The following is a 108,859-nucleotide window of genomic DNA, read 5'->3' as shown; positions in this document are numbered from 1 at the left end:
GATGCGGATCTGGTCGGAGCCGTCGGAAATCTGCTGGAACACCGACTTGCTGCCGTCGAGGTCTTCGCGGCTCTGGTCAACACAGGCCAGTTGCACGGTTTCGCCGATCTCGATGGTGCCCGAGTCCGGTTGCTCCTTGCCCATCAGCATGCGGAACAGGGTCGACTTACCGGCACCGTTACCGCCGATCACGCCAACGATGGCGCCTTTGGGCATGGCGAACGAGAGGTTCTCGATCAGCACGCGATCGCCGTAGCTCTTGCTGACGTTCTTGAACTCGATGACCTTGTCGCCCAGGCGCGGACCGGCCGGGATATAGATCTCGTTGGTCTCGCTGCGCTTCTGGAATTCCTGCGACTGCATTTCTTCGAAGCGGGCCAGACGCGCCTTGGACTTGGACTGACGGGCCTTGGCGCCTTTGCGCACCCACTCCAGCTCTTCCTTCATGGCTTTTTCGTGAGCGCTTTGCTGCTTGGACTCTTGCGCCAGACGGTCCGACTTGGCTTCCAGCCAGCCCGAATAATTGCCTTCGTACGGGATACCGGCGCCGCGGTCGAGCTCGAGGATCCAGCCAGCAACGTTGTCGAGGAAGTACCGGTCGTGGGTAATCGCGACCACGGTGCCCGGGAAGTCGTGCAGGAAGCGCTCCAGCCAGGCCACCGAATCAGCATCCAGGTGGTTGGTTGGTTCGTCGAGCAGGAGCATGTCGGGGGCCGACAGCAGCAGGCGGCACAGGGCGACGCGGCGCTTTTCACCACCGGACAGGTGCTCGACCTTGGCATCCCAGGCCGGCAGACGCAGGGCGTCGGCGGCGACTTCGAGCTGACGCTCGAGGTTGTGGCCGTCAGCGGCCTGCAGGATCGACTCGAGCTTGGCCTGTTCGGCCGCCAGCTTGTCGAAGTCGGCATCCGGCTCGGCGTAGGCGGCATAGACCTCGTCCAGGCGCGCCTGGGCGTCCTTGATCACGCTGACCGCTTCCTCGACCACTTCACGCACGGTCTTGGTTGGGTCCAGCTGCGGCTCCTGAGGCAGGTAGCCGACGTTCAGTTCAGGCATCGGACGGGCTTCGCCGTCGAACTCTTTGTCGACGCCAGCCATGATCTTCAACAAAGTCGATTTGCCCGAGCCGTTGAGGCCGAGCACGCCAATCTTGGCGCCGGGGAAGAACGACAGCGAAATGTTCTTCAGGATTTCGCGCTTCGGCGGCACGACCTTGCTCAGCCGATGCATGGTGTAGACGTATTGAGCCAAAACCAAGCCCTCTATAGATAGGTGAAGACATCCGCACTACCCGGCTGATGCCAGGGGGATGTGCTTGCAGGGTGTCAGTGAACAAAGGCGACCATTCTACGCCAACTGCGGGCATTGGCCAGATGTCAGGGGTTGATGTAAGGGGGGCTGCTTTGCAGCCCTTCGCGGGTGAACCCGCTCCCACAGGAATAGCGGGGCAGTTCACCCTGTGGGAGCGGGTTAACCCGCGAAGGCCGCGCAGCGGCCCCAAATCACACAGTTTCAAGCCAGCTGCATCAACCGCGGCGCTGCTTGGCCTGCTTGCCCCGCGGCGGGCGATTGCCGGCCTGCTTGACCAACTGCGCTGCCCAGGCGGCCTTGGCGTTGAAGCTCGCCGCAGGCGCTGGCTGGCTCGACACCGGCTGTTTGAGCACAGCCGCCAGCGCAGGATTGACCTGCGGTGTGGCTACCGAAGCAGCCGCTACCGGCAGCGCCACCGAGGCAACCGCGAAACCAGGCTCACTGGCCGCCTTGGCAGCCTTGGCCGACTTGCGCAACTCGGCCAGCGACGGGCTCTTGCGCACCACCGCCGCGCCAGCATCAGGTTTGACCAGCGAGCGCTGGCAGGATTTACACGAAACGGCATCGGCCACACCGGTGCTGACCAGGGTCTGGCTGCTGCGCCCGCAGGCGGAATCGAGGCCGTTGAGGGAATAGTGGGTAACCAAAACCAAACATCTCCAGAAGCGTAAACAGTCAAGCGGCGGGCATTCTCGCACAGCCAGCACGGGGTTGCCGAACCGCAGCCGATCAACGTGTCGGCAATACGCTGGAAGCAGAGCTGGCACTTCGCCATAATTGCAGGCATGCTAGCCGCCTTCATGTGTCCACAACTATAAGTGCGCGCCACCCCAGGCTCAGGCACGACCCATGCATGTTGCGCCCCTGCCGTCGCCGCCCAATTGCAGGACCACCGCTTGACCAATCTCAATCAACCGCCCGTTTTGCGCCCTGCTCCCACTCCGAGCGCGGTATCCCTGCGCGGCTCGCTCAAGGGTGCGCTGGCCATGCTTGCGCTGGTTTTGCTGGGTTTGCTGCTGTGGCAGCTGTTCGCGCAGTTCCGCCATACCCAGGCTGACATGCGTGAACACACGGTTGTCGCCAGCGCCAAATTGGCCGACAACCTCAACCTGAATCTGGCGCTCAAAGCTCAGCAAGCGCTGAATCTGGTCCAGCCCTACGTCAAAGCGCCGACGCCTGAAGCATTGCCGTCGCTGCTGCAAACCCTGCAGACGCGCCTGCCTAGCCTGCGCCATGTGGCCTGGTTGAACCAGAATGGCCAGGTCGTGGCCGACAGTCTGATCGGCAGCCCTGACCGCCAGTTGATTGACGAGTTGCTGCAATTGAATCGCGGCCGCAGCCATTTCTTTGCCAATGCTGCGGACAACGGCATGATCTATCTGCTGCTGCGCCAAACGCCGGAACAAGGCGTCGGCTATTGGCTGCTGCGCCTGAGCACTGACTATTACTCGGCGCTGACCGAGCACCTGGACGGCCCTGACCATCCGCTTTGGCTGCTGGAAAGCAGCCGCGACGGTGCGGTGCTGGAGCGCCATGAATCTGCCGCTTCCAGCGGTGAACCGCTACAAAGCGTGATGCTCGCCTTCCTCGATAACAGTACCTGGCAACTGCGCGGCCTGTATGACGAAGGCCTGACTCGCCAGCAACTGCTGCTGCCATTGCTGGGCAAATGCCTGTTGGTGGTGATCTGCGCATTGCTGCCATTGCTGGCGCTGATCAACATGCGCCGGCGCCAGCGCGCGCTGCAGGAAGACCGCCGCCGCTATCACGAGATTTTCGAAGGCACCGGCGTTGCCCTATGCGTGCTCGACCTGTCTAGCCTACCCGGTCAGCTCGATCGCTATCACCTGCGTAACCTGGCGGCACTGAGGCAGAGCCTGGCGCTGGAGCCTAACCTGCGCCGCACGTTGCTGCAGGAACTGAAAATCACCGAGATCAACCAGGTGGCGCGCCAGTTGCTCAGTGTCGAATGCCACGATGGCGCCTGGCAGCGCCTGATCGAGGCGTCCGGGCATGGCCGCGAAAGCGTCGGCATGCAGTTGATCGACGCCCTGATCGAACAGCGCAGTGTGCTTGAGCTGGAAGTCTGCCTGCCGGCGCCGCTGGGAGGCGACCTGCACCTGTGGCTGATGGTGCGCCTGCCGCAGCAGCGCCGCGATTATCAGGCGGTGATCCTCAGCATCAGCGATATCACCAGCCGCAAGCAGGTCGAGTTGTCGCTGCTGGAGCGCGAAAGCTTTTGGTCGGACGTGGTCCGTACGGTGCCCGATCAGCTCTACGTGCAGGACGTTGCCAGCCAGCGGATGATCTTCAGCAACCGGCATCTGGGCCAGACTCTGGGCTACGACCGCGCCGAGCTGGCGCAGATGGGCGAGCGCTTCTGGGAGCTGTTGCTGCACCCCGAAGACGCCGCGCACTATCGCAGCCAGCTGCAGTTGCAACGCGACAGCGGCCACCGCGAGGCGCTGCACTGCCAGTTGCGCTTCCGCCACCATGACGGCGGCTGGCGCTGCTATGACATCCGCGAGCAGGTGCTGACCCGTGACAACGATGGCCAGGTCACGCGCATCGTCGGCGTCGGCAAGGACGTCACCGTACAGATCGAGGCGAGTGCGTCGCTGCGTGACAGCGAGCAGCGCTATCGCATGCTCGCAGAGAGCATCAGCGACGTGATCTTCTCCACCGACAGCCGCTTGCTGCTCAATTACGTCAGCCCGTCGGTGCGTGCCGTGCTCGGCTATGAGGCGGAGTGGATATTCGCCAATGGCTGGCAGTCGGTGGTCGCCAATCCGACCCAACTGAGCGGCGTCTACGCGTTGATGGATCGGGTCAGCAACGCGATCGATGACCGCGCGCAACTGGCCCTGCTGCGCACCGAACTGCCAACCCAGCTGTTCCTGTTCGACTGCTTGCGCGCCGATGGCCGCAAGATCCCGATCGAGCTGCGCCTGGTGCTGGTCTGGGATGAGCACGAGCGCTTCGAGGGCATCCTTGGGGTCGGCCGCGACATCAGCCAGCAACGCCGTGCAGAAAAAGACCTGCGCATGGCGGCAACGGTATTCGAGCACTCGACCTCGGCGATTCTGATCACCGACCCGGCCGGCTATATCGTCCAGGCCAACGACGCCTTCAGCCGGGTCAGCGGTTATGCGGTCAGCGAAGTGCTCGACCAGCTGCCACGCCTGCTCACCGTCGAGGACCAGCAGGAATCACACCTGCGTTACGTGCTCAAGCAACTCAACCAGCGCGGCAGCTGGGAGGGCGAAGTCTGGCTCAAACGCCGTGACGGCGAGCATTACCCGGCCTGGGTCGGCATCACCGCGGTGCTCGACGATGAGGGTGACCTGGCCAGCTACGTGTGCTTCTTCACCGACATCAGTGAGCGCAAGGCCAGCGAACAGCGCATTCACCGCCTGGCCTACTACGACGCCCTGACCCACCTGCCCAACCGCACGCTGTTCCAGGACCGCCTGTACACGGCCCTGCAACAGGCCGAGCGGCAGAAGTCGTGGGTGGTGCTGATGTTCCTCGACCTGGACCGCTTCAAGCCGATCAACGACTCGCTCGGCCACGCCGCGGGCGACCGCATGCTCAAAGACATGGCCCAGCGCCTGCTCGAGTGCGTCGATGACGACGACACCGTAGCGCGCATGGGCGGCGACGAATTCACCCTGCTGCTGCAGCCACGCGCCAGCCGCGAACAAGCCCTGAACCGCGCGATTCATGTTGCCGAGAGCATTCTTGGCAGCCTGGTGCGGCCGTTCGTGCTGGAAAACCGCGAGTTCTTCGTCACCGCCAGTATCGGCATCGCCCTGAGTCCGCAGGATGGCAGCGAACTCAGTCAGCTGATGAAAAACGCCGACACCGCCATGTACCACGCCAAGGAGCGCGGCAAGAATAACTTCCAGTTCTACCAGACCGAGATGAACGCCAGTGCCCTCGAACGCCTGGAGCTGGAAAGCGACTTGCGCCATGCCCTCGAACAGAACGAATTCATCCTCTATTACCAGCCGCAATTCAGCGGCGACGGCAAACGCCTGACCGGCGCCGAGGCACTGCTGCGCTGGCGCCATCCGCGCCGCGGGCTGGTGCCGCCGGGCGACTTCATCCCGGTGCTGGAAGAGGTCGGGCTGGTGGTGGATGTTGGCGACTGGGTGTTGCGCGAGTCGTGCCGCCAGCTCAAGGCCTGGCATCAGGCCAAGGTGCGCGTACCGAAAGTGTCGGTGAACATCTCGGCGCGGCAGTTCTCCGACGGCCAGCTGGGCACGCGCATCGCGACCATTCTGGAAGAAACCGGGCTGCCGCCGGCGTGTCTGGAGCTGGAGCTGACCGAAAGCATCCTGATGCGCGAAGTGCATGAGGCAATGCAGATCCTCGACAGCCTGAAAAACCTCGGCCTGAGCATCGCTGTGGATGATTTCGGCACCGGCTACTCATCGCTTAACTACCTCAAGCAGTTCCCCATCGATGTGCTCAAGATCGACCGCACCTTCGTCGACGGCCTGCCCTCCGGCGAGCAGGATGCGCAGATCGCCCGGGCGATCATTGCCATGGCCCACAGCCTCAACCTGGCAGTAATCGCCGAAGGTGTCGAAACCCACGAACAGCTGGAGTTTCTGCGCGAGCACGACTGCGACGAAGTGCAGGGCTACCTGTTCGGCCGGCCAATGCCGCCGCAGCAGTTCGAAGCGCAGTTCAGCAACGAGACGCTGTTCATGTTCCAGTGAGCCGAGCGGCGTGTCCGCCCGGTCATTTTACGACGTGAATGGCATTGGTCTGCGACATGACGCCAGTTCATATGCCACGCCTCGGCCAATCGGTTAGAATGCACACCCAATTCAGCCCCGATCCTTGAGGACCGCCATGTTCAGCCGTGATTTGACCATTGCCAAGTACGACGCCGATCTCTTTGCCGCCATGGAGCAAGAAGCTCAGCGTCAGGAAGAGCATATCGAGCTGATCGCTTCGGAAAACTACACCAGCCCCGCGGTGATGGAAGCCCAAGGTTCGGTACTGACCAACAAGTACGCCGAAGGCTACCCAGGCAAGCGCTACTACGGCGGCTGCGAATACGTCGACGTGGTCGAGCAACTGGCTATCGATCGCGCCAAAGAGCTGTTCGGCGCCGATTACGCCAACGTCCAGCCGCACGCCGGCTCCCAGGCCAACGCTGCGGTCTACCTGGCTCTGCTGTCGGCCGGTGACACCATCCTGGGCATGAGCCTGGCTCACGGCGGTCACCTGACCCACGGCGCCAGCGTCAGCTCGTCGGGCAAGCTGTACAACGCCGTGCAGTACGGCATCGACGGCAATGGCCTGATCGACTACGACGAAGTCGAGCGCCTGGCTGTTGAACACAAGCCGAAAATGATCGTAGCCGGCTTCTCGGCCTACTCGCAGGTTCTCGACTTCCCACGCTTCCGCGCCATCGCCGACAAGGTCGGTGCCTACCTGTTCGTCGACATGGCCCACGTTGCCGGCCTGGTTGCCGCTGGCGTGTACCCGAACCCGGTGCCGTTCGCCGACGTGGTCACCACCACCACCCACAAGACCCTGCGCGGTCCGCGTGGCGGCCTGATCCTGGCCCGTGCCAACGCCGACATCGAGAAGAAACTCAACTCGGCAGTGTTCCCAGGCGCCCAGGGCGGCCCGCTCGAGCACGTCATCGCCGCCAAGGCGATCTGCTTCAAGGAAGCGCTGCAGCCTGAGTTCAAGGCTTACCAGCAACAAGTGGTGAAAAATGCCCAGGCCATGGCCGAAGTGTTCATCGAGCGCGGCTTCGACGTGGTGTCCGGCGGTACTCAAAACCACCTGTTCCTGCTCTCGCTGATCAAGCAGGACATCTCCGGTAAAGATGCTGACGCTGCCCTGGGCAACGCGTTCATCACCGTCAACAAGAACTCGGTCCCGAACGATCCACGTTCGCCGTTCGTCACCTCGGGCCTGCGCTTCGGCACCCCGGCTGTGACCACCCGCGGCTTCAAGGAAACCGAATGCCGTGAGCTGGCTGGCTGGATCTGCGACATCCTCGCCGACCTGAACAACCAGGCGGTGATCGACGCGGTACGTGAGAAGGTCAAGGCCATCTGCAAGAAGCTGCCGGTCTACGGCAACTGATCCACGCGTGATCCAGCCTGGATCGCTTTAAACCAGGCTGCATGAAAAAACCGATGTCAGTTCGCTGACATCGGTTTTTTTGTTTTTCAGCCTGGCTACCCCATCAACACCAGGCCACTTTCTGCGGCACAAAGCTCAACGGCTGCTCGCGAAAACTCAGGTAATGGCGCAATACCTGCACCGGCGCTTCGATGTGCGGGTAGTGACCAATGCCCTGCAACTGCACCGTATCGGCATCCACCACCAGTTGGCGGAAGGCGTCGACCATGTGGGCACCGCACAGTGGATCAACCGAACCATTGATCAGGCGCAAACGCACGCCATCACCCTGCAGGGCACCCACCCAACGCTCACGTTGCTGGCGCCGTTCATGCACATAGTTGATCAGCCGGTGCAGGATATGCGTGCCGCGGTTGGCGGTGATCAGGCTCCAGCTGTCGTCCAGGGCGCTCTCGCTGGGGTGGGTGCAGGGCCCGTAGATCTGGCTGACGGTACGCACCAGGTCATCCCGGCCGAACGAGCGGCCGATCAGCCAGCCAAGCGGGCTGAGCAACAGCTTCTGCACCAACAGCAGCGGGCAACGCTCGGGGAACAGCGCGCTGTTGAGGAAGGCGCAGCTGGCGATGTTGCTGCGCTGCTCATAGTGCCGTGCGAGCAGCTCCTGAGCGACGCTGCCGCCATAGTCGTGGGCGAGCAGGTGCACTGGCTCGTCGATGCCCAAGTGAGCAAGCAAGGCCTGCTGCAGATCGGCCTGCTCGATCAGACTGTAGCGATGGCCGAGCGGTTTGGCCGAGTCGCCAAAGCCGAGCATGTCGCAGGCCACAACGCGAAAGCGCTGGGTCAATGGACCCCACAAATAGTGCCAGTCCCAACTGGCCGTGGGGAAACCGTGGAGAAGCAGCAGCGGCTCGCCTTGCCCTGCCGTCCAGTAGCGGATGCTCTGGCCCTGGAATAGGAAATCCTGACCCCGGGTACGCCAGACGCACAATGGAATTTCGGCCAAAGGCATCAGAGTTGTCCTGGGGTAGTTGCGTGAGTCAAAGCTGCGTGGGTCGAAAACGGCAAGGCTGCGGTCATTGCATGTCACCTTGGCACTTACATGTGCTCTTTATGTTGCGTCCTGCACAGCATAGTCAGCGCCTTGATTGGCGGAACTCGCCTTGGCAGCCAGCTTGATGACCGTACAGGTCAGTGGCACGAACGGTCACAGCAACGCCGCCAGCAGCGGCGCGGCAAACAGGTTGAGCAGGCCGGTCAGGACCATGACCAGGCCGGCCACCGAACCTTCTTCGCGGCCCACTTCCTGCGCCCGGCTGACGCCAGCGCCATGTGCGCCAACGCCAAACAGCGCGCCACGGGCCAGCGGCGTGCGCAACGGCAGCCAGCGCAGCAAGGTGCCGCCGAACAGCGCGCCGAGCACCCCGGTGAACATCACGAACACCGCCGTGAGCTCGGGTACGCCGCCCAGATCCTGAGCCAACGGCATTGCAAATGGGGTAGTGATCGAGCGGGGCAGCAGCGACAGGCTGACCGCATCGTCCAACGCCAACAGGTGCGCCAGGCCCCAGGAGCTAGCAATTGACACACAGCTACCGGCCAGCATGCCCACTAGCAAGGCTGGCCAATGCCGCGCAAGCAACGCCCGTTGCTGCCAGATCGGCACGGCAAAGGCCACCGTCACCGGACCAAGCACGGCCATCAGCCAATGGGTATTGCGCGCGTACTCGGCATAGGCGGTGTGCAATGGCACGGCTACCGCCAGCAGCAACGCCGGCACCAGAATCAACGGCGACAGCAGATAGCGCCCGCTGCGCCGGTACAGCCAGCGGCTGCCTAGATAAGCGGCCAGTGTCAGCGCCAGCCAGAACAGCGGCATAGGTTCAAGGCTCATGGCGCAGGCTCCAGCGGCACACCAGCTCGACCGTCACGGCAGTGACCACCATTACCAGCAGTGTGCTCACCGCGATCACCAGGAGGATGCGCCAGCCTTCATCACGCAGCAGGCTGCCGTAATCGAGCAGGCTCATCAGCGCCGGAATGAAGAACAACAGCATTTCGGCCATCAGCCAGCCCGCACCGGCCTGGAGCATGGCCGGTTTCAGCAGGCCGCTGGCGAACAGCATCAAGAGCAGGGCCAGGCCGAACACACCACCCGGAATAGGCCAGCCAGACCAGGCCGCAAGCTGGCTGCCGAACAGGAACAAGGCAAACAGCACCGCCAGCTCGCAGATCAGCCGAGTGAGTTTTTTAAGCAATACAGCGTTCATCAATGGGTTCCTCGACAGGTAGCCATTGTAAATTTGCGGTGCCTAGGCCAGAAGCGAATTGTTAGACTGCCAGCCATTCCAAAAAGGAATTTAGACGATGGAATTCAAGCAGCTACGCAGCTTTGTCGAAGTGGTCCATCGCGGTGGTTTTACCCAGGCCGCGCTCACGCTAAACATCAGCCAGTCAGCGGTGAGCAAGCAGGTCGCTCAGTTGGAGGAGGATATCGGCCAGCAACTGCTCGAACGGCAGGGCTCGCAGATGCACCTGACCGCCGCCGGGCACATCGTCCTCGAGCGCGGCGAAGCGCTGCTGCGCCAGCGCCAGGAGCTGCTGAGCGAGCTGGATGACCTGAGCCAGATGCACCGTGGCGAATTGCGCCTGGGCCTGCCACTGCTGGGCAGTGATGCCCTGTTTGCCGGGCTGTTCGCCGAGTACCGGCGGCGCCATCCGAACATCGTCATTCATTTGCTCGAAGGCGGCAGCCGCACCATCGAGCAAGCGGTGCGCAGCGGCGAGCTGGAGCTGGGCGGCAGCCTGACGCCAAATGACGACGCCTTCGCCTTTCAGCCCTTCTGCAATGAGCCGCTGGATGCCCTGCTGCCCGCCGGGCACGCCCTGGCAGGTCTGCCCGAGGTTGACCTGGGCCAACTGGCTGACACGCCGTTCTTGCTGTATCAGCGCAGCTTTGTCCTCAACGACCGTTTGCTCAGCGCTTGCCAGCAACTGGGCTTCAGCCCCAAGGAAGGTGGGCGCAGCGGCCAGGCGGACTTTCTTGCAGCGTTGGTGGCAGCGGGCCAGGGCGTGGTGCTGCTGCCGCGGGTGGTCGCCCGCGCACTGGAGCGGCCCGGGGTGGTCCGCCTGCCATTACTGGCACCCGAAGCGCTGCGCTGGGACATCGCCTTTATCTGGCGCCGCGGCGCGTATCTGTCGCGGGCTGCGCAGGCCTGGCTGGCGCTGCTGCGCGAGCAGGCTTAGGCCTTCAGTGCGGCGGCCAGCTCGGCCAACCACGGCTCGGCGTCAGCCTCCGGGGTGACCGTTTCGCTGGCGTCCAGGCGCAGCATCGGCAGTACTTCGTGCACACCCAGTTCAGCAAACAGCTCGCGCATCTGCTCGCCGCCGCCGCAGTAGGTGTCGCCGTAGCTGGAGTCGCCCAGGCCGATCACTGCGCCGGGCAGGCCGCGCCATGCCGCAGGCAGGCTGTCGCGAATAGCGCAGAACAGCGGCATCAGGTTATCCGGCAGTTCACCCATGCCGGTCGTCGAGGTCACGGCCAGGAGGGCTTGCGGGGCAAAGCCTTCGATGTCGGCGAGGCTGGCCCGCGCCGCGTACCAGGCTTCAAGGCCAGCAGCTTTGAGCTGCGCTTCGGCATGGCGGGCAACTTCTTCGGCGGTGCCATACACTGAACCGGAAATAATGACGACTTTCATCTGCAGTAGGATTCCGAAACTGAGTAAAAACGTAGGATACTAGCATCCTGCAATGGCAAAAGGCCGCTTGAGGCGTAAGTCGCCTCTATTCAACCTCTGGTCCGCACATGATCAACGCTCAACTGCTGCAATCGATGGTCGATGCCTCCAATGACGGCATCGTGGTCTGCGAACAGGAAGGTGACGACACCATCCTGATCTACGTGAACGCCGCCTTCGAGCGCCTGACCGGCTTCAGCCGCGACGAAATCCTCTATCAGGACTGCCGCTTTCTGCAGGGCAATGACCGCGAACAACTGGCCCGCGCACGCATCCGCAAGGCCATGCTCGAAGGCAAGCCGTGCCGCGAAGTGCTGCTCAATTATCGCAAGGACGGCAGCCGGTTCTGGAATGAGCTGTCGATCACGCCGGTGTACAACGAAGCCGATCAGCGCCGCTATTTCATTGGTATCCAAAAGGACGTCAGCCGCCAGGTCGAGCTGCAGCGCAGCCTGGAACAATGCCAGGCGCAGCTCGCCGATCTGAAATCCGAGCAGCTCAAATGAACCAACCGCCGCCGCCGCTGTCCATCCTGTCACTGTTGAAAAAATCGCCACATTCGGATGCGACCATGCAAGCAGATACCCTGCTCACTCAGGCCGAGATGAGCTTCATCCAAGACCTGCAGCATTCGCCGCAGCTGAACTTGGCTGACCCTATGTCCGGCCTGCTGGTCAACGGCGACCGCCAGTTGCAGACCTTGCTGACGCGGCTTGCGGCCAGTGATCAGGTCACCTTGCAGGCGCATTTCAACAACCAGCAGATCAGCTTCCCGCTGCAACTGGTCGAAGACGAATTCCACGCCCTGCACCTGCAACTTGGCTCCCCGGAAATCTACGAGGAAGACGGCCCGCAGCTGCGACCATGGCGCTTGTCACTCGAGGAGCCATCGGCGCTGCTCGAAAGCAAAGGCAAACGAAGCAACCTGTGGATCCGGGACATCTCGTTCAAGGGAGTATTGCTTGAAGTGCGCGGCCTGAAACAGGCGCCCAAGCGCTTCGACCTGAGTTTTGCCCCTGGCGGCATCGCCCCGATCGGCCTGCACGGCGTGCTGCGCCGGCGTATCGGTGCAAACCTGGCCGCTTACGACCTCAGCCGCAGCCCGGCAGAAGAGATCGAGCGCTTGCGCGAATACATTCTCCAGGCCCACCGCAGCGCCCATCCCGAACTGCACGCTTAAGCGTCAGGTATCGAGCTGACCGGCCAGATACTGGCGCAAGCGTCGGCGCATCAGGCTGACCTCGGCTCCCAGGCAGACCACCGCGCTGCCGGCCAGCGTGTCCTGAGCAAACTCCGCCGCCTCCCCAGCCAGCAATAACGGACACCCCAGCCCCAGCCGGGCCAGCCGCTTGCCCAGCTCGGCCGTCGGCCGCTGATTGGAGAACAGCACCACCGCATCCGGCTCCAGCTGCCGACAGATCAGCGCCAGCTCCTGCAGCGGCTGAGTGGCCGGCAGCAGTACCACGCCGACTTCTTCGCTACCGAGCAGCAGCCCGGCCACCAGCAACTCCAGCTCCTGCAGCGCGGTTGACAGCGGCGCCAGCACGACGCGTTGGCGCCGCGGTGCCCGCGACAGTTGCAGGCGCATCAGCACCCGCCCGCGCAAGAACTGGTCGAGAAAACCCCACTCGCTGGCCTGGCCAAAACCGCGCGGCGCCGCGCGCAGGGTGTGCCAAACCGGCATGAATACGTCGTTGAACACCTGCTCCTGGGTAGTACTGGCGAATACCTGATCGAACAAACGGTCGAGCCCAGCGCCGTCAAAGCACTGCACTGCCTCGCGCACCTGGGTACGCCACCTGGCCAGGTCATCGGCACTGCTTGCAGCACTGCTATCCTGCGCCAGCGCCTGGCCACGGGCGAGGATGCTGCCGACCTTGCTCACCGCCACGCCGCGCTCAAGCCAGCCGAGGATGCTGCGTACCGCGTCGACATCGGCCTGCGAGTACAAGCGATGGCCGCTGTCGGTGCGGGTTGGCTGGATCAGACCGTACCGACGCTCCCAGGCACGCAGCGTCACCGGGTTGACCCCGGTCAGGCGCGAGACCTCGCGGATTGGAAACAGCTGCTGGTGGTCCAGATCGGCTATAGGGAGTGCCTGCTCGTTCATGCGTGGTGAAAACCCGGATCGATTAAACAAAGCACATTCTACGCCGGGACGGGCAAACAAATAACCAACCGTTCGCCCGCTGACACTGACGAGTCACAGTTTATCCGCGATAATCCGCGCCTGATTCTTGCATGCATGCCTGCGTCGCCCACCACCCCGGGCGCGCAAGCCTAAGGGCCGGCTACCCGCCAGCCCTGTCGCCAGGAGATACACAATGTCTACCCCACCCGTCACCCTGATGGTGTCGCGCCGCGCCGCCCATGGCCGCTACCAGGACCTGCTGACCTGGCTGCATGAAGGCGAGCAGCTGGCCACTGACTTCACCGGCTACCTCGGCTCGGGCATCCTCGCCCCACCCGGTGATGGCGATGAATTCCAGATCATCTTCCGCTTTGCCAGCGAGCAGACCATGCACGCCTGGGAGCATTCGGCCTCGCGCCGCGCCTGGCTGCAACGCGGTAACGGCCTGTTCGAACGCCCCAGAGAACAGCGCGTCAGCGGCATCGACGACTGGTTCGGCACCAGCACGGTGCAAAAGCCGCCGCGCTGGAAGCAGGCCGTGGCGATCTGGCTGGCGTTCTTCCCGGTCTCGCTGTTGTTCAATCTGGTCTTCGGTCACTGGCTCAGCGCACTCGACCTGCTGCCGCGGGTGCTGCTCAGCACGCTGGGGCTGACGCCCGTCATGGTCTATGTGTTCATCCCGCTGTCGACGCGGCTGCTGGCCAACTGGCTGCACCCAGCGCCAGCCGCCAGCGCAGAGCCCACGCGCGGGCTGCGCAGCCGCTGAGGCGCACCCCAGAGGGAAGCAGTTCGGGTATGCTGGGGCATCACTGCCTGCACAGACAAGTAGACCGCCCTGAACATGAACAGCCCCATTCTGATCACCGGAGCCAGCCAACGCGTAGGGCTGGCTCTGGCACTTGAACTGGCACAGGCCGGCCATACGGTGGTCGCCGCCAGTCGCCATGTCCATGCGCAATCGGCGCACCCCAACATCGTCCAGTTTCGCGCCGACCTTTGCCAGCAGGCCGACCGCGACGCCCTGATCGATCACTTGAGCAGCCACTACGACGGCCTGCGCGCGATCATCCACAACGCCTCGGTGTGGCTGGATGACGACCTGGTCAATCTTGAGCTGATGTTCCGCCTGCACGTCGAGGCGCCCTATCACCTCAACCTGGCCCTGGGCGAGATGCTGCGCAAGGTCGACAAGGCCGACATCATCCATATCTGTGACGAAACCTCCTCGCGCGGCAGCAAGAGCCATATCGGCTACGCCGCAACCAAGGCTGCGCTGCAGAACATGGTGCTGTCGTTTGCCGAAAAGTACGCGCCGACGGTGCGCGTCAACGGTATCCTGCCGGGGTTGTTGATCCTCAAGGAAGGCGGCGACGAAGCTTACCGCCAGCAGACCCTGAAAAAGGCTCTGCTGGAGTTCGAACCCGGCGCCGGGCCGCTGATCGAGGCGGTCAAGTACCTGCTCGACAGCCACTACAGCACCGGCAGCCAGGTGGTCATCAACGGTGGCCGCCACCTGAAGAACCGCATGATCTGAGAGAAGCCCATGACCCCACAACAACAGCTCGAACTCGAGGCCGCCGCGTTTCGCCGGCTGGTCGATCACCTGCAAAAACGTACCGACGTGCAGAACATCGACCTGATGAACCTGTCCGGTTTCTGCCGCAACTGCCTGTCCAAGTGGTACAAGGCGGCGGCCGATGAGCAGCAGGTCGACATCAGCCTGGATGACGCCCGCGAAGCGGTGTACGGCATGCCCTACGCCGAGTGGAAAGCCCAATACCAGAAAGAAGCCAGCGCCGATCAGCAAGCGGCGTTCGAACAAGGAAAACCCCGTGACTGACTTGAAGACCCTGCGCACCAGCCTCGAAAGCGGCGAGCACGCCTTTGCCGACACCCTGGCGTTCATCGCCGAGCACTACAGCTATCAGCCGCAGGCATTCACCAACGGTAACGTGGAAAACGCCGCCGGGCAGAACGAAGGCTCGTGCAAGACCCTCGGCATGGCCGTGCTGGAAGGCTTGAGCGACCGCGAGGCGTTGCTAGCCTTCGGTGAGCATTACCGCAGCGTAGTCGCTACGCCGGATGGCAGCGATCACGGCAATATCCGTGCGTTGATCGCGTATGGCCTGGCTGGGGTGAAGTTTGCCCAGCAGCCGCTCAAGCGCCTGGCCTGATTGTGCTGGGGCTGCCCGCGTAGCCCCTTTGCTTGCGCCGTCAGCGCAGCCGCTGGCCGGGCGTGCCCGGTGACAACTGGCCGTGTTGCAACCATTCCAGCGCAATCGGCCACAGCGTCTGCCTGAAGCGGTCATTGAAGAACGCAAAGTGGCCGATCTCGGCGACAGCGATGTCTGCCGGGGCAATGCGCAGATGCGCGGGTTGCGCCTCGCTTAGATAAGCCAGCAAACGCTCGGTAGCAGCTACCGTGCCGAACGGGTCATCGCTCAAGCTGATCGCCAAGGTTGCCGCATGCACCTGAGCAAATGGCTTTGTCGCCAGCAAGCGCCCGCTAGGACGCTGTTCGTACGCAGGCATGGGCGTACTCCAGTCCGCTACAACCCCAGCCGGAGTGTCCTCCAGCCAACCCAGGCGCTTACCCGGGAAATAGCCCATCACCTTGGTCAACAGCGGCATTGCCACATGCCATTTGGCCAACAAGCGCCAGCGCTGCGCTGCGGCATAGTCGCGCCAATAGGCAAACTGTGCACCGACCATCACCACCCGCCGCACCTGCTGCGCCGAGGGCGCCAGGCCTACCGCCCAACCGCCGAAGCTGTGCCCGACCACATCCACTGGCTGGCCAGGGAAGTGCTCGGCCGCATACTGCAGCATGGCCTCGAAATCCAGTTGCCCCCAATCGCTCCATGACGCCTTGAAGCCACGCAACGACCGCGGCCGTGATTCGCCGATGCCGCGATAATCGAAGCACAGCACATTGCAGCCCTGGGCAAACAGGTAGTCGGCAAAACGCGAGTAGTAAGCGCAGCGCACCGACGTGGCCGGGTTGATGATCACCAGCGGGCGCTGGGGATCAGGTCGAGCATGACGCCAGACAAAACCGCCGAGGCTGTAGCCATCGGCGGCTTTGTGGCGCAGGGCGCTGGCGGGTTGGGTCAGGCTGCTCATGGCGGACTCTATGGTGGAGTCCGCTCACGCTAGCAAATATCCACCAGCAAACGCTATGCACCCATGTACGACAGCGTCAGCCTGGATAGACGCGGTCAGCGTAGGAGCGGCCTTGTGTCGCGAAAGGCCAGCGTAGCTGGCCAGGCAATCATGCGGCGCGGCGAAGATCTTGGGGCCGCTGCGCGACCCTTTCCGACCGGTCCGGCGCTCCGGCGAGGCCGCTCCTACAGCACCGCGTACCCCCTGTAGGAGCGGCCTTGTGTCGCGAAAGGGTCGCGCAGCGGCCCCAGATTTCAGCTTCGTCGCCGATATCGACGGGGACCGCGTATTCCAGGGGTTTACAGCTGAACGCAGTCGAACTGGACGTCGGTCGCTACGTCTTCGTCGTAGTTGACGTCAGCGCGCTCGAAGCCGAACAGGTTGAGGAACTGCTTCTTGTAACCGGCGTAGTCGGTCATTTCGAACAGGTTCTCGGTGGTCACTTGTGGCCACAGGGCCTTGCACGCGTCCTGCACGTCGTCGCGCAGTTCCCAGTCGTCCAGGCGCAGGCGGCCTTTCTCGTCGACTTCAGCCGGCGCGCCGTCTTCCCGGAACAGGCGGTCGCGGAACATGCGATCGAGCTGATCCTGGGTGCCTTCGTGGACACCCTTTTCCTGCATGATCTTGAACACCATCGACAGGTACAGCGGCATCACCGGGATCGCCGAGCTGGCCTGAGTGACCACCGACTTGAGCACGGCAACGTTGGCACCGCCCTTGATCTCGCTGGCGAGCTTCTGGTCCAGGCGCAGGGCGGTGTCGTCCAGGTCCTGCTTGGCCTTGCCCAGTGCACCGTGCCAGTAGATCGGCCAGGTGATTTCGGTGCCGATGTAGCTGAACGCGACGGTGCGCGCCTGTTCGGCCAGCACGCCGGCATCAGCAAGGGCGTCGATCCACAGCTGCCAGTCCTGACCACCCATGACGGTGACGGTGTCGGCAATTTCCTGCTCGGTGGCCGGCTCGATCGAAGCTTCGGTGATCACGTCCTTGTTGGTGTCGATGGCAGTCGACTTGTACGGCTGGCCGATCGGCTTGAGCGACGAGCGAATCACTTCGCCGGTCTGTGGCAGCTTGCGCACAGGCGAGGCCAGCGAGTAGATGACCAGGTCAACCTTGCCGCCCATTTCGTTCTTGATCAGCTCGATGACCTTGGCGCGGGCTTCATCGGAGAAGGCGTCACCGTTGATCGACTTGCTGTACAGGCCTTCAGCCTTGGCGAACTTGTCGAATGCAGCAGCGTTGTACCAGCCGGCGGTGCCTGGCTTGGTTTCGGTGCCTGGCTTTTCGAAGAACACGCCGAGGGTGTCGGCCTTGAAGCCGAAGGCTGCAGTGATGCGCGCTGCCAGGCCGTAGCCGCTGGAAGCACCGATCACCAGGACCTTTTTCGGACCATCATCGCGCACGCCCAGCTTGCGGGTGGCTTCGATCTGGTCACGGACGTTGAGCTCGCAGCCCTTCGGATGGGTCGTGGTGCAGATGAAACCGCGAACCTTGGGATGAATGATGGCCAATGTCTGTACCTCGTCAGGTTTAGGCTAGGGAGCCGCGCCGCGCGGGCCGGTTCCGTTTGATCTGAGGGTGAGACTACCCCCGCAAGTTATCCGACACATATTACGGGCTGACGGGGGTGGTTCCAACCGCAGATCGCCCCAGCTGCTCACGCAACCACTGCATGAACGCCCGCGCCAGCGGGTCATCCTGGCTGTCGCGGTGCACCAGGCACGCCCACGCCGGGCCCCTGACCCGCTGCGCCGACAACGCCTGCAGCAACCCCTGCGCCGCGGCGCGCTGGGCCAGCAGCTGGCTGACCAAGGCCACGCCCAGGCCCTCGCAGGCCGCATCCAGCAGCAAGCCCGGATCGGAGAAGTTCAGCCCCTTGCCCTGCTGGCCGACATCCTCGCCGCCCTCGATCTGCCAGTGGCTCCAGTCCATCTCGCGTTCGCCGTGCAGGGTGGTGCGGCCCTCTGCTGGCAGATCAGGCCGGCACGCCGGGTACAGCTGATCCTGATGCAGCACGGTAAAGCTGCATTCCGCTTGGGCGCTGAGGTCATCGCGGATGGCCAGGTCAATGGTCTGGGTAGCCATGTCCGGCACCTCGAAGCTGGTGAACAGCCACAGGTCGACCTGCGGGCAGCGCTGCTGAAAATCCGCCAGCCGTGGCGTCAGCCAGTGCCGGGCAAACGCCGGCGTGGTGTTGACCACCAGTTGGTTTGGCTTGCGGTACTGGTCCAGCCGGCGGATGCCCACCGCCAGTTGCTGCAGCATCGACTGAGTGGTGCTGAGCAGGTCGTGGCCGGCGTCGGTCAGGCTGACACTGCGCCCACTGCGGTAGAACAGCGGTTGCTCCAGATAGCTTTCCAGGCTGCGAATCTGCTGGCTGATCGCCGACTGGGTGAGGTTGAGGGCCTCGGCTGCCTTGTGAAAACTGCCCAGCCGGGCCGCCGCCTCAAAGCCGCGCAATGCATTCAAGGGTGGCCAGTGTTTGAGCATGATTGATAAGCCTGCCTGATCAGTTATGCGCTAAATCTATCGTTTGTCGCCTCATCTTCCTAGGCCTAGCATGGACATCAACACCTGCGACGGCAGGCTTCGTTGATAAAAATCCCTTACTGATGGAGTTGTCTATGCACCTGTCCAACGACAGCGGCTGGCGCATGCCTGCCGAATGGGCCCGGCACGCCGCGACCTGGATGATCTGGCCGCACAACCGAGGCCAATGGGAAGCCGGCTGGCGCGTGACCCTGGCCGACGTGCAGCGTGACTATGCCCGCGTGGCCACGGCAATTGCCCGCTTCGAGCCGGTGAAGATGGTGGTGGATCCGTCGGCCGTGGCCAGCGCCAAGGCCCTGTGTGGCGAAGGCATCGAGCTGGTGGTGCTGGCCGTCGACGACAGCTGGGCGCGTGACAGCGGGCCGAGCTTCATCTGCCATCCACAGCACGGCGCGGCCGGGCTCAGCTGGCGTTTCAACGCCTGGGGCAACAAGTCCGAGCATGGCCTTGATCGCAGCCTGGGCCGGCGCATCCTCGACCACCTCGGCCTCGAAGGCTTCAGCACGCCGCTGTGCAACGAGGGCGGGGCGATTCACGTCGACGGTCAAGGCACGCTGATCACCACCGAGTCGGTGCTGCTCAACCCCAACCGCAACCCGGGCCTGAGCAAGGCCGACTTCGAGGACTGCTTCGCCCGCCTGCTCGGCATCAGCAAGACCATCTGGCTGCCCGGCGACCCGCAGTACGTCACCGGCGACATGACCGACGGCCACGTCGACGGCGTCTGCGCCTTCGCCCGCCCCGGCGTATTGCTGGTCGATGCCACTCACGAGCACGGCTCGGTCTATGCCGAAGTCGCCCGGGAAAACCGCCGCGCGCTGGAGCTGGCCAGCGATGCCCAGGGCCGCCGTTTCGAGCTGCTCGATCTGTACGAAGCCAGCGCCGCCGTCGACCCGGAGGCCGAGGTGTTCTGCGCCTCGTACACCAACTTCTACCTGGCCAACGACGCCGTGATCATGCCCGCCTACGGCATCGACGCCGACCAGGCCGCCGCTCGCCAGCTGGCGTTTGCCTTCCCCGGCCGCGAAGTGGTGCCGGTGCGCATCGACAACATCGCCTACGGCGGCGGCGGTATCCACTGCATCACCCAACAGCAGCCGGCCTGGCCGCTGCGCGAGGAGCGCCCATGAACCTGCGTATCGCCACCACCCAAATGCCCTGCAGCTGGGACCTGGCTGCCAACCTCGATCGCGCCGAACAGCTGGTGCGCGAGGCGGCTGCCCAAGGCGCTCAGGTGATCCTCTTGCAAGAGCTGTTTGCCACGCCGTACTTCTGCATCGAGCAGTGCCACAGCCACCTGGCGCTGGCCCAGAGCTACGAGCAAAGCCCGCTGCTCAAGCGCTTCGCCGCGCTGGCCAAGGAGCTTGGCGTGGTGCTGCCGCTGAGCTGGTACGAGCGCGCCGGCAATGCCTTCTTCAATTCGCTGAGCGTGGCCGACGCCGATGGCCGTCTGCTTGGGGTGTACCGCAAAACCCACATCCCCAACGCCATCGGTTATCAGGAGAAGGAGTACTTCAGCCCCGGCGACACCGGTTTCAGGGTCTGGGACACCGCCTTCGGCCGCCTCGGCATCGGTATCTGCTGGGACCAATGGTTCCCGGAGACCGCCCGCTGCCTGGCACTGATGGGCGCTGAGGTGCTGTTGTTCCCAACCGCAATCGGCTCGGAACCGAGCAGCGCCAAGCTCGATTCGCGTGACCACTGGCAAACCGCAATGCGCGGCCACGCTGCAGCCAACCTGCTGCCGGTAGTGGCGGCCAACCGCGTCGGTCGCGAAGTCGCCCGCAGCGACGACGCGCTGGCCATGCGTTTTTACGGCTCATCGTTCATCTGCGACCACAAAGGCGCCCTGCTCGCCGAAGCCGACCGCGACAGCAGCGGCGTCTGGGTGCACGACCTGGATCTGGCGCGCATGCGTGAAGACCGCCTGACCTGGGGCATCTACCGTGACCGCCGGCCAGAAATGTACGCGCCGCTGATGACACTCGACGGCCAACCCACCCGGAGGATCTGAGCATGCCCCTGCGCCCCTCCCTGCTGTTTGCCGCACTGGCCACCGCCGCGTGCCTCGGCCAGGCCCACGCCGAGCAACCGACCCTGCGTCTGTACAACTGGTCCGACTATTTTGCCGAGGACACCCTCAAGCGCTTTACCGCCGAAACCGGCATTGAGGTGATCTACGACGTCATGGATGGCAGCGAAGTGCTCGAAGCCAAGTTGATGTCCGGGCGCAGTGGCTATGACTTGATCTTCCCCGGCGACACCGTGGCCGAAAGGCTGATGCGCGCCGGCAGCCTGCAGGTGCTCGACCGCAGCCAACTGCCGGCCTATGCCGATATCGAACCCGGCCTGCGCAAGCTGCACGACCAATACCCCAAAGCCAGCCTGGCAACCGTGCCCTACACCTGGGGCACCATCGGCCTGACAGTGAATGCCGACAAGGTCCGCGAGCGCATGCCCGACGCGCCGTTGAACAGCCTCGACCTGCTGTTCAAGCCGGACCTTGCAGCCAAGTTCGCCGACTGCGGTATCTCCATCATCGACTCGCCGGACGAAGCCCTGGCCGTGGTCCTCAACTACCTCGGCCGTGAACCGCGCAGCGCGAAAAAGGAAGACCTCGCAGCAGCCACCGAGCTGCTGGCCAAAATCCGCCCCTACGTGCGCAAGTTCCAGTCACAGCCAGTCACCGAGCTGGTCAACGAAAACCTCTGCGTCTCGCTCGGCTACAGCGGCGACGTGATCCAGGCTCAACGCACGGCCGAGGCGGCGGGCAAGGCCATCGACTTCCAGTACCGCGTACCCCGCGAAGGCACCACGGTGTGGATGGACGCCATGGCCATCCCCGCCGACGCACGTCATCCGGACTACGCCTATCGTTTCATCAACTTCGTCATGCGCCCGGAAAACATGGCCGCGATCAGCAACTTCACCGGCTACCCGACAGCCAGCGCCAAGGCCCGCCCAGCGGTGGACGCGCGCATGCGCGACAACCCCGACATCTATCTCGACGAAGCCACCTATGCCCGGCTGATCCCCGGCAAGGACATCCCCCAGGCCGACATGCGTGCGCGCATGCGCGTCTGGACCCGCTTCAAGACTGCCCAGGACTGAGCCCATGCCGACCCGCCGTACTTTTCTGCAACTGTCGCTGGCCGCCGGCCTCGGTGCCGGCCTCGGCCTGCCGCTGAGCAAAGCCAATGCGGCTGACGAAGGCCGCTGGTTCATGCCCGACGAGGGCGAGCCGCAGCAACGCGCCTACCTTGCGTTCGGCGCACAGGATGCCATCTGGGAAGACTTCACCGCCGACGTGCAAGCAGCGCTCGGCCGCATCGCCCGAGCCATCGCCGTGTATCAGCCGCTGACGGTGTTCTGCCGCGCCAGCGAACGTGCGCTCGCCGAGCGCCACTGCGGTACGGCCAACATCACCTATGTCGACTGCCCGCTGGACGACATCTGGATGCGCGACATCGGCGCCAACTTCGTCGTCGATGACAACGGTGCCCTGGCCGCGGTCGACTTCAACTTCAACGGCTGGGGCGGCAAACAGCAGCACAGCCAGGATGCGCGCCTGGCCCAACGCGTGGCCAAGCTGGCCGGCGCGCAGTATCAGCGCAGCGAACTGGTCGGTGAAGGCGGCGGCATCGAGGTCGATGGCCACGGCACGGCGATCATGACCGAGAGTTGCTGGATCAACAGCAACCGCAACCCAGGCTGGAGCAAGGCCGATGTCGAGCAGGAGCTGATGGCCCGGCTGGGCCTGCGCAAGATCATCTGGCTGCCAGGGATCAAGGGTAAGGACATCACCGATGCCCATGTTGATTTCTATGCGCGCTTCGTCAAACCCGGGGTGATCGTGGCCAACCTGGACAACGACCCGCAGTCCTACGACCACGCCGTGACCAAGCGTCATCTGCAGATCCTGCAGAGCGCTACCGACGCTGACGGCAGGCCGCTGCAGATCCATACCGTGTCACCGCCGCTGGCGCCACGGCGGAGCAAGTTCAGCCAGGGCAACGTGGATTTCGCTGCGGGCTATATCAATTACTTCGTGATCAACGGTGCCGTATTGGCGCCGCAGTTCGGCGACAAGGACGCCGATGAAAAAGCCCGTCAGTTGCTGGTCAAGCTGTACCCCGGACGCAAGATCGTGCAGCTGAACATCGACGCGATTGCCGCTGGCGGCGGTGGCATTCACTGCGTCACTCATCAGTGTCCGGCCGTTTAGAGGCGTGATTGATTTGCTTTCCGGATCAATGCCACAGAAAAACAAACTTAACAAATGAGCCGTTTGCACCGATGCTGGGTGGTACTGCGTCGCCTCGTCGCGCCACCTTCATTGGAGAACAACAACATGCATGAAGTCGTCATCGTCGCCGCCACCCGCACCGCCATCGGCAGTTTCCAGGGCGCTCTGGCCAGCGTGCCGGCCGTCGATCTGGGCGCAGCGGTGATCAAGCGCCTGCTCGAGCAGACCGGGCTGGACCCAGCACAGGTCGACGAGGTGATCCTTGGCCAGGTACTGACCGCCGGTGCCGGGCAAAACCCGGCGCGTCAGGCTGCAGTCAAGGCCGGCCTACCGTTCAGCGTGCCGGCGCTGACCCTGAACAAAGTCTGCGGCTCGGGCCTCAAGGCGCTGCACCTGGCCACCCAGGCGATTCGCTGCGGCGATGCCGAGGTGGTGATTGCCGGCGGCCAGGAGAACATGAGCCTGGCGCCCTACGTCATGCCCTCGGCCCGCACCGGCCAGCGCATGGGCCACGGCCAGTTGATCGACAGCATGATCAGCGACGGCCTGTGGGACGCCTTCAACGACTACCATATGGGCATTACCGCCGAAAACCTGGTCGACAAGTTCGATATCAGCCGCGAACAGCAGGACGCCTTCGCCGCCGAATCCCAGCGCAAGGCGGTGGCTGCAATCGAAGCCGGGCGCTTCAAGGACGAGATCACACCCATCGTGCTGCCGCAGAAAAAGGGCGAACCGAAAGTGGTCGACCGCGATGAGCAACCCCGCCTGGAATCCACCGCCGAAGCGCTGGCCAAGCTGCGCCCGGCGTTCAAAAAGGACGGCAGCGTCACCGCTGGCAACGCCTCCAGCCTCAACGATGGCGCGGCGGCGGTACTGCTGATGAGCGCGGCCAAAGCCACCGAACTGGGCCTGCCAGTGCTGGCCAGGATTGCCAGCTACGCCAGCGCTGGGGTTGACCCGGCGATCATGGGTATTGGCCCGGTGTCGGCAACTCAGCGCTGCCTGGCCAAAGCCGGCTGGCAGTTGGCTGACCTGGACTTGATCGAAGCCAACGAAGCCTTCGCCGCGCAGGCGCTGGCCGTCGGTAAATCGCTGGAATGGAATGCCGCGAAGGTCAACGTCAACGGCGGCGCTATCGCTCTCGGCCACCCGATTGGTGCATCCGGTTGCCGGGTGCTGGTGACCCTGCTGCACGAGATGATCAAGCGTGATGCCAAAAGAGGCCTGGCGACCTTGTGCATCGGTGGTGGTCAGGGCGTGGCGCTGGCGATCGAGCGCTAGTTTAGCGTTTGCTTGAACCGGGCTGACGGCATGTGCCGGCAGCCCTGTTAGCTGCCTACGCCGCGCGAGCTTGGGCGACGCTCGACTGGTTGAGCGCCTTGGTCAGCAGAGCTACCTGCTGGCACTTGTCGGCGGCGAGGGTGAGCTCATCGTTGGGCTCGACATCATCTTGCCCGTCAGCGCTGAGCAGCAGAGGGCAAGATGGCGCGACCCACAACCGATCGCCCAGGCGCTCGGCAGCGAGGCGAAGTACGTGCAGCGCGTCGTCCAGATTCCAGTGCTCGCTATTACGGCCACTGACTACGCCCAGCGAAAGTACCTTGTACGCCGGCAGGCGATCGAGAATGGTCGGAAATTGTTCAGGGGCCTGCACTAGGTCGATGTGCAGGCCATCGACCGGCAGATTGGCGGCCAGGCCGAGGTTGGCGTTCAGGCCGCCAAAGTAGGTCGCGACCAGCTTTTTCAGCGGCGCACGTTGGAGAATGTTGTAAACCCGCTCGTAGGCATTCTTCCACGCCTGCGGCAGTTCCAGCGCCAGGATCGGTTCATCGATCTGTACCCACTCCACACCTTGCGCAGCCAGCTGGTTGAGGATCTGGTCGTACAGCGGCAGCAGGCGATCGAGCAATTCCAGTTTGTCGAAGTCGCCACCTTGGCATTCACCCAGCCACAGGTACGTCAGCGGGCCGAGCACGACTGGCTTGACGGCATGGCCGAGCGCCTTGGCCTCATTTACTTCTTCAAGCAGTTGCTCCCAGCTCAGCACGAATTGCTGATCGGCGCTGAGCTGCGGGGCCAGGTGATGGCTGTTGCTGTCGAACCACTGGGTCAGCTCCAGCGCGTGGTCGCTGACCGGCAGCAGCTCGATGCCGGCGTCTTTCTGCAGCTGCCAGTGCTTGGCACGCAACTCACGGCCCACGGCACGCAGGCCGGCTTGATCCATCGCACCCATGAGGAACGCCTGTTGGGCCTTCTTCAGTTTGGGATCACAGCCGATGCGTGGAAAGCCGAGGTTGTGTGCCAGTGCCATGTGAGGTGTTCCTTGCCGTTGAATTTCAGTGGGGCAAGTCTGTGCGCAATGCGATGCTGAGACAAACTCATAAAATTTGTGATCATCTCAAGAAATACTCATACAGCGCTTTGACGTACAGCGACTTAAGATTGGCCCAGCCGCGCCATGGCATGTCTTTTCCACACCTGTCACCAGCGCAATCAGACAAGCCAACCTCACCCATCTGCCGCACAATGCCGGCCAGATCCACTGCCGGTGCCGAGCCCCGCATGAGCCTGCTGAAAACCGCGCTGCATGAGCACGCCTTTGTCTGCATCATGGAATTCGTGCCCAAGCCCTCTGCCGAGCGCTTCGCCGCGCTCGAAGCGATCATGGCCCGCGAACAGCTGTGCGGCTGGCCGCTGACCGTGTCCATCGGCGACCGTGTCGGCAGCCCGCTGGATATGTCGCCGCTGGATGCCTTCAATTCGCTGACGTCGCCGGTGCCTGCCCTGCTGCACTTTTCCGGCAAAGCCCGTGAGCGCAATGACCTGTTCAACCATCTCCAGCACATGGATACCGCAGGCGTCGATCAGCTGTTGATGCTTACCGGCGACCGTTTGCCTGGGCACACCCCCGGCCAGCAGCCAGTGCGTTATCTCGAATCCGTCGCCGCGCTGCAGATCGCCCGCCAGGCCCGCCCTGACTGGCTGCTTGGCGCTGCGCTCAATCCGTTCAAATACTGCGAAGAAGAAGGCGCCGCGCAGTACCTCAAAGCCGAGAAAAAGCTCAGCGCGGGTGCTGATTTTCTGACTCTGCAATTGGGCTATGACGATCAGAAGCATCAGGAAGCGCTGCAGTGGATGGCTCGTCAGCGCACACCGAAACCATTGATCGCGTGCCTGATGGCCCTCACCCACGGTCGCGCGCAGATGCTCGAGCACGTCGCCGGCGCCGTCGTCACACCGTCGATGCGCGATGTACTGGCGGCCGAGCTGGCGGTGTCGAAAGCGTACGCCCAGGCGCGCAGTATTCAGCGGCTGGCGTTGCAGGTGGTGGGTTTGAAGTTGATGGGGTATGCCGGCGTGCACCTGTCCGGGGTGCATGAGCTTGCCCAGTTGCAGGCGCTGGAGTTTGAACTGGAGCAGGTGCTGGCGAGCGTTCATACACTTGAGCGATGGGCACCCGCCTGGGCTGCGAGCTGGCAGATGCCCGACCTGCCCGCAGTGACCTTCACCCCGCCCGGTGCGAACTGGCGACTTGGTCAGTCACGGGTCAGCGCCAGCCCGCGGGAGCGGCTTCGCTATCACTTGTTGTCGGGCATGCATGGGTTGTTGTTCGACCGCGAGAACCGGGCCAGTCGTGCGTTTGGCTGGGCAGTGACCAGACCTTTGTGGTCGACACCTGGCGCCGCACGCCTGCTGCATGGCCTTGAGCGCGGTATCAAAAGGCCCTTGGTGGGTTGCGACACCTGCGGCAGTTGTCGCCTGCAAGACACGCTTTATATCTGCCCTGAATCCTGCCCCAAAGGCCTCGCCAACGGCCCCTGCGGCGGCACCTCGCTGAACCGCTGCGAGTTCGGTGATCGCGAGTGCGTGCACAGCGTGAAGTACCGCGTGGCCAAGACTGTGGGCGAGACGGATGTGCTGCGCGAGCGGTTGATTCCCTGCGTCGAGGTCGAGAACCGGCACCGCAGTTCGTGGCCGGTGTGGTTTCAACCGGCGCCGGTGGTGAAGGTTGAGCCGGTTTCCAAGGTGGTTGCGGTGCAACGATCTTCGAGTTCGGAGTCTGCCCAGCGTAAGCCAGCGGTTGCCGAGCTGGATAACTGAAGCTGCCGATTGCGCCACACCAGCGCCATGCGCGGACCGTCTGTAGGAGCGGCCTTGTGTCGCGAAAGGGTCGCGCAGCGGCCCCAGGATCTGTGCCGCGCCGCAAGATTGCCGGGGCCGCTGTGCGGCCCTTTCGCGACACAAGGCCGCTCCTACAGTGGGCCAATGCGGGGCCAAACATGCGCCAGGACCGCAGTTGACCTTCGCGTCGCGCCGCGCGCTGGAGGCAGGGTTTGGTGGCCCACTAACCGGGAGCGTCCTCCACGGGCAACCTAACCGTAAACGTAGTCCCCAATGCAGCATCCGAAACCATGCTCACCGTCCCGCCATGGGCCTCGGCAATCTGTTTGACGATAAACAACCCCAACCCAACCGAGCGGATCGAGCCGTCATATTCGTTGGCACGCGTCATCGGCTCGAACAGCGTCGGGATCACCGGCTCGGCGATGTGCTCGCCATGGTTGTGAACACTCAGGGTAGCGCCTGCTGCGGACAGGTCTGTGGTCAAGGTGATCGGAAAACTCAGATCACCATAAGCAACGCTGTTGGCAGCCAGATTGCCGATCATCTGCTGCAGACGATCCTGATCCACCTCAAGCGTGCCGCGCCCGCGCGACAGATGCCGAATGTGCGCATCAGCAAAGGCAACCCTCAGCTCACCTACGCACTGGTCCACAAACTCAGGCAAGTCGACCTGATGCCGGCTGATCTTGATGCCCTGCCCAATCCGCACCGAGGCAAAATCCAGCAGATCAACAATCATCCGCTGCGCCCGCTCGGCTGAACTGCTGATGCCTTCGAGCAAACGCCGCTCCCGCTCGGAGCGCGGTTCATGCTCGAGCATATGCGTGGCCATCTTGATGGCCATCATCGGGTTCTTCAGGTCATGGCTGGCAATCGCGACCATCTGCTCGGCAAAGGCGGCACGCCGCTGCGCCTTGTCGAATGCTTCAGCCAATTCTGCCTTGGCCTCTTGCAACGCCGCTTCTGCAGCGATTTTCTGCGCCAGCAGTTCCTCGGCCCGCTGCCGGGCAGCCAGCACCGCGCGCTCGTAGCGATCCCGCTCGGCAGTGCCGAACAGCGCCAGCTCGTAACGTACCCCTTCGCGGGTTTCACGGCGCACGCCGTTGAGCAACATCGCCAGCGCGTGGCCATCGTGATGGCGCAGCTCCAGCTTGACCTCGGCCACCGAGCCCTGGCTGCTGAGCAACGGCCCCCAGTGGGTGCGCTGGAACAAGCGCCCGCCCACCGTCAGCAAGTCATGAAAATTCTGCGCGTTCAAGGTTGCCATGTCATAGCCAAGCCACCTGCTGAACGTCTGGTTACACCGCAAGATCGTGCCCTCCACGGTCATGACGACAAGCCCGCAAGGCGCGCGCTCGAACAACGATTCGTCACAGACCAGGAGGGTGTCATCCATGGTCGAAATCGAGCTGGGCGAGGAAGCTATCGATGGCCGCCGTGCACGCACTGGGCGCGCTCAATTGCGGGTAATGGCCCATGCCCTCGATCAGGCTAAGCTGGCTGTTGGGCAGCACGCGGTTCAGGTACTCACCCACCGCAACCGGCACAACCGGATCGCCTGTGCACTGTAGAATCAGCGTAGGCGTTTCCAGCCCGACAACGTCGGCGCGGTGGTCAGCCAAGAAGATCACCCGCGCAAAATGCCGAGCAATCTGCCCATCGGTGCGCTTGAAGCTGCTGAGCAACTCCTCACCCAGCGCAGGCTCCCCAGGTTCGCCCATCAACACCGGCGCCATGGTGGTCGACCAGCCCTGATAGTTGTCGTCGATGGCCTCGAGCAGTGCATCGACCTCTTCAGCCAGGAAGCCACCGGCGTAGTCACCCGAGTCGATATAGCTGGGCGACCCGCCAATCATGACCATCGCCGCGACGCGCCCTGGCTGCTGGCGCTGAGCCAAGGTACCAATCATTGCGCTTGCAGAATGGCAAACGAGGATCACCGGGCCCTCGGCGTACTCGTCGATCAGCTCGTTGAGATCCGAGGCGTAGCCCCACAGCGAGGAATACTTTTCGCGGTCGTAAGCGGCGAGGTCCGATTGCCCCGCGCCGACCAGGTCGTAGCTGATCACCCGAAAACGCGACTCAAGGTGCGGCAGCAGCAATTTCCACATCGTCTGGTCGCAACCGAAGCCATGCGAAAGGATCAACGTCGCGCTGCCGCTGCCGGAGATATTTAGGTTGTTGCGCTTTTGCAGAGTCATTCTTGTCTCGATCTCGTACAGCGAAGGCTAGGCCGTGGTGATCCGCACCAGCTGCCACTGAGAATAGATCAGGCATGGAGGGCATGGTTCGGATCAATGATGAAGATTCGTTACCCGATCACGGTTGGAGGGGCAAGGAAGGACATGGCTGTGGCGTCACTGCTGCGAGCCGGATCTGGGGGACACGATACGCGATAGTGGGGGGCGGCGTATTGATATCGCGGAAGTATGGCCGGATTTATAGACTGTTATAGCTAATGTGAACCAAGAAGCTGCCAAACCAATATATGGCAGATTTGAGTTGAGCGTCGGCAGAGGACTGGCCATCAAGCGATGAGTCTCACGCAAGCAGCCCGCTCACCAGCCAACTCACATCAGTCAATCTTGATCGACCGATCCGCCCTTAGCGGACGGTCACGCATGGTCACTTTCGGCCCAATACCTACATTCGAAATCATTCCGCCAGATACTTCACGATTGATACAATCCCCCGCTTTTACACTGATGAGATGGATTTCATGGATCTGTATGTCGTACGGCATGGTGAAACCTGGGCGAATGCCGAACACCGTTACTTGGGATCGCTCGACCCATCGCTCACAGAACGGGGGCGTGAACAGGCTCAAGCGCTAAGGGCGAGTTTGCCCCATGAACTGGACACGCTTGTCGTATCTCCTCGTCTGCGGGCAATGGAAACCGCCAGTATTCTTAACGAGAAGCTAAAGCTCCCGATCCAGACAATGGACTGCTTTCGAGAGCGTGATGTGGGGGTTTTTGAGGGCCTGACCCAGGCAGATGCGAGGGAACGATATCCGCATCTTTGGTCGCAAAACATTACCCGTCAATGGGGGCTCGGGCCCACCGGAGGAGAATCGATTGCCGATGTTGTGAAGCGGGTTAAAGAAGGATTGGTAGACTTGGAGTCGAGATATCCGTCAAAGCGCGTTCTTCTTGTAGCGCACGGCTTTGTTGCGAAGACTATCAGGGCGCTGGCCAAGAATGACTTTGCAGACTTCTATAACTGGCAACTTTCCAACGGCAACATGCTGGGGTTGGAAAGCTTTGTACTCCCGCCATCTGACCTGAAAACGCTACAGGCCTCGCTACCATCGGGCGATTAAGGTATTCCTGGGATCCTTGGCCTTAAGGGAATACCCGAAGGTCTGCTATGGGTGATTAGCTGCCGTTCAACGTAACAAGCCCGTGATCAGGCACGCCTACCAATACCCGTCCACTCCGAGGAAATCAGTGCAGCTGACGAATAAACTCCTGCAGACGCGTCATAGCGAAAATTCTGCAGAGAAATGGATCAATGACGGCACGCTTGAGATTCTGTTTAGTGTTGTTGCCGATGTTCGCAGGTTGCAAGTATTTCCCCCACACCGATTACTTTGTCGCACCCGCGAATGAGCCGAATCCGGCCTGGATTCGTGTCGTCAATTTCACCCAGCATGCGGCAATCTACCAGGCCAACAACGGTGTGAAGATCGGCGGTGTGGTGCGTACCGGGCCTTTCCCCTTTATCCATACCCAGGACATTGGCATGCCCAAAGCGGGGCAAGACCTGACCTGGGACTACTACGAATCAACGATTCGGCCGGGCCTGGAAACAACTGTGTATATGACATGGGAGGGTTCGCGTACCAGGACCTGCTCTGTCACGAGCCAATTCACACCTGAAGCTGGACGCTACTATCAGTTACTCCTCAGCTCAGGTTCCAGTGGGAAATGCACGCTGTACCCAACGCTGATCGAACGTGACAAGGAAGGTACGGGCTGGCATCTGGTCCGTAACGAAAATGTAACCTACAAGAATGCTGGGCCCACCGCCGAGGCCTTCTACCGCAACAGTCAATTCGAAGATCCTGACTACCAGCCACCGCCCGAGCTGTACCCCGGCATAGACGTCAGATAGCGACTACCCCTCAGGCCCGGCGACACAGGTATCCAGATGAAGCCACAACCGCTGCACATGGTTGCTGATGTGAAAGTGCCTTGCGCCTACCGCCCCAGCGTCTCGACGATCGTGTTGTTTGGTCTTGAGGTCGCGGGTGAGCACGAGCCGCCGGTATACATGGAGATTCGATTCGTGGACTACGCCAGCCAGCAGGTTGAAGGCGATCATTTGATGATTACGCTGGAGCAGGCGCTGGAATCCGCCGAGCAGGATTACGGGATCAGCAAGGACGACTGGCGCCAGATGAGCGACGCAGAAATTGCCCGCATCCGCTGGTCGTGATCTGATGGTCAAGCCAGCGCAGCACCGCGTGAGCCTAATGAGTATCACGCGATCGGAGACCGCCGTTTACCGTGGATATTTCACCCGCATGGAGCATTGCATTGAAGTCAGTTCCGCTTTCCCTCATCACACTGTTCTGCGCAAGCCTGCTGGTATCGCTCAGCGGCTGCGGCTCCATCAGCAACGTCAGATCCTTTTCAACCCCCTATAGCCTGCCAGCGAGCGATCAGACAGCGCGCTTGCGGGTATTCAGCGACGGCATGGTCAGGGCCATTCCCAAATCCGCTTGCGTCGACTTCCGCCTCCCCGGCGCTGGGGTATTGGTGGCGCCGCGAAAAGGCTACGCTGATCGCAATAATGAAAGCCTGGGCATGCCGGCCATTGTCAGCCAACCCGCTGGCACAGTCCGCAGTGAATTCAAGATACCCGCCGGCGAGCCCGTGTCGTTTGTCTACAACCGCGAACGTTGCTACAACAGGTTCACATTCGTACCGCAACCGGGTGCAGACTACGAACTTGACGCGTCGGGATATTCCAACTGTACGGTGTCTGTCAGGCAACTCCCAACTGGATCGAAGCCAGGCAAACCCTTGGCGTTGGACGACAGCAAAATGTGTCGGTTGGCAGACAATTACTGAGCGTTCCTAACACTAAGGCAACCGCCTCTCCATCGGCTGATAGACGAGCCCGGCGAATTCCCCTACGTCACCTGCGAGGACGAACCCGTAGCGTCGGTATGCTGGCACCGAGGACAACGAGGCTCTCACGGTCACTGTCTCTTCCCTGGCATGCTCCAGCGCAGCATTGATAAGGCGCCTGCCGATGCCTCGACGCTGCCAGCTTGGCGCGACGAACAGCATCGCCACATGGCGCCCTTGTTTGAGCTCGACCAGCCCCGTTATCACGCCATCCGCTTCAAAGATCAGCATCAGATTGTCGCCCTGCTTACGCTCGGCAAACGCGTCTACAGATGCCACCTTGGCGAAGGTTTCCACGCCTTGCGCTGACAACGAGGGCGCAACTGCCAGCATGAACGCTTCAATACAAAGGGCGCTGACGAGGGGCAGGTCATCTTCGTTCAGTTTGCGTATGTGCATGGGCGACGTCCCTGTCTGCAGGATATAGAGTGGATTATGTCTGTACTACGAACGCGCGTATCAGACACGCCTGTCCCTACTGTTCACTCAGCCGTGTCACGGCCGGTACAGCGGGAATGCTTCCATCAGCGGCGGGATTTCCTGCCCCGTCGCTATTGCGCTCTGGGTGGGATCGTTCGGTTTTGGAATAGTCCGGGCGAAGTGAAAAATGATGGTCTGGCCAGTGGTGCCATCGGTGTAGTACTTGAAGTAACTGATCTCCGAAAACTGCCCGTCCTTACGGACTGAATCGGGGTAGTACATCATCGCGTAGTCGATCCCGGTTCTGTTTTTTGTCAGCAGAACTGCCGGCATGTTCGGGTTTTCCTGCTGATGCAACTGGATGGCACGTTTGGCCAGATCGAGGGGCTTGAAGCGGTTCATCTCGCGAGGCACGACCGTAAAATCGACCATCTCGGTCCAGGCATCCATGCTTTCGTCTTCAGGGAAATATTCCCAAAGGCCCTGCTTCTGGAACTTGAGGACAAACGTCTTGCCACCGAACTGCACCGATTTGGTTTCGGCGATCGAAGGGCTGGCCTTGGTGGCGGTAAGCGGCGTGGAGCAGCCGGAAAGCAGGAGCAGGGTTGATAACACGAGCAATAAGGCTTTCATTTCAATCCTTGAGAAAGTGCATCAGGCAATTTTTTTTTGCGCCGCTAACAATAGCTCAAGGCAACTCTGAATACTTGCTTTACAGCCTGATGCGAGCAGCTCGACCACCGATTAACCAACATTCGTCATGCCTGGGCGACCGCCCCGCCGCGGGTATCAGCAATCCCATTGAACACCGGGATCCGCAACAGTAGATGTCGAGCGACTGCTAGCGGCAAGAAATCGCCATCCAGCAGAGCTTTTTTACAGCCGACGCTCGTATATCAGGTAGCCATTGGCACCTGTACTGATGCATGAAAATTTCGTGGACTCGTACAGCAGTTTCGCAGGATTGTCAGGCCGGACACTTAACCGTAATCGAGTGAACCCCTGAGATTGGGCATCGAACATGCTCCGTTCCAATAGCTTCGTGCCAACGCCATTGCGACGAAAGGCTGGAGCTACTTGGAGCGTGCAGAGTTCTGCATGTGCGGCCTCCGGAGTCCACAATGAATAACCTGCGAACGCATCGTCGATGACCGCGACGGTCAGATGGTCGAAATTCTCTACCCACCGCGTTAGATGCCGCTCCAGATCCCTTCGCCAAGAAGCTTCATGCGCAGGCTCAAATGTAAGGATATAGCTCTCCTCGCCTCGGTAAATGGCCGGTAGATCGGTCAAACTAGCGGATCTCAGTCGCAAAGCCATTTCATCGGTCCCTGATTGTTTTCCTCATCTCATCCCCGCCGGCTACCGCTGCCAGGATTCTGTCGAAAGCGGTGGGTTTCTCTCGATACATACACTACCTGCTTTTGGCGCTGCGCAGCACCACGAGCGGCCCGCCCCCCCTCAGGCACGCTATGACCGTCCATGCCGTGCTTCTTTATTGACACCCCGCAAGCCTCTAATTATCGTCCTTCATCCCTCCTTTCCGGCCACTTCTGCCGTGAACCGCCCAGGCGTTAACTCGCGAAGCGGTCATACAGGTTGCCGACACTTACGCGGTCGCTATCCAATTGCCCGCGTCCTTTCCGATATCAAGTGTTAAGGGTGATTCCATGATCATTCGTCAGGCTAGCAACGCCGACCATCCACACCTGCTCGACATCTGGCTGCGCTCGGTGCGCGCCACACATCACTTCCTGCAAGCGTCCGACATCGAGGCACTGCTGCCTCAGCTGCGCGATGTCTATCTGCCCGCTGTTGAATTATGGGTTGCGGTAGATGCCGAGGACTGCCCGCTGGGGTTTATCGGGCTCAATGAAAACCACGTAGAGATGCTCTTCATCGAACCCAATCTACGCGGGAAAGGGATTGGCCGCGGGCTGCTGGATCATGCCCGCAAATCGCACAGCCAGCTGAGCGTCGATGTAAATGAACAGAATCCCGAAGCGGTAGGGTTCTATCTACATTACGGGTTTGTGCAAACAGGCCGTTCTCCGCTGGATGGCGAGGGCCGCCCCTTCCCGTTGCTTCACCTGAGCCTGCCCGGCTAGGGCTGTAGTCGTGAATCGCTCTTGAGCCGTTGCTCAGGGGCGCTTCAATAACCGCTTGGACCTATGCAGCCCCCAACGCTCTCAAGTTCTCTTCCTCGCCAAACTCCCCTGCGCTGCCTCCCTCAACATCTCCCCCGCCAACACCCGAAACCTCTGCGTCAGCACGTTCTCTGGCCGGTCGGACGACAGCAGCAAATACGTGTAAAAGCGCAGCTCCGGCGCAAACGGTCGGATGTCGATATCGGTATGCAAGTACTCGTTGGCCACCAGCGGGCTGACCACGCTGACGCCTAGCCCCAGCCCGACCAGTGAGCAGACAGTGGCGGCATGGGTCGCATCCATGTTCAGCACGCGCGGATCTTCTTCGGCAAACAGCCGGTCGAGCCGGGTGCGGGAGCCGTCGGTGTGCGACAGCGAGATGAATTCCTCACCTTTCAAATCTGCCGGTGTCACCACTTCCAAAGCACCAAGCCGATGCCCTTTGGGGAAAATGCACACGCCAGGCACATCACAGATGATTTCTGACTGCACACCGGCCATGTCCTCAGCCACATAGGACACCAGGCATACATCGCAGAAGCGAGTCGCCGCCCAGTGCGCGACGTTGGGCGAGTCATTGGTATGGATCGATATGTGCACGTGTGGGTTCTGCTGGCGAAAGCGCTGGATGATCGCCGGCAGCAGGCCGTGGGTCAGCGACGGCACCGCGCCGATGCGCAAGCGCCCGGTGCCGCCGCGCTTGAGGTGCTGGGCTGAATTTTCCAGGCTGTGCAGGCCGATGAAGGCGCGCTCGACATCGGCAAAAAACTGCGCGCCTTCATCGGTTGGCACCAACCGCGCTCCTACTCGCTCAAACAATTTGAAGCCATTGGCCCGCTCGAGCTGTGCGATCAGCCGGCTGACGTTCGGCTGCGAGGTGTGCAATGCCTGCGCCGCCGCCGTCATGGAGCCGCTGACCATCACCGCGCGGAAGGTTTCGATCTGCTTGAAGTTAATGGCCATATCATTTCTGCATGACTGGTTGATGGATTGTCATTTGATTGCATGACCCGAAGATTTTATAACTAGATCTACATCGACGTCTGCCCCGAAGCAGCGCGATGCCAACCGAGCGCATACCCGCAACAACAAAAACAAAATCGGTGCTCAAGCTTCATTTCAGCTCTGCCCTTGTACTCATCGTTTCGCCGCACGCCAGTGGGGCGATGCAGCCCGGTAATCAGGAGGCATCATGTCGTTCTCGTATAAAAAACTAAGTGCTGCACTGGCCTTGTCGTGGGTGTCGTTGGCAGCGGTTTCCACCGCTCAGGCCGTCGACTTGCCGGCCGTTCCTGCAGCTATCAAAGAGGCAGGCCAGCTGCGAGCTGGCGTGCGTTGCGACCAGCCGCCGTATGGCTATCAAGACAACAAGGGCGAGTTTGCCGGCGTCGAAGTGGAGATGGCCAAGCAAGTGTCACTGTGGGCCCTGGGCTCCAAGGACAAGGTCAGCTTCACCTGCGTGACCGCCGAAAACCGCGTGCCGCAGCTGCTGGGGCGCAAGGTCGACTTCCTCATCGCCACCCTCGGCGTCACCCCGGAGCGGCAACGGGTGATCGACTTCACCACGCCCTACCGCTGGGGCGCGAGTGACGTGGTGGTGAAGAAGGACAGCCCGGCGCAGAAAATCTCCGACCTCAAGGGCAAGACCCTCGCCACGCTCAAGGGCTCGGTGCAGGCCAAGTGGTTCGAGGACCACATGCCCGACGTGAAAACCCTGCGCATGAACAGCGCCGCCGATGCCCTGCAAGCCTTCCGCCAGGGCCGCGCCGATGCCTACACCCACGACGCTGCAACGCTGGTGGTGGTCGCCGACAACGACAAGGACGCACGCCTGATCGGCGAACCGTTCCAGATCTCCGACGCGGCCATCGGCGTGCGCAAGAACGAAGAGCAGTGGCGCGACTTCCTCAGCGCGGCGGTGCTGCGCATGCGTGAAGAGCACCTGTACCGCGGCTGGGTAGAGCAGTTCGTACCGAAGAATATCCAGGGCTACTACATCAGTGTGTTCGAGCAGGCCAAACCTGCCGAATCGCTCTGATCGGCCGCGATCATGGATTTCGACATCCATTACTTGATAGCGCAGTGGCCTGCGCTGCTCGACGGCGTGTTGATGACGCTGAAGATCACCGCGCTGGCCATCTTCTTTTCGATGCTGATCGGTGTGCTGGGCGGCGCGGTGCGGGTGATGAAAGTGCCGGTGCTGTCGCAGGCCGTGGTGCTGTACGTGGAGTTGATCCGCAACACGCCGATCCTGGTGCAGTTGTTCTTCATCTTCTACGGCCTGCCGGCGATTGGCCTGGGGCTGTCGCTGTTCTGGTCGGGGGTGGTGTGCCTGTCGCTGTGGGCCGGGGCTTACCAGATCGAGAACATCCGCGGCGGCCTGGCCACGGTGGAGCGCGGCATGCGCGAGGCGAGCCTGGCGCTCAGCCTCAAGCCGGCTCAGTACTTTGCGCTGATCGCCCTGCCGATCGCGTTTCGCACCAGCCTGCCGGCGATGCTCAACACTGCGATTTCACTGCTGAAGAACTCCTCGTACCTGCAGGCCATCGGCCTGGCGGAGTTGACCTTCGTTGCGGTGGACCGCATCGCCACGGACTTTCGCGCCATCGAGATGTTCACGGCCATCTGCGTCATGTACCTGGTGCTGGTCGGCGTGCTCGCGCTGCTGACTGCGCGCCTTTCCGCCCACTTACAACGCCCTTTCCGGCAGTGAGGCGAGCATGAACTTCATCTTCGAAAACTGGAGCTTCGTTCTAAAAGGGTTGTTGATGACCCTGCAACTGGCGCTGGTGGTGCTGTTGTTCACCACGCTGATTTCGGCGGTGCTCGGTGTGCTGGCCACAGTCAAGAGCCGGGTGCTGTGGTGGACGATTCATGCCTATGTGGAGCTGTTCCGCTCGATTCCGCTGATCGTCAACGTGTTCTTCATCTTCTTCGGCGCGCCGATGTTCGGCGTCGATCTAAGCCCATTCGCCGCGGTAACTGTCGGCCTGACCTTGTGGGGCAGCGCCAACGGTATCGAGATCGTGCGGGGCGGGCTGGAGTCGGTGTCCCGCCACCAGTGGAAAAGCGCCTGGGCCCTGGGCCTGCGCCCCTGGCAGATCTACCTGCACGTGATCGTGCCGCAGTCGATGAAAGCCATTCTACCGGCCTACACCGGGCTGCTGACGATCCTCGTGCAAGCGACTTCGCTGGGTGCCCTGGTCGGTGTAGGCGAATTCCTCAAGGTCGGCCAGATCATCATCGAACGCGAAACCGTCATGACCGGCGTCAGCCCGGCCTTCTCGGTCTACGCCGTGGTGCTGCTGGTGTACTTCGTCATCTGCTCGGCACTGACCTGGCTTAGCCGTTATCTCGAACGTCGTCTGGGTCGCCCGGCGGTACGTACTTCCATTGGAGAGGTTCCAACATGCAAGAATCCAAAGTCAGTCGGCGTCTGAAAGAAAGCACCGCGCCGGAAGTCAACGAGTACATCTATCGCCCGCGCCTGGAAGGCTTCGCCAGCGGTTTCGCCAATCTTGGCAACGTCAACAAGGCGCACATCCTGATGCTCGCCGAACAGGGGCTGATTCGCGGCGAACATGCCAGTGCGCTGGCCAAGGGTGTGCTGGACATGGAGCAGGCCGGGCCGGATGCGGTCGAGCTGGACCCGTCCCGCGAAGACGCCTACTTCAACTACGAAGCGCACCTGATCGAGCAGATCGGCGCCGACATCGGCGGGCGCCTGCACACCGGTCGCAGCCGCAACGACATCCTCGCCACGCTTGACCGCCTGCGCTGCCGCGAGCTGTTGATGGACCTCATCGACGAACTGGTAACGGTACGCGCCACGGCCCTGCGCTGCGCCGCGATGTACGCAGAAGTGGTGATGCCCGGCTACACCCACCTGCAGCCGGCGCAACCGATCACCTACGGCTACTACCTGAGCGCGGTGGAACAGGCGCTGGAGCGCGACAGCAAGCGCCTGAGCCAGACCCTGGAGTCGATGAACCAGTGCCCACTCGGTGCAGCCGCTTTCGCCGGCACGCCGTTCGACATCGACCGCGCGCGCACCGCCGAGCTACTTGGCTTCGACGGCTATCTGGACAACGCGCTGGACGCCATCGGCTCGCGCGACTTTCTCCTCGAAAGCCTGTCGCACCTGAGCCACCTGGCGGTGTTCTGGAGCCGCGTCGCGCAGGACTACTTTGTCTGGAGCACCCATGAGTTCAACCTCATCGACTTCCCCGACAGCGTCGCCGCCACCTCCAGCATCATGCCGCAAAAGAAAAATCCCACCGTGCTCGAGTACCTCAAGGGCCGCAGCGGGCACATCGTCGGCCTGCTGATGGGCGCCAGCGTGAGCATCAAAGGCACCAACTTCTCCCACACTGGCGACGGCAACCGCGAAGGCACCCGTGGCTTCTGGGAAGCCGCCGAAGAAACCCTGCGCTGCCTGAAACTGCTCGACCTGGTGCTGCGCACCGCAACGCCCAACATCGACCTGGCGGTACGCCGCGCCGGTGAAGACTTCTCCACCGCCACCGGCCTTGCCGACCTGATGGTGCGAGAAGTCGATCTGTCGTTCCGCGAAGCCCACCATGTGGTCGGCGGCGTAGTGCGCATGGCCATGGATCAGGGCCTGCCGGCCAACCAGATCACCACGCAGATGGTCGATGCCTGCGCCCTCGAGCAACTCGGCCACGCCCTCAACCTGCCCGAGCAAAAAGTCCGTGATTGCCTCGACCCGGTCAGCAACGTGCAAGGCCGCAGCTCCGCAGGCGGCCCTTCGCTCGGCTCGTTGAAGCCCAGCCTGGCCCGCGCCAGCGAGCGCCTGAACGCCGAGCGCATTGCCAATCAGCAGCGCCGCGAGCGACTCAGCGCGGCCGACCTCAATCTGCAAACCCTGACCCGGGCACGGGCGGGCGTATGAGCACGATCCTGACGGTTCGCGACCTGCACAAAAGCTTCGGCGCGCACGAGGTGGTCAAGGGCGTGGACATGGACGTTCAACAAGGCGAAGTGGTGGTCATCATCGGCCCCAGCGGCTCGGGCAAGTCGACCTTCATCCGCTGCCTGAACAGCCTGGAAGAGCCGTCCCTCGGCACCGTGGTAATCGCCAATGGCGACTCGGCCAATGCCGGTGACCGCAAGGCTTTGGCCAGGCTGCGCGAAGAGGTGGGCATGGTGTTTCAGGACTACACCCTGTTCCCGCACATGAGCGTGCTGGCGAACATGATGCTCGCCCCGGTCAAGCTCAAGCGCTCGAGCAAACAGGAAGCCCAGACCCACGCCCTCGCCCTGCTCGATCGCGTCGGCCTGCGGCACAAGGCCGAGCACTACCCGGCGGAGTTGTCCGGCGGCCAGCAACAGCGGGTAGCGATCGTGCGGGCGCTGGCGATGAAGCCCAAGCTGATGCTGTTCGACGAGCCCACCTCCGCGCTCGACCCGGAGACCGTCGGCGACGTGCTGAACGTGATGAAGGGCCTCGCGGCTGAGGGCATGACCATGATCGTCGTCACCCACGAGATGGGCTTTGCCCGGGAAGTGGCCGACCGCGTGGTGTTCTTCGACGGCGGCAAGATCATCGAAATGGGCCCGCCGGCGGAAATCTTCAGCGCACCGAAGGAGCCTCGCACGCGGCAGTTTCTGGAAAGCGTCCTGCACTGAGCGAACGGCGTCTTTTACATCCTCTTCCCACATCAGGCGTGCCCGCTGCCACCGGGACGGCGCGCCTGTGCTCCGGCAAGGAGTTTGAAATGAGTGAAGTTATCCGCAAACCTCTGGATGCACTGGGCGCCCAGACCATGATCCAGATGGAGAACGTCAACAAGTGGTATGGCGAGTTCCAGGTCCTGAAGAACATCAACCTCACCGTGCGCCAGGGTGAACGCATCGTACTGTGCGGCCCATCGGGGTCGGGCAAATCGACGACCATTCGCTGCCTCAACCGCCTCGAAGAACACCAGCAAGGCCGCATCGTCGTCGAAGGCACCGAGCTGACCAGCGACGCCAAACAGATCGAAACCATCCGCCGCGAAGTCGGCATGGTGTTCCAGCACTTCAACCTGTTCCCGCACCTGACCATCCTGCAGAACTGCACCCTCGCCCCGATGTGGGCGCGCAAGATGCCGCGCAAGGAGGCTGAGGCGGTGGCAATGCATTACCTGGAACGGGTGCGCATTCCCGAACAGGCACACAAATACCCCGGCCAGCTTTCAGGTGGCCAGCAACAGCGCGTTGCGATTGCCCGGGCGTTGTGCATGAAGCCGAAGATCATGCTGTTTGACGAACCTACATCGGCGCTGGATCCGGAGATGGTCAAGGAAGTGCTGCAGACCATGGTGGATCTGGCCGAAGACGGCATGACCATGGTGTGTGTGACGCATGAGATGGGCTTTGCCCGGACGGTGGCGCACCGAGTGGTGTTCATGGATCAAGGGGAAATTGTCGAGGAAGCTACGCCCAGAGAGTTCTTCGAGAACCCGCAGAGTGAGCGCAGTCGGTTGTTTTTGAGTCAGGTGCTGCATTGATTGGGGGTGGCGCGCATTGTCTGGGCCGGGGCGGACAGACATTGATGTTCCTGTGTTTCCGTCATATGTTGCGGGCTTTCATGGAGGATTCTGTCTGATGGCACGTGTGGCTTTGATACTGACACCTGGTTTTGCGGACTGGGAATACGCTTACATCGGGGGTACGGCGTCCCCGTTTTATGGGATCGACGTCAGGTTTTTCGCTCCCATTACGGGGCATTTTCGTTCGCAGGGTGGATTAGCGGTAACGGTCGATAGCAGCTTGCAGGAATGTCTGGAGTGGAAGCCGGACGTTGTTGTCGTCATTGGAGGGATGGTCTGGGAACGTGAAGAAGCCCCCGATATTCGAGACTTTCTGCATGCAAGCCGTTCAGGTGGAGCAGTCATTGCCGGTATCTGTGGCGGAACGCTGGCGCTTGCGCGGGCTGGGCTTCTCGACACGGTTGCTCATACCTCGAACAGTGCTGATTACTTGCAGAATGCGGTCGGTTACGAAGGCTTTGCGCTTTATCAAAACAGCTCAAGAGCGGTGATGGCAGACCGCATCATTACGGCTCCAGGCACCGCACCCGTCAGTTTCACCTGCGCGGTGTTTGAAGGTGCCGGGCTAGCGGCAGAGAGCGTTTCTCAGTTCAGATCAATGTTGGCAGCGGAGCATCGGTGATCGCGTTGTCCCGCCGTGTCGGCTACACCGTCTGCGATGATGGATAAGCGCTAGGTGCGGCGGACAGCTTGGTCTCACGCAAGCAGCCTTCCACCACCATGATCATTCGATCTGGGCGTTACTCGGCCTGTACCGGGCCTTTGTCCTCAAGCAACTTCCCACATTGCTCGGCCGCCAGGCGGCTGATGATGCGCATCGCTTGATGGATGCCGGCTGTGTTGCGAAAGGTCAGTTGTGGGTTGTGTTCGCACTCAAGCACATCGTCGTGCTGGACGAGGGCTTCACCGAGAAGCTCGAGTGTCCAGGCGTAGCTCTGGATTGTCGACAGACGTTCCTGGCTAGTCATGCGAACACCTGCTTCGGCCTGGAACCGGACAGGTCCAGAGTGGAAACGCAGCACAACTGCTGATGGCGCGGCATCTGGATATTGTCGTGGTGGGGAACGGATGCGGGGATCCGCAACGGAGTTGTTGTGGTCATGCATGGAGTCCTTTTCTGTTGAAGCACCACACCAGCCGTCGCCAAACGGTTGGGTGGCAGCTGTACGCAGGTTGGCGAACCGAGGAAAAGGAACCCGGCAGACCCGAAGGTCTCCCACGCACAGCCGCCATTACACGAAACTGCAGACACAAAAAAAGCGCCAGCAATCGTGGTTGGGGCGCCATTGCGCCTTTTCGGTCGAGTCGCCAAACCCGGTCGCGGAATTGGCCGCGACTTGGCTAATCTAGCTGCCCAGATCAATGGGTGCAAGTTTCAGGGCTGTGGGAAATTTCTCAAACGTGTATGGCGAGGACTCAGTCCCTACTCCGGGATTGAGTCGCGTCTGTGCAGGAGTTTCTCAGTTAAGATCAGTGTTGGCAGCGGAGCATGGGTGATTGCGTCGTCCCGGCCTGCCGGGTACATGCCCAATCGGTCTTGATCAGACGCTAGCGAATGCATGTCTTCTGAGGGAAAATTCGATGCTCTAGGTACTCGCCGCCAAGGAATGGAAATGGCACTGACCAGCAAGATCACCCCTTACAACCCCACTTGGCCCACCCGTTTTATCGCGGACAAGCCGCTCATCGCTTCGGCCTTTGGCGATGAACTGATAGCCATACACCATGTTGGAAGTACATCTGTTGCAGGCCTCGCGGCCAAGCCTGAGATCGATGTGCTGATCGAGGTTCATGATCATCGCAATGCGTCGGCGCGGGATGAGGTGTTGATCGGGTTAGGATACGTACGAGGAAGTGATCTAACGCCAGGGCATCACTTCTATCGGCGTAATGTGGACGGGATTCGTACGCACAAGCTCCATGCCTGTACCTGCGGCCACCTCGCGATCATCCAGATGTTGGGGTTCAGAGATTTGCTGAGGCGCGATGCGACGCTCCGCCAGCAGTATGAAGCGCTGAAGTTAGTGTTGGAGTCGAGCAATACCGATGGGATGGCTGAGTATCTGGAGAAAAAGTCTCCGTTCATTATCGCGGCGTTACGTCGTGCGGGGATAGCCACTGCATGCAATCAATAATTGCACGCTCGCCGAGCAGGCCCTGCGTTGCTCATTTTTCCTGACTGCGTTCCCGTGCCCTTGGCGAGGATGAGTTAGATGCTGCCTTTTTCGCTTTGGCTGCGGCAGGGCTTTTTCCTCGTTTAGGTCCGACCACCACACAGGAGCTGGCCAGCGGCGAGAGATTCGCCAACGTCCGCGCAGCCGCAGCGATTGGTCCACCTGCATGCAACGGGCCGACATCCTTGTCCACGACCGGTGCAGCGGGCTTAACTTTGGCAGTCATCACCATCCCCATCCGCACGCCAAAGAGACGCAGAATGGCCTCCAAGGTGCTGAGCTTCGGATTCGACTTGCCGCTCTCCAATTCGTACAGGCTTTTCGTGGACATCTTGCACATGGCCGCGAAGGTCTCCTGATCAAGCCCGGTGACTTCGAGCCGCAGACGGCGGATGGATACACCAATAGGATCGAGCCCCGCAGCGTTGCGACGGACGATATCCTCTACGAGCTGAGCGCGCTCTTCAGGCTGCAGTTTTTTCATCGCAATCCCCACTCCACGAGTCGCTTGTCCAGGTTATTCACAGGTATCGGGGCTGCATTGCGCATCGATTCAGGCGCATCGATCAGCAGATCGGGTAACGCCCCACGCACCGTCGGCAAAGGCTCGGATCGTGAGTCTGAACGGCATGTCCGCACCTCTAATCAGTATTTTAATGCCGATTACCATAGTGGACGGTGCGTAAACCGGCAATGTACTGCTGATTACTAGCCTCGGCGGGAAAAGCCGGCTCTGGACTATCCACTGAGTATTCACCTCAGCCTCTTAACACAAGCGGCTGAATGATGATCGTGTCGCCTGGGGGCAAGTCGTACACTACGGGATAGCCTATACCACCACCTGATAACGACTCTGCACAAACCCGTTGTCCGACGTTGATGAATCAATCAGCCGCAGCTCAAGCTCATCCCCCAACTGGCTGAACAATGGAATCCCTCTGCCTAGCAGCACCGGAATACGCGTAATCGTGATCTCGTTGATCAATCCCGCAGCGAGGAAGTTCTGGATGGTCTGACCTCCATCTATGTAGAGGTGCTTGAGACCGCGACCCGCGAGCTGCGCCACGATCAGCGCCGGATCGCCGGCCATGACCTCGACTTTGCTTTGTAGTTTTGCAGGTATCGATACCTGCGCCTGTGAGAGCACCACGACGGGTGTTTTTTCATAGGGCCAATCCGGGAAGGACAACACTTTCTCCAGCGTCTTGCGCCCCATGACCAGCGCATCGACCGTCGTCATGAATTCATCATAAGTCAGGCCGTTCAATGCAGAGCACTCATATTCAGGGCGGTTAAGCCACTCAATATCTCCGTCCTTCTTGGCGATGAAGCCGTCAACACTTGCCGCGATAAAGACTGAACATTTGCTATCCATGACCAGAAGAGCTCCTTTTTCCAACGTTTAGACGATGACCTCAGGCCATGTTTGATCATATCCGTACTAGCGACTGACAGGCTGAACGCGCCGTAAATTCATATCAGTGCTGTGCCGCGTTTGAACTCCGGGCTTTCACCCACGCAACGCATCATTTCCAGCAACGTCCTCACCCGCAGCGGCAGATTGCCAGCCGGGTAAACCGCATGCATCTGTGGGCTCACACCACTGCTGGAGGTAAGCTTGTACTCAGGCAAAACCCGCAACAGGCGCCCAGCATCCACTTCGGGCTCTGCCATCCAATCCGCCAAGCGGGCGATCCCGACGCCCGCCAGGGCTGCCTGGAATACCGCCAGACCGGAGCTGAAACGAAATTTCGGATGAACCCGAAAGCTGCTGGCCTGCCCCTCGCTGCGAAAATTCCACTCTTTGAGAATCCGCGGCGCCGTATGCAGAATCAGCGAATGCGACGCCAGCGCCTCGATAGAGTCGGGCACGCCTTTGCGCTCCAGGTAACCGGGGGCGGCATACAGATGGCGGGCGTAACTCCAGAGTGCGAAACCGATCAAGTCGCTGGACTGTGGAAATGCCCCGCGGATTGAGAAGTCCAGCTTGCTCTTGGCCGGGTCGAGAAGCTCATCGGTGAAAATCACATCGATGTTGACGTCTGGATAACGCTCGCAGTATTGCGCGATCAAGCGCGGTAATACCCCATGTCCAAGTACCTCGGGGGCGGAAAAACGGATCCAGCCAGAGGCCAGGCCGCTAAGGCCGGCCAGGTCTTCATCAACTTCACGTTGCAGTTCGAGCATTTTGTAGGCGTGAGCCAGCAAGCACTCACCCGCCTCGGTCAGGCTCACGGTATTGGACGAGCGATTGAACAATTTGAGCCCGACACTTTCCTCCAGGGCTTGAATGGCGCGGGTCAGCGCACTGGGGGAGCGTCCCAAGGCCCGCGCCGCGGCGACGAAGCTGCGCTTGCGAGCTACGGCCGCAAAGGCTTCGAGTTCCGCCAACATATTCAATGCCACGCCCCACCTCATTGCACTTTTCACAATGCGGCATTGCAACACAGAAAGAGCCCTTCCGTTAACCTTCCTATCAACCCGGATCAGCATGTCCTCTGGTTGCAGTGATATGCACCACCCACCTAGATAGTCAGAGCTTTAGTTCATGGTCGATATTGCCATCCTTTGCGTATTCGCTTTCGCTGCCGGCCTGATCGATGCGGCAGTGGGCGGCGGTGGACTGATCCAGATACCCGCACTGTTCAACGTACTACCCAGCGCTCAACCGGCTGCGCTGCTGGGTACCAACAAGGTCGCGGCCGCCTGCGGTACGGCATTCGCGGCTCGGTCGTTCGTACGCAAGGTGGTGATCGACTGGGGGCTTGTGATCCCCGCGGCCTGTGCGGCCTTTGTCATGGCCTTCTTCGGCGCCGCAACGGTATCGTTCGTACCGCAGTCAGTGATGCGGCCGGCAGTGCTGGTGCTGATTGTGCTGATGGCGATCTACACCTTCTGGAAAAAAGACTTCGGCGCCCTGCACAAACCCATGCGTATCGGTACCAAGGAAAAACTGCTGGCGATCGTCATCGGCGGCGCCATCGGCTTCTACGATGGCCTGTTCGGGCCCGGTACTGGCAGCTTCCTGATCTTTTTGTTTATCCGCTGCTTCGCCTTCGACTTTCTGCATGCCTCGGCATCGGCCAAACTCGTGAACATTGCTACCAATATCGCGGCACTGATGTTCTTCATTCCGACGGGTAACGTGCTCTACCTGATCGCAATCCCCATGGCGGCATTCAACATCCTCGGAGCACTGACTGGCACCTGGCTGGCGGTTCATAAAGGCGTGCCCTTTGTCCGCACGCTGTTCCTGGTGTTGTTGGTGATTTTGATCAGCAAACTGTCTTACGACCTGTTCCTGTAGAACTCAGGCCTGCAAGCAGCGACTCGCAGTTATTACCCTGCCGACCGACTTTTAAAAAGACAGCGACCGGATGCTCGCTCCGGTCGTGGTCTTGGAGGGTCACGCTAGGCAGGCATCAAGTGCTTTTTGCACTATTAGTATTGGTCGGAGCGAACCCACTTTCCGATGCCTACGCTCCTCCAGCCAGGTGCGGCTGCGGCGGACTGTGCCCCTGAGCCTGTCCGTGATGTATTGATTCCTCCTATGTCGGAAAACGAAACAGTGGATCGTTGATCCCTGTAAACAGTGCTTTTAAGCACGAAGGTCTCGTTCTTCTCGTCGATCCTTTCCAGGATGCCTTGTTCGGCCAGTGGATTCCCGCCCCCCGTGGTTGTCTTACGCCAAACAAGTAAATAACGATTGAGTGACTGCTTGAGTTCGGCTACCACTCGAGCACGGATAACATGCTCATTGACATACGCCTGACATGCTTCTTCTACAGGACTGGTGATATTCCTGATCTGTCGCTGCTTGTCATAGTAATCCCGAAACGGATCTGCGCTGGGCTGTTCAGAGGGATAGATGACATCTTGCTGAACGAGGTGGCGGTTGATGGCGGCCGAACACATGTCGGCAGCGGCAGCATCGGCAATAGCGTCAATGCCGTCCACACCGGGCGCAGCCTTGGCTGCGTCATCGGTTACGGCTTTGATGGCATCATCTACAAGCTTGCTGGCCTCTTCGTGAGCCTTGTTCAAAGCAATAAACGAGGCCTCATAGATGATTGAGGCACCCTCAATGGCGCTGTCATCTTGCTTATCCATGGCGATGTAGAGTTCATCGCGCGCCCTGTCGTGGGCGACTATCGGCGCCCCCTGCTCGAGCGCGGCGGTAAATACCCCCCAGACCAATGCATAGACCTCGGCATCGCGCAGCGCCCGCACTACATCAACGGCAGTCGCAGCGTCCTTGTTTTCTTTGATGATGGCTCGGCGACTCGTTAGCGCTTCGTAGGTTTTGCAGTCACGAATACTTGAAAGCAACGCGTCCAGATCTGTAGGCATAAAAACGGACTCCTGTCCGATGGAGTTAGAAAAGCGCTAGCACTTCAACTTGCTGGCCTGCGCTTTTATAAGCCTCCTTGCGAGACGCTGGTACTGTCATTCTTACCTAACAAAACTAACAGGTGACTGGCTGACGGATCCGTGAATGGACTTTGAAACGAGGCATTACAGAAACAACAAAGCCCGCACGAGGCGGGCTTTGTTGGGTATTGCTTGGACAGTGGTGTACTTCGGGATACTGATGTCTGGTGCGGAGACAGACGGACGGTTATTGGCCGCGAGGGACCGGTTTTCGTGGGGCTGGAATTTGGTGGAATTTTTGATGTACCTCATAGGGTGTCCATAAACAAATCAGCTAGTTATGGCTTTCCGTGGAATCGAATCGGTTTTTTTGGACTCCAGTGAGAGCTACGGCCCCCGCTTCAAACGCTGGGTGAGGAACGACAGAATCCGTCCGAAGATGGCAGCTAGCAAACCTGTAGCTGCCCTTCGTGAAGCACAGCAATCGGCCAGAACACGCCCGGGGCTCACAGCTAAGCGTTCCGCCATTGCGTGGGCGTTGTGTTCTGCCCAAAATTTAATGCGTGATAGAACGAGTTGGCATCCTCGAAGCCGACGCTATAGGCCGCTTCATTGATATCGATAGTCGAATCCAACAGCAATCGCTGCACCATGTCCTGCCGCGCTTCCAAGGTGAGTTGACGGAAGTTGTTGCCTTCCCCGGTGATACGCCGTTGTAGCGTTCACTCACAGGCACTTAATTCACGCGCCACATCTGACGGGTCGCCATTGCGTCCTTGAGGACGACCTTGACCTGATAACTGACCGAAATAAGGGATTTGTGTTCTTGCAGTGCCGAGGCCACCGGCCGCCCTTGATGTACTTATCCGAGGGCGGCTATGGGGCGGTAGCTGACAGATCCGAGTGGTGAACGCTATAACATTTGGACGTCGCTCAGAGCAACTTAAGCGCTGCTACAGGCCGAAATCTCAGCAGATGTGCCAATCGTCGGTAAAGGGGGTGCCCTATGATTTGATGACACCTCTTGAGCTTATTTGGAGCGATGATGGAAAACGATAAACTTTCATTGCCCTAAAGTTTCTGAATGGCTAGTTTTTATTGTTACCAACTCGCCAGCCGAGTATTTTACAGCCACATGATATGGCAGCACGCTCGAAATAAAATAACTGAACGATGACCAAGTTATAATCGTAAATACTATGGCGCTTACTAGCATGACGCCCACATTTATAACTGTGAAAGGCATGAGCAGTGCGGTTGACAGACCCACAACTAGAAACACCTCGGCTAACGATCCGCTTCGACGTATTTTTTTAATATTACGATCAAGTTCTATCTTGGCCCCAAGGCCTAAGGCTTTTTTCTGAAGCTCATTATTTTTGGTTTCGATGTATTTTAAAGTTATATCGACAACAAGATTCCTAACTTCATCTTTAAGCGTGAAAAAGTAGAACAACCCTTCAGCTAGGCTCCGAGCTAGCCATGCAACGCCTATGACGAATGCTATTGAGTAAGTGAGTTGAAGCATACTGAGCGATGGGATAACACCATCAGTCATATCCATCATGGCCTTTACTTTAACTCCGGACAGCCCACATATGACGCTGTCGGATATTTTGTTGGTTGCAATGTAAGTCGCGACAACAAAGAAAAGCCAAGCAAATATATTGGAGAGACTAAATTTGAAGCCTAACTCTTCGTCATATCTCTGCTTGCAATATTCTATTAGCTTTTCCATCAGACCAATCCGATAAAGAAAACGTCCCCGCCTTTCGCATCGTATGCACCACCTTCGAAAATGGGGCTACCGATGAAGACCATTGGAAGCGGAGAGCCCAGATATTTTTTGATCATCTCAAATTCTGCCTCGCTTTTGTATTGCAGCTTGATCATCCTGTCGATGACTAGATTTTTAACTTTAGTAGATTTATTGACTGCATCTAGCTCAGTAACTAGAACTTCAAATATCAGGGGATCACCCAAGTTTCGGCGGGAAACCATGGAGTGAAAATTCTCGCTGGATGTCCTATTGAACTTAAAGGGGGTCTGCTTGTCTTCGCTTACAATAATTTCTATCGTGCTCTGCCCGGAATTTTTATGGCGCACAACTCCGATCAACTGGTCGATTTCTTTGTTGATAGCTCGGTCGCCATAAGGGTGCTGAGATGCGTTTGGAATATAGTTTTCGTAAGTGATAGGCTCGATAATACCTAGCCGAACTTGTTCTTCACGGAGCGCGGATTGGTTGGCTAGAGAACCGGCGTTGGCTAAAGCTTGCTCGCGCGCCTTATCAACTGCAGGGCTAATAGCACTGACGATCCTCTTTAGCGTGCTCTTGATCTTTGGGCTGCTATCAATAAATTCTATGATGTAACCGCCGTCCTTTGGCGGTCTCGACCACAGCTCCGTTTCTAGATAGTCTTCGGGGCTAAGCCGAGCATTCTTTATTACTTCGCCGTACTTGACGTCAAGGTGCGCACGATTAACTGCGCCTTGAAGATGATAAAGGCTTTTACCTAACGTGCGCAGGCTTACCGTATGATTTCTTGTAATGTCACCATCAAAGTGCAAGTGTAAGTAACTCATAGCGGCTTCCCTGCTTCAACGCCCAATTTATAAATTTAAGCTTCGATCATGATGGCTTAAGGAGAGCAGCTAGCTAGCGCCGTGGCAACCTGCCATCACGAGACTGCGCGAGTATGCCTGAGTGGCCTGTCCAGAGCAGCTATTTTTCGTGCTTGCTGGAGCTGAACGAGATCGGCGGTGAAGCCGTAGACAGCTTCAACGAGAGTAGAGAGCGTGGTGGTGAAACGGAGAATGAACGGGGAAAATCTAGTCAGGCAAAGGAAAAATGCTTAAGGACGTAAACCGTAAGCCTTTGAAATCATTGGTGGACCCACACGGACTCGAACCGTGGACCAGGATTATGAAAGCGTAACCAAGCGGCACTCTCTGGTGGGGTAGTTGCCGGAATTGATCTCGATAAGGAATCCGTCGAGCATAGGCCTTCATCGAAGCGAGTCCGGCGCGTAATGAACCTAGAGAGTATTTGGCGAAAAGAAATTCGCCGTCGGTTCAAAGACGACCTGCAAAGGAGCAGGGTCAGGCTTAACTGGCCTTCGCACGCCAGGTTCATTCACTCCGAATTTGAGTGCTTCGCAGAGCTGGCGAGACGCAACGCTGCATGGCCTCCGAGTTTACCCATGCTGCCCAAAAGCATCCCCAGGAATCCCTAGCATAAACTCGTGCGCCGGTGAGATCGCAAAGATCTAGGAGCGGAGGTGTCCTCAGATTTGAGGACACATTGTCGCAGATCGGCGTTTACTCATAGCGCCACATGACTGAGTTCCGGTGAGCCGACGATCTGGGCCGATAATGACGTACGACTGATACCCGGCTATTTGTTCAGAATTTTCTGACCCAGCTTGTAAGCACCCCAGCCCACCCCTCCGAGCAGTGCAGCGCCGCCGACGGCGCAAGCAACGATTGGAAGAACAGCAGAACCTGCAGCGGCACCTGCGATAGCTGCTACACCGCCAGCCATACCTGTCCCCCCCGCGGCAACAGCCCCTCCACCTGCTGCAGCAATAGCGGCCGTGGTAGTCGCTGCTGATGCGCCTGCGGCGATTGTCGCCGCTGCCGCCGCTTCCGCCGCTGCTACACCGATCACTCCAACGCCGTAGGCAGCACCGATACCCGCTCCAGTGGCCGCAGCCACCCCAACTGCAGCCACTTCACCAACCTGCTCATTGTTCATGTAATGCTCTCCTCACAGTCCCTGAGAAAACGACATTAATGCAGGCTATTTGACATCATGCAATAGGGGCTGCTTTTTCTTTGCTCTTAAACCAACCAGTGCAATCAGCCGCAATGAGGTGTAAACGTCATGAACTCACTTAGCCCAGGGGAAGTGGATCAATGCCGGTAGAATTTTTGACGCACGAGCAGGTTTGCGAACTCACCGGAGCGAAGACGAAGAAGGCGCAGATCGCGAACCTGGCGCAGAATGGCATTCGTCATTCGATCAAGGTAAACGGCTGGCCATGTGTGACTGTGGGCGCAGTTGAGGGCTATGCACCCCAGGTTGATGAGGAGCCCGCCGTTCCCGCGTGGATTCCAGACTTCAGCAAGATCAATTAGGCCGCTGGTTGCGTGACGGCGGAAATCCTTACGCGTCAGTTCCGCCGTTTTCACGGAAACTAGCGCCCAAAGAGTACGCCCCTACTTTAAACTCAAACTATTTCTGGCCAATAGCGCTTTATGCTTAAATTTAGGATCAAGATATGAAGCCTCGTTAAGCACACCAGCTAGTTTTTCCATTAGTTTCTGTTCGCTAAAACCGTATCGATCAATTTCGCCATTGATGGCGGCCTCCAACCTTCTTACTGATACAATCCTTGCGTATGGCACGTGAACTTTATTGTTGATAATTACTGTTCCAGTCACATGCTTAGGCTGTTTTTCAGTAAATATTCGGGTTTTCTTATCATTGATAACATGACCATGCCGCCTGACCACTGACTTCACCTCTCTCTCAAGAGAGAGCGGAATTAAGTCACCCGAGAATGTCAGATCGTCCACATAGCACGTAAATATTAGGCCATGCTTTTCTGCGAGAGTATTTAACTCATCATACATCGGACGAGATGAATGAAGTGCAAGTAGCGGACTGAGCGGGCTTCCAGTTGGCAAGCAATTTCGAAAAGTTGTCAGCGCGGTAAGGATTCCCGATACGTCGCCTACGCAATTCATTTGAGTTGAAAAAAATTTGTTAACATGAAAGCTTTTGACCTGACCGTAAAAATTACTCAAGTCAAAAGTTGCTACAGCCTTCGATTTTTCATGAGCTATTGCATTTGACCGATAGGAGCGCTTTTTGACTCCAGCGTGTGCGTAACCTGGATGCTCCATTCTTTGCAAAAGCTTAAGTATACGCTCATGGATAGCCCGCAGCTTACGAGCAGGCGTCTGTACAAGCCGTCTCTTGGTTACCTTTTGTGAAAAAGGATTATAATCTTCCAATAGAGTAAATTCCCGGTAGTTTTCATTACTACCAAGAATAGAGTCTATTTCCTCTTGCTCGCTATCAAGCACATGATATAACTTACCTGGAGATGTTAGCTTGTACAGTGCGCTCTGATTTATTGGATAAAGCTTAAAAGGTTTTCGCTTTCTTACCGAAGTTTTTAGCGGTCTCATTCCTAGCCTGATTCCATTCAAATATTGAGACTATTTTTTTTGCGACATGCATCCTGAACTTGTCACTTGGCTTGGGACCCTCTAAGTTCTCCGAAAAAAACAATATCGATGAGAGAGGAATGTCAAACTGCTCGCTGTATCTGGACAATATGTCCATGGTTGGTTGTTTTTTTCCTGACTCTATCTCGGATAAATAGGAGTTGGAAATTCCAAGCCGGGCAGAAAGGTCTGATTGAGAAACGTCGTAAAACGTACGGATCAGCTTAAGCGCTTTATTTAACATGGCGAATGCCTATAGTAGAGCTGGTGAAAACAGCGGGGTAGGTCTTATTCAGAATCGATTCCGAGGAAGCTAAGGATTTTCGGCCCGTATTTATCGATCAGCGTGCAGAGGTTTACGAAAAACCGTACTACCTGCCAACCAGCCATGAAAACCTTTACAACGCTCCACTTCTTCTTCTTTTCTGGACTGACCAGACATTGCTCTGCGGTTTTTTCTTCACTCTTGTGCATCTTTCGAAGCTCCTATCTAGGTTATGACACACTTATGTGTGCCTCTCGGGCATAACCAGATAGCAAGTAGTGAAACGGGTTGAGCAATGCTTTTCCCCCTCCGATACACCGGCTTCGTCGCTCTCGACGAAGCCGCTTTTGTCCTTGAAGGTGTGGAGGCGCCTGACGCGGCATTCCGCCTTCTCCGGCCAAGGGTTAGAGACCTAGGTCTCCACGGTGCTTTGGCACCAACAGCAACGAGATGAGTCTCCGTCCGCCACACAAATATGCGAAATAAATTCGCAGGTGTCAAACATTTTTCGCTGACAGCGAAAAATAATCGCTGGATACGAAACATTTATTTCTATAAATATAAATAAAATCAATAAGATAAATCAAAAAACTTTTTACTTTCGGATCTGTCCCTGTGAGGGTGTATTGGTGTACAACCTAAGGATCTAGGCAGTACCTGCAGGCATTCCCACTCAGCCTCAACCTAACGGTTCAAGCGATCTGCTTAGTGGGTTCACGGTCGCGGCCTTGCGGCATGAATTTCGAACCTCTGCGCGCTGCATACCTACGCCTTACTCGGACTCGGCAATTTCATGCACCGATCAACACGAAGCTTCGCCATGATTCTGTTGGCGCTGAACAATCTGTTTTTGCAGTAATGGCAGCTAGATCACCGCGCCTAACCACGTCGCGCAGGCATTCCGCGCATTATTGATGCCAGGCCACTCATTCGGATGGCACCACTTCACGAGTGCCTGCCACCTGTCACAGTGCGCCTTGACCGTGCCGTAGTGGCCACCGCCGAACATGTCTTTCAGTGCCTGAGGTCCTGCGTAACTCAATTGCCTGCCGTAGCCGAAATTACGGCCATCACGTCTACCCACCAATGCCATGTCGGTCACCTCATCTTCCGATCTCCGATCCTCGCCCCACGTCATCCCGCCAAGAATGCTGAGTGTTATCAGGGATCAAGGCCCCTGCGACCTGTGGGGATGTCCTCTAACGCGGGACTGGCGGCTCCTTACGACCGGGAGCAAGGGCATCTCATGATCTGGCCTCCTGAGCACCGTTACCGGTGGGCGGGTGGAGGCTGCATTGGCTGACGAGACCAGTGCCGCGAGATCCTGAGCCAGGTGCAAGCAGCAATGCGATGACCGGGGCATATCTGACTGTCAGTCAGGTGCAGTCCATTCCGTGGTCTGCGGCACCATCATCTACAGCGCCGTTGCTGGTGACATCGGCGTTTGTCACGCCGATTGTCACGAGTGGAGTAGCCGCAAAGCCAAATGCGATAAGGGCTGCAGCAGCGTTAGAAGCGCCCGTCTCTTTCCAGGAGAAAGAGACGGGCGCAGGTTGGCGCGAGATTCGACCAAGCGGACAGGTTGCTGCAGGGCAGCGACGTAGAAAGTGTTGTCTGGCGCACGAGGGCCATGATCTGAAGTAGGCATCCATCACCGGGGAGGTGACCGGGCGAGTTGCTGGATGCGAATCGCCATTTGGGGGCGAACCACCGCGAGAATGGCGTGACCTTTAAGGTCCGGGTCACTTGGGGTGCTGTCATCGACAGCGCTTGCACGGCCAGTTCTACGCCTGTGGAGTTGCAGGGTGGGGCAATATTGCGTCGATCTCGATAGGCCAGGTGTTTGGCTGAACCGGGAATACTCTTGGGCTGGAAGGCGGATTTGATGGCACGGGCTTCGCCCGTGTTCGCGGGTAAACCCGCTCCCACAGGGAGTTGCGCTGGCTTTTAGATTTTTGACAAGACAGTCGATCCGCTGGCGTTTTCTTCTGGCGAACCCAGGTCGCTGCGTCGCATCACAACACGCTTGGCTGGGTAACGTGCCCAAAGGCCGCGCCAGTTTGGAAAAATACGGCTAGGGGTTGCTGCCACCGCACATAACCAACACGCCGGCCCATTTTACAATGCCTTTAATGCTCGAGCCCTTTGCGGCTAGTACACCCCACGGCTTCGGGCCGCTTGGAGTGAAAGAATGCTGTGTTCCCGTGCTTACTCAGGCTCTATCGAGCGGTTCTGGAATGAACCCCTGCTCCCTCAGCGCCTTAATGACCCCTCTCACCAAGTAATTGCTGGAAAAACCAATGGTGTATTGCCTTGAGCCCGGACTGATCGGCACAAGCATGCCTTGCTCCAGCAGATTTTTGATCTGGTACGTACGCTGGTTAGCTGTGAGCTTGGGAATGGCCTGAGCAATGCCACCCGACTTCACCACTTTCAGCTTTACAACGCTGACCAAGATCTGTTCCTCGATCTCACTAATCCAGTCGCGGCTGCGGGCAAAGCTCACTGCCGGCAACAGAATGCATTTTGTGAGGTAGCCATAGTCGGTAAGCTTGTCCACCTTTTCCAGCTCGTCGCGAATGCCCTGCAGCACATACGTGCACCATGCCTCCAGGCCTTCAGTGGTGCCGGTGTCAGCAACCCCCAGCATGGTGTAGTACTTGTCGCGGTCATTGCAGAACACTGCCGTGGGATTGAGTACCCGGCCCCCTGTGTTCACGTTAAAGCCGTACTTCATCAACAGCGCATAGGTCAGCAGCCTCACCACGCGCCCGTTGCCATTGCCAAAGGGATGAATCCAGCCGAAACGGTGGTGCGCCAAGGCGACTTTCATCAACGCGTATTTCGGAGAGTCGTCGCGGTTGATGAAGCTGACCAACTCCTGCATGTACTGCGGCACCAGCACACCGTCCGGGGGCAGATGCTCGGCCTGGGCGATCCTGACAGCCCCTTCACGGTAGGCGCCGGGGGTTTTGTCACCTTCACGACGCAAGCCCGTTACAGTCATGGCGTGCAATTCGCGAATCATGTGTTCAGTAAGGTTTGCACCGGGCTGAATCACCTCTTCGATGTAGTCCATCGCCTTTTCGATATTGGCAATTTCCAGCAACTGGTCGGTGCTCTCGGCTTTCCCTTCGACCTTGCTATCGATGTAGTCCGCCAGCGTGGTGTGGTTACCTTCGATCCGGGCTGAGCCCAAGCTCTCCAGCGTATGGAAAAGTGCTTTCAGCTGAAAGAACACCTGAGGTGGGGTATCCCCTTCCAACCTCAGCCTGCGCAGAAATTCGAGCTCGGCCAGTACATCAACCAGCGGGGAGTCGAAGGATGGGTTGAGTAGCTGCAGATCATGGTGAGAAAATTGGGGCATCTCAAAAACATCTCTAAACAGAGAAATCATTATCTAGAAAAAGTCTGGATTTTGCGCCGTAAATACTGGCCTGAACAACAAATCAAGATAAGCATTATCTAGAAAATCGTGCAACCTTAAGTGGAAAACCACGCACGAACAAGTCAAAAACTGCGGATCTGAATGGACAAAAAAACCCGCACGAGGCGGGCATCTATTGCAGCCAGCTAGCGAAAATCGCTATTGGCTAATCTGTCTGGTGCCGGAGACAGGAATCGAACCTGCGACCTTCGCGTTACGAGTGCGTTACTGCGCGCAATGATTACATGGGAAAACCCGTAATCATTGGGTAATATCGTCCGGTTGAGTCCACCAAGACAGGTCCGTATAGTCATTTTTGCTGTCACCCTGCTGTCACGGACAACCAGCCATGAAAACCAAGATCACCGCCAAGGTTCTATCCAGCATCCAGCCCCAAGAGAAGGCATATCGCATCCACGACACCGCACAGCCGGGCCTGTCGATCAGGGTGCTGCCCAGTGGCCACGCCAGCTATATGGTGACCTGGGGCCGGAACCAAGCCGCCACCTTGGGGCGAGTCGGCATGATGACCCTGGACCAGGCGCGCACCGAGGCTGCTCGGTGGCTTGCTGAGGCCCACGCCCACGGCACCCCACTGGTGGCTACCAAGAGTAAGCGTCGAGCTGCGCACACCCTTCAGAGCTACCTGGAGGAGAGCTATTACCCGTGGCTGGAAACCCACCACAAAGCCCACCAGAAGACCCGACACGCCATAGAGTACAGCTTCGGCGCACTGATGCGTAAAACGCTGACAGACATCACCCAACGCGATCTAGAGGCTATGCGGGTGAAGTGGTTGGCTGCCGGGCTGAAGGATGCCACCGCCAATAGAAAGCTGGCAGCCCTCCGCGGGGCGCTTTCCAAGGCAGTCGAGTGGGGCGCCCTCGATCAACACCCGATGACCAAACTGAAGCCGATGCGGCTCGACACCCGCGCCCGGGTTCGATTCCTATCCTCGGAAGAGGAACGGCGGCTGCGTCAGGTCCTGGACGATCGGGAGGAACGCATTAGGGGCGAACGTGACAGCGCCAACCGGTGGCGGCGGGAACGGAAGAAAGAAGAATTACCCGACTTGAGGGCCAAGAAGTTCGCCGACCATCTGAAGCCGATGGCGATCATCAGCCTGAACACCGGACTACGCAGAGGCGAACTTTTTAATCTGACTTGGCTGGATATTGATTTTTCACAAAAGACGCTGACAGTAGTTGGGGAGGGCGCAAAGTCAGACCAGACCAGGCACATCCCGCTGAACAAGGAAGCGCTGCAAACTATTAAAGAGTGGGAAACCCAGTCTAGTGGCCTACCTCTGCTCTTTCCAAGCCAGACTGGCGGCGTAATGGATAATGTCAAAAAGTCTTGGGATAGGGTATTGAAAGAAGCGAAAGTGAGCTCATTCCGCTGGCACGACCTTCGACACACCTTCGCCTCAAAACTAGCAATGAAGGGCGTCCCTCTCAATACTATCCGGGATCTACTGGGGCATGCCGACCTCAAGATGACCCTGCGTTACGCCCACCTTGCACCAGACAGCAAGGCTGCGGCGGTTGAACTACTTTGACTAGGAGTTTTTTATCATGGCTTTGAAGCCATGATAATTTACATCTAAGATTTTGTTTTTTTGAATGAATCTGACGTACTCATTCAGCATTGCCCACTCACCCCTGACCAACTCTAAATCAATATGTATCTCTGCAGGCATGTAGCTTGCTGCTGAGCGATTAACCTTCAAGTCGCCATACAGATTGAAGTCACCTCTGAAATATTCGTCACGTGAAACTAAGGTTGCAATGTCGACGGTTTCTAGATCAGCGTATTTGAAACCTAAACCTCCGACTCTAAGCTTGTAGACAACATCATCCTCTGACCAAATTTTTTCTACTAATTCAATGAATGAGGTCTTGTCGTCCGGTTTTTCCCCAAAAGGGTCATCGACGACCGTTGCGCTGAGCACACCCTGTATGCCGCATTCCAGCAACGCCACTATTTTCTCGTTCTGAGTGGTGGCTGCGAGCTCCAGGCCAGCTTTCAGTAGCGGATCGATCCGGGCGGAGATCACAGCTTTCTTCGATCGGTTTGCCATTCATCGCTCCTCAGAAAATCTTACACAGCGATAGCTTGCATCGCGTGTTACTTACAAATATAGTGTTTACACCGTCCAGTATCGTCCGGACGTGAGGTTTTCACAACTGGAGCTTTATACAGATGACCCAGACCAACCAATTCCAGCCGCTCGCCCTCGGCATTGACGATGCTGCTCGTGTCATCGGCGTAGCGCGCTCGATGCTCTACGAGATCGTAGCTCGCGGCGACCTTCCAAGCTTCAAGCTAGGGCGTCGTCGCATGATCCTGGCAAAGGAACTGGAGACCTACATCAATCGCGTGGCCGTGGAGAATGCTCGATGAGCCTTGATGTTGTTGATTCATCAGGCCACGTGCTGGGCGAGCTTCGACTTTCTGCCTGGACATCCGTCGTCCAGCTGGGAGACGCACAGCTAGGCATCGCTGATGGTGCCGGAAATCTATTTGCCACCATCACTTGCCCTTCAGGCTGTCGACTAGTGCGCCTAGATGTTTTGGAGGTTCTCGTTACGCCAGTTCGGGAGGTACGGCATGTGCCTGGATTCTGTTCCTGAGTTGGCGTTGGTAACGCTCAACCCGAGCCAAAGACGAGTGCTGGCCGGCCTGGTGGAAGCTGAGCGGAGTCAGGCGAGTATGTGGTGGACTTTCTTGAATGAGATGCGGATCAGAGGCGAGCTACCTGATTGGGTTAAAGCCCAAGTCGGATCGGCGAGTGATCATGACCACTGGTTGCAGCTCTGCAAGGATGTCAACAAGGCGATGTTCGGGAAGGTTCGGCATATTGCCCTTGAGGGTGAGCCGGAATGGATCGGAGTGACGATCGATGGAGAGCCATGGGAGTTAACGCAGCGCCCTAGCCAAATGGAAACGGCACAGGGCGCTGAGTCAATAGAGCAAGTGCAGGAGAAGGTGTTGCAGCACCTCTCCCGCGATATCGCATTGGTAGGCACCAACGAGAGGAAGTTATCGTGACAGAACGCATCAGCCAGCACAACGGCGGCACCAAAAATGACCGTGCCTCGAATGAGCAACACCGTGCCCAAGCTCATCGCAAGATGGCTCTGAGTGCCCTCCACGCAAACTCGTCCCTGTCCGTCCGCTTGAAGCGCTACAACCACCACATGAATCAGGCCCGCGCTATTGAATCCCAAGGGGGTGTGCGATGAGCCTTTCACCGCAAGCGCCCACCCGGCCGCTAGCCGCAATTGAATTCACCATCTCAAGCACCTTCGCTCTTTTGGAGATCGCCGGCGGTATGCTTGGCCTGATCAATAATGTCGGGGAAATATCACTTACGATAAAGCCTCTCTGCACTCTGCATTACACCTTTGGCGGCGTGGAATTTAAGCTGGAGGTGAACAATGAACTGCACACATGACTGCACAAACGCAACTCGGCTCGAGCTGGCGGCATGGACTGCGCTGGACGACCTGCGCGATGTGCAGCAAGCGTTTGATAACGCGCACGCAGTCTTCACGATGATCATCGATAAGACCTGCGGTGTTCACATTGCCAAAGACTTGGCCGCACTTGGCATCGCCGACCTCACAGAGTGGTCGAGCAAATTGGACTGCTATGCGGATCAGCTCGAATCCAGCCTGTCCGCAACCGTTGACGCTGATCCCCTGACCTCAACCACGCCGAGGGCCTAAACCATGTCTGAAAGAAACGGTGCATTGGCGCCGACGGGATCGGCTTGCTCCAAGAAAGCCACCGAACTGTTTTACGTGACCCATCCGAAGGTCGAGCGGGCCTTGCTGGGGCCGTTCCTGAGCCAGGCCGCCGCAGAGTGCGGGCTCGTAATTTTGCGCAGTGCTGATGCGGTTGTGACCGCTTGCATCATCGACTCGCTGGACGAGCTGACCTACTGGCACGCGGTGAACAACGGTCAGGTCTGCCGGGCCTTCGCTGGCTCCAATGTGCCGGAGGTGAGCCATGGCTAGGGAGACCAATTCCGTGCAGACAGAACCACGGGTGAGTGGCGCAGAGCTGAGGCGCTGGTGACCAAGAGGAAGAGCCGCCGCGACTCAGATTGGGGAGGTCGTGGCGCGTACATGATCCCCAGGCTGCTCGGCGAACACCCCGATTTTCTGACCATGACCGGCTCCGAATTGAAGGTGTTCATGCTGCTGCTCTCGCAGTACCGCGGGAACAACAACGGGGACCTGGCTGCCACCCACTCGATGATGGAGGAGCGCGGAGGCATGGCCAAGGCAACGCTGGCGGCATCGCTACAAGGGCTGCAGCAGCGAAATCTGATCGCTCGCACCAGAACCAACATGAAAGGCCGCGAGGGCGCCCGATGCGCGCTTTATGCCCTCACCTGGATTCGAGTTCATGAGTGCCCTGGCCGGCAGCTCGAGATCGGCCCAACGCTGGGACCAATGAGGAAGCTGAGCGAATGATTTGGCCGTTTACCGGGTTCAATTTTTGAACAGGAACGGTTCAGAAATGGAACCGTTCCATGGCCCAAGCGCCATCCAAGAGCTGATAACGGCTCAAAAAATGAACCCTTATAGGCGGTTTCGGTGGGGTTTCAGGTTCAAAAACTATGCCCCTTTATAACTATTACCACCACAGGGATTTGAAATGAGCCGAGTTAGGACGGAACAAGCCCGGTGCCGATCGCTGGTCGATGCCGGTTGCAAGCGAGCGGGCGGCTACACGTTTCTGGTTTTCGAATGGCTGCCGTGGACTATTGCCGGCTGCTGTTGCAAGTGCGCGGTATTTGTTCAGCCGCAAATGCTCGCCGCTCAGGCAAGCGCCTTGAGTGGCCACTTGGAACTGGTGGTCGACAATCCGCCTCAGCAGCTGGCGCTGGATTGCCTGCCAGACGCTCAGCGGAATTCAGCTAGCGGAACGGGGAGCAGCTAAGTGCAGAGCGCAGTCGGCGATCTATCAGAGATGGGCCGTGACTCTGGCCACCTTTCAAAAGGGCTGGCAAAGGCCCAGCGGTTTCTGCTGGATCTGCTGGCGCGCGGCCCCGTACCGACAAGCGAAATCAAGAAAGCCGCTCAAGCCTCGGGGTGTGCCTGGGCGAGCGTGCGCCGAGCGCAGCACGTCGTCGGAGCCAAAGCAGTACGGCTTGGCGAAGAAGGCCGGAGAGGTGGCGGTTCTTGGTGGTGGGTGCTGGGGTCGTCGGTGAATGAGCACCTTAAAGATTCCCCGAATGAGCATCTAAATGCTCTGGCAAGCAGGCCCACCCTTTCCGGGACGCCCACCCCTGCAACTGAGTTGGAGTGCTCTGGTTTGAGCACCTTAACCGAGGACTTCGACATTGGTCCCGATGAGGAGGAGCTGTAATGGCGGCAGTCGACTATCTGCGGGACCAGGGGCTCTCAATTCGCAAGCGGGGGATGCGGGTTGTCGTCGGACCAAAGGCGCTGATCACCGACGACATTCGCAGGTATGTAAAAGCGCATCGGCTGGCGTTGCTGGCAGAGCTTGCCGCCAACGATGGCATCGAGCGCCGCTGCAACTGGGCGGTGCTGGTGCCGGGGTGCCGCCCTTTCACCATGATCAGCGAGCCGATCACCCGCGACGAAGCATTGGCTGACGTTCGTGTGCGCTGGCCAGGCGCTGAGGTGGGGCCATGACGAGACTCTGCAAACAGCTAGGCAAGAAGTCCTCGAACGCTCAACGAGGTAGGCGGGAATTCTCATCCACCGTGTCGTTATCAACACAGTGTGTAGGAATCAACACAGTGGATTATCGAGACAGATCGTTTGGTCTGTTTCGGCTGATCCGATCCGAGTCGGCTCAAGAGATTAACCGGCCAGGCTGTGTCACCAGCACGGTTGACCAGGTGGAGTCGCTGGCGCTGAGAGCAGTCACTCATTTGAAGTCCGAAAATTCGACTCCAAGAGATCTTCAATCTGTATCCGTGAGGCGCGATGCATGACAACCAGACACATCACATTCACTGACGCCGAGATCCGCAAGCAGGCCGGCCAGCCGGTGCGCCAGTTGCGTGACCCGCGTTATCCCGAACTGCGCTTCCGCTATTCCACCGTCGACCGCACCCGGGGCGCCTGGCATGTCGTGGTCAGGGGAAAGTGGGGCAAGGCCGGCGACTTCCCCAGCTTGACCGTCAAGGCCATGCTCACAGCGCTGCCGGCCATCCTAGGGCGTCGTGCCGCAGATGCCGAGGCCAGTTCGCTGACCAGCACCTGGAGCAGTACCGGTGAGCTGCTGGACTGGTACCTTGATCGCATGCTGCGCGACCGCAACCTGTCGGCCAAGCGCAAGGCCGGAGCGAAGTCGGCCATCAGCTGTCACCTGGCGCCACGGCTGCATGACCTGCCGCTGGTAGAGGTGAGTAAGGTCACACTCGACCAGCTTCTGATGTGGCCACTGCAGGAGCGCTATGCGCTTTCGTTCGTGCGCCTGGTGTTCAACGTGCTGGCAGTGGCTATGCGCAAGGCACACCGACTCGGAATGATCGATCAGAACCCCATGGGTTCGCTGCGCTTCGGGGATTTCGTCGCGGTGCGGATCAAGCCCAAGTCATCTCGGCTGCGCGAGAACGACTTGCCCGATCTGCTGGCCAAGCTGGCGAGCTGGAGCGAGGCGCGGCCGGGTGACGCCCTGCTAGCGCTGATGATGTTATGCCACGGCACCCGCCTGGGCGAAACGCGCAGCGCGCTGTGGCGCAACGTCGATCTGCAGGCCGGCCAGTGGTTTATCCCGGCAGATGACACCAAGACCAAGCAGAACCACACGCTACCGCTGACCCGCCAAGCCTGTGCACTGCTGCGTCGCTATCAGGCCCAGCAGACCGCGCAAGGCTACCAAGGTGCCTACCTGTTCCCCGCTAGCCGGCGCGGGCCACTGGGAGCCACGGCAGCGAGCCAGGTATTTGCCGAACTGAGCGACCGCCAGTGGACCAGTCACGACGTGCGCAAGGTCGCCCGCACCTGCTGGATGGACCTAGGCGTTGATTACCTGGTGGGCGAGATGCTGGTGAACCACGCCCTGCGCAACATGGATGCGACCTACATCCACACCACCGCCGAAGCGCTCAAACGACAAGCATTGGAACGCTGGCACGACCATTTAGACCGACTCGGATTGAACGCACTCACAGGCGAGACATATCCGAGATACGAAATCCCACGAAATCCGACACAGGCCGTACAACACGAGGCCTCTGGCGAAAAGTCGGATGCATCACAGAGGAGCATGTAAATCATGGTCGACGTTGAACAGGACGTTACCCAGCGGTTGGCTCAGGCCGGCATCACGCCGCTAATCGGTGGCCTGGTGCCGGAGCCGGCCACGGCTGACCTGCTGGGATATGCACCCAGCTACCTGCGCCGTCTGGCTGCAGAGGGTCGCTCACCCCTGCCGTTCGTGCGCCGGGGCAATCGGAGGTTCTACAAAATCGCCGACATAGTACGGTTTGCGACGGATACCGACTGAGGGCGTCGAAGTTAACCGCTGACCGGGGTGTGCGCGCGCGCATAGGGTAGACGGCATCGTTTAGACACCCCGGAGAAATGAATGAGCACCTCAAATCAGTACCAAAAAGACGTCGAAAATATTAACGAAAGCCTGCGACTCGTCGGTGCACAGCTCACAGATCATCGTAAGCACCTAGATAACAAGAGCGAGGAGATGAGCGCTCGCCTGCTTGAGGTTGAGCAGAGGATGGTCAATGTCAGCGCCCGCCGTGGCGCCAATGGAGACTCCGCTACATCCAATGCTGTGACAAGCCAGGTAGTTGCCGCAGAGGGCATTAACGGCTTTCGGGCCGGGGGTAAGTCCACTGGGCAAATCAGTTGCAAAGTCGGCGTTCGCGCTGCGATCACCAACCCCAGCAAAGGCGTCACTGGCTCGACCAGCTACCCAACCGCACCTCAGCGCGATGGAGGCGGCATTCGCGGTATCCCGCAGCCGCGGCTGAGCCTGCTGGATGTGCTGCCCGTTGTGCCGGTTACCAGCGCAACTTATGAGTTCGTTCGACTGGATGGCTATCTCAACGGCGCGGCCTACCAGAAAGAGGAAGGTGAGGAGAAAGCCGAAGGCTCGATGCCGACCAAAATGGAGCGAGCGGAGATCGCCACCATCGCCACCTGGATTCCGGCGAGCCTTCAGGTGCTGCAGGACAATGAACAGCTCGAGGGGCAGATCGACACACTGATGAGCGTGGGCGTTCGTCAGAAGCTGGAAGCCGAGCTCATCAACGGCGAAGGCGGACCAGGTGAAATTCTCGGATTCAAGAAGCAGGCCATCGCTGCCGGTATCACCACTGGCAAGCCTGCTGACCGTATCGGTGCTGCCCTCACTGACCTCAAGGCCGAGGGTTGGAACCCAAACGTCATCGTGATGAACCCGCGTGACTGGTTTGCCATAGAGAGCGAGCGTGCCGAGGGTGGCGACGGCCAGTATGTGATCGGCACGCCGCGTGACCCTGCGCCTCCGAGCTTGTGGGGCACTCCAGTCGTCGTCACCAACGGTATGCCACAGGGTGAAGCGTTGATCCTTGATACCAGCGTGGCCGCGCTACTGGACCGCCAAGAGGTGACCGTTGAGGCCAGCCGCCACGACGGCGACAACTTCCGCCGCAACATGGTGACCATCCTTGCAGAGCTGCGTGCCGGCCTGGCTGTGTTCGCTCCGACCGCCACACGCCTGGTGACGTTGGGCACCGCCGCTGCCGCTGCGGGCAAAACATCGAAGTAATGCCTGACGCGGGTTGGCTGTGAGTATCACGTCCTCGTGACCGCAGCAGCTGGAGCCCTGCCTTTGCGGGGTGATCAGCACAGGCCCGTACTGCGGGCCTTTTCATTCATATCGGAGAAAACCATGAGCCATACACATCTACCAAAGCCAGTTCAACGAGCCCTCAACCAGATCGCCCACACCCGCGCCTTGCTGCGCCAGATAGAGGAGCGGGAAAGGTTGAGCAAAGAGGTCGACCGGTTGCTGGCCAACGGCTTGAGCGCTGCGGAAGCGCTGGAGCAGATCCGATCGGCGCCGCCTTATAGCGCGCCGGACTACTGAGGGGGCGGGTCAAAACCGTGGGACCTTTGCCTACGGACACCGCCCCCGACCGCACGTAGAGATTTTTTCCCGCTGTTAAAAAATGTTAAAGCCATGTTAACCGCTATGCCGAGCGTGCATGACGCTGGAATCCGCGCAACGCCTGGGCTCGAGAGATATTGCCAGAGTCTAGGAGGTTAATCGCTTTAACTTATTTTAACCCTGCCAAGTTAACGCTTTAACACCTCGCGTTAACATCCGGAGAGCTACAGGATGACGATCAACCAACCCTCACAGACATCGTTTCAGGAACGATTTCAAGCAGCGTGCCAGGTGGCTGATTTTACCCGCCACGACTGCAGCCCCTGCTACTGCCTGTGGGATGTACAGCACGTCAAATCCGGCCAGCACGTGAAGGTAGATGGCGTGTTCTTCACCGAAGACGAGGCGCGCACCTCTGCCGATCTGTTGAAAGGCACGCTTGGCGGCACACGGGCCTATATGAGTGTCTATGCGCCGAACTGGAACCCTGACCCGCAGCGGGAGGCGGCGATCCGCCTGGAGGCGCTCCAGTCACGGGAAATGCTAGCCCGGCGCCTTGGCGTGCACCTTCCGATGCCGCAGGAGGCCGTGTGATGGGGACGTCTGCAATCAATTACACCCCACGCACCCGAATCCGTCTCGGTGGGTTTCTAGGCCAGCGGTATGGAAAAGTCCATCACATGGTGTTGGAGCGAGGTGATCCGGCCGAAGCCATGAAAGCGCTGGATGTGAATTTCCCTGGGTTCGCAAAGGACCTGATCACCGCAGAGGGGCGAGGGCTACGCTTTGCGGTGTTCAAGAATGGGAAGAACATCGGCGACAAGGAACTGGAGCTGGGCGGCGCCCGCGAACTGGTGGTGATGCCAGTCATCGCGGGAAGCAAGCGAGGGGGGGTACTCCAAACGGTGGTTGGAGTGGTTCTGTTCGCTGTCGGTGCGGTGCTGACATTAGCGTCCGGAGGCACAGCTACGCCCCTCACAGCAGGGATGATGATGATGGGCGCTTCGCTCGCTATCGGGGGCGTTATTCAGATGCTCAGCCCCCAGGCCAAAGGCCTTTCACAAAGCGGCAGCCCTGCGAATATGCCGTCCTACGCTTTCGGCTCAGCCAAGAACACCACCGCCAGCGGCAACCCGGTGCCGATCTGCATCGGTCATCGCCGCTGGGGCGGGGCCATCATCTCGGCCTCGATCGTGGCGCAGGACAAGGCTTAAGGTGAGCCAGGTTCTCTTTTGCATACCCGTAATTCCGGGTAAGTAGAGGTGTCCTCAGTTTTGAGGAAACCCTTGTGCCCCGGCCGGTTTTTTCCAATACCGTGATTACTTGGAGGCTCTCCAGCAGCGTCCGACCGTGCCAGTGGGCTGTCCTCATACGACGGTGTTCGGAGCCCATAAAACCTGATAGCGTAACGCCTGCATTGGTTCTTATCGGGGTCCCCATGAACGACGCTGCATCATCTCTGTTGAAGGTACTGTCTGCTTTCACTTCGCCGAAGGCAGCAATCAAGTACATTTGTGTGGCGCTATTTATTCTTTTTTCATGGAGTTATGTATCAACTGAAGTTACTTCGATGCACGGACCCGAGCAGTATGTTGAGCTGATATCACTGTTCTTGGGTCTTGGACTTGGGACCTTAACCGGCGAAGCCATTTACTTCTTGCTGCACTGGATTTGGGAGTATGGGCGACTACGTTATGAACGCTCGGCATCAGAAGCGATTCAGAAAGCTGCAAGTGATGCAGAGCTGATCCGACAAAGGGATAAAGAATCCATATTTGTTCAGAATTTTATTAAAGCTTACGCCCATTTTTCGTCCTTCAAGGTTAGGGTTTTGGATGGTCTGGCTGATGAAGAGGTTCAGTGGGGAGAATGGCATGAAGAAGTCGTTTTTATGCGAGACGCTAGATATATCATACCAGTCGTTCGAGTCACTGATGAATCCTGCATATACTCCCTCAATCCACTATTGAGGGATTTTGTCAAATCCAAGAGCATTCCTTACTCCGAAGAGCCGTTAGAGGAAGCCTTAAAATAAAGAGAGCAAGTACATGCCTGGTGTGCAGCGCGCGTGTAACGAGGTTACGTATGGCGGCAATTTCCCTGGCAGCCAGTACCATGACCCGCGAGGAGGTCGACCTTCAGCGCTAGAAATGAATATCCTGCGCTATCGCGCTTGTGAGGCAACTCTGTACTTGTTTTACACTGAAGACCTCAAAAGATTTATGCTCGAAAACATTTACCCAATGATTCCTGATGCTGACCACATGCAAGCTAGCAAAACAGCTGAAGAGAAGCGTTTGGCTGATGTTATCTGGAGCTTAGCATTTGAGGCTCGGCAGGCAAATAAGATTTCAGCCGAGGACGCGGAGGCTATTCGTCAAATTGCCAGCCGGGATCCTGATGAAGGAAAAAAGCTTAGGAGGGCTTTCTCTTATGCTGTCCATCTTGGCATTTCCACACAACAGGAATCTGAAGATGTTCAAAACTTAATCAAGTATCGCAATGATCTTGCACATCGACTTCACAAGATTACTGCGGATATAAGTCGACACTCTTTGGCAGTCGATTACGCAGCTATAGTGAAATCTGGCTATCAAGCAGACGCACTTGATAAACTGAGGTCACTAAGGGCAAAAATAGTAAGATCGACTAAGATCTGCTCTTATCAAGTTAACATGAGCATTTACGTGTTTGAATTTGCGGAACGATTCTATGAAGCTGAGCTGAAGCGACTTGATTCCGTGATACGAAAGCAGGCCAAGGTAGAGAGTGAGAGAAGAGAAAAGATCTATGCTGAATTGGAACAAGCAAGGTCTGTATTTAGGGGAGAACTAGACCCTCGCCACCCGCGTAATTTTAAAAGGCCGACTCAGGTTGGAAGGGAAGAATTTCGCTATTCGAACAAGCTAACTCCGAGAGGAGTTGAAATTTGCTTTCAGCTTTTTGAGGCAGGATTTCGAACTATCGTTGTGGCTTACCTTATGGGTTTGACTATGCGATCTGTAGAGCGGCGCTTCTTATGTTGGCAAGCGTCAGTCAGCATTCAGCGAAACGACATAAAAGAGTGAAAGAGCCCGTGCCTCGTCCGTGAGCAAACATTGAAGCATCTGCATTTGAGAATATTCCGAGCGGTCAAATCAGCTTTATGTTGGCGACAAGCCGTATGTGCCTGCGTCAAAGCGGGCGATTACGCCTGGTAGGTGAGCATAATGGGTTTCCTCAAAAATGAGGACGCCCATGACCTGATGGCTTTCGTGTAATCACTGACTGGCAAACTCGACTGCGCTAATTTAAAGATGGACAAGCATCTCGTTTGTGTTCCAGTGATACCTAGCCGCTTCGATATTCAAACCATCCAGGACAGCCTTCCCTGCACCGTCCGGTGTAGGGTAAATCTCAGCACCACTGAATCCAGCTCTACAGCACAGCCGCAGAAGCCGGGCCGATTCGAATACGGGCAGTGTCAGCTTGAAAAGCGGCGGTGGGATATCATCGAAATAGTTTTCGAGGCTGTGCACTTCAAATTTGCCGCGGCGTGATCCCGAGTGAGGGTGAATGCTGAAAAGGCCACCCTGAGCTGCTAGATGTTTGCTGACGACCCCAGGTGAGGTATGGAGCCTTATCTGCTGATGGAGACCCAGTTCAGATCGATTCATTACCCAGATCGCTAGACGTTGCTCAGTAGCCCAGGAGTCAAAGTTAGCGAGGGCAGAGCTGGCAGCAAAATAGAGCGAGGTGAATGGTCTGGTAGTCCAGTCAAGCAATCTTGTGGGTACGCGGTGATGTTGTGCCATTGCCATCAGATCAAGCACCTCTGGGTTAGGCCAGAGTGAAGGTTCTTTGAGATAACGGTCTGCGGTTTGAGCTTCAATTACATCCCTCCTAAAACCCGGAGAGTCGTTAGGCACAGCTATCCCGATGGAGTCGCAATGGCGGGCAAACTCATTGAGCATTAGGATTTCATAGAAAACCATTTCACTCGCGTCGATCATTTCAGGATTGGAAATACGAGGAGGCTGCCGGCGAGGCCTTAGGATGGATGGCACCAGTGGCCACTTGGCGTCGGCCTGGCCCCTGTAGATCATGTCTTCCGGACCGTCACTGATTTTTTTGATCGGCGAAACGGCAAGCCAAAGCTCATCTGCAGTTTCGTAATGGCGCTCAACGAACGCGGGATGGTTCCTTGGCATAAATCCTCCTCACATGAAAAAGCCCCGCCAGATCGTCTCTATACGGGGCTCATCTAAATGCTGGCGCTGGTACGCTGCCGGTACGGCCCATCGGTCCTGATAGACAAAACCGGCAAATCCATTGCGTTATATGGCGTCCCAGGGCCGGTTCGAACGGCCAACCTTCCCCTTAGGAGGGTGAGGGCGGTAGGTTAGGCTTTGAAAAATGCAATTCAGTTGCTGTCACCCTGCTGTCACGACTGACAGCAGGGAGAACTTCAAGTCGCCTAAACCATTGATTTTACTGGTGCCGGGGATAGGAATCGAACCTACGACCTTCGCGTTACGAGTGCGCTGCTCTACCGACTGAGCTACACCGGCGTATCGCGAACGTACCACTAGCCGCAACGCTTAGGCAAACCCCTGCTCACCAGCAATCGCGCACCTACGGACGCAACTCATGATCGCAAGCGCCGGGGCAAAGTGACCGAGTTAAGCGTTACCCCGCCTTACACCCCGAAGGCGCCAGATCCTCTTCAATACTGGTACTACAAACCCACCCAGCCGCCGACCGGCTCAGGGTAATCACCTTGCCCACCACATTCCCCGGCGCTTCCACCAGCGTGCAGGCAATGTTCCCTACCCCGGTAGCCGCAACGCCACTGGCAGCAATCGCACAATGCGCCGTAGTCGCCTGCCCACCAAGCGCGGCCACATCAGGCACGTCCTTGCCTTCATTCAAACGCAGGTCCATCGCGGTTTTCAGCGCGGATATCTCCAGTAACCCGGCTGCGGCTTTGGTGCGGGACTGGTGGTTGGTGTACATCGGCACGGCGATGGTGGCGAGGATGCCGATGATTGCGACGACGATCATCAGTTCGATCAGGGTGATGCCTTGTTCGGCTTTCATGAACGCGTTTCCTTGTTGATTCGGCTGAGCCTTCATCCACTGTGGACGTCAGCCTGGCAGGCGCGCAGTAGGCCTCAACAGACACCTTTTGTCACCCCTGCTCGGCAGGACGTCATGTTCGCTGAACTACTCTAGTGAGCATCTTCACAACCCGCCCATGGATGGGCGCGGCAAGCTGTTACCGGGCTTGTCGCATCACTCGCAAGGAGCTGTGCATGAGTACGACATCGCGTGTTTACACCTGGGAGGGCACCGACCGCAGCGGTGCGCGGGTCAGCGGCCAGTGCGAGGGGCGCAGCCCGGCGTGGGTGCGGGCTGGGCTGCTGCGCCAGGGCATCAGTATTGCGCGGCTGCAGCCCGTGGGCGGCTGGCAGCTGAGCTGGCCGCAGCGGCGGGATCAGCCAGATGCGGCGGGGTTCAGTCGGCAGTTGGCGACGCTGCTGAAAGCGGGCGTGCCGTTGTTGCAGGCGTTTGAAGTGATGGGCCGCAGTGGTGGCGACGAGAGCCTGGGGCGGTTGCTGGTGAAATTGCAGCAGGATGTGGCGGCTGGGCTGGGGCTGGCGGATGCGTTGCAGCGCCAGCCGCTTTGGTTTGATCGGCTGTACTGCAACCTGGTGCGGGTGGGTGAGCAGTCGGGGACGTTGGATGGGCAATTGGAGGAGCTGGCGAATATGCTCGAGCAGCGTCAGGCGCTGCAGCGGCGGGTGCGCAAGGCGATGATTTATCCATTGCTGCTGTTGCTGACGGGGCTGGGGGTTTCGGCGCTGTTGCTGCTAGAGGTGGTACCGCGGTTTCAGGGGTTGTTTGCTGGTTTTGACAAGGACTTGCCGGCGTTCACCCAATGGGTGCTGGACTTGTCCACAGGGCTGGGGCGGCATGCGCCCTGGCTGGTGCTATTGATGGTGTTATCCACAGCGGCGCTGCGTTGGCTATATCAGCACAACGCTGCGACGCGCTTGTGGGTATCTTTGCGGCTGCTTGAGGTGCCGGTGCTGGGGCGGTTGCTGGCGCAGGCGGCACTGGCACGTTTTGCGCGCAGTTTGGGCACTGCGTACACAGCGGGAGTGCCATTGCTGGATGCGTTGGCGACAGTGGCGTCGGTCAGCGGTGGCGTGGTGCATGAGCAGGCGATCTTGCGTTTGCGCCAGGGCATGGCCAATGGGCTGGGGTTGCATCAGGCGATGAGTGCGGATCGGGTGTTTGCGCCGTTGTTGGTGCAGCTTGCGGCCATCGGCGAGTCCAGTGGCACGCTGGACCAGATGCTGGCCAAGGCGGCCAGTCATTATGAAGAGCAGGTGAGCCAGGCGCTGGATCAGTTGACCGGCCTGCTCGAGCCGGCCATCGTGCTGATCCTCGGGGTACTGGTGGGTGGTTTGGTGGTGGCGATGTATCTACCGATTTTCCAGCTGGGTAGTTTGGTCTGAATATGAATCTGTGGACGTTTTTGACCGCACAGCCGGTTTACTTCATCTGTTTGGCGACACTGCTGGGCTTGCTGGTGGGTAGCTTTATCAATGTGCTGGTGCACCGGTTGCCGGTGATGCTGGAGCGCCAATGGCAGCGTGAAGCGCAGGAGGTGCTGGAGCTGCCGATCGCCGAGCATGCGCGGTTTGACCTGGCGCTACCGGCTTCGCATTGCCCGCACTGCGAGCATCGGATTCGGCCGTGGGAGAATATTCCCGTGCTCAGTTACCTGCTGCTGCGGGGGCGTTGCGCGGTCTGCAAGGGCGCAATCAGCGTGCGTTATCCACTGATAGAGATGGCCTGCGCCGGGCTGTCGCTGGTGGTGGCGTGGCACTACGGGCCGGGGGTGCCGGCGCTGGCTGCGCTGTTGCTGACCTGGTGTCTGCTGGCATTGAGCTTGATCGACAGCGAGCATCAGTTGCTGCCCGATGTGTTGGTGCTGCCGATGCTGTGGATCGGTTTGATCCTGAATGCCTGCGGTGTGTTTGTGCCGTTGCCGGATGCCGTGTGGGGCGCTGTGGCGGGCTATCTGAGCCTGTGGACGGTGTTCTGGCTATTCAAGCTGGTTACCGGCAAGGACGGCATGGGCTACGGCGACTTCAAGCTGCTGGCGTTGTTCGGTGCCTGGGGCGGCTGGCAAGTGCTGCCGTTGACGCTGCTGCTGTCATCGCTGGTGGGGGCGTTGATCGGCCTGTGTTTGCTGCGTTGGCGCAACGCTTCGCTGGGCACGGCGATGCCGTTTGGTCCGTATCTGGCGATTGCGGGGTGGATTGCTGTGCTCTGGGGTGATGAAATGTACCCCTCTTACCTGCAACTGCTTGGAATCTGATGACCACTGCGGCGTTTTCCCCTTGGATCCTGGGCCTGACCGGCGGCATCGGCAGTGGCAAGAGCGCTGCGGCCGAGCGCTTTGTCGAGCTGGGTGTGCACCTGGTCGACGCTGATCAGGCTGCGCGCTGGGTGGTCGAGCCTGGGCGGCCAGCGTTGGCCAGTATCGTCGAGCGCTTTGGCGCAGGCGTGCTGCAGGGCGATGGCCAGCTTGATCGAGCGGCACTGCGCCAGCTGATTTTTGCCGACCCTGAACAGCGGCGCTGGCTTGAAGCGTTGCTGCACCCGTTGATCGGGCAGGAGATCTTCAGCTATCTGGCCAAGGCCGAGTCGCCCTATGCGGTGTATGTTTCGCCGCTGTTGATCGAGTCGGGGCAGTATCGCAAGACCCAGCGCGTGCTGGTGATAGATGTGCCGCAGGCGCTACAAGTGCAGCGGACATTGCAGCGCGACGGCACCAGCCCTGAGCAGGTGCAGGCGATTCTGGCGGCGCAGGCGACTCGTGAGGAGCGCTTGCGGCATGCCGACGATGTGCTGGTGAATGATCGCGATGTGCCTTGGCTGCACGAGCAGATCGACCAGTTGCACCACTTTTACCTGACTTTACGAGGAGGCCAGCCATGAGCCAGCCGTTGTCCGTTGATTGCCCGACCTGTGGCGCACCTGTGGAATGGACCGAGGCCAGCGTCAACCGGCCGTTTTGCTCCGACCGCTGTAAATTGATCGACCTTGGCGCCTGGGCGGCCGAGGAACACAAGATTGCCGGCGCGCCGGAATCGGAAGATGAGTTGTATTCGGCTGATCTGGAGCCGCGTCACTGAGCCCATGCCTGGATGATGGGCCTCAGCGCTCGTCATCCTTCCACGGCGCCTGCAGGTAGCGGGTGCGGTTGAAGGTTTCCAGCCATTCCGGGCAGAACACCACCAGTGCACTGATGACCATGCCATTGATAAAGGCTTCGGGAAACATCATCAGCCACAGGTAGCCGACAAAATCCGTTAGCCACTCGGGCATGGCGAACAGGCCATCGACCCAGAGCAGGCCCAAGGCAGCTGTCAGGCACAGCAGGGCAGACAGCGCGGCGGCGAAAAAGCCTGAAAAGATATAGACAAAGAGGTTACGCGGCTGTGCGCGTTCGACCAGGATCGCGCAGGTTTCGGTAACCAGTACCGGCAGGCCGACGATCAGCAGCCCGTTGATGCCGAGCGCGGCCAGCTCCTGCCGGCCAAGCGCCAACAGACCGAGCTGGGCGATGAAGCCTGCGACGATTGCCAACGGCCAGTCGAGCAGCAGGGTTACGGCAGTCATGCCGATGAAGTGGTAGGAGACGCCGGTGTCGAAGTCGCGGCGCACCAGCCACAGCGCAAACAAGGCGAAGATCGCTCCGAACAACAGGTGTTGGCGGCGACGGTCGCTGCACAGCTCGATCCAGCTGCTGCTCGATATGGCCCAGAGCAGCAGTGGCAGGTAGGCCAGCCAGCCTAGAGTGAGGCTGGTGGTGGACAACACCTGTGCGCTGATCACGTTTGATGCCTCCTGTGGTGAATAATATCCATCCTTCCAAGCCTGGCGCGCTCTGCGTAGGAGCGGCCTTGTGTCGCGAAAGGCCAGCGGAGCTGGCCCGGCATTCTCGCAGTGAGCCACAAATCGTGGGGCCGCTGCGCGACCCTTTCCGACCGGTCCGGCGCCCCGGCAAGGCCGCTCCTACGGGACCGCGTGGGCCTGTGGACGCGGTGATTTTCATCGCTAAACAACATCTTACCTTCACAGATTAGCGGCTAAGCTTGAGCCATGGATGACTCAGATTACCTGCGCCTGCTTACCATCCAGGCCGAACAAGCCAATGCGTTTCTGTCCAATGCCCGCAAATGGGAACGCGAGCGTTGGGTCTGCCAGCGCCTGCTGCAGGGGCTGAACATTCCTTACCGCAACGAAGACTTCACGCCCGCCGGGCAAGAGCCGCCGGACGTGCTGTTTCGCGACGCAGCATTCGAGGTGTTTTTCGTGCTCGACGAGGGTCGGCGGCTGAATGACGAGTGGCGCGAAGAGTTACAACGGCGGCGCAGTGCCTTCTCGCTGAGCCAGCTGGTACGCCGCGAAGCCCGCCCCAGACGCATCAGCGCGCAGGAACTACTGCTGCGCCTGGCACCAACCCTGCGCAAAAAAGCCCACAACTACCGCGAGCGCGGGCTAGAGCTGAACGAGCTGGATATCATCGCTTTTGCCAGCCTCAAGCGTGAAGTGCTCGACCTGAACAGCCATTTCCCGCCACCGACCGAGTACCTGCGCCAGGGCTGGCGGTCGTTGTCGTTGGTCGGACCAACCTTTGCCCGGGTCCTGTTCGCCCACCCGGACGCGCCGGATTTTCTGCGCGGTAACCTGGGACGCAGTATCGTTTTCGATGTCGGGATCAGTCTTTGATCCACTGCCGAGAGTCTTTGCAGCGGCGTACACTCGGCGGCATAGACAGAAAGTATTATCATTCGTCGCTGCCTGGTGCGCGAACCCTGTAGCGTTCGTGCAGTCTCAAGCGTCTATCTGACGAGGCCCACCATGACCAGCCGCCTGAATCCTGAAGATCAGCGTCGCGTCGATGAGTATCTCAAAGCCCCTCAGCATCAAGTCGAGCGCAGGCCTTTTCGGCCATGGCTGCTCCTGGCGCTGGTGGTGGCAGTGACCATCGGTCTGGGCCTTTTGAGTCGTCTGTTGAGTGGACTGGTGCTATGAGCTGCGTTGCGCTCGCCCTCCCCTCGGCCACGACGCCGGCCCTCAGGGCCAAGCATTCGTTTAACCTTATGAGATATCTCCATGACACATCGCATCGTGATTGTCGGCGGCGGCGCCGGCGGCCTGGAACTGGCGACCCGCCTGGGTAAAAGCCTGGGCAAGAGCAAAAAGGCCGAAATCACCCTGGTCGACGCCAACCTGACGCACATCTGGAAGCCGCTGCTGCACGAAGTGGCGGCGGGCTCGCTGAACTCTTCGGAAGACGAGCTCAACTACGTCGCCCAGGCCAAATGGAACCACTTCAACTTCCAGCTCGGCCGCATGAGTGGCCTTGAACGTGAGAGCAAGCAGATCCAGCTGGCGGCCACCCTCGATGAAGACGGCCGCGAGCTGCTGCCAGCGCGCACCCTGGGCTACGACACGCTGGTCATTGCAGTTGGCAGCAACACCAATGATTTCGGCACCTTGGGCGCGGCGCAGCACTGCTTGTTCCTCGACAGCCGCAAACAGGCCGAGCGCTTCCATCAGCAGCTGCTCAATCACTACCTGCGTGCCCATGCCGGTAATGCAGCGGGCGAAAAAATCAGTGTGGCCATCGTCGGTGCCGGCGCCACCGGCGTCGAACTGGCCGCTGAACTGCACAATGCCGCGCATGAGCTGGCCGCCTATGGCCTGGACAAAATCCAGCCGCAGGACATGCACATCACCATTATCGAGGCCGGCCCACGGGTCCTGCCGGCACTGCCCGAGCGCATCGGAGTGCCGGTGCACAAGACCTTGGAAAAGCTCGGCATTACCATCATGACCAATGCGTCGGTCAGCGAAGTCACCGAGGAAGGCCTGAAAACTGCCAACGGTGAAGTGATCAAGGCCAGCCTCAAAGTCTGGGCTGCAGGCATTCGTGCGCCGGCATTCCTCAAGGATATCGACGGCCTGGAGACCAACCGGATCAACCAGCTGGTGGTGCGCCCTACTCTGCAAACAACCCTTGATGACGATATCTTCGCCTTCGGCGACTGTGCGGCCTGCCCTCACCCTGGCAGCGACCGCAATGTACCGCCGCGCGCTCAGGCGGCGCATCAGCAAGCCTCGATGCTGGTCAAAAGCATCCAGGCTCGGCTGGATAACAAAACGCTGCCGACCTACACCTACAAGGATTACGGCTCCCTGGTATCGCTGTCGCGCTTCTCGGCGGTGGGCAACCTGATGGGCAACCTGACCGGCAGTGTGATGCTCGAGGGTTGGTTGGCGCGGATGTTCTATATCTCGCTGTACCGGATGCATCAGATGGCCTTGTACGGGCTGTTCCGCACGCTGATGCTGATGCTGGGCAGCCGCATTGGCCGTGGCACAGAACCACGCCTCAAGCTGCACTGATCGTAGAGACAACAATGGCCGCATGGATTGCGGCCCTTTTTTTCGCCTGATCGCCGCAGTCAGCTGATATCGCCGGCAACGATAAAATCCAGACAAAGAAAAAGGGCACCTCAATCGAGGTGCCCTTCTCTTGGATGGTGGGTCGTGTAGGATTCGAACCTACGACCAATTGGTTAAAAGCCAACTGCTCTACCAACTGAGCTAACGACCCGGAATATGGTCGGGGTGAGGGGATTCGAACTCCTGACATCCTGCTCCCAAAGCAGGCGCGCTACCGGACTGCGCTACACCCCGAAGGTGAAACTGTACAAAATCAAACTCTAGACGAAGAAAAAGGGCACCTCAGTCGAGGTACCCTTATCTTACTGGTGGGTCGTGTAGGATTCGAACCTACGACCAATTGGTTAAAAGCCAACTGCTCTACCAACTGAGCTAACGACCCGGAAAATGGTCGGGGTGAGGGGATTCGAACTCCTGACATCCTGCTCCCAAAGCAGGCGCGCTACCGGACTGCGCTACACCCCGAAATGGCTCCGCGACCTGGACTCGAACCAGGGACCCAATGATTAACAGTCATTTGCTCTACCGACTGAGCTATCGCGGAACTAAACTTCGATCTTCCGATCTCGAAGGCTGTTAAAGCTTCGATCTCTTCAACACTCTGCATTTCTGCGTTTGCGTCTCTGAGGCCGGCTATTCTACATCCTTCGTTTTGCTTGTCAACCCCCAATTTGCATTCAACTTACTGATTTGCAAACTGTTTTCAGATCGTCGTTACCGCTGGCGATCTGCTTAGTGGCTGACAGCGGGGCGTATATTAGGAGCACTCGATTTTAGATGCAAGCATAAATTTCAATAATTTTTCAGGGTTGCCTCACAGCCCCGTAAATTGGGGCTTTCCCGGGATAATCAGTAGCTTACGAGCGTCGTGCGAGCCAAACGGAAGGTGCAGAAGGCTGCTGAATTGGGCCTCACAACGGGAAAAATAATCGTCGTTTCAGGCATTTTTTTTCTGGATTGATGACCACGCCAGGAAAAAACACGAGAAATCCGCGCAAAAAAAAGCCCCGCATCTGCGGGGCTCAAGATTATTTTTTATTCGAAGACGATTTCTTCGCCTTCGACCTTGGCGGTAATCGTCGTCCCTGGCATAAACTGCCCTGCCAGGATCAACTGCGCCAGCGGGTTTTCGATCCAGCGCTGGATTGCGCGCTTGAGTGGACGTGCGCCATACACCGGGTCGTAGCCAATCGCGATCAGCTTGTCGATCGCCTCCGGGCTCAGCTCCAGCGACAGCTCGCGCTCGGCCAGGCGGCTGCGCAGGCGGCCCAGCTGGATCTCGGTAATACCGGCGATCTGCTCACGGCCCAGCGGCTCGAACACCACCACCTCGTCGATCCGGTTGATGAACTCCGGCCGGAAGTGGTTACCCACCGCGTCCATTACCGCCGCACGCTGTGCCTCACGGTCGCCGACCAACTCCTGGATCTGTGCCGAGCCGAGGTTGGAGGTCATCACGATGACCGTGTTGCGGAAGTCCACCGTACGGCCATGGCTGTCGGTCAGGCGACCGTCTTCAAGCACTTGCAGCAATACGTTGAACACATCCGGGTGGGCCTTCTCGACCTCGTCCAGCAGCAACACGGTGTACGGCTTGCGGCGCACCGCTTCGGTCAGATAACCGCCCTCTTCGTAACCGACATAGCCTGGTGGAGCACCGATCAGGCGAGCCACGGAATGTTTCTCCATGAACTCGGACATATCGATACGCACCATGGCCTCTTCGGTGTCGAACAGGAACTCGGCCAAGGCTTTGCACAGTTCGGTTTTACCTACCCCGGTCGGGCCGAGGAACATGAACGAACCACTTGGCCGGTTCGGGTCAGACAGCCCGGCCCGCGAACGGCGCACGGCGTTGGCCACGGCGGTTACAGCCTCGTGCTGGCCGATCACGCGCTGGTGCAGCAGCGCTTCCATTTTCAGCAACTTGTCGCGCTCGCCTTCGAGCATTTTCGACACCGGGATGCCGGTCCACTTCGAGACCACTTCGGCGATCTCTTCTTCAGTGACCTTGTTGCGCAGCAGCTGGTTTTCGCTCTTGCCGTGCTGGTCGACCATCTGCAGGCTGCGCTCCAGGTCCGGGATCACCCCGTACTGCAGCTCGGCCATACGGCTCAGGTCGCCTTTGCGGCGGGCGGCTTCAAGCTCCTGACGGGCTTGCTCGATCTTTTGCTGGATCTGTGCCGAGCCCTGTACTTCGGCTTTTTCCGACTGCCAGATTTCTTCCAGGTCGGAGTATTCACGCTCCAGTCGCTGGATTTCTTCGTGCAGCTTCTCGAGGCGTTTTTTCGCCGCCTCGTCTTCTTCTTTTTTCAACGCCTGGGATTCGACCTTGAGCTGAATCAGACGACGGTCGAGGCGGTCGAGCACTTCCGGCTTGGAGTCGATCTCCATACGGATGCGGCTGGCCGCTTCGTCGATCAGGTCGATGGCCTTGTCCGGCAACTGACGATCGGTGATGTAGCGGTGGCTGAGCTTGGCCGCGGCAATGATCGCACCGTCGGTGATGGCCACCTTGTGGTGCACTTCATAGCGCTCTTTCAGGCCGCGCAGGATGGCGATGGTGTCTTCCTCGCTCGGCTCCTCGACCAGTACCTTCTGGAAGCGCCGCTCAAGCGCCGCGTCCTTCTCGATGAACTGGCGGTACTCGTTGAGCGTGGTGGCGCCAACGCAGTGCAGCTCACCACGGGCCAAGGCCGGTTTGAGCATGTTGCCGGCGTCCATGGCGCCCTCGCCTTTACCGGCGCCGACCATGGTGTGCAGCTCGTCGATGAACAGGATGATCTGCCCTTCCTGCTTGGACAGCTCGTTGAGCAGGCCTTTGAGGCGCTCTTCGAACTCGCCGCGGTACTTGGCGCCAGCGATCAGCGCACCCATATCCAGGGCGAGCAGGCGCTTGCCTTTGAGGCCGTCCGGCACTTCGCCATTGATAATGCGCTGGGCCAGGCCTTCGGCGATGGCGGTTTTACCCACGCCAGGCTCGCCGATCAGCACCGGGTTGTTCTTGGTCCGGCGTTGCAGCACCTGCACGGTGCGGCGGATCTCGTCGTCACGGCCGATTACCGGGTCAAGCTTGCCTTCTTCGGCGCGCTTGGTGAGGTCGACGGTGTACTTGTCCAGAGCCTGACGCGACTCTTCGACGTTGGCGTCGTTGACCGCCGCGCCGCCACGCAGGTTGTTGATGGCGTTTTCCAGGGCTTTCTTGCTCACGCCCTGGCCGAGCAACAGTTTGCCAACCTTGCTGTTCTCGTCCATGGCCGCCAGCAGGACCAGTTCGCTGGAGATGAACTGATCACCCTTCTGCTGGGCCAGACGGTCGGCCTGGTTGAGCATGCGCGCCAGGTCCTGCGACATGTTGACGTCGCCGGTCGGGTTCTGGATTTTCGGCAGCTGGTCGAGCTCTTTGCTCAGCGCCTTGCGCAGGCTGTTGACGTCAAAGCCGACCTGCATCAGCAATGGCTTGATCGAACCACCTTGCTGGTCGATCAGCGCTTGCAGCAGGTGCAAGGGCTCGATGGCTGGGTGGTCCATGCCCACCGCCAGGGATTGCGAGTCAGATAATGCTAATTGCAGCTTGCTGGTTAATCGGTCTATTCGCATGGGGATACCTTCCTAAATAAGGGCAGGCCGGAGCGATGGACACACCTGATGAAGAAACCTGCCAGAGATGACTAATAGATAAGGCTTATTCTGGGAGTTTCAAGCTTAGCCGGGTTGATCGAGATCAGTTGCGGCAATGTCCTACAACTGATCGGACTCTTTACACAGAGGACAGGGGGTCGGAGGTGATTGACTGGTTGGCATGGGTTTCATGAGCGCTGCACGATCCGGCAATGCTGGGGGCGGCCTTGTGTCGCGATTGGGCCGCAAAGCGGCCCCGACGCAATCAAGCCAGACGCAATTCCAGAAGACCTAGAAAGGGATAGCCCTCAGCGCGGATCAAGCCAGATCAACGAGGCAAACCGCCCACCCTGCGGAGTGCGCCGATAGGAGTAGAAGCGCGGGTCGCTGACCGTACACAGCCCACCACCATAAACAGCAGTCACGCCGCGCGCCGCAAGGCGGATGCGTGCCAGCTGATAGATGTCGGCCAGCAGCTTGCCCGGGCGCTCACCCGGCACAAATGCCTCGGCAGCTTGCGGATGCTCTGCAGTGAAGGCGTCACGGACTTCTTCGCCTACTTCGAATGCGCTCGGGCCAATGGCCGGGCCGAGCCAGACCAGTACCTGATCGGCCGGCACTGCCAGGCGCTCGAGGGTAGCCTCGAGCACGCCGCCCGCCAGCCCGCGCCAACCGGCATGGGCTGCGGCAACGCGGGTACCGGCACGATCGCAGAACAACACTGGCAGGCAGTCGGCGGTCATCACCGTACAGGCAATGTGCGCCTGGTCGGACCAGCTCGCGTCGGCTTCCATCACCTGCGCCGGGTCAGCATCAGCCACCACCACGCCGTGGACTTGCTTGAGCCAGGCGGGGTGAATGTCGAATTGCTCACTGAGGCGTCGGCGGTTTTCGCTGACGGCAGCCGGGTCGTCGCCGACATGGTCGCCAAGGTTGAAGCTGTCGTACGGCGGCAGGCTGATGCCACCCGCACGGGTGGTGACGCACGCGCGCACCGTGGCCGGGGCCGGCCAATCAGGGCGCAGCAGCTGCGTCAGACCGTTCATCCGATAAAGCTGTCGCGGTCTTCCTGGAGCAGCTCCAGCAAGCCGACGAAGTCTTCCGGCAATGGCGACTTCCATTGCATCCGCTCACCCGTGAGCGGGTGATCGAGGGCGAGGAAGCGTGCGTGCAGGGCCTGACGCGGGAAGGTCTTCAGCGCAGTGACCATTTCGGGCTCGGCCGCAGGCGGGATGCGGAAGCGACCGCCGTAGGTCTGATCACCAATCAGCGGATAGCCAACGTGGGCCATGTGCACGCGAATCTGGTGGGTACGGCCGGTCTCCAGCTTGACCCGCACATGGGTGTGCGAACGGAAGCGGGTGAGCACGCGGTAGTGGCTGATGGCAGGCTTGCCGGTCTCGGTCACCGCCATGCGCTGACGCGAGCCGCCGTGGCGACCGATCGGGGCGTTGATGGTGGCACCGGAGGTGACCACGCCAATCACGATGCACTCATAGATGCGGCTGACACTGCGGCTCTGCATCTGCTCGACCAGCTTGGTCTGCGCCTGCAGGGTCTTGGCCACGACCATCAGGCCGGTGGTGTCTTTGTCGAGGCGGTGGACAATGCCCGCACGCGGCACGTTGACGATGTCTGGTACGTGGTGCAGCAAGGCATTGAGCAGGGTGCCGTCGGCATGCCCGGCAGCCGGGTGAACAACCAGCCCGGCAGGCTTGTTGATCACCAGGATCTGCTCGTCTTCGTAGACGATGTTCAACGGGATGTCCTGGGCGATCCACTCGCCCTGGGCTTCCTGTTCGGCCTCAAGGACCAGCTTGGCACCGCCATAGACCGGATCGCGTGGACGCACGACTTGACCGTCGACCGTCAGACGGCCGTCCTTGATCCAGGTGGTCAGGCGCGAACGCGAGTATTCGCCGAACAGTTGGGCGGCGATCTGGTCGAGGCGCTGGCCGCCCATTTCGGACGGGACCTCTTCGCTAAGTTGGATGATCTCGGACATGCTCGATTCGGCTGGCGCACAGCCTTTGGTTTCAACTGCGCGCTTGTGGTTAAATACGGCTTCTTTTGCCCTGGGGTCAACCCGGGGGCGCTCATCATAACAGGACGGCACCGCCCAAGACAGCGGCCGTCAAAGGACGCAAGCCGCCATGCAAGTGAAACACCTGCTGCTGATCGCCCTCCTCGGGCTTACCGCTGCCTGTTCCTCGAACAAGGAAGTGATTGACGAGAACCTCAGCGAAGCCGAGTTGTACCAGCAGGCGCAGGCCGACCTGGACAACAAGAGCTACACCAGTGCCGTCAACAAGCTCAAGGCCCTGGAATCGCGCTACCCGTTCGGCCGTTACGCCGACCAGGCCCAGCTCGAGCTGATCTACGCCAACTACAAGAACACCGAGCCAGAGGCTGCCAAGTCGGCTGCCGAGCGCTTCATCCGGCTGCACCCGCAGCACCCGAACGTCGACTACGCCTATTACCTCAAGGGCCTGACCTCGTTCGACCAGGACCGTGGCCTGCTGGCGCGCTTCCTGCCGCTGGACATGACCAAGCGTGACCCGGGCGCTGCCCGCGACTCCTATAACGAGTTCGCCCAGCTGACCAGTCGCTTCCCCAACAGCCGCTACGCGCCAGACGCCAAGCAGCGCATGATCTACCTGCGCAACCTGCTGGCCGCCTACGAAATCCATGTTGCCGACTACTACATGAGCCGTCAGGCCTATGTCGCTGCGGCCAACCGTGGCCGCTATGTGGTCGAAAACTTCCAGGAAACCCCATCGGTCGGTGACGGCCTGGCGGTGATGGTCGAGGCTTACCAGCATCTGCACCTTGACGAGCTGGCCAATACCAGCCTGGAAACCCTCAAGCTCAACTACCCGGACCATCCAAGCCTGGTCGACGGCAGCTTCGAGCCCAAGCAAGCTGATGGTGATCAACGTTCGTGGCTGTCCAAGGCGACCCTGGGTTTGATCGAGACCGACACACCGCTACCGCCGGGTGAAACCCGCGCCAACCAGGACGTGGTTCGTCAGTTCAAGGATGCCCGTTCGGAGATTCCGCAAGACTTGCTGCCTAAAGATGAAGACGGTGATCCGATTCTGCCGGCCGGCCCGAAAGAAGCCGAAGAAAGCCGTTCGTGGTTCAGCTACGCGACCTTTGGTCTGTTTGATTGATTTGAGATTGCAGGGGGCCGCTGTGCGGCCCTTCGCGGCGGTCCGGCGTCCCGGCAAGCCCGCTCCCACAGGGGGTTTGTAGCGGCGCTAGACCTGTGGGAGCGGGTTCACCCGCGAAGGGCTGCAAAGCAGCCCAAAAATCACAAGTCAAAAAAGAAAGGGAAGCCCAAGGCCTCCCTTTTTTTTTGCCCGCGTCCTAGACTGTCGGCTCTTCTTCTCGACCAAGCTGGACACCATGGTTCGCCTACTTTTCTGGATCGCCCTGATCGCCGCCGCGTTCTGGCTGTGGCGCAAATTCAAGCTCAGCCAGCAGGCGCGCCCCGCGCAGCGCCTGGATGACCCGCTGACCATGGTGCGCTGCGCGCACTGCGGCGTGCACCTGCCCAATGACCGGGCGCTGCACCGTGGCAATCAGTGGTACTGCAGCCCAGCCCATCTGGAGCAAGGCCCGAAAGACTGATCAACGGTCTGCTCCGGCGAAGCCGCTGTAACCCGGTTACAGCGGCTTTTTCATGCCCGCCCGCTGAACACACATACCCGTAGCCGACCCATCCGCTCCATTTACGACCCCCTCCCCGCCTCAACGCTTGACCCCCCGGCCGCAAATTCGCTAAATCCTATTTATCCGCATAAATATGAAAAATAGCCCGCATGCTCAAATCCAAGCGCAAACGTCAGAAGCTGTCGGACATGATCGTCGAGTCGGTCAAGCGCTCGATCGTCACCGAAGCGCTGCACCCCGGTGACCGTCTACCGACCGAGCGCGAGCTGATGGAGCACTTCGAATGTTCCAAGGGCACCGCCCGTGAGGCGCTCAAGGCGCTTGAAGTCGAGGGCCTGGTCAGCACCCGCACCGGCCCGAGCGGCGGCGCCTACCTCAATGAAGTCGGCACCGAACCGGCCAGCCGCGCGCTGCGTAACTACCTGCATTTTCAGCACCTGGATGGCGAGCAGGTGTATCAGCTGCGCAAAGTCATCGAGGTCGAGCTGGCGGTTTCAGTGATGGGCCGCCTCAGCGAGGCCGACTACGCCGCACTGCAAGCCAACATCGATTTCTGCAGCACCCCGGAAGACAGCGAAGAAGGCCAGCGCGAGCAGCGTTTGGCCGAGCTCGAGTTTCATACCCTGCTGGCCGGACGCTGCGCCAACCCGTTGCTGAGCTTCATGGCGGTGTTTCTCAACGACCTGCTGCGCGACCTGGTAGTGCTGAAAAAAGCCTACCTGCCCAAGCGCCAGCAATTCGCCGCAGCCAACATCGACTATCACAAGCAACTGCTCGACGCCCTGCGCGCCAACGACGAAGCCACCGTGCGCCGCTTGATGCACGAGCACATGTGCGACGCCGAACACCACATGACTGCGCTGGAAGGCGAAGTCGCCCGCAACTTCCTCCTGGAGTTCAGCCACAACCACTGATTCGCCTGGACAGAGGCCTGCTCACAGGCCCGGCCGTACCCGCTTTGTCATTGCCACTCCTGCCTAATAACCACAAACAAGGAGTTACTCATGCAAAGACGTACCCTGCTCAAAGCAGGCCTTGCCCTCGGCGCCCTCGGCAGCCTCCCGTTGGGAGCGTCGCGGGTGTTCGCCGAGCAACCGTTGACCTTCTATGGCCTCAAGTCGATGTCCGGGCCGTTTGCCAGTTACGGCAAATACGCCGACATGGGCTCGCGCCTGGCGATCGCCGAGCACCCGCAGCTGCTCGGCCAGCCGCTCAAGTACAAGGTCATCGACACCGAGGGCAACGCCGGCAAGGCGGTACGCAAGGTCCAGGAGGCCATCGGCCAGGACGGAGCGCGGTTCTTCCAAGGCTGCACGCTGTCGTCCTCGGCGCTGGCGGTGTCGAAGGAAATCAACAAGGCCGGCGGCGTGTTCATGACCCCGGTCGGCGCCGACGAGATCACCGGCAAGGACTGCAACAGCTCGACCTTTCGCTGGTCGGTGCCGACCTACGGCGCCATTCGCGAAACCCTCGTGCCGCTGATCAAGCTACTGCCCGAAGCCAAGCGCTGGTACACCATCACCCCGCAGTACGTGTTTGGCGACGCCCTGCTGGACAACGCACGCAAGGTCTTCAGCGAACACGGCATCGAGCACATCGGCAACAGCTACCACTCGCTGCAGGAGCAGGAATTCTCCGGCTACCTGACCAACGCCATTGCCGCCAAGCCGGACGTGCTGGTGCTGCTCAACTTCGGCAGCCAGTCATCCAATGCCCTGCGCCAGGCGGTCAATTTCGGCATCAAGGACCGGATGAAAGTGCTGCTGGTGTGGTCGGCCGGGCTCGACCAGTTCCAGGAGCTGGGCAGCGACGTCCTGGAAGGCGTATACCTCGGTGCGCAGTACTGGCATCAGGTCGACACCCCGCTCAACCGCGAGCTGGTCGCGGCCACGCGCAAGGCCTACGGCATCAACCCCAATTACCCGCTGGCGGCCGACTACATCGGCACCCGGGTCATGCTCGAAGCCATCATCAAGGCCAACAGCCTCGACGGCGCGGCAGTGTCCAAAGCCCTCCAGGGCATGAGCTTCCAGGGCCCGACCGGCGACGAGCTGATCCGCCCGGGTGACCATCAAGTGCTCAAGGACTACTACCTGCTGCGCGGCAAACCTCAAGCGCAGATGCGCGATGACGATGACCTGGCCGAAGTGCTGCACGCCGGCCGTTCGTTCATCGAGGTCTCTCAAACCGGTTGCGCCCTGGCCTGACGCCACGCCTTCCCACTCGACAAAATTGCAGGCGCGCGGCGCGCTGCAGAGGGCACGTTCATGCTCGATTTGTACCTGTTCCAGCTGCTCAACGGCCTTGGCCTGGGGATGATCTACTTCCTCATTGCCGTGGGCCTGACGATCATTTTCGGCTTGCTCAACTTCGTCAACTTCGCCCACGGTGCGTTTTTTCTGCTGGGTGCCTACCTGTGCTACACCGCCGTGGCGCTGACCGGCAACTTCTGGCTGGCGCTGCTGATCGCGCCGCTGGCGGTAGCCGCGCTGGCCTGGGTGGTCGAGCGAGTGCTGATCAAGCGCATCTACCACTTGCCGCACACCTTCCAGATCCTCGTCACCCTGGGTATCGCGCTGATCATCCAGGAAGCCTCGGTGCTGATCTGGGGCCCGGTCGGCAAGCACATCGCGGTGCCGCCGGAGCTGCGCGGGGTGCTGATCATCGGCGACTTCATCTACCCGTATTACCGCCTGTTCCTGATCGGCTTCGCCGCCTTGATCGGCCTTGGCCTGTGGCTGCTGCTGGAGCGCACCCGCTTCGGCGCCCTGGTGCGGGCCGGCAGTGAAAGCACCGAGACGGTGTCGCTGCTGGGCACCAACATCTTCCGCCTGTTCTCGCTGACCTTTGCCCTTGGCGTAGGCCTGGCGGGTGTGGCCGGGGTGCTGTTCGCTCCGCTGCGCGGGGCACAGCCATTCGTTGGCCCGGAGATTCTCGGCATCGCCTTCGTGGTGGTGGTGATCGGCGGCATGGGCTCGTTTGGCGGTGCGCTGGTTGGCGGCCTGCTGGTCGGGGTGGTGCAAAGCATGATGAGCAGCCTCTGGCCGCAAGGCGCCAGCCTGATGATCTACGGCGCGATGGCGGCGGTGATCCTGGTTCGTCCCTACGGCCTGTTCGGGAGAGCATGAACATGACTGAGAAAAATCCACTGGCCGTGGCCAAAGGGCATGGCCCGGCGCTGCTGCTGTTGCTGGTCGTGACCTTGATCGGCCTACCGCTGATCCTGCCGTCGACCACCCTTGCCACCGAGATTCTGATCTTCGCCCTGGCAGCGCTGGCCTGCAACCTGCTGCTGGGGTACACCGGCCTGCTCTCGTTCGGCCAGGGCATCTTCTTTGGTGCCGGTGCCTACGGCGCGGCGCTGCTGATGATCCACCTGCAATGGGGCATGCTCGGCGCGCTGGTTGGCGCGGCGCTGTTCGGCGCGCTGCTGGCCTTGCTGGTCGGTGCGCTGGCGATCCGGCGCAAGGGCATCTACTTCGTCATGCTGACTCTGGCCTTCAGCCAGATGGCGTACTTTCTGGCCTACACCCTGAGCGGCTGGACCGGCGGCGATAACGGGCTGCTCGACGTGCCACGGCCGAACATCACGGTTGCTGGGCACGTTTTGCTCGACCTGGCCGATCCGCGCCACTTCTACGCTTTCGTTGCGGTGCTGTTCCTGCTGATCTTCGCCGGCGCCCTGCGGGTGATTCGCTCCCCGTTCGGCAGCACCTTGCTGGCGATCCGCGAGAACGAAACCCGTGCTGCGGCCATCGGCTATGACATCCGTCACTTCAAGATCCTGGTGTTCATGTTGTCTGGCGCCATCACCGGCATCGCCGGAGCGCTGTACGCGATGCTGCTGCACTTTGCCCCGCTGTCGAACATCGACCTGATGATGAGCGAAAACATCCTGATCATGACCATCGTCGGCGGTACCGGCTCGCTGTTCGGCTCGTTGCTTGGCGCCGGTGCGATCGTGTTGCTCGGTGACGTGCTGTCGGAGCTGTGGCCGCGTTGGTTGATGCTGTTGGGGGTGATCCTGATTCTGGTGGTGGTGTTCATGCGCGGCGGGCTGTGGGGCGGCCTGGCTGATCTGGCCAAGCGCCTGCGCCCTTCGCCCACCGCCGACGCCAAGACCAAGGAGCAGCTGTAATGAGCGAATTCCTCCTCGAAACACACAACCTGCAACTGGCCTACGGGCCGTTCCATGCCGTCGATGGCGTCGACCTGAAAGTCCGCGCCGGCACCATCCACACCGTGATCGGGCCCAACGGCGCCGGCAAGACCAGCCTGTTCCACTGCCTTACCGGCGAGCGCCAGGCCACCGCCGGCAAGATCCTCCTCAACGGCCAGGACATCGTCCGCAAACCGTCCCATGGCCGCGTCGCCCTGGGCATGGCGCGCTCGTTCCAGCTCACCAGCCTGTTCCAGAACCTCAGCGTGCGCGAGAACCTGCGCCTGGCCGCGCAGGGTCGCGATGGCCTTGGCGCGCTCAACTTCTGGCGCAGCGTCGAGCACAAGCGCAGCCATTGGGACACCGCTGACCAAGTGCTTGAACGGCTCAAGCTCAACGGCCGCGCCGAGACTCTCGCCGGCGAGCTGTCGCACGGCCAGCAGCGGGTGCTGGAAGTCGGCATGTCGATCTGCGCCAAGCCCACCTTGCTGATGCTCGACGAGCCCACCTCGGGCATGGGCATCGATGACATCCCGGTGATGACCGACCTGATCTGCGACCTGGGCCGCGACCACACCGTACTGCTGATCGAACACAACATGAGCATCGTCATGTCGATCAGCCAACGCATTACCGTCATGAGCCACGGCCAGATCCTGGTCGAAGGCACCCCGGATCAGGTGCGCAACGACGAACGCGTGCGTACCGCTTACCTTGGAGAGGCCGCCTGATGCTCAGCGTCGAATCGATCCATTCCTACTACGACAAGAGCCACGTGCTCGAGGGCGTTTCGCTCAAGGTCGAGGCCGGCGAGCTGGTGACCCTGCTCGGGCGTAACGGCGCCGGCAAGACCACCACCCTGCGCAGCATCCTTGGCATCGTCCGCCCGCGCCAGGGCCAGATCCACTTCAACGGCCAGCCGCTGGTCGGTCGCGAGATCTTTGACATCGCCCGCCAGGGCATCGCGCTGGTGCCGGAACACCGCGGCATCTTCCGCCAGCTGGACGTCGAAGAAAACCTCAAGATCGCCGCGCGCAAGCACAGCCGCTGGCAGCTGGAGGACGTCTACGCGATGTTCCCGCGGCTCAAGGAGCGCCGCCGCAACAGCGGCTTTGCCCTGTCCGGTGGCGAGCAGCAGATGCTGGCGATTGCCCGCGCGCTACTCAATGGGCCGAAGCTGCTGATCCTCGACGAGCCGACCGAAGGCCTGGCCCCGGTGATCGTCGACGAGCTGGTGAAGATCCTGCGGCGGATCAAGGATGAAGGCCTGTCGATCCTGCTGGTCGAGCAGAACCTCAAGGTCTGCGATGCCCTCGCCGACCGCCACTACGTACTTGAACAAGGCCGCGTGGCCTATCAGGGCAGCGCCGAGCAGTTCCGCGCCGACCCGAGCATCAAGAACCGCTACCTGGCCTTGAGCGCCTGAAGGAGACCGACCATGAACAGCCAAAACCCTATCGATCCCGCACAAGCACCCCTCGGCCAGGGCGCTTTGATCAGCCGCGAGCGCCTCTGGCAGTCGCTGATGGACCTCGCCCGCCTCGGCGCCACCGCCAAAGGCGGCGTGTGCCGGCTGGCCCTGACCGACCTTGACCGCCAGGCGCGCGACCTGTTCGTGCAATGGTGCACGGACGCCGGTTGCAGCGTCAGCGTCGACGCCATCGGCAATATTTTCGCCCGTCGCCCTGGGCGCAATCCTGATCTAGCGCCAGTGATGACCGGCAGCCATATCGACACGCAGCCCACCGGCGGCAAGTTCGACGGTTGCTACGGGGTGATGGCCGGGCTGGAGGTGATCCGCACCCTCAACGACCTCGGCCTGCAAACCGAGGCACCGCTGGAAGTGGTGGTGTGGACCAACGAAGAAGGCTCGCGCTTCCCGCCGTGCATGATGGGTTCCGGGGTATTTGCCGGCAAGTTCGACCTCGGCGAGACCCTGGCCAAGCGCGACGAGCAGGGCCTGTCGGTCGGTGCCGAGCTTACGCGCATCGGCTACGCCGGCCCGCGCGTGCCTACCGGCCATGCGGTCGGCGCCTATTTCGAGGCGCATATCGAACAAGGCCCGGTGCTGGAAGACCAGCGCACCACCATTGGCGTGGTGCAGGGTTGCCTTGGGCAGAAGTGGTTCGACCTGGTGTTGACCGGCGTCGAAGCCCACGCCGGGCCGACGCCGATGCACCTGCGCAAGGATGCGCTGGTCGGCGCCGCCGATGTCGTCAGCGCGGTCAACCGCATCGCCCATGCCCATCAACCGCATGCCTGCGGCACGGTCGGCTGCCTGAGCCTGCACCCCGGCTCGCGCAACGTGATCCCCGGCCAGGTGCACATGACCATCGACCTGCGTCACCTCGACCCGCAGCAGCTCGATGCGATGGTCGCCGAGGTACGTGCAGTGATCGAAGCCACTACGGCCAAACACGGCCTGAGCTTCGAGCTGACGCCAACCGCTGACTTCCCGCCGCTGTACTTCGCCGAGCAGTGTGTCGACGCTGTGCGCCAGGGCGCAGTCGCGCTGGGCCTGAGCCATCTGGATATCGTCAGCGGCGCTGGCCACGATGCGATTTTTGTCGCCGAGCTGGGGCCTGCGGGGATGATCTTCGTACCGTGCGAAGGCGGCATAAGCCACAACGAAATCGAAAACGCTGCGCCGCAGGATTTGGCCGATGGCTGTGATGTACTGCTGCGGGCGATGGTCCAGGCCGCCAATCAGGGAGCCCATTGAGATGACCGGTAAAACCGCTATCGGCGAGTTCACCGCCGTCGAGCTGCTCGACCTGTATCAACGGCGCCAGCTGTCTCCGCTCGAGGTGGTCGATGACGTGCTGGCCCGCATCGACAAGCACAACCCGGCGGTCAACGCCTACTGCCATGTCGACGCCGAAGGTGCCCGCGCCGCCGCCCGCGCCAGCGAACAACGCTGGCAGCGCGGCGAGCCGTGTGGCCGCCTGGATGGCCTGCCGACCTCGATCAAGGACCTGACCCTGACACGCGGCATGCCCACCCGCAAGGGCTCGCTGACGTCTTCGGCAACTGGGCCGTGGGACATAGACGCGCCGTTCAGCGGGTTCATGCGTGAAGCCGGCGCGGTGCTGCTGGGCAAGACCACCACGCCTGAGTTCGGCTGGAAGGGCGTCACCGACAACCCGCTGTATGGCATCACGCGTAACCCGTGGGATACCCGGCTCACCGCCGGCGGCTCGTCCGGCGGTGCGGCAGCGGCGGCAGCGCTAAACCTCGGTGTGTTGCACCAGGGCAGCGATGCCGGCGGCTCGATCCGCATCCCCTGCGCGTTCACCGGCACCTTCGGCATCAAGCCAACCTTTGGTTATGTGCCGCAGTGGCCGGCCAGCGCCATGACCATCCTCTCGCACCTCGGGCCGATGACGCGCACGGTCGACGATGCTGTGCTGATGCTCGACTGCGTGGCTCGCCCCGATCCGCGCGACGGCCTCGCCGGAGCACCGCGCCAGCGACCCTGGCTGGCCGCGGAGCAGGACTTGAGCGGGCTGCGCATCGGCTATAGCGCGGACTTTGGTTATGTCAGCGTCGACCCGCAGATTCAGGCCCTGACCGCTCAGGCAGTGCAGCGCCTGGCGCGGTTGGGCGCTCAGGTCGAAGAAGTCGACCCTGGGTTTACCGACCCGCTGGCAACATTCAATACCCTGTGGTTCGCCGGCGCGGCGCGGCTGGCCAGCCAGTTGACCTCAGCCCAGCGCGAGCTGCTTGATCCGGGCCTGCGCTGGATTGCCGAGCAAGGTGCGGCCATCAGTCTCGAGCAATACACCGCAGCGCTTGAAGCGCGGGCCGAGCTGGTGGCGCGGATGAACGCCTTCCATCAGCGCTATGACGTATTGGTGTCGCCAATGATGCCGCTGGTGGCGTTTGCCGCCGGCCACAACGTGCCGCCAGGGTCGGGATTGGAGCAGTGGATGGAGTGGACGCCGTTCAGCTACCCGTTCAACCTGACCCAGCAACCGGCGGCCTCGGTGCCCTGTGGCTTCACCCGCGAAGGGCTGCCGGTGGGCCTGCAGGTGGTGGCCGGACGCTTTGCCGATGAGCAGGTGCTGCGGGTGTGCAAGGTGTATGAACAGCATTACCCGACTCGCCACTTGCAGGCGCCGGTTATCGGCTGAGCCGCATCAAGGGGCCGGTATTCGGCCCCTTGTCATTTAAGCCAAGCGGCCCTCGGGCGCATACGGCGTCGGGTCGATGATCGGCGGGTTGCCGGTCAGCAGGTCGACAAACAGCTGGCACGAGGCTGGCGCCAGCACCAGGCCGTTGCGGTAATGCCCGCAGTTCAGCCATAGCCCGGCATGCCCCGGCACCGGCCCGATATACGGCACACCCTCGGGTGAGCCTGGACGCAGGCCGGCCCAGTGCGCCACCGGCGTGGCGTCAGCCAGCCCTGGCAATAGCTCAACGGCGGAAGCCTTGAGGCTCTCCAGTGCCTGCTCGGTCGGGGTCTTGTCATAGCCGGCATGCTCCAGCGTACTGCCGATCAGGATATGCCCGTCGCGCCGCGGGATCGCATAGCGGCCCTTGGCCAGAACCATGCTCGGCAAAAAGTCTTCGCGGCACTTGTAGAGGATCATCTGGCCCTTGACCGGCTCGACCGGCAGGGTCAGCCCCAGCGTGGCCAACAGGTCACCACTCCAGGCGCCCGCGCTGAGCACCACGTCATCGGCTTCGAGCAGGCCATCGGCCGTATGCACACCGCTGATGCGCCCGTCTTGCTGGGCAAAGCCGGTGATCTGGCAGTGCTCGCGCAGTTCGACATTGGGCAGTGCCGTCAACGCTGCTTTCAGCGATTTGACCAGCCGTGGATTGCGCACATTGGCCACCCCTGCCATGAAGATCGCCCGCGTGAAGCCGGCGCCGAGGCCCGGCACGGCGTCATAGGCCGCCGAGATATCCACAGCCGTCAACGGCCGCTGCTCACGCTCCGCCCACGCCAGCGCTTCGGCTTCGTCTTCAAGGTCGAGCCAGTACAGTCCGGTGACGTGCACCTCAGGGTCGACGCCGGTGCTGGCGAACAGGCGCTCGCCCAGCTGTGGATAAAACGCCTGCGACCAATGCGCCAACGCCGTGACTGCAGGGCTGTAGCGCCACGGATACAGTGGCGAGACGATGCCGCCACCGGCCCACGACGACTCGCGGCCGACTTCGCCTTGATCGCACACCACCACCCGCTCGACCTTTGCCGCCAGGTTGAGCGCGGTCAGCAGGCCGATCACACCACCGCCGACAACCACTACTTGCTTGTTCATCTGTCGATCCAATACCTGAAAAAACCGAACTACCCCGTCAACCGCTCCAGCAACCCGCAGCGTCCTGGCTGCCTGGGTTGCTGCGCACACCTGCCTGATCAAGTTGATAGTCAGCGCACTGATCCTGCGCCATCAAGCCGGTCGGCAAGCGCTGTGCCTGCAGGCGAAAACTGGCGTCATCGCGTTGCAGCTGCAGGCGGTAATAGCGGCTGTCGGCAGGCAAGCTCAATTGATGCTGGTCAGTGTCGCTGTACTGGCCGCTCCGCGCATGGTGGCGCTCCAGGCGCAACGCAGCGTCGTGCAGCAGCCCGACCACTTCACTGCGGGCGGCGCGGCGCAATTGTTCGTTGTAAGCGGGGTAGGCAATGGCTGCCAGAATGCCGCTCACGGCGACGACAATCAACAACTCGATCAGGCTCAGGCCTTGCTGCATGTCATGGCTCCTGCACTCTTTGCCGCCAGAGGATTCTTTGTAGAGTCTGCGCCTCGCCGGCGGGCTGCGCGTATACGGCTTCAAGCACATGCCGCGCGCGGGTTTGCTGGCTGACTGCGGTCACTCGGTAGAGAGTGGCCTGGGTGCCCTCGGGCAGGTGCGCGGCGCGGTCACTTTGGCCAAGGTTCTGCAGGCTGAACCAGCCCTGCGCAGCTGCCTGCCAGTCGCCACCAGCGGCGGTTACTTCATGGGCGTCGACTGGCGGCAAGCAGCGCTGGCACTCGCTGGGTGGCGCCACGGCGAGCCGCGCCGCGCCCTCCAGCAAGACCGCCTCGGCCTGTTCCAGCGCCTGGCTGCTGGCCAACAACAGCCCGGCCATGCGCGTCTGCAGCAGTGCCTCGCGTAGGGCGGCTGCGGCGAGCAGGCCGAGCAGCAGGCTCAGTACCAGAGCGATCAGCAGCACCATGCCGCCTTGGCGCTTCATGGCGCTGGCAGCCGATTGCGCAGAGCTACGCTGATGGCGTACTGCTGTTCTAGATCGTGCTGTGGGTCGAAAAGGGTCAGTTGCAGGTCGATTCGCTGGCCCTGCGCCTTCGTTACCAAGTCAGCGCGCAGGCTGCGCACGTTGTCGATCAAGGCTTGCGGAGAGCCTCGGCGCATCACCCGCAGGCTGCCATCGCGCAGCTCGTAGGTGATGCGGCTGACCGGCAAGGCCAGGGTCTGATCGTCACCCCCGTGGGCGTCGGCTCTGACCTGTGCCCAACTGCGGCAATCACTCAACACCGTCCAATCAGGCCGGCTGCCGCTGCCGGGCAACTGCCCCACCAACAGACTCAGTTGTGCGCCGCCTTGGCTGATTTGCACAGGCCTGGCAAAAGCGGCCGCTGCGCTGGGTGAGTCGAAGTCGCTGACGTGCAAGCGCAAACAGCCGAACACGCCGGTCATGCGGATATCCTGGGCGATCCGTTGCAGCGCCAGGCGAGCATCTTCTTGCTGCTGCGCCAGCGCGCCCTGCACGCGCCAGGCTTGCACCGTGGCGACAAACACCTGGCTGGCGGCAGCCAGCAGCATCAGGCCCAAGGCCAGCGCGAGCAACCCTTCGAGCAGACTGAAGCCCGCCTGGCTGCTGTTCATGGCCAGCCCTGCAGGCTTACACCCTGATGCTCCGGGTCACGCCCATCGGGCCAGTCGACGACGACCTCCAGCAAGTGCCCTGAGCTTTGCACCCGACCCACGGCCTGCGCGCCAAGGGCCAGCCTGATCTGCGCCTGCCATTCTCCTAACGCCCCCAATGACCCGCTCGTCCTCGCCTGCTCCAGCAGGCTCTGGGCAAGGAAGGTCGCCTGGCTGTGCTGCCGAGCGCTGGCGGTAGCCTGCAATGCCTTGACCTGTAAAGCCGCTGCCGCAAACAGGCCAAGCGCCAACACCAGCATGCCCAGCACGACCTCGAGCAGCGTGATGCCTTTCTGTCCTTTGCGCATCCATGCGCTCCTGGGAAATTTCCCGCGATGTGCCAGCCAAGTGGCCGACTGGACCTCATGTCCGCCGTGCCTGAAGCTACAGCGAAGCACTTCCAGGGAGGAATGCACGGTGGGGCAACACGGAGCAACACTGATACAAATGATGTTGGCGCTCGCGCTGGTCGCGGTTCTGGCGCAGTTGGCGATGCCTTCCTACACCGCGCTGAGTAAGGACTTACAAGGGGCGGCAGCGGCGCAGCAGCTGCTCCAGGACCTTCGCTCGGCACGTAGCCAGGCCCTGTTGCAGCAGCAGGCCGTGCGGGTCGAGCCACTCGAAGCAGACTGGGGGCTGGGTTGGCGCGTGCTGGACGCTGATAGCGGGCGCTTGCTTACCAAGCAACGTTTACCGCAGCGGGTACGGATCGTTGGCAACTTGGCTGACGGTGTGCGCTTCAGCGAACAGGGCGTGCCGTTGCGCGGTAGCGGCGGGTTTCATGGCGGGAGTTTGCAGATATGCCCGCACGCAGAAGGCGGGCAACTACGCCAGATAGTCCTGGCGCCCAGCGGCAGGGTACGCCTGCGCACAGACATGGCCATCGAGCCATTGTGCGCAGGCCCCTGAGAAGTGGCTCAGAGCAGCGAGCGCACCCGCAGTTCCTTGGGCATCGAGAAGGTCACGTTCTCCGGGCGCCCGTCGAGCTCTTCGGCACCGGTTGCGCCCCAGGCCGTGAGCTGCTCAAGCACGCCGCGCACCAGCACTTCAGGTGCCGAAGCACCGGCAGTGACACCCACCCGGCCAATGCCGTCGAACCAGCTTTGCTGCAAGTCCTCAGCGCCGTCGATCAGGTACGCCGGGGTGCCCATACGCTCGGCCAGCTCGCGCAGGCGGTTGGAGTTAGAGCTGTTCGGGCTGCCGACCACCAGCACCACATCGCACTCGTCAGCCAATTGCTTGACCGCGTCCTGGCGGTTCTGGGTGGCGTAGCAGATGTCGTCCTTGCGCGGCCCGCCGATGTTCGGGAAGCGCGCGCGCAGGGCATCGATAACCCGGCTGGTGTCATCCATCGACAAGGTGGTCTGGGTGACGAAGGCCAGGTGATCAGGGTCGCGCACCTGCAGGTTGGCCACATCCTTCTCGTCTTCGACGAGGTAGATGGAGCCACCGTTGCTGGCGTCGTACTGGCCCATGGTGCCTTCGACTTCCGGGTGCCCAGCGTGGCCGATCAGGATGCACTCACGGCCATCACGGCTGTACTTGGCCACCTCGATGTGGACCTTGGTCACCAGCGGGCAGGTGGCGTCGAACACCTTCAGGCCACGGCCTGCGGCCTCCTGGCGCACGGCCTGGGAGACGCCGTGGGCGCTGAAGATGACGATCACGTCGTCCGGCACCTGGTCGAGCTCTTCAACGAAGATCGCCCCGCGGTTGCGCAGGTCTTCGACCACGAACTTGTTGTGCACCACTTCGTGACGCACGTAGATCGGTGGCCCGAACACTTCCAGGGCACGGTTGACGATCTCGATCGCCCGGTCGACCCCCGCACAAAAGCCGCGAGGGTTGGCGAGTTTGATTTGCATGCTCGGCTCCAGGCTTACAGGGCCTTCACCGCGAGGATCTCCACCTCGAAGCTCAGGGTCTTGCCAGCCAGTGGGTGGTTGAAGTCGATCGTCACCTGGTGCTCGTCAAAGGCTTTGACCACTCCAGGCAGCTCGGCGTTGGCAGCATCATTGAAGATCACCAGCAGCCCTTCGGACAGCTCCATGTCAGCGAACTGCGAACGCGGCATGATCTGCACGTTCTGCGGGTTCGGCTGGCCGAAGGCATTTTCCGGGGGCACGCTGACGGTGCGTTTGTCGCCGGCCTTGAAGCCGAACAGCGCGGCTTCAAAACCCGGCAGCAGGTTGCCGTCGCCAACCTTGAACACGGCCGGAGCCTTGTCGAAGGTGCTGTCGACGGTGTCGCCGTTTTCCAGGTGCAGGGCGAAGTGCAGAGTGACTTCGCTGTTCTGGCCGATACGGGTCTCAGTCATGCGCAGGCTCCTCGGACTTCTTGCTCTTGAACATATCCAGCGCCAGCATGATCGCGCCAACGGTAATTGCGCTGTCGGCGACGTTGAACGCTGGGAAGTAGTGCATGTTCTTCCAGTGGACGAGGATGAAGTCGACCACATGACCGAGCACCACGCGGTCGTACAGGTTGCCCAGCGCGCCGCCCAGCACCAGTGCCAGGGCAACTGCCAGCCAGGTCTCGTTGCGGCCCAGGCGTTTGAGCCAGACCACCAGCACCGCGCTGACCACGATCGCGATCAAGGCAAACAGCCAGCGCTGCCAGCCGGCGCCGTCAGCCAGGAAGCTGAACGCAGCGCCGGTGTTGTAGGCCAGGGTCCAGCTGAAGTAATCAGGGATGACCACGATCTGCTGGTACATGCTCAGGTTGCTGTTGAAGTACAGCTTGGTCACCTGGTCAACCACCACGATCAGCAGGCTCAACCACAGCCAGGCGAGGCGCCCGAAGCGCCCCACTGCAGGATTAGGCATAGTGACGAACCTCGCCCGCACCGCTCAGGTTGTCGACGCAACGTGCGCAGATTTCCGGATGCTCAGGGTTGGCACCGACATCGGCGCGGAAGTGCCAGCAACGGCCACACTTGGCGTGACCGGACTTGACCACTTTCAGCTTGAGGCCTTCGACTTCGGTCGCCACGGCATCGGCCGGGGCCTGCACGAAGGGCACCACGCTGGCAGCCGAGGTGATCAGCACGAAGCGCAGTTCGTCGCCAAGCTTGGCCAGGTCAGCGCTCAGGCCTTCTTCGGCAAACAGGGTCACTTCGGCTTGCAGGTTGCCACCGATGGCCTTGGCCGCACGCTGGTTTTCCAATTCCTTGTTGACCGCTGCCTTGACCGCCATGACCCGCTCCCAATAGGCGCGGTCCAGCTCGAAGCCTTCTGGCAGTTCGGTCAGGCCTTCATACCAGGTATTGAGCATCACCGACTCGTTGCGCTCGCCTGGCAGGTACTGCCACAGCTCGTCGGCGGTGAACGCCAGGATCGGCGCGATCCAGCGCACCAGCGCTTCGCTGATGTGGTACAGCGCGGTCTGGCACGAACGCCGGGCAACACTGTTGGCGCCGGTGGTGTACTGGCGGTCCTTGATGATGTCGAGGTAGAAGCCACCCAGCTCCTGCACACAGAAGTTGTGCACCTTGGAGTAAACGTTCCAGAAGCGGTATTCGCTGTAGTGCTCTTCCAGCTCGCGTTGCAGCAGCAGCGCGCGGTCGACGGCCCAGCGGTCCAGCGCAAGCATGTCTTCGGCCGGCAGCAGGTCGCGGGCCGGATCGAAGCCGGACAGGTTCGACAGCAGGAAACGCGCGGTATTGCGGATGCGCCGGTAGGCGTCGGCGCTGCGCTGCAGGATCTGGTCGGAGACGGCCATTTCACCGGAGTAGTCGGTGGCCGAAACCCACAGGCGCATGATGTCGGCGCCGAGGGTGTCGTTGACCTTCTGCGGCTCGATGGTGTTACCCAGCGACTTGGACATCTTGCGGCCGTTCTCATCGACGGTGAAACCGTGGGTGAGCAGCTCGCGGTACGGCGCATGGTTGTCGATCGCGCAGCCGGTCAGCAGCGACGAGTGGAACCAGCCGCGGTGCTGGTCGGAGCCTTCCAGGTACAGGTCGGCGCGCGGGCCGGTGGCGTGACCGATGTCATGCGAGCCACGCAGCACGTGCCAGTGGGTGGTGCCGGAGTCGAACCAGACATCGAGGGTGTCGGTGATCTTGTCGTACTGGCCGGCTTCGTCACCGAGCAGTTCGGCAGCGTCAAGCTTGAACCAGGCTTCGATGCCTTCCTGTTCGACGCGCTTGGCGACCTCTTCCATCAGCTCGACGGTGCGCGGGTGCAGCTCGCCGCTCTGCTTGTCGAGGAAGAACGGGATCGGCACACCCCAGTTGCGCTGACGCGAGATGCACCAGTCAGGGCGGTTGGCGATCATCGAGTGCAGGCGCGCCTGGCCCCAGGCCGGAACGAACTTGGTTTCTTCGATGGCCTTGAGCGCACGCTCACGCAGGGTGTCGCCGCTGGCTGGCTTGCGGTCCATACCGATGAACCACTGCGCGGTGGCGCGGTAGATCAGCGGGGTCTTGTGGCGCCAGCAGTGCATGTAGCTGTGGCTGATGGTTTCGGTGTGCAGCAGCGCACCGACTTCCTGCAGCTTGTCGACGATGGCTGGGTTGGCCTTCCAGATGAACTGGCCGCCGAACAGTTCGAGCGACGGCACGTAGACGCCGTTGCTCTGCACCGGGGTGAGAATTTCGTCGTTGACCATGCCGTAGCGTTTGCAGGTCACGAAGTCGTCTTCGCCGTAGGCAGGTGCCGAGTGGACAACACCGGTACCGGCGCCCAGCTCGACGTATTCAGCCAGGTAGACAGGTGACATGCGCTCGTAGAACGGGTGACGGAAGTTGATCAGCTCCAGCGCCGAACCTGGCGCGGTGGCGATGACCGAGCCTTGCAGGTCCCAGCGTTTGAGGCAGGCTTCGACCAGCTCTTCGGCCAGCACCAGCAGACGCTCGCCGGTGTCGACCAGGGCGTAGGTGAACTCCGGGTGGACGTTCAGCGCCTGGTTGGCGGGGATGGTCCACGGCGTGGTGGTCCAGATGACGATGGCAGCAGGCTTGGCCAGCGCGGCCAGGCCAAAGGCGCTGGCCAGCTTGTCGGCGTCGGCGATCGGGAAGGCGACGTCGATGGTCGAGGACTTCTTGTCGGCGTATTCGACTTCGGCTTCAGCCAGAGCCGAGCCGCAATCGAAGCACCAGTTCACAGGCTTGAGACCCTTGAACACGAAGCCTTGCTTGACGATTTCGGCCAGCGCGCGGATTTCGCCCGCTTCGTTGGCGAAGTTCATGGTCTTGTAGGGGTTGTCCCAGTCGCCCAGCACACCCAGGCGGATGAACTCGGTCTTCTGCCCTTCGATCTGCTCGGCGGCGTAGGCACGGCACAGCTCACGGGTCTGGTCCGGGCTCAGGTGCTTGCCATGGGTGACCTCGACCTTGTGCTCGATCGGCAGGCCGTGGCAGTCCCAACCCGGGACGTACGGCGCGTCGAAACCGGAGAGGGTCTTGGAGCGGACAATCATGTCCTTGAGAATCTTGTTCAGCGCATGACCGATGTGGATCTTGCCGTTGGCATAGGGCGGGCCATCGTGCAGGACGAACTTGGGACGATCCTTGCCAATTTCGCGAAGCTTCTGGTACAGGCCAATGCTGTCCCAGCGCTGCAGGATCTGCGGTTCGCGCTGGGGCAGGCCGGCCTTCATCGGGAAGGCGGTGTCCGGAAGATTAAGCGTGGCTTTGTAGTCGGTCATTTCAGGCTCTTGGTTAGCGGTTGAGCGTGCCAGTGGGCACGTGCGGCGGCGATGTCCGCGTCGATCGCCGACTTCAGCGCCTCCAGGGAGGCGAATCGCTGCTCTTCGCGCAGCTTTTGGTGGAACTCCACCGTCAGACGCCGGCCATACAGGTCGCCGGCAAAATCAAGAAGATGAATCTCCAGGTGAGGACGACCATCACCGGCGACGGTGGGTCGTACCCCGATATTGGCAACACCCGGCCAGCGCTTGCCGTCGATCTCGGCGCTGGTCAGGTAGACCCCGCTGAGTGGGATGCGGCGGCGCTTGAGCTGGATATTGGCGGTCGGCGTGCCGAGCTGGCGGGCCAGCTTCTGGCCGTGCAGGACGCGCCCGGTAATGGTGTACGGGCGGCCCAGCAGGTGAGCGGCAAGGGCAAAGTCAGCATTGGCCAGGGCGGTACGCACCTTGGTGCTGCTGACCCGCAAGCCGTCCTGCACCACCGTGTTGGCGGCCTCGACGGTAAAGCCGTATTTCTTGCCGGCCTCGACCAGAAAATCAAAGTCGCCGGCACGGTCGCAGCCAAAGCGGAAGTCGTCACCGACCTCCAGGTGGCGCACGCCGAGGCCATCGACCACGATCGTCTTGACGAATTCATCGGCGCTGAGCTGGCTCAGGCGCTGGTTGAAAGCCAGACACAGGACCAGGTCGATGCCTTCGGCGGCCAGCAGCTGCACCTTGTCGCGCAGCCGCGCCAGGCGTGCCGGCGCAGTCTCGGGGGCAAAGTACTCGCGCGGCTGTGGTTCGAAGATCACCACGCAGGTGGGCAGGCCCAACTCCCGGGCGCGGTCGCGCAGGCGCGCCAGGATTGCCTGGTGGCCACGGTGAACCCCGTCGAAGTTGCCAATGGTGGCGACACACCCCCGGTGCTCGGGGCGCAGGTTGTGAAGACCTCGAACCAGCTGCATAACGCGCTTCTTGCTCATAAAGTGGTCGATTATAACCACACCCGGGCGCTGGTGACAGGCAGCAGCGCCCTGGGGTGGCGACTAATGTGTAAAACCGACGCCTGGCCGCCCCGCACCTTAATGCAAGGCGTTGCGGGCGAACTGCCGAGGGCGCAAGCCGCAGGCGAACAGGCAACCGAAATAGGTCACGACGCCGGCACCGATCAGGGCACCCAGGCGCAGGAAGCGCTCGAGCATGCCGCCCTCCTCCCACGCCGGCATGTAATGCATGCCCAGCAGCAACACGGCCGACATCAGGCTGACCGCGAGGATCAGCTTGAACAGGAACCGCGCCCAGCCTGGTTGCGGCTGGAACAGGTCCTGGCGGCGCAGGCGCCAGTACAGCAAACCGGCGTTGAGGCAGGCGCCGATGCTGATGGCCAGGGCCAGCCCGGCATGGGCCAGCGGGCCGACCAGCACCAGGTTGAGCAACTGGGTCGAGACCAGGGTGAAGATGGCGATCTTTACCGGCGTGCGGATGTTCTGCTGGGCATAGAAGCCCGGCGCAAGCACCTTGATCAGGATGATCGCCAGCAGGCCGACCGAGTAGGCGATCAAGGCGCGCTGGGTCATGGCCGCGTCGAATGCGCTGAACTTGCCGTACTGGAACAGCGCCACGGTCAGCGGCTCGGCCAGGATCGCCAGGGCCAGGGTGCACGGCAGCACCAGCAGGAAGCACAGTCGCAGGCCCCAGTCGAGAATCCGCGAGTACTCGTGGCGGTCGCGGTTGGCGTAGGTCTTGGCCAGGGTCGGCAGCAGGATGGTACCGAGGGCGACGCCGAGCACACCTGAGGGCAGCTCCATCAGGCGGTCGGCGTAGTACATCCACGACACCGAGCCGGCCACCAGGAAGGAAGCGAAGATGGTGTTGATGATCAGCGAGATCTGGCTGACCGACACGCCGAGAATGGCCGGCAGCATCTGCTTGAGCACCCGCCATACACCGCTGTCGCGCAGGTTCAGGCGCGGCAGCACGAGCATGCCGATCTTCTTCAATGCCGGCAGCTGATACAGCAGCTGCGCCAGGCCGCCCGCCAACACGCCCCAGGCCAGGGCCATGATCGGCTGCTCGAAGTACGGTGTCAGCAGCAAGGCGAAGGCGATCATCGCCACGTTGAGCAGGGTCGGAGTGAACGCCGGCACCGCAAAGCGGTTCCAGGTGTTGAGAATCGCCCCTGCCAGCGATGACAGCGAGATCAGCAGTATATAAGGGAAGGTCACCCGCAGCAGGTCGGTGGTCAGGGCGAAGCGCTCGGCGTCGGCGGCAAAGCCCGGCGCCGTGACCCACACGATCCACGGCGCGGCGAGGATGCCCATAGCGGTGACTACGGCCAGTACCAGAGTCAACAAGCCACTGACGTAGGCAATAAAGGTGCGCGTCGCCTCTTCGCCCTGCTGGGTCTTGTACTCGGCCAGGATCGGCACGAAGGCCTGCGAGAATGCGCCCTCAGCGAAGATACGCCGCAGCAGGTTGGGCAGTTTGAAGGCAATGAAGAACGCATCGGTAGCCGCACCGGCACCGAATACGCGCGCCAGGATGGTGTCGCGGACAAAGCCCAGCACCCGTGAAATCATGGTGATGGAGCTGACTGCAGCCAGGGATTTGAGCAGGTTCATCGAAAAATTTTCACGCTGGGGACGGAGGACGCTACTAAAGCCGCCAAGATGTGCGATACTCCCGCGCCTTCGCAGGGGAGCCAAAATTCCCGAGTTTACAGGTCGCGGCGCAGAAAGGAATATTTCCCTCTCGCGGACCCACCACTCGGCGGAACCTTGCAGGTGGCCTTGACATCTGTCGTACGCATCGGCATGATTCGCGGCCTATTTTGTTTGCTATTTCCCTAAAGTCTTTCAAGGAGCTCGACGGTGGCCAACTCACCTTCCGCCAAGAAACGCGCAAAACAGGCTGAGAAGCGTCGCAGCCACAACGCCAGCCTGCGTTCCATGGTTCGTACCTACATCAAGAATGTAGTTAAAGCCATTGACGCAAAAGACGCCGAAAAAGCGCAAGCCGCTTACACCCTGGCTGTGCCTGTCCTCGACCGTATGGCCGACAAAGGTATCATCCACAAGAACAAGGCTGCTCGCCATAAAGGCCGTCTGAATGGCCACATCAAGGCGCTGAAAGAAACTGCAGCTGCCTAAGCGACGCGCTTGTTAAAAACCGACCCTAGGGTCGGTTTTTTATTGCCTGCGATTTATCTAAACCTGGATGCGATCCCTGTAGGAGCGGCCTTGCCGGGGCGCCGGACCGGTCGGAAAGGGGCGCGCAGCGCCCCCAGCAGTTCTGCGGCGCAGCCGTATTGCTTACTTGCCCAGCTGAATCTTCGGCGCCCACTGCAGCCACACGTCGTCAGGTTTGTCGAACAAGGCAAAGGTCTGCTTCGGACGAGCCGGGTTACCCATCTGCTCGCCCTCTGGCGTGGCAAAGGCAATGCCGCCGTCGATCAGTGTCTCCAGCGACTCGGTACGTACCGTGGCGCCCTTGAACAGGCCCCAGTCGAAGCCAAAGCCGCTGCTGTTCCAGAACCGGCTGCCGCCACGCACCAACCCTGCGTAGCGCGGTTCGATGAGAATGTGGATCAGCACGCGATCAGCGTTCTGCCCCAATTCAAAGCCAGTGACCTTGCCCACTGCCACCTCGCGGTAGGTGACCGGCACGCCCGGCTTGATCGAGCCACGTCGCGGAGCACTGAGGGTAATCGGCAGGCCGATCTCCTGGCCCTTCACCTCTGGCGCCTCGGCCAGGGCGATGAAGTCACGCTGTGAGCCTTGGCTCCTGGCTGCAGGCTGTACCTCGATGTACTGCCCACCGATCAACGTATCAAGATTCTCGGTCTTGACCAGACCCAATGCTGGCTTGACTACCCAGAACTGCGTACCGGCACGGGTGATGCGGTCGGCCGCCTCAGTGATGCGCGCACGCAGCAGCACGGCCTGCAGGTCATCGGTCAGGTCGGTACTTTCGATACTCCCCACCTCCAGGCCGCGGAAGCGGATCGGCGTGCCCGGCTTGAGGCCATCGGCGCGCTCGACTCGGATGGTGATCAGAGTACCGGCGCGGTTGGCTGCCTCTTCACTCTCGTGCAGACGGAAGCGTGGGATATGACGCTTGAGCGGCACATCCGGCTTCGGCGTATCGAAGGCAATACCGCCCGCCATAAGAGTCTGCAGTGACTCGCTCTTGACCTTGATCCCGGACAGGCCACCGGTCAGGGTGATACCACTGGCATTCCAGAAGCGCGTCGAGCCGTTGACCAGGTTGGCGTATTCCTTCTCGATGTGCACGCCGATCAGGATGCGTTTGCTGTTGCGGGCAAACTGATAGCTCTGCACGTTGCCGACTTTGACCTGGCGATACATCACCGGGCTGCCGACCTCGAGCGAGCCGAGGCTGTCGGCGAACAGCACCATATGCAGGCCTGGCGACTTCAGATCAAGCGGTGGTGCCTTGGCTCGCGCTTCGAATTCGCGCTGCGGCCGCGCGCCCTTGTCACCTGGACGGATGGCAATGTAGTTACCCTTCACCAGTGCTTCCAGGCCGGTGATCCCTGCCAGAGAGATGGACGGCTTGACCACCCAGAACTGCGTGCCATCGACCAGATAATCCTCGGCCAGGGGGTCCAGAGTCAGTTCGGCCGAGGCGCTGGCGAGGTCGTCTTCGATCTTCAGGGTCTTCAGCGAGCCGATCTGAATGCCTTTGTACAGTACCGGCGTACGCCCAGCCTGCAAGCCTTCGAAATCAGTCAGTTTGACCTTAATGCGGATACCCGCCTGGGCTGCGTCAAAGTCTTCATAGAGGCGGAATGGCAGGCTTGGATCAGTCGGCGGACTGTCCTTGCGGTGCTCAGGGGTAGCAAAGGCGATACCGCCGGCGACGATGCTGCTGAGCGACTCACTGCGCACCTTGACCCCGGACAGGTCGGCGTCGATGCTGATGCCGCTGGCGTTCCAGAAGCGCGTGTGTTTGCGCACCAGGCTGGCGTAGGCAGGCTGGATGAAGACTTTCACCTCAACGGTGTCCTGATCCTCGGACAGCTTGTAGCTCTTCACCCGACCCACCTGGATCTGCTTGTAGAACACCGGGCTGTCGCGATTGAGCGAGCCAAGCCGATCGGCCTTGAGGGTCAGGTGCAGGCCGGGCTCGGAGTCAGACAGCGGCGGCGCCGAGGCCAGCGCCTTGAAGCTTTTGGTCGGCTCGCCTTTGCCTGGATCTACCGCGATGTAGTTACCCGATACCAATGTCTCAAGGCCCGAGATACCCGCCAGGGTGACGCTCGGCTTGACCAGCCAGAAGCGCGTGCCGGTGGTCAGCTGGGTGTCTGCCGCCTTGTTCATCTCGATGGTGGCGATCACCCCGGTGTTGCTGCCGGTGGCATCCAGCTCGAGCTCGGTAACCTTGCCGACCGGCATGCCCTTGTAGATCACCTCGGTCTTGTTGGCGACGATCCCTTCACCAGTCTTGAAGCGCACCTGGATCTCCACCCCCGCAGAACGGTAGGCCTGAACGCCCAGCCAGCCGCCGATGATCAACGCGATCAGCGGCAGAATCCAGATGGCCGACCAGTTCGAGGCAGGGCGGGTTTTTGCCGTAGGCACGTCACTCATGGTCGTCATCCGACTCCGTGTTATCCCAGATCAGTCGGGGATCGAAAGTTAAGGCAGCAAACATCGTCAGGATCACCACGCAGGCGAAGGCGATGGCGCCCAGATTGGCTTCGACGCTGGCGATCCGGCCAAAATTGACCACTGCCACCAGAATGGCAATGACAAAGATGTCCAGCATCGACCAGCGCCCGATGAATTCGATAAAGCGGTACATCCAGATGCGCTGCCGTGCCGACAGCGGCTGATGTCTTTGCACCGAGTACAGCAGCAGGCCGATGCCGACCAACTTGAAGGTCGGCACCAGGATACTGGCAATGAACACCACAGCGGCGATAGGCAACATGCCGTGGTGCATCAGCGTGATGACCCCGGACATGATCGTGTCGGGGCTACCCTTGCCCAGCGAGCTGACTGTCATGATCGGCAACAGGTTGGCTGGGATATACAGGATGAACGCAGTGATCAGCAGCGCCCAGGTGCGTACGATACTGTTGGGCCGGCGTGGGTGGACTACAGCGCCGCAGCGGACACAGGTCTGCCCGGCGCCATCACCTTCCTGACGGTTCAGCTCGTGACATTCGTTGCACACCAGAATCCCGGCATCAATCGCCCGCATGCAGATCCTCCCCGGACAACGCTACCCAAATCTGATGCGGCGACATCACCACTTCCAGCCAGACTTGCACCAGCAGCAGGCTGATGAAGCAGATCAGGCCAATACCAATGTTCAGTTGGGCAAGGTCCAGCAGCTTGACCATGGCCACCAGCACGCCCATGAAGTACACCTCGAGCATGCCCCACTCGCGCAGGTGGTGGTACACCCGGTAGATCAGCAAGCCATAGCTGCGACCGATGTCCAGGCGAATGCTCAGCAGCACTGCCAGCTGGCACAGCAGCTTGAGCAAGGGGATAGCCATGCTGCAGAGAAACACCACCACGGCGATCAGGTGCATTTGCGAGTTGTACAAGCCGAGCACACCGCTCCAGACGGTATCGTCGGAGGTCTGCCCGAGCAGGTGCAACTGCATGATTGGCAAGAAGTTGGCGGGTATATAAAGCAGCAGCGCTGCCAGAACCAACGCCAGGCTGCGATTGACCACGTTATGACGGTGGGCATACAGCTCGTACCCGCAACGTGGGCACAGCGCCTTCTCATTGTGCTGCAGGGGCGGCTTGCGCAGCAGCAGGTCACACTCATGGCAGGCGATGAGGTCGTCCAGCGGCAGATTGGCCAGCACTTCGGGGTCGGCAGGGTTGGGCATATGGGCATCTGAGTGGAAGCGTGGGCTCTATTCTAGTGCTCTGGCTCGCATTGTGGGAGACGCGTGGCCGCCCTGATGCGTGTCATAAGCTTACTGGCACATTGTTATGAGCGGTGGATTGGGTAAAAGTGCCGGGGATCGTGGCTGGGGCGGATATTTTGGGGCCGCTGTGCGGCCCAATCGCGACACAAGGCCGCTCCTACAGGAACGCGGTCGGCGTAGGAGCGGCCTTGTGTCGCGATTGGGCTGCGCAGCAGCCCCAGATTCCCGGAT

At 60.3% G+C, this 108,859-nt stretch carries 114 protein-coding genes, 6 tRNA genes and 3 pseudogenes (1 of these 123 cut by a window edge); 66 read left to right on the top strand and 57 right to left on the bottom strand.

Annotated elements, in window-relative coordinates:
• Positions 1–1,251, bottom strand: the 5' portion of a protein-coding gene (ettA, locus tag ACQZ2L_RS19665; protein ID WP_103435998.1) for an energy-dependent translational throttle protein EttA. 417 nt of this gene lie to the left of the window's left edge; 1,251 of the gene's 1,668 nt are visible here — the first part of the coding sequence; the start codon lies at positions 1,249–1,251; the stop codon falls past the left edge of the window.
• Between the two features lie 275 nt (positions 1,252–1,526).
• On the bottom strand, positions 1,527–1,958 hold the full coding sequence (locus ACQZ2L_RS19660; RefSeq protein WP_430327485.1) for a hypothetical protein: 432 nt from the start codon (positions 1,956–1,958) through the stop codon (positions 1,527–1,529).
• A 249-nt stretch (positions 1,959–2,207) separates the two neighbouring features.
• Here ACQZ2L_RS19660 and ACQZ2L_RS19655 point away from each other — a divergent pair, with 249 nt between their 5' ends.
• Both ACQZ2L_RS19655 and glyA read left to right on the top strand, forming a co-directional pair.
• The gene (locus tag ACQZ2L_RS19655; protein WP_430327469.1) at positions 2,208–6,038 is read left to right on the top strand and encodes a sensor domain-containing protein; all 3,831 of its coding nucleotides are present in this window, start codon (positions 2,208–2,210) and stop codon (positions 6,036–6,038) included.
• A gap of 136 nt (positions 6,039–6,174) precedes the next feature.
• Positions 6,175–7,428: a serine hydroxymethyltransferase gene (gene glyA, locus ACQZ2L_RS19650; protein ID WP_101316367.1), complete on the top strand. Its 1,254-nt coding sequence runs from the start codon at positions 6,175–6,177 to the stop codon at positions 7,426–7,428.
• Between the two features lie 103 nt (positions 7,429–7,531).
• Here the strand turns inward: glyA and ACQZ2L_RS19645 are convergent, their stop codons facing one another.
• From ACQZ2L_RS19645 to ACQZ2L_RS19635, 3 genes are all read right to left on the bottom strand, one after another.
• On the bottom strand, positions 7,532–8,437 hold the full coding sequence (locus ACQZ2L_RS19645; RefSeq protein WP_430327468.1) for an alpha/beta fold hydrolase: 906 nt from the start codon (positions 8,435–8,437) through the stop codon (positions 7,532–7,534).
• Between the two features lie 195 nt (positions 8,438–8,632).
• Complete coding sequence (locus ACQZ2L_RS19640; RefSeq protein ID WP_430327467.1) at positions 8,633–9,319, bottom strand: LrgB family protein; 687 nt, start codon at positions 9,317–9,319, stop codon at positions 8,633–8,635.
• Positions 9,309–9,695: a CidA/LrgA family protein gene (locus ACQZ2L_RS19635; RefSeq protein ID WP_103435993.1), complete on the bottom strand. Its 387-nt coding sequence runs from the start codon at positions 9,693–9,695 to the stop codon at positions 9,309–9,311. The genes ACQZ2L_RS19640 and ACQZ2L_RS19635 overlap by 11 nt, the downstream gene beginning before the upstream one ends.
• A gap of 97 nt (positions 9,696–9,792) precedes the next feature.
• Here ACQZ2L_RS19635 and ACQZ2L_RS19630 point away from each other — a divergent pair, with 97 nt between their 5' ends.
• Positions 9,793–10,671 carry a LysR family transcriptional regulator gene (locus ACQZ2L_RS19630; protein WP_430327466.1) on the top strand — a complete coding sequence of 293 codons (879 nt, stop codon included), beginning with the start codon at positions 9,793–9,795 and terminating at the stop codon, positions 10,669–10,671.
• Here the strand turns inward: ACQZ2L_RS19630 and ACQZ2L_RS19625 are convergent.
• Positions 10,668–11,123 (bottom strand): flavodoxin, encoded by a 456-nt coding sequence (locus ACQZ2L_RS19625; RefSeq protein WP_430327465.1) that lies wholly within the window; start codon positions 11,121–11,123, stop codon positions 10,668–10,670. The two genes, ACQZ2L_RS19630 and ACQZ2L_RS19625, sit on opposite strands and share 4 nt — an antisense overlap.
• A gap of 107 nt (positions 11,124–11,230) precedes the next feature.
• On the opposite strand from ACQZ2L_RS19625, the gene ACQZ2L_RS19620 reads away from it, so the two are divergent.
• Both ACQZ2L_RS19620 and ACQZ2L_RS19615 read left to right on the top strand, forming a co-directional pair.
• On the top strand, positions 11,231–11,668 hold the full coding sequence (locus ACQZ2L_RS19620; RefSeq protein WP_430327464.1) for a PAS domain-containing protein: 438 nt from the start codon (positions 11,231–11,233) through the stop codon (positions 11,666–11,668).
• 65 nt (positions 11,669–11,733) lie between these two features.
• Positions 11,734–12,342 (top strand): hypothetical protein, encoded by a 609-nt coding sequence (locus ACQZ2L_RS19615; protein WP_430327463.1) that lies wholly within the window; start codon positions 11,734–11,736, stop codon positions 12,340–12,342.
• Positions 12,343–12,345: 3 nt separating this feature from the next.
• Here ACQZ2L_RS19615 and ACQZ2L_RS19610 read toward each other — a convergent pair whose 3' ends face one another.
• Positions 12,346–13,272, bottom strand: coding sequence for a MerR family transcriptional regulator (locus ACQZ2L_RS19610; protein ID WP_430327462.1), 927 nt, complete (start codon positions 13,270–13,272; stop codon positions 12,346–12,348).
• Positions 13,273–13,486: 214 nt separating this feature from the next.
• Between ACQZ2L_RS19610 and ACQZ2L_RS19605 the strand changes: the two genes are divergently transcribed.
• From ACQZ2L_RS19605 to ACQZ2L_RS19590, 4 genes are all read left to right on the top strand, one after another.
• Positions 13,487–14,059, top strand: a complete 573-nt coding sequence (locus ACQZ2L_RS19605; RefSeq protein ID WP_430327461.1) for an antibiotic biosynthesis monooxygenase — start codon at positions 13,487–13,489, stop codon at positions 14,057–14,059.
• A 75-nt stretch (positions 14,060–14,134) separates the two neighbouring features.
• Positions 14,135–14,827, top strand: a complete 693-nt coding sequence (gene folM, locus ACQZ2L_RS19600; RefSeq protein WP_430327460.1) for a dihydromonapterin reductase — start codon at positions 14,135–14,137, stop codon at positions 14,825–14,827.
• A 9-nt stretch (positions 14,828–14,836) separates the two neighbouring features.
• The gene (locus tag ACQZ2L_RS19595) at positions 14,837–15,133 is read left to right on the top strand and encodes a DUF1244 domain-containing protein (RefSeq protein WP_150570009.1); all 297 of its coding nucleotides are present in this window, start codon (positions 14,837–14,839) and stop codon (positions 15,131–15,133) included.
• On the top strand, positions 15,126–15,467 hold the full coding sequence (locus ACQZ2L_RS19590) for a HopJ type III effector protein (protein ID WP_430327459.1): 342 nt from the start codon (positions 15,126–15,128) through the stop codon (positions 15,465–15,467). The genes ACQZ2L_RS19595 and ACQZ2L_RS19590 overlap by 8 nt, the downstream gene beginning before the upstream one ends.
• 40 nt (positions 15,468–15,507) lie before the next feature.
• Here ACQZ2L_RS19590 and ACQZ2L_RS19585 read toward each other — a convergent pair whose 3' ends face one another.
• From ACQZ2L_RS19585 to ACQZ2L_RS19575, 3 genes are all read right to left on the bottom strand, one after another.
• Positions 15,508–16,416 carry an alpha/beta hydrolase family protein gene (locus tag ACQZ2L_RS19585; protein ID WP_430327458.1) on the bottom strand — a complete coding sequence of 303 codons (909 nt, stop codon included), beginning with the start codon at positions 16,414–16,416 and terminating at the stop codon, positions 15,508–15,510.
• A gap of 338 nt (positions 16,417–16,754) precedes the next feature.
• Positions 16,755–17,966 carry an enoyl-ACP reductase FabV gene (gene fabV / locus ACQZ2L_RS19580; protein ID WP_430327457.1) on the bottom strand — a complete coding sequence of 404 codons (1,212 nt, stop codon included), beginning with the start codon at positions 17,964–17,966 and terminating at the stop codon, positions 16,755–16,757.
• Positions 17,967–18,066: 100 nt separating this feature from the next.
• On the bottom strand, positions 18,067–18,945 hold the full coding sequence (locus tag ACQZ2L_RS19575; RefSeq protein ID WP_430327456.1) for a LysR substrate-binding domain-containing protein: 879 nt from the start codon (positions 18,943–18,945) through the stop codon (positions 18,067–18,069).
• Between the two features lie 134 nt (positions 18,946–19,079).
• On the opposite strand from ACQZ2L_RS19575, the gene ACQZ2L_RS19570 reads away from it, so the two are divergent.
• The 5 genes from ACQZ2L_RS19570 to ACQZ2L_RS19550 all read left to right on the top strand — a co-directional run bounded on the left by ACQZ2L_RS19570 (position 19,080) and on the right by ACQZ2L_RS19550 (position 24,535).
• The gene (locus ACQZ2L_RS19570) at positions 19,080–20,135 is read left to right on the top strand and encodes an agmatine deiminase family protein (RefSeq protein WP_430327455.1); all 1,056 of its coding nucleotides are present in this window, start codon (positions 19,080–19,082) and stop codon (positions 20,133–20,135) included.
• Complete coding sequence (gene aguB / locus ACQZ2L_RS19565) at positions 20,132–21,019, top strand: N-carbamoylputrescine amidase (protein WP_430327454.1); 888 nt, start codon at positions 20,132–20,134, stop codon at positions 21,017–21,019. The genes ACQZ2L_RS19570 and aguB overlap by 4 nt, the downstream gene beginning before the upstream one ends.
• A gap of 2 nt (positions 21,020–21,021) precedes the next feature.
• Positions 21,022–22,116: an extracellular solute-binding protein gene (locus tag ACQZ2L_RS19560; RefSeq protein WP_430327453.1), complete on the top strand. Its 1,095-nt coding sequence runs from the start codon at positions 21,022–21,024 to the stop codon at positions 22,114–22,116.
• A gap of 4 nt (positions 22,117–22,120) precedes the next feature.
• Positions 22,121–23,230, top strand: a complete 1,110-nt coding sequence (locus ACQZ2L_RS19555; RefSeq protein ID WP_430327452.1) for an agmatine deiminase family protein — start codon at positions 22,121–22,123, stop codon at positions 23,228–23,230.
• Positions 23,231–23,356: 126 nt separating this feature from the next.
• The gene (locus ACQZ2L_RS19550; RefSeq protein ID WP_430327451.1) at positions 23,357–24,535 is read left to right on the top strand and encodes an acetyl-CoA C-acetyltransferase; all 1,179 of its coding nucleotides are present in this window, start codon (positions 23,357–23,359) and stop codon (positions 24,533–24,535) included.
• A gap of 58 nt (positions 24,536–24,593) precedes the next feature.
• On the opposite strand, the pseudogene ACQZ2L_RS19545 reads toward ACQZ2L_RS19550, so the two are convergent.
• Positions 24,594–25,565: pseudogene (locus tag ACQZ2L_RS19545) on the bottom strand (5-methyltetrahydropteroyltriglutamate--homocysteine S-methyltransferase); the annotation flags it as partial.
• A gap of 251 nt (positions 25,566–25,816) precedes the next feature.
• Here ACQZ2L_RS19545 and ACQZ2L_RS19540 point away from each other — a divergent pair.
• Positions 25,817–27,355, top strand: coding sequence for a methylenetetrahydrofolate reductase C-terminal domain-containing protein (locus tag ACQZ2L_RS19540; protein ID WP_430327450.1), 1,539 nt, complete (start codon positions 25,817–25,819; stop codon positions 27,353–27,355).
• Between the two features lie 244 nt (positions 27,356–27,599).
• Here the strand turns inward: ACQZ2L_RS19540 and ACQZ2L_RS19535 are convergent, their stop codons facing one another.
• Positions 27,600–28,775, bottom strand: a complete 1,176-nt coding sequence (locus ACQZ2L_RS19535) for an ATP-binding protein (RefSeq protein ID WP_430327449.1) — start codon at positions 28,773–28,775, stop codon at positions 27,600–27,602.
• Positions 28,768–29,580, bottom strand: coding sequence for an alpha/beta fold hydrolase (locus ACQZ2L_RS19530; RefSeq protein WP_430327448.1), 813 nt, complete (start codon positions 29,578–29,580; stop codon positions 28,768–28,770). Before ACQZ2L_RS19530 ends, ACQZ2L_RS19535 begins: the two co-directional genes overlap by 8 nt.
• 518 nt (positions 29,581–30,098) lie before the next feature.
• Between ACQZ2L_RS19530 and ACQZ2L_RS19525 the strand changes: the two genes are divergently transcribed.
• The 4 genes from ACQZ2L_RS19525 to ACQZ2L_RS19510 all read left to right on the top strand — a co-directional run bounded on the left by ACQZ2L_RS19525 (position 30,099) and on the right by ACQZ2L_RS19510 (position 32,457).
• A complete protein-coding gene (locus ACQZ2L_RS19525; protein ID WP_430327447.1) occupies positions 30,099–30,701 on the top strand; it encodes a histidine phosphatase family protein in 603 nt (200 codons plus the stop codon).
• 191 nt (positions 30,702–30,892) lie between these two features.
• Positions 30,893–31,495, top strand: coding sequence for a hypothetical protein (locus ACQZ2L_RS19520; protein ID WP_430327446.1), 603 nt, complete (start codon positions 30,893–30,895; stop codon positions 31,493–31,495).
• A gap of 36 nt (positions 31,496–31,531) precedes the next feature.
• A complete protein-coding gene (locus ACQZ2L_RS19515; RefSeq protein ID WP_430327445.1) occupies positions 31,532–31,819 on the top strand; it encodes a hypothetical protein in 288 nt (95 codons plus the stop codon).
• A 101-nt stretch (positions 31,820–31,920) separates the two neighbouring features.
• A complete protein-coding gene (locus tag ACQZ2L_RS19510) occupies positions 31,921–32,457 on the top strand; it encodes a hypothetical protein (RefSeq protein ID WP_430327444.1) in 537 nt (178 codons plus the stop codon).
• A 12-nt stretch (positions 32,458–32,469) separates the two neighbouring features.
• On the opposite strand, the gene ACQZ2L_RS19505 is transcribed toward ACQZ2L_RS19510, so the two are convergent.
• The 3 genes from ACQZ2L_RS19505 to ACQZ2L_RS19495 form a co-directional block, all read right to left on the bottom strand.
• Positions 32,470–32,916, bottom strand: a complete 447-nt coding sequence (locus tag ACQZ2L_RS19505) for a GNAT family N-acetyltransferase (RefSeq protein ID WP_430327443.1) — start codon at positions 32,914–32,916, stop codon at positions 32,470–32,472.
• A 96-nt stretch (positions 32,917–33,012) separates the two neighbouring features.
• A complete protein-coding gene (locus ACQZ2L_RS19500; RefSeq protein ID WP_314878147.1) occupies positions 33,013–33,570 on the bottom strand; it encodes a hypothetical protein in 558 nt (185 codons plus the stop codon).
• A 243-nt stretch (positions 33,571–33,813) separates the two neighbouring features.
• Positions 33,814–34,257: a GNAT family N-acetyltransferase gene (locus ACQZ2L_RS19495; protein WP_430327442.1), complete on the bottom strand. Its 444-nt coding sequence runs from the start codon at positions 34,255–34,257 to the stop codon at positions 33,814–33,816.
• A 350-nt stretch (positions 34,258–34,607) separates the two neighbouring features.
• On the opposite strand from ACQZ2L_RS19495, the gene ACQZ2L_RS19490 reads away from it, so the two are divergent.
• Complete coding sequence (locus ACQZ2L_RS19490; RefSeq protein WP_430327441.1) at positions 34,608–35,045, top strand: acetyltransferase; 438 nt, start codon at positions 34,608–34,610, stop codon at positions 35,043–35,045.
• Between the two features lie 81 nt (positions 35,046–35,126).
• Here the strand turns inward: ACQZ2L_RS19490 and ACQZ2L_RS19485 are convergent, their stop codons facing one another.
• On the bottom strand, positions 35,127–36,047 hold the full coding sequence (locus tag ACQZ2L_RS19485) for a LysR substrate-binding domain-containing protein (protein WP_430327440.1): 921 nt from the start codon (positions 36,045–36,047) through the stop codon (positions 35,127–35,129).
• A gap of 229 nt (positions 36,048–36,276) precedes the next feature.
• Here ACQZ2L_RS19485 and ACQZ2L_RS19480 point away from each other — a divergent pair, with 229 nt between their 5' ends.
• The 7 genes from ACQZ2L_RS19480 (at position 36,277) to ACQZ2L_RS19450 (ending at position 42,260) form a co-directional block, all read left to right on the top strand.
• Positions 36,277–37,122 (top strand): transporter substrate-binding domain-containing protein, encoded by an 846-nt coding sequence (locus ACQZ2L_RS19480; protein WP_430327439.1) that lies wholly within the window; start codon positions 36,277–36,279, stop codon positions 37,120–37,122.
• A 12-nt stretch (positions 37,123–37,134) separates the two neighbouring features.
• On the top strand, positions 37,135–37,797 hold the full coding sequence (locus tag ACQZ2L_RS19475) for an amino acid ABC transporter permease (protein WP_101316298.1): 663 nt from the start codon (positions 37,135–37,137) through the stop codon (positions 37,795–37,797).
• Positions 37,798–37,804: 7 nt separating this feature from the next.
• Positions 37,805–38,524, top strand: a complete 720-nt coding sequence (locus tag ACQZ2L_RS19470; protein ID WP_430327438.1) for an amino acid ABC transporter permease — start codon at positions 37,805–37,807, stop codon at positions 38,522–38,524.
• Positions 38,494–39,996: an argininosuccinate lyase gene (gene argH, locus ACQZ2L_RS19465; RefSeq protein ID WP_430327437.1), complete on the top strand. Its 1,503-nt coding sequence runs from the start codon at positions 38,494–38,496 to the stop codon at positions 39,994–39,996. The genes ACQZ2L_RS19470 and argH overlap by 31 nt, the downstream gene beginning before the upstream one ends.
• The gene (locus ACQZ2L_RS19460; RefSeq protein ID WP_430327436.1) at positions 39,993–40,733 is read left to right on the top strand and encodes an amino acid ABC transporter ATP-binding protein; all 741 of its coding nucleotides are present in this window, start codon (positions 39,993–39,995) and stop codon (positions 40,731–40,733) included. The genes argH and ACQZ2L_RS19460 overlap by 4 nt, the downstream gene beginning before the upstream one ends.
• Positions 40,734–40,822: 89 nt before the next feature.
• Complete coding sequence (locus ACQZ2L_RS19455; protein ID WP_430327435.1) at positions 40,823–41,596, top strand: amino acid ABC transporter ATP-binding protein; 774 nt, start codon at positions 40,823–40,825, stop codon at positions 41,594–41,596.
• Positions 41,597–41,693: 97 nt separating this feature from the next.
• Positions 41,694–42,260: a DJ-1/PfpI family protein gene (locus ACQZ2L_RS19450; RefSeq protein ID WP_430327434.1), complete on the top strand. Its 567-nt coding sequence runs from the start codon at positions 41,694–41,696 to the stop codon at positions 42,258–42,260.
• Between the two features lie 118 nt (positions 42,261–42,378).
• Here the strand turns inward: ACQZ2L_RS19450 and ACQZ2L_RS19445 are convergent, their stop codons facing one another.
• Complete coding sequence (locus tag ACQZ2L_RS19445; protein WP_430327433.1) at positions 42,379–42,606, bottom strand: hypothetical protein; 228 nt, start codon at positions 42,604–42,606, stop codon at positions 42,379–42,381.
• A 645-nt stretch (positions 42,607–43,251) separates the two neighbouring features.
• On the opposite strand from ACQZ2L_RS19445, the gene ACQZ2L_RS19440 reads away from it, so the two are divergent.
• Positions 43,252–43,773, top strand: a complete 522-nt coding sequence (locus ACQZ2L_RS19440) for a GrpB family protein (RefSeq protein ID WP_430327432.1) — start codon at positions 43,252–43,254, stop codon at positions 43,771–43,773.
• Between the two features lie 31 nt (positions 43,774–43,804).
• Here the strand turns inward: ACQZ2L_RS19440 and ACQZ2L_RS19435 are convergent, their stop codons facing one another.
• From ACQZ2L_RS19435 to ACQZ2L_RS19425, 3 genes are all read right to left on the bottom strand, one after another.
• Positions 43,805–44,296 carry a helix-turn-helix transcriptional regulator gene (locus tag ACQZ2L_RS19435; RefSeq protein WP_430327431.1) on the bottom strand — a complete coding sequence of 164 codons (492 nt, stop codon included), beginning with the start codon at positions 44,294–44,296 and terminating at the stop codon, positions 43,805–43,807.
• Between the two features lie 345 nt (positions 44,297–44,641).
• Positions 44,642–45,187 (bottom strand): dihydrofolate reductase family protein, encoded by a 546-nt coding sequence (locus ACQZ2L_RS19430; RefSeq protein ID WP_430327430.1) that lies wholly within the window; start codon positions 45,185–45,187, stop codon positions 44,642–44,644.
• Positions 45,188–45,285: 98 nt separating this feature from the next.
• Positions 45,286–46,218, bottom strand: coding sequence for a LysR substrate-binding domain-containing protein (locus ACQZ2L_RS19425; RefSeq protein ID WP_430327484.1), 933 nt, complete (start codon positions 46,216–46,218; stop codon positions 45,286–45,288).
• A 142-nt stretch (positions 46,219–46,360) separates the two neighbouring features.
• Between ACQZ2L_RS19425 and ACQZ2L_RS19420 the strand changes: the two genes are divergently transcribed.
• The gene (locus ACQZ2L_RS19420; RefSeq protein ID WP_430327429.1) at positions 46,361–47,119 is read left to right on the top strand and encodes a sulfite exporter TauE/SafE family protein; all 759 of its coding nucleotides are present in this window, start codon (positions 46,361–46,363) and stop codon (positions 47,117–47,119) included.
• 134 nt (positions 47,120–47,253) lie between these two features.
• On the opposite strand, the gene ACQZ2L_RS19415 is transcribed toward ACQZ2L_RS19420, so the two are convergent.
• From ACQZ2L_RS19415 to ACQZ2L_RS19400, 4 genes and pseudogenes are all read right to left on the bottom strand, one after another.
• Positions 47,254–48,162 (bottom strand): hypothetical protein, encoded by a 909-nt coding sequence (locus tag ACQZ2L_RS19415; RefSeq protein ID WP_430327428.1) that lies wholly within the window; start codon positions 48,160–48,162, stop codon positions 47,254–47,256.
• 533 nt (positions 48,163–48,695) lie between these two features.
• Positions 48,696–48,893 (bottom strand): annotated as a pseudogene (locus tag ACQZ2L_RS19410) (helix-turn-helix domain-containing protein); the annotation flags it as partial.
• A gap of 353 nt (positions 48,894–49,246) precedes the next feature.
• Positions 49,247–49,921, bottom strand: a complete 675-nt coding sequence (locus ACQZ2L_RS19405) for a hypothetical protein (RefSeq protein WP_430327427.1) — start codon at positions 49,919–49,921, stop codon at positions 49,247–49,249.
• Complete coding sequence (locus ACQZ2L_RS19400) at positions 49,921–50,769, bottom strand: hypothetical protein (protein ID WP_430327426.1); 849 nt, start codon at positions 50,767–50,769, stop codon at positions 49,921–49,923. Before ACQZ2L_RS19400 ends, ACQZ2L_RS19405 begins: the two co-directional genes overlap by 1 nt.
• A gap of 1,332 nt (positions 50,770–52,101) precedes the next feature.
• On the opposite strand from ACQZ2L_RS19400, the gene ACQZ2L_RS19395 reads away from it, so the two are divergent.
• Positions 52,102–52,323 (top strand): DUF4224 domain-containing protein, encoded by a 222-nt coding sequence (locus tag ACQZ2L_RS19395; RefSeq protein ID WP_430327425.1) that lies wholly within the window; start codon positions 52,102–52,104, stop codon positions 52,321–52,323.
• An 81-nt stretch (positions 52,324–52,404) separates the two neighbouring features.
• On the opposite strand, the gene ACQZ2L_RS19390 is transcribed toward ACQZ2L_RS19395, so the two are convergent.
• The 5 genes and pseudogenes from ACQZ2L_RS19390 to ACQZ2L_RS19370 form a co-directional block, all read right to left on the bottom strand.
• Positions 52,405–53,382: a reverse transcriptase family protein gene (locus ACQZ2L_RS19390; protein WP_430327424.1), complete on the bottom strand. Its 978-nt coding sequence runs from the start codon at positions 53,380–53,382 to the stop codon at positions 52,405–52,407.
• Positions 53,339–53,665, bottom strand: a complete 327-nt coding sequence (locus ACQZ2L_RS19385) for a helix-turn-helix domain-containing protein (protein ID WP_430327423.1) — start codon at positions 53,663–53,665, stop codon at positions 53,339–53,341. The genes ACQZ2L_RS19390 and ACQZ2L_RS19385 overlap by 44 nt, the downstream gene beginning before the upstream one ends.
• 44 nt (positions 53,666–53,709) lie before the next feature.
• Positions 53,710–53,895 carry a hypothetical protein gene (locus tag ACQZ2L_RS19380; RefSeq protein ID WP_430327422.1) on the bottom strand — a complete coding sequence of 62 codons (186 nt, stop codon included), beginning with the start codon at positions 53,893–53,895 and terminating at the stop codon, positions 53,710–53,712.
• Between the two features lie 489 nt (positions 53,896–54,384).
• A pseudogene (locus tag ACQZ2L_RS19375) lies at positions 54,385–54,779 on the bottom strand (integrase domain-containing protein); the annotation flags it as partial.
• A gap of 1,119 nt (positions 54,780–55,898) precedes the next feature.
• Positions 55,899–57,053 carry a Fic family protein gene (locus ACQZ2L_RS19370; RefSeq protein ID WP_430327483.1) on the bottom strand — a complete coding sequence of 385 codons (1,155 nt, stop codon included), beginning with the start codon at positions 57,051–57,053 and terminating at the stop codon, positions 55,899–55,901.
• A 409-nt stretch (positions 57,054–57,462) separates the two neighbouring features.
• Between ACQZ2L_RS19370 and ACQZ2L_RS19365 the strand changes: the two genes are divergently transcribed.
• Entirely contained in the window at positions 57,463–58,671 is a 1,209-nt protein-coding gene (locus tag ACQZ2L_RS19365) for a tyrosine-type recombinase/integrase (RefSeq protein WP_430327421.1), read from the top strand.
• On the opposite strand, the gene ACQZ2L_RS19360 is transcribed toward ACQZ2L_RS19365, so the two are convergent.
• Positions 58,672–59,193 carry a hypothetical protein gene (locus ACQZ2L_RS19360; protein ID WP_430327420.1) on the bottom strand — a complete coding sequence of 174 codons (522 nt, stop codon included), beginning with the start codon at positions 59,191–59,193 and terminating at the stop codon, positions 58,672–58,674. It lies immediately after the preceding gene.
• Positions 59,194–59,315: 122 nt separating this feature from the next.
• Here ACQZ2L_RS19360 and ACQZ2L_RS19355 point away from each other — a divergent pair, with 122 nt between their 5' ends.
• From ACQZ2L_RS19355 to ACQZ2L_RS19280, 16 genes are all read left to right on the top strand, one after another.
• Complete coding sequence (locus ACQZ2L_RS19355; RefSeq protein ID WP_182407800.1) at positions 59,316–59,516, top strand: helix-turn-helix domain-containing protein; 201 nt, start codon at positions 59,316–59,318, stop codon at positions 59,514–59,516.
• A 207-nt stretch (positions 59,517–59,723) separates the two neighbouring features.
• Positions 59,724–60,164 carry a hypothetical protein gene (locus ACQZ2L_RS19350; RefSeq protein ID WP_430327419.1) on the top strand — a complete coding sequence of 147 codons (441 nt, stop codon included), beginning with the start codon at positions 59,724–59,726 and terminating at the stop codon, positions 60,162–60,164.
• A gap of 190 nt (positions 60,165–60,354) precedes the next feature.
• Complete coding sequence (locus ACQZ2L_RS19345) at positions 60,355–60,570, top strand: hypothetical protein (protein WP_430327418.1); 216 nt, start codon at positions 60,355–60,357, stop codon at positions 60,568–60,570.
• On the top strand, positions 60,554–60,844 hold the full coding sequence (locus ACQZ2L_RS19340) for a hypothetical protein (protein WP_430327417.1): 291 nt from the start codon (positions 60,554–60,556) through the stop codon (positions 60,842–60,844). The genes ACQZ2L_RS19345 and ACQZ2L_RS19340 overlap by 17 nt, the downstream gene beginning before the upstream one ends.
• Before the next feature lie 3 nt (positions 60,845–60,847).
• Positions 60,848–61,135, top strand: coding sequence for a hypothetical protein (locus tag ACQZ2L_RS19335; RefSeq protein ID WP_430327416.1), 288 nt, complete (start codon positions 60,848–60,850; stop codon positions 61,133–61,135).
• A gap of 111 nt (positions 61,136–61,246) precedes the next feature.
• Complete coding sequence (locus ACQZ2L_RS19330; RefSeq protein ID WP_430327415.1) at positions 61,247–61,597, top strand: hypothetical protein; 351 nt, start codon at positions 61,247–61,249, stop codon at positions 61,595–61,597.
• A gap of 469 nt (positions 61,598–62,066) precedes the next feature.
• The gene (locus ACQZ2L_RS19325; RefSeq protein ID WP_430327414.1) at positions 62,067–62,495 is read left to right on the top strand and encodes a hypothetical protein; all 429 of its coding nucleotides are present in this window, start codon (positions 62,067–62,069) and stop codon (positions 62,493–62,495) included.
• Complete coding sequence (locus ACQZ2L_RS19320; RefSeq protein ID WP_430327413.1) at positions 62,495–62,788, top strand: hypothetical protein; 294 nt, start codon at positions 62,495–62,497, stop codon at positions 62,786–62,788. The genes ACQZ2L_RS19325 and ACQZ2L_RS19320 overlap by 1 nt, the downstream gene beginning before the upstream one ends.
• Before the next feature lie 301 nt (positions 62,789–63,089).
• On the top strand, positions 63,090–64,379 hold the full coding sequence (locus ACQZ2L_RS19315; protein ID WP_430327412.1) for a tyrosine-type recombinase/integrase: 1,290 nt from the start codon (positions 63,090–63,092) through the stop codon (positions 64,377–64,379).
• A 3-nt stretch (positions 64,380–64,382) separates the two neighbouring features.
• A complete protein-coding gene (locus ACQZ2L_RS19310; RefSeq protein WP_205300022.1) occupies positions 64,383–64,613 on the top strand; it encodes a hypothetical protein in 231 nt (76 codons plus the stop codon).
• A gap of 81 nt (positions 64,614–64,694) precedes the next feature.
• Complete coding sequence (locus ACQZ2L_RS19305; protein ID WP_430327411.1) at positions 64,695–65,876, top strand: phage major capsid protein; 1,182 nt, start codon at positions 64,695–64,697, stop codon at positions 65,874–65,876.
• 123 nt (positions 65,877–65,999) lie between these two features.
• The gene (locus ACQZ2L_RS19300) at positions 66,000–66,197 is read left to right on the top strand and encodes a hypothetical protein (RefSeq protein WP_430327410.1); all 198 of its coding nucleotides are present in this window, start codon (positions 66,000–66,002) and stop codon (positions 66,195–66,197) included.
• A gap of 252 nt (positions 66,198–66,449) precedes the next feature.
• A complete protein-coding gene (locus ACQZ2L_RS19295) occupies positions 66,450–66,812 on the top strand; it encodes a hypothetical protein (protein ID WP_430327409.1) in 363 nt (120 codons plus the stop codon).
• Positions 66,812–67,432, top strand: coding sequence for a tail assembly protein (locus ACQZ2L_RS19290; RefSeq protein ID WP_430327408.1), 621 nt, complete (start codon positions 66,812–66,814; stop codon positions 67,430–67,432). The genes ACQZ2L_RS19295 and ACQZ2L_RS19290 overlap by 1 nt, the downstream gene beginning before the upstream one ends.
• A gap of 224 nt (positions 67,433–67,656) precedes the next feature.
• Entirely contained in the window at positions 67,657–68,253 is a 597-nt protein-coding gene (locus ACQZ2L_RS19285; protein ID WP_430327407.1) for a hypothetical protein, read from the top strand.
• A gap of 13 nt (positions 68,254–68,266) precedes the next feature.
• The gene (locus ACQZ2L_RS19280) at positions 68,267–69,286 is read left to right on the top strand and encodes a hypothetical protein (protein WP_430327406.1); all 1,020 of its coding nucleotides are present in this window, start codon (positions 68,267–68,269) and stop codon (positions 69,284–69,286) included.
• A 222-nt stretch (positions 69,287–69,508) separates the two neighbouring features.
• Here ACQZ2L_RS19280 and ACQZ2L_RS19275 read toward each other — a convergent pair whose 3' ends face one another.
• The 3 genes from ACQZ2L_RS19275 to ACQZ2L_RS19265 all read right to left on the bottom strand — a co-directional run bounded on the left by ACQZ2L_RS19275 (position 69,509) and on the right by ACQZ2L_RS19265 (position 71,297).
• Positions 69,509–70,408: an FRG domain-containing protein gene (locus ACQZ2L_RS19275; RefSeq protein WP_430327405.1), complete on the bottom strand. Its 900-nt coding sequence runs from the start codon at positions 70,406–70,408 to the stop codon at positions 69,509–69,511.
• 284 nt (positions 70,409–70,692) lie between these two features.
• A tRNA-Thr gene (locus tag ACQZ2L_RS19270) sits at positions 70,693–70,768 on the bottom strand.
• Positions 70,769–70,886: 118 nt separating this feature from the next.
• A complete protein-coding gene (locus ACQZ2L_RS19265) occupies positions 70,887–71,297 on the bottom strand; it encodes a pilin (RefSeq protein ID WP_430327404.1) in 411 nt (136 codons plus the stop codon).
• Positions 71,298–71,512: 215 nt separating this feature from the next.
• On the opposite strand from ACQZ2L_RS19265, the gene ACQZ2L_RS19260 reads away from it, so the two are divergent.
• From ACQZ2L_RS19260 to yacG, 4 genes are read left to right on the top strand one after another with little or no spacing between them, the layout of a single operon-like run.
• Positions 71,513–72,721 carry a type II secretion system F family protein gene (locus ACQZ2L_RS19260; RefSeq protein WP_430327403.1) on the top strand — a complete coding sequence of 403 codons (1,209 nt, stop codon included), beginning with the start codon at positions 71,513–71,515 and terminating at the stop codon, positions 72,719–72,721.
• Between the two features lie 2 nt (positions 72,722–72,723).
• Positions 72,724–73,590, top strand: a complete 867-nt coding sequence (locus ACQZ2L_RS19255; RefSeq protein WP_430327402.1) for a prepilin peptidase — start codon at positions 72,724–72,726, stop codon at positions 73,588–73,590.
• Positions 73,590–74,213 carry a dephospho-CoA kinase gene (gene coaE, locus ACQZ2L_RS19250; RefSeq protein WP_101316258.1) on the top strand — a complete coding sequence of 208 codons (624 nt, stop codon included), beginning with the start codon at positions 73,590–73,592 and terminating at the stop codon, positions 74,211–74,213. Before ACQZ2L_RS19255 ends, coaE begins: the two co-directional genes overlap by 1 nt.
• Complete coding sequence (gene yacG, locus ACQZ2L_RS19245) at positions 74,210–74,410, top strand: DNA gyrase inhibitor YacG (protein WP_101316256.1); 201 nt, start codon at positions 74,210–74,212, stop codon at positions 74,408–74,410. Before coaE ends, yacG begins: the two co-directional genes overlap by 4 nt.
• 22 nt (positions 74,411–74,432) lie before the next feature.
• Here the strand turns inward: yacG and ACQZ2L_RS19240 are convergent, their stop codons facing one another.
• Positions 74,433–75,113, bottom strand: a complete 681-nt coding sequence (locus ACQZ2L_RS19240; RefSeq protein ID WP_430327401.1) for an energy-coupling factor ABC transporter permease — start codon at positions 75,111–75,113, stop codon at positions 74,433–74,435.
• 267 nt (positions 75,114–75,380) lie between these two features.
• On the opposite strand from ACQZ2L_RS19240, the gene ACQZ2L_RS19235 reads away from it, so the two are divergent.
• The 3 genes from ACQZ2L_RS19235 (at position 75,381) to ACQZ2L_RS19225 (ending at position 77,693) form a co-directional block, all read left to right on the top strand.
• Complete coding sequence (locus ACQZ2L_RS19235) at positions 75,381–76,010, top strand: DUF1780 domain-containing protein (RefSeq protein WP_101316252.1); 630 nt, start codon at positions 75,381–75,383, stop codon at positions 76,008–76,010.
• Between the two features lie 132 nt (positions 76,011–76,142).
• A complete protein-coding gene (locus tag ACQZ2L_RS19230) occupies positions 76,143–76,316 on the top strand; it encodes a DUF3094 family protein (RefSeq protein WP_101316250.1) in 174 nt (57 codons plus the stop codon).
• A gap of 81 nt (positions 76,317–76,397) precedes the next feature.
• Positions 76,398–77,693, top strand: a complete 1,296-nt coding sequence (locus ACQZ2L_RS19225) for an NAD(P)/FAD-dependent oxidoreductase (RefSeq protein WP_430327400.1) — start codon at positions 76,398–76,400, stop codon at positions 77,691–77,693.
• A gap of 135 nt (positions 77,694–77,828) precedes the next feature.
• On the opposite strand, the gene ACQZ2L_RS19220 is transcribed toward ACQZ2L_RS19225, so the two are convergent.
• The 8 genes from ACQZ2L_RS19220 to rluD all read right to left on the bottom strand — a co-directional run bounded on the left by ACQZ2L_RS19220 (position 77,829) and on the right by rluD (position 83,379).
• Positions 77,829–77,904: transfer RNA gene (locus ACQZ2L_RS19220), tRNA-Lys, on the bottom strand.
• A gap of 6 nt (positions 77,905–77,910) precedes the next feature.
• A tRNA-Pro gene (locus tag ACQZ2L_RS19215) sits at positions 77,911–77,987 on the bottom strand.
• Positions 77,988–78,059: 72 nt separating this feature from the next.
• Positions 78,060–78,135, bottom strand: a tRNA-Lys gene (locus ACQZ2L_RS19210).
• 6 nt (positions 78,136–78,141) lie between these two features.
• A tRNA-Pro gene (locus tag ACQZ2L_RS19205) sits at positions 78,142–78,218 on the bottom strand.
• 3 nt (positions 78,219–78,221) lie between these two features.
• A tRNA-Asn gene (locus ACQZ2L_RS19200) sits at positions 78,222–78,297 on the bottom strand.
• A 491-nt stretch (positions 78,298–78,788) separates the two neighbouring features.
• On the bottom strand, positions 78,789–81,353 hold the full coding sequence (clpB, locus tag ACQZ2L_RS19195) for an ATP-dependent chaperone ClpB (protein ID WP_101316241.1): 2,565 nt from the start codon (positions 81,351–81,353) through the stop codon (positions 78,789–78,791).
• Between the two features lie 329 nt (positions 81,354–81,682).
• Positions 81,683–82,420: a peptidoglycan editing factor PgeF gene (pgeF, locus tag ACQZ2L_RS19190; RefSeq protein ID WP_430327399.1), complete on the bottom strand. Its 738-nt coding sequence runs from the start codon at positions 82,418–82,420 to the stop codon at positions 81,683–81,685.
• Entirely contained in the window at positions 82,417–83,379 is a 963-nt protein-coding gene (gene rluD / locus ACQZ2L_RS19185) for a 23S rRNA pseudouridine(1911/1915/1917) synthase RluD (RefSeq protein WP_430327398.1), read from the bottom strand. The genes pgeF and rluD overlap by 4 nt, the downstream gene beginning before the upstream one ends.
• Positions 83,380–83,527: 148 nt before the next feature.
• Between rluD and ACQZ2L_RS19180 the strand changes: the two genes are divergently transcribed.
• The 10 genes from ACQZ2L_RS19180 (at position 83,528) to ACQZ2L_RS19135 (ending at position 93,341) form a co-directional block, all read left to right on the top strand.
• Positions 83,528–84,547 (top strand): outer membrane protein assembly factor BamD, encoded by a 1,020-nt coding sequence (locus ACQZ2L_RS19180; protein WP_101316235.1) that lies wholly within the window; start codon positions 83,528–83,530, stop codon positions 84,545–84,547.
• 235 nt (positions 84,548–84,782) lie between these two features.
• Entirely contained in the window at positions 84,783–85,007 is a 225-nt protein-coding gene (locus tag ACQZ2L_RS19175) for a PP0621 family protein (protein WP_101316233.1), read from the top strand.
• A gap of 191 nt (positions 85,008–85,198) precedes the next feature.
• Complete coding sequence (locus ACQZ2L_RS19170) at positions 85,199–85,963, top strand: FadR/GntR family transcriptional regulator (RefSeq protein ID WP_430327397.1); 765 nt, start codon at positions 85,199–85,201, stop codon at positions 85,961–85,963.
• A 90-nt stretch (positions 85,964–86,053) separates the two neighbouring features.
• A complete protein-coding gene (locus ACQZ2L_RS19165; protein ID WP_101316229.1) occupies positions 86,054–87,256 on the top strand; it encodes an ABC transporter substrate-binding protein in 1,203 nt (400 codons plus the stop codon).
• 60 nt (positions 87,257–87,316) lie between these two features.
• Positions 87,317–88,177 carry a branched-chain amino acid ABC transporter permease gene (locus tag ACQZ2L_RS19160; RefSeq protein ID WP_101316227.1) on the top strand — a complete coding sequence of 287 codons (861 nt, stop codon included), beginning with the start codon at positions 87,317–87,319 and terminating at the stop codon, positions 88,175–88,177.
• Positions 88,178–88,179: 2 nt separating this feature from the next.
• Positions 88,180–89,187 carry a branched-chain amino acid ABC transporter permease gene (locus ACQZ2L_RS19155; RefSeq protein WP_430327396.1) on the top strand — a complete coding sequence of 336 codons (1,008 nt, stop codon included), beginning with the start codon at positions 88,180–88,182 and terminating at the stop codon, positions 89,185–89,187.
• On the top strand, positions 89,187–89,939 hold the full coding sequence (locus ACQZ2L_RS19150; protein ID WP_101316223.1) for an ABC transporter ATP-binding protein: 753 nt from the start codon (positions 89,187–89,189) through the stop codon (positions 89,937–89,939). Before ACQZ2L_RS19155 ends, ACQZ2L_RS19150 begins: the two co-directional genes overlap by 1 nt.
• Positions 89,939–90,634 (top strand): ABC transporter ATP-binding protein, encoded by a 696-nt coding sequence (locus ACQZ2L_RS19145; RefSeq protein ID WP_101316221.1) that lies wholly within the window; start codon positions 89,939–89,941, stop codon positions 90,632–90,634. The genes ACQZ2L_RS19150 and ACQZ2L_RS19145 overlap by 1 nt, the downstream gene beginning before the upstream one ends.
• Before the next feature lie 12 nt (positions 90,635–90,646).
• Positions 90,647–91,930, top strand: coding sequence for a Zn-dependent hydrolase (locus ACQZ2L_RS19140; RefSeq protein WP_430327395.1), 1,284 nt, complete (start codon positions 90,647–90,649; stop codon positions 91,928–91,930).
• Position 91,931: 1 nt separating this feature from the next.
• Positions 91,932–93,341 carry an amidase gene (locus ACQZ2L_RS19135; protein WP_430327394.1) on the top strand — a complete coding sequence of 470 codons (1,410 nt, stop codon included), beginning with the start codon at positions 91,932–91,934 and terminating at the stop codon, positions 93,339–93,341.
• Between the two features lie 36 nt (positions 93,342–93,377).
• Here the strand turns inward: ACQZ2L_RS19135 and thiO are convergent, their stop codons facing one another.
• Genes thiO through ACQZ2L_RS19110 form a run of 5 tightly spaced genes read right to left on the bottom strand, consistent with a single transcriptional unit; the run spans position 93,378 to position 96,389 of the window.
• Entirely contained in the window at positions 93,378–94,475 is a 1,098-nt protein-coding gene (gene thiO, locus ACQZ2L_RS19130) for a glycine oxidase ThiO (protein WP_430327393.1), read from the bottom strand.
• Between the two features lie 37 nt (positions 94,476–94,512).
• Entirely contained in the window at positions 94,513–94,908 is a 396-nt protein-coding gene (locus ACQZ2L_RS19125) for a type IV pilin protein (protein WP_101316213.1), read from the bottom strand.
• A gap of 1 nt (position 94,909) precedes the next feature.
• Positions 94,910–95,392 carry a hypothetical protein gene (locus ACQZ2L_RS19120; protein ID WP_430327392.1) on the bottom strand — a complete coding sequence of 161 codons (483 nt, stop codon included), beginning with the start codon at positions 95,390–95,392 and terminating at the stop codon, positions 94,910–94,912.
• The gene (locus tag ACQZ2L_RS19115) at positions 95,389–96,042 is read right to left on the bottom strand and encodes a PilW family protein (RefSeq protein WP_430327391.1); all 654 of its coding nucleotides are present in this window, start codon (positions 96,040–96,042) and stop codon (positions 95,389–95,391) included. Before ACQZ2L_RS19115 ends, ACQZ2L_RS19120 begins: the two co-directional genes overlap by 4 nt.
• A complete protein-coding gene (locus ACQZ2L_RS19110) occupies positions 96,039–96,389 on the bottom strand; it encodes a type IV pilus modification PilV family protein (RefSeq protein ID WP_430327390.1) in 351 nt (116 codons plus the stop codon). The genes ACQZ2L_RS19115 and ACQZ2L_RS19110 overlap by 4 nt, the downstream gene beginning before the upstream one ends.
• A 139-nt stretch (positions 96,390–96,528) precedes the next feature.
• On the opposite strand from ACQZ2L_RS19110, the gene ACQZ2L_RS19105 reads away from it, so the two are divergent.
• Positions 96,529–96,990 carry a GspH/FimT family protein gene (locus tag ACQZ2L_RS19105; protein WP_430327389.1) on the top strand — a complete coding sequence of 154 codons (462 nt, stop codon included), beginning with the start codon at positions 96,529–96,531 and terminating at the stop codon, positions 96,988–96,990.
• Between the two features lie 8 nt (positions 96,991–96,998).
• Here ACQZ2L_RS19105 and ispH read toward each other — a convergent pair whose 3' ends face one another.
• The 6 genes from ispH to murJ all read right to left on the bottom strand — a co-directional run bounded on the left by ispH (position 96,999) and on the right by murJ (position 104,333).
• The gene (gene ispH / locus ACQZ2L_RS19100; protein WP_101316204.1) at positions 96,999–97,946 is read right to left on the bottom strand and encodes a 4-hydroxy-3-methylbut-2-enyl diphosphate reductase; all 948 of its coding nucleotides are present in this window, start codon (positions 97,944–97,946) and stop codon (positions 96,999–97,001) included.
• Positions 97,947–97,960: 14 nt separating this feature from the next.
• Positions 97,961–98,398: an FKBP-type peptidyl-prolyl cis-trans isomerase gene (fkpB, locus tag ACQZ2L_RS19095; protein ID WP_103435954.1), complete on the bottom strand. Its 438-nt coding sequence runs from the start codon at positions 98,396–98,398 to the stop codon at positions 97,961–97,963.
• Entirely contained in the window at positions 98,391–98,906 is a 516-nt protein-coding gene (gene lspA, locus ACQZ2L_RS19090; protein WP_314878247.1) for a signal peptidase II, read from the bottom strand. The genes fkpB and lspA overlap by 8 nt, the downstream gene beginning before the upstream one ends.
• Positions 98,899–101,730, bottom strand: coding sequence for an isoleucine--tRNA ligase (gene ileS / locus ACQZ2L_RS19085; protein WP_430327388.1), 2,832 nt, complete (start codon positions 101,728–101,730; stop codon positions 98,899–98,901). The genes lspA and ileS overlap by 8 nt, the downstream gene beginning before the upstream one ends.
• Complete coding sequence (ribF, locus tag ACQZ2L_RS19080; RefSeq protein WP_103435951.1) at positions 101,727–102,677, bottom strand: bifunctional riboflavin kinase/FAD synthetase; 951 nt, start codon at positions 102,675–102,677, stop codon at positions 101,727–101,729. Before ribF ends, ileS begins: the two co-directional genes overlap by 4 nt.
• A 117-nt stretch (positions 102,678–102,794) precedes the next feature.
• Complete coding sequence (murJ, locus tag ACQZ2L_RS19075) at positions 102,795–104,333, bottom strand: murein biosynthesis integral membrane protein MurJ (protein ID WP_430327387.1); 1,539 nt, start codon at positions 104,331–104,333, stop codon at positions 102,795–102,797.
• 249 nt (positions 104,334–104,582) lie between these two features.
• Here murJ and rpsT point away from each other — a divergent pair, with 249 nt between their 5' ends.
• A complete protein-coding gene (gene rpsT / locus ACQZ2L_RS19070) occupies positions 104,583–104,861 on the top strand; it encodes a 30S ribosomal protein S20 (RefSeq protein ID WP_101316189.1) in 279 nt (92 codons plus the stop codon).
• Between the two features lie 162 nt (positions 104,862–105,023).
• Here the strand turns inward: rpsT and ACQZ2L_RS19065 are convergent, their stop codons facing one another.
• From ACQZ2L_RS19065 to ACQZ2L_RS19055, 3 genes are read right to left on the bottom strand one after another with little or no spacing between them, the layout of a single operon-like run.
• Positions 105,024–107,324 (bottom strand): MlaD family protein, encoded by a 2,301-nt coding sequence (locus ACQZ2L_RS19065; RefSeq protein ID WP_430327386.1) that lies wholly within the window; start codon positions 107,322–107,324, stop codon positions 105,024–105,026.
• On the bottom strand, positions 107,317–107,940 hold the full coding sequence (locus ACQZ2L_RS19060) for a paraquat-inducible protein A (protein WP_430327385.1): 624 nt from the start codon (positions 107,938–107,940) through the stop codon (positions 107,317–107,319). Before ACQZ2L_RS19060 ends, ACQZ2L_RS19065 begins: the two co-directional genes overlap by 8 nt.
• Positions 107,927–108,586, bottom strand: coding sequence for a paraquat-inducible protein A (locus ACQZ2L_RS19055; RefSeq protein WP_430327384.1), 660 nt, complete (start codon positions 108,584–108,586; stop codon positions 107,927–107,929). The genes ACQZ2L_RS19060 and ACQZ2L_RS19055 overlap by 14 nt, the downstream gene beginning before the upstream one ends.
• Positions 108,587–108,859: the final 273 nt, after the last annotated feature.

The organism is Pseudomonas shirazensis, assembly GCF_050496565.1.
Lineage (GTDB): Bacteria > Pseudomonadota > Gammaproteobacteria > Pseudomonadales > Pseudomonadaceae > Aquipseudomonas > Aquipseudomonas shirazensis_A.
Note: the sequence above shows the minus strand (reverse complement) of the source record. Positions and strands in the feature narration are given on the sequence as shown.

Excerpts from the sequence above, each read along its gene's own strand:
- ACQZ2L_RS19585 (WP_430327458.1), bottom strand. The coding sequence starts at position 16,416 with ATGAGCAGCCTGACCCAACCCGCCAGCGCCCTGCGCCACAAAGCCGCC.
- ACQZ2L_RS19175 (WP_101316233.1), top strand. The coding sequence starts at position 84,783 with ATGGTTCGCCTACTTTTCTGGATCGCCCTGATCGCCGCCGCGTTCTGG.
- ACQZ2L_RS19570 (WP_430327455.1), top strand. The coding sequence starts at position 19,080 with ATGCACCTGTCCAACGACAGCGGCTGGCGCATGCCTGCCGAATGGGCC.
- ACQZ2L_RS19330 (WP_430327415.1), top strand. The coding sequence starts at position 61,247 with ATGATCCCCAGGCTGCTCGGCGAACACCCCGATTTTCTGACCATGACC.
- ACQZ2L_RS19310 (WP_205300022.1), top strand. The coding sequence starts at position 64,383 with ATGGTCGACGTTGAACAGGACGTTACCCAGCGGTTGGCTCAGGCCGGC.
- ACQZ2L_RS19340 (WP_430327417.1), top strand. The coding sequence starts at position 60,554 with ATGAACTGCACACATGACTGCACAAACGCAACTCGGCTCGAGCTGGCG.
- ACQZ2L_RS19345 (WP_430327418.1), top strand. The coding sequence starts at position 60,355 with ATGAGCCTTTCACCGCAAGCGCCCACCCGGCCGCTAGCCGCAATTGAA.
- ACQZ2L_RS19480 (WP_430327439.1), top strand. The coding sequence starts at position 36,277 with ATGTCGTTCTCGTATAAAAAACTAAGTGCTGCACTGGCCTTGTCGTGG.
- ACQZ2L_RS19635 (WP_103435993.1), bottom strand. The coding sequence starts at position 9,695 with ATGAACGCTGTATTGCTTAAAAAACTCACTCGGCTGATCTGCGAGCTG.
- yacG (WP_101316256.1), top strand. The coding sequence starts at position 74,210 with ATGAGCCAGCCGTTGTCCGTTGATTGCCCGACCTGTGGCGCACCTGTG.
- ACQZ2L_RS19120 (WP_430327392.1), bottom strand. The coding sequence starts at position 95,392 with ATGAAGCGCCAAGGCGGCATGGTGCTGCTGATCGCTCTGGTACTGAGC.
- ACQZ2L_RS19535 (WP_430327449.1), bottom strand. The coding sequence starts at position 28,775 with ATGGATGACACCCTCCTGGTCTGTGACGAATCGTTGTTCGAGCGCGCG.
- ACQZ2L_RS19555 (WP_430327452.1), top strand. The coding sequence starts at position 22,121 with ATGCCGACCCGCCGTACTTTTCTGCAACTGTCGCTGGCCGCCGGCCTC.
- ACQZ2L_RS19560 (WP_430327453.1), top strand. The coding sequence starts at position 21,022 with ATGCCCCTGCGCCCCTCCCTGCTGTTTGCCGCACTGGCCACCGCCGCG.
- ACQZ2L_RS19115 (WP_430327391.1), bottom strand. The coding sequence starts at position 96,042 with ATGAACAGCAGCCAGGCGGGCTTCAGTCTGCTCGAAGGGTTGCTCGCG.
- lspA (WP_314878247.1), bottom strand. The coding sequence starts at position 98,906 with ATGCCTAATCCTGCAGTGGGGCGCTTCGGGCGCCTCGCCTGGCTGTGG.
- ACQZ2L_RS19625 (WP_430327465.1), bottom strand. The coding sequence starts at position 11,123 with ATGAAAGTCGTCATTATTTCCGGTTCAGTGTATGGCACCGCCGAAGAA.
- ACQZ2L_RS19295 (WP_430327409.1), top strand. The coding sequence starts at position 66,450 with ATGACGATCAACCAACCCTCACAGACATCGTTTCAGGAACGATTTCAA.
- ACQZ2L_RS19365 (WP_430327421.1), top strand. The coding sequence starts at position 57,463 with ATGAAAACCAAGATCACCGCCAAGGTTCTATCCAGCATCCAGCCCCAA.
- ACQZ2L_RS19630 (WP_430327466.1), top strand. The coding sequence starts at position 9,793 with ATGGAATTCAAGCAGCTACGCAGCTTTGTCGAAGTGGTCCATCGCGGT.
- ileS (WP_430327388.1), bottom strand. The coding sequence starts at position 101,730 with ATGACCGACTACAAAGCCACGCTTAATCTTCCGGACACCGCCTTCCCG.
- ACQZ2L_RS19420 (WP_430327429.1), top strand. The coding sequence starts at position 46,361 with ATGGTCGATATTGCCATCCTTTGCGTATTCGCTTTCGCTGCCGGCCTG.
- ACQZ2L_RS19390 (WP_430327424.1), bottom strand. The coding sequence starts at position 53,382 with ATGAGACCGCTAAAAACTTCGGTAAGAAAGCGAAAACCTTTTAAGCTT.
- ACQZ2L_RS19640 (WP_430327467.1), bottom strand. The coding sequence starts at position 9,319 with ATGAGCCTTGAACCTATGCCGCTGTTCTGGCTGGCGCTGACACTGGCC.
- ACQZ2L_RS19550 (WP_430327451.1), top strand. The coding sequence starts at position 23,357 with ATGCATGAAGTCGTCATCGTCGCCGCCACCCGCACCGCCATCGGCAGT.
- ACQZ2L_RS19435 (WP_430327431.1), bottom strand. The coding sequence starts at position 44,296 with ATGAAAAAACTGCAGCCTGAAGAGCGCGCTCAGCTCGTAGAGGATATC.
- glyA (WP_101316367.1), top strand. The coding sequence starts at position 6,175 with ATGTTCAGCCGTGATTTGACCATTGCCAAGTACGACGCCGATCTCTTT.
- ACQZ2L_RS19475 (WP_101316298.1), top strand. The coding sequence starts at position 37,135 with ATGGATTTCGACATCCATTACTTGATAGCGCAGTGGCCTGCGCTGCTC.
- ACQZ2L_RS19350 (WP_430327419.1), top strand. The coding sequence starts at position 59,724 with ATGTGCCTGGATTCTGTTCCTGAGTTGGCGTTGGTAACGCTCAACCCG.
- ACQZ2L_RS19105 (WP_430327389.1), top strand. The coding sequence starts at position 96,529 with ATGATGTTGGCGCTCGCGCTGGTCGCGGTTCTGGCGCAGTTGGCGATG.
- murJ (WP_430327387.1), bottom strand. The coding sequence starts at position 104,333 with ATGAACCTGCTCAAATCCCTGGCTGCAGTCAGCTCCATCACCATGATT.
- ACQZ2L_RS19450 (WP_430327434.1), top strand. The coding sequence starts at position 41,694 with ATGGCACGTGTGGCTTTGATACTGACACCTGGTTTTGCGGACTGGGAA.
- ACQZ2L_RS19360 (WP_430327420.1), bottom strand. The coding sequence starts at position 59,193 with ATGGCAAACCGATCGAAGAAAGCTGTGATCTCCGCCCGGATCGATCCG.
- ACQZ2L_RS19140 (WP_430327395.1), top strand. The coding sequence starts at position 90,647 with ATGAACAGCCAAAACCCTATCGATCCCGCACAAGCACCCCTCGGCCAG.
- ACQZ2L_RS19440 (WP_430327432.1), top strand. The coding sequence starts at position 43,252 with ATGGCACTGACCAGCAAGATCACCCCTTACAACCCCACTTGGCCCACC.
- ACQZ2L_RS19445 (WP_430327433.1), bottom strand. The coding sequence starts at position 42,606 with ATGACTAGCCAGGAACGTCTGTCGACAATCCAGAGCTACGCCTGGACA.
- ribF (WP_103435951.1), bottom strand. The coding sequence starts at position 102,677 with ATGCAGCTGGTTCGAGGTCTTCACAACCTGCGCCCCGAGCACCGGGGG.
- ACQZ2L_RS19110 (WP_430327390.1), bottom strand. The coding sequence starts at position 96,389 with ATGCGCAAAGGACAGAAAGGCATCACGCTGCTCGAGGTCGTGCTGGGC.
- ACQZ2L_RS19230 (WP_101316250.1), top strand. The coding sequence starts at position 76,143 with ATGACCAGCCGCCTGAATCCTGAAGATCAGCGTCGCGTCGATGAGTAT.
- ACQZ2L_RS19165 (WP_101316229.1), top strand. The coding sequence starts at position 86,054 with ATGCAAAGACGTACCCTGCTCAAAGCAGGCCTTGCCCTCGGCGCCCTC.
- ACQZ2L_RS19065 (WP_430327386.1), bottom strand. The coding sequence starts at position 107,324 with ATGAGTGACGTGCCTACGGCAAAAACCCGCCCTGCCTCGAACTGGTCG.
- ACQZ2L_RS19135 (WP_430327394.1), top strand. The coding sequence starts at position 91,932 with ATGACCGGTAAAACCGCTATCGGCGAGTTCACCGCCGTCGAGCTGCTC.
- ACQZ2L_RS19145 (WP_101316221.1), top strand. The coding sequence starts at position 89,939 with ATGCTCAGCGTCGAATCGATCCATTCCTACTACGACAAGAGCCACGTG.
- ACQZ2L_RS19615 (WP_430327463.1), top strand. The coding sequence starts at position 11,734 with ATGCAAGCAGATACCCTGCTCACTCAGGCCGAGATGAGCTTCATCCAA.
- ACQZ2L_RS19225 (WP_430327400.1), top strand. The coding sequence starts at position 76,398 with ATGACACATCGCATCGTGATTGTCGGCGGCGGCGCCGGCGGCCTGGAA.
- ACQZ2L_RS19355 (WP_182407800.1), top strand. The coding sequence starts at position 59,316 with ATGACCCAGACCAACCAATTCCAGCCGCTCGCCCTCGGCATTGACGAT.
- ACQZ2L_RS19520 (WP_430327446.1), top strand. The coding sequence starts at position 30,893 with ATGACGGCACGCTTGAGATTCTGTTTAGTGTTGTTGCCGATGTTCGCA.
- ACQZ2L_RS19060 (WP_430327385.1), bottom strand. The coding sequence starts at position 107,940 with ATGCGGGCGATTGATGCCGGGATTCTGGTGTGCAACGAATGTCACGAG.
- ACQZ2L_RS19395 (WP_430327425.1), top strand. The coding sequence starts at position 52,102 with ATGCCGGTAGAATTTTTGACGCACGAGCAGGTTTGCGAACTCACCGGA.
- ACQZ2L_RS19490 (WP_430327441.1), top strand. The coding sequence starts at position 34,608 with ATGATCATTCGTCAGGCTAGCAACGCCGACCATCCACACCTGCTCGAC.
- ACQZ2L_RS19500 (WP_314878147.1), bottom strand. The coding sequence starts at position 33,570 with ATGAAAGCCTTATTGCTCGTGTTATCAACCCTGCTCCTGCTTTCCGGC.
- ACQZ2L_RS19315 (WP_430327412.1), top strand. The coding sequence starts at position 63,090 with ATGACAACCAGACACATCACATTCACTGACGCCGAGATCCGCAAGCAG.
- ACQZ2L_RS19235 (WP_101316252.1), top strand. The coding sequence starts at position 75,381 with ATGGATGACTCAGATTACCTGCGCCTGCTTACCATCCAGGCCGAACAA.
- fkpB (WP_103435954.1), bottom strand. The coding sequence starts at position 98,398 with ATGACTGAGACCCGTATCGGCCAGAACAGCGAAGTCACTCTGCACTTC.
- ACQZ2L_RS19285 (WP_430327407.1), top strand. The coding sequence starts at position 67,657 with ATGAACGACGCTGCATCATCTCTGTTGAAGGTACTGTCTGCTTTCACT.
- pgeF (WP_430327399.1), bottom strand. The coding sequence starts at position 82,420 with ATGAACGGTCTGACGCAGCTGCTGCGCCCTGATTGGCCGGCCCCGGCC.
- aguB (WP_430327454.1), top strand. The coding sequence starts at position 20,132 with ATGAACCTGCGTATCGCCACCACCCAAATGCCCTGCAGCTGGGACCTG.
- ACQZ2L_RS19055 (WP_430327384.1), bottom strand. The coding sequence starts at position 108,586 with ATGCCCAACCCTGCCGACCCCGAAGTGCTGGCCAATCTGCCGCTGGAC.
- ACQZ2L_RS19400 (WP_430327426.1), bottom strand. The coding sequence starts at position 50,769 with ATGAGTTACTTACACTTGCACTTTGATGGTGACATTACAAGAAATCAT.
- ACQZ2L_RS19265 (WP_430327404.1), bottom strand. The coding sequence starts at position 71,297 with ATGAAAGCCGAACAAGGCATCACCCTGATCGAACTGATGATCGTCGTC.
- ACQZ2L_RS19180 (WP_101316235.1), top strand. The coding sequence starts at position 83,528 with ATGCAAGTGAAACACCTGCTGCTGATCGCCCTCCTCGGGCTTACCGCT.
- ACQZ2L_RS19305 (WP_430327411.1), top strand. The coding sequence starts at position 64,695 with ATGAGCACCTCAAATCAGTACCAAAAAGACGTCGAAAATATTAACGAA.
- ACQZ2L_RS19430 (WP_430327430.1), bottom strand. The coding sequence starts at position 45,187 with ATGGATAGCAAATGTTCAGTCTTTATCGCGGCAAGTGTTGACGGCTTC.
- ACQZ2L_RS19455 (WP_430327435.1), top strand. The coding sequence starts at position 40,823 with ATGAGTGAAGTTATCCGCAAACCTCTGGATGCACTGGGCGCCCAGACC.
- ACQZ2L_RS19525 (WP_430327447.1), top strand. The coding sequence starts at position 30,099 with ATGGATCTGTATGTCGTACGGCATGGTGAAACCTGGGCGAATGCCGAA.
- ACQZ2L_RS19280 (WP_430327406.1), top strand. The coding sequence starts at position 68,267 with ATGCCTGGTGTGCAGCGCGCGTGTAACGAGGTTACGTATGGCGGCAAT.
- ACQZ2L_RS19405 (WP_430327427.1), bottom strand. The coding sequence starts at position 49,921 with ATGGAAAAGCTAATAGAATATTGCAAGCAGAGATATGACGAAGAGTTA.
- ACQZ2L_RS19275 (WP_430327405.1), bottom strand. The coding sequence starts at position 70,408 with ATGCCAAGGAACCATCCCGCGTTCGTTGAGCGCCATTACGAAACTGCA.
- ACQZ2L_RS19470 (WP_430327438.1), top strand. The coding sequence starts at position 37,805 with ATGAACTTCATCTTCGAAAACTGGAGCTTCGTTCTAAAAGGGTTGTTG.
- ACQZ2L_RS19260 (WP_430327403.1), top strand. The coding sequence starts at position 71,513 with ATGAGTACGACATCGCGTGTTTACACCTGGGAGGGCACCGACCGCAGC.
- clpB (WP_101316241.1), bottom strand. The coding sequence starts at position 81,353 with ATGCGAATAGACCGATTAACCAGCAAGCTGCAATTAGCATTATCTGAC.
- ACQZ2L_RS19505 (WP_430327443.1), bottom strand. The coding sequence starts at position 32,916 with ATGCACATACGCAAACTGAACGAAGATGACCTGCCCCTCGTCAGCGCC.
- coaE (WP_101316258.1), top strand. The coding sequence starts at position 73,590 with ATGACCACTGCGGCGTTTTCCCCTTGGATCCTGGGCCTGACCGGCGGC.
- ACQZ2L_RS19575 (WP_430327456.1), bottom strand. The coding sequence starts at position 18,945 with ATGCTCAAACACTGGCCACCCTTGAATGCATTGCGCGGCTTTGAGGCG.
- thiO (WP_430327393.1), bottom strand. The coding sequence starts at position 94,475 with ATGAACAAGCAAGTAGTGGTTGTCGGCGGTGGTGTGATCGGCCTGCTG.
- ACQZ2L_RS19530 (WP_430327448.1), bottom strand. The coding sequence starts at position 29,580 with ATGACTCTGCAAAAGCGCAACAACCTAAATATCTCCGGCAGCGGCAGC.
- ACQZ2L_RS19380 (WP_430327422.1), bottom strand. The coding sequence starts at position 53,895 with ATGCACAAGAGTGAAGAAAAAACCGCAGAGCAATGTCTGGTCAGTCCA.
- ACQZ2L_RS19320 (WP_430327413.1), top strand. The coding sequence starts at position 62,495 with ATGGCGGCAGTCGACTATCTGCGGGACCAGGGGCTCTCAATTCGCAAG.
- ACQZ2L_RS19415 (WP_430327428.1), bottom strand. The coding sequence starts at position 48,162 with ATGCCTACAGATCTGGACGCGTTGCTTTCAAGTATTCGTGACTGCAAA.
- rluD (WP_430327398.1), bottom strand. The coding sequence starts at position 83,379 with ATGTCCGAGATCATCCAACTTAGCGAAGAGGTCCCGTCCGAAATGGGC.
- ACQZ2L_RS19515 (WP_430327445.1), top strand. The coding sequence starts at position 31,532 with ATGAAGCCACAACCGCTGCACATGGTTGCTGATGTGAAAGTGCCTTGC.
- ACQZ2L_RS19495 (WP_430327442.1), bottom strand. The coding sequence starts at position 34,257 with ATGGCTTTGCGACTGAGATCCGCTAGTTTGACCGATCTACCGGCCATT.
- ACQZ2L_RS19595 (WP_150570009.1), top strand. The coding sequence starts at position 14,837 with ATGACCCCACAACAACAGCTCGAACTCGAGGCCGCCGCGTTTCGCCGG.
- ACQZ2L_RS19620 (WP_430327464.1), top strand. The coding sequence starts at position 11,231 with ATGATCAACGCTCAACTGCTGCAATCGATGGTCGATGCCTCCAATGAC.
- ACQZ2L_RS19370 (WP_430327483.1), bottom strand. The coding sequence starts at position 57,053 with ATGCCCCAATTTTCTCACCATGATCTGCAGCTACTCAACCCATCCTTC.
- argH (WP_430327437.1), top strand. The coding sequence starts at position 38,494 with ATGCAAGAATCCAAAGTCAGTCGGCGTCTGAAAGAAAGCACCGCGCCG.
- ispH (WP_101316204.1), bottom strand. The coding sequence starts at position 97,946 with ATGCAAATCAAACTCGCCAACCCTCGCGGCTTTTGTGCGGGGGTCGAC.
- ACQZ2L_RS19645 (WP_430327468.1), bottom strand. The coding sequence starts at position 8,437 with ATGCCTTTGGCCGAAATTCCATTGTGCGTCTGGCGTACCCGGGGTCAG.
- folM (WP_430327460.1), top strand. The coding sequence starts at position 14,135 with ATGAACAGCCCCATTCTGATCACCGGAGCCAGCCAACGCGTAGGGCTG.
- ACQZ2L_RS19485 (WP_430327440.1), bottom strand. The coding sequence starts at position 36,047 with ATGGCCATTAACTTCAAGCAGATCGAAACCTTCCGCGCGGTGATGGTC.
- ACQZ2L_RS19540 (WP_430327450.1), top strand. The coding sequence starts at position 25,817 with ATGAGCCTGCTGAAAACCGCGCTGCATGAGCACGCCTTTGTCTGCATC.
- ACQZ2L_RS19385 (WP_430327423.1), bottom strand. The coding sequence starts at position 53,665 with ATGTTAAATAAAGCGCTTAAGCTGATCCGTACGTTTTACGACGTTTCT.
- ACQZ2L_RS19610 (WP_430327462.1), bottom strand. The coding sequence starts at position 13,272 with ATGAACGAGCAGGCACTCCCTATAGCCGATCTGGACCACCAGCAGCTG.
- ACQZ2L_RS19155 (WP_430327396.1), top strand. The coding sequence starts at position 88,180 with ATGACTGAGAAAAATCCACTGGCCGTGGCCAAAGGGCATGGCCCGGCG.
- ACQZ2L_RS19150 (WP_101316223.1), top strand. The coding sequence starts at position 89,187 with ATGAGCGAATTCCTCCTCGAAACACACAACCTGCAACTGGCCTACGGG.
- ACQZ2L_RS19335 (WP_430327416.1), top strand. The coding sequence starts at position 60,848 with ATGTCTGAAAGAAACGGTGCATTGGCGCCGACGGGATCGGCTTGCTCC.
- ACQZ2L_RS19460 (WP_430327436.1), top strand. The coding sequence starts at position 39,993 with ATGAGCACGATCCTGACGGTTCGCGACCTGCACAAAAGCTTCGGCGCG.
- ACQZ2L_RS19605 (WP_430327461.1), top strand. The coding sequence starts at position 13,487 with ATGTCTACCCCACCCGTCACCCTGATGGTGTCGCGCCGCGCCGCCCAT.
- ACQZ2L_RS19170 (WP_430327397.1), top strand. The coding sequence starts at position 85,199 with ATGCTCAAATCCAAGCGCAAACGTCAGAAGCTGTCGGACATGATCGTC.
- ACQZ2L_RS19255 (WP_430327402.1), top strand. The coding sequence starts at position 72,724 with ATGAATCTGTGGACGTTTTTGACCGCACAGCCGGTTTACTTCATCTGT.
- ACQZ2L_RS19125 (WP_101316213.1), bottom strand. The coding sequence starts at position 94,908 with ATGCAGCAAGGCCTGAGCCTGATCGAGTTGTTGATTGTCGTCGCCGTG.
- ACQZ2L_RS19160 (WP_101316227.1), top strand. The coding sequence starts at position 87,317 with ATGCTCGATTTGTACCTGTTCCAGCTGCTCAACGGCCTTGGCCTGGGG.
- ACQZ2L_RS19290 (WP_430327408.1), top strand. The coding sequence starts at position 66,812 with ATGGGGACGTCTGCAATCAATTACACCCCACGCACCCGAATCCGTCTC.
- ACQZ2L_RS19300 (WP_430327410.1), top strand. The coding sequence starts at position 66,000 with ATGAGCCATACACATCTACCAAAGCCAGTTCAACGAGCCCTCAACCAG.